General features: G+C 62.7%; 100 protein-coding genes (2 of these 100 only partly in view). 45 read left to right on the top strand and 55 right to left on the bottom strand.

Annotated elements, in window-relative coordinates; genetic code table 11:
- Window positions 1–1,184 carry the 3' portion of a methyl-accepting chemotaxis protein gene (locus KI610_RS20060; RefSeq protein ID WP_319004202.1) on the top strand. Its footprint begins 1,039 nt before the window's first position, so the window shows 1,184 of its 2,223 coding nt (coding positions 1,040–2,223); the start codon falls outside the window, past its left edge; it ends in the stop codon at window positions 1,182–1,184.
- A gap of 134 nt (window positions 1,185–1,318) precedes the next feature.
- Here the strand turns inward: KI610_RS20060 and KI610_RS02725 are convergent, their stop codons facing one another.
- Entirely contained in the window at window positions 1,319–2,263 is a 945-nt protein-coding gene (locus KI610_RS02725; protein WP_226497163.1) for an MBL fold metallo-hydrolase, read from the bottom strand.
- A 67-nt stretch (window positions 2,264–2,330) separates the two neighbouring features.
- On the opposite strand from KI610_RS02725, the gene KI610_RS02720 reads away from it, so the two are divergent.
- Window positions 2,331–3,167: an alpha/beta fold hydrolase gene (locus KI610_RS02720; RefSeq protein ID WP_226497162.1), complete on the top strand. Its 837-nt coding sequence runs from the start codon at window positions 2,331–2,333 to the stop codon at window positions 3,165–3,167.
- Window positions 3,168–3,174: 7 nt separating this feature from the next.
- On the opposite strand, the gene KI610_RS02715 is transcribed toward KI610_RS02720, so the two are convergent.
- The gene (locus tag KI610_RS02715) at window positions 3,175–3,864 is read right to left on the bottom strand and encodes a transglycosylase SLT domain-containing protein (protein ID WP_226497161.1); all 690 of its coding nucleotides are present in this window, start codon (window positions 3,862–3,864) and stop codon (window positions 3,175–3,177) included.
- A 136-nt stretch (window positions 3,865–4,000) separates the two neighbouring features.
- Between KI610_RS02715 and KI610_RS02710 the strand changes: the two genes are divergently transcribed.
- Window positions 4,001–4,183, top strand: a complete 183-nt coding sequence (locus KI610_RS02710; protein WP_226497160.1) for a hypothetical protein — start codon at window positions 4,001–4,003, stop codon at window positions 4,181–4,183.
- A 12-nt stretch (window positions 4,184–4,195) separates the two neighbouring features.
- On the opposite strand, the gene msrA is transcribed toward KI610_RS02710, so the two are convergent.
- Window positions 4,196–4,735, bottom strand: a complete 540-nt coding sequence (gene msrA, locus KI610_RS02705; protein WP_226497159.1) for a peptide-methionine (S)-S-oxide reductase MsrA — start codon at window positions 4,733–4,735, stop codon at window positions 4,196–4,198.
- A 131-nt stretch (window positions 4,736–4,866) separates the two neighbouring features.
- Here msrA and glyQ point away from each other — a divergent pair, with 131 nt between their 5' ends.
- Genes glyQ through gloA form a run of 6 tightly spaced genes read left to right on the top strand, consistent with a single transcriptional unit; the run spans window position 4,867 to window position 10,391 of the window.
- The gene (gene glyQ, locus KI610_RS02700) at window positions 4,867–5,811 is read left to right on the top strand and encodes a glycine--tRNA ligase subunit alpha (RefSeq protein ID WP_226497158.1); all 945 of its coding nucleotides are present in this window, start codon (window positions 4,867–4,869) and stop codon (window positions 5,809–5,811) included.
- 1 nt (window position 5,812) lies between these two features.
- Window positions 5,813–7,984 (top strand): glycine--tRNA ligase subunit beta, encoded by a 2,172-nt coding sequence (gene glyS, locus KI610_RS02695; RefSeq protein ID WP_226497157.1) that lies wholly within the window; start codon window positions 5,813–5,815, stop codon window positions 7,982–7,984.
- Window positions 7,985–8,000: 16 nt separating this feature from the next.
- On the top strand, window positions 8,001–8,552 hold the full coding sequence (gmhB, locus tag KI610_RS02690; protein WP_226497156.1) for a D-glycero-beta-D-manno-heptose 1,7-bisphosphate 7-phosphatase: 552 nt from the start codon (window positions 8,001–8,003) through the stop codon (window positions 8,550–8,552).
- Window positions 8,549–9,301, top strand: a complete 753-nt coding sequence (locus tag KI610_RS02685; protein ID WP_226497155.1) for a lysophospholipid acyltransferase family protein — start codon at window positions 8,549–8,551, stop codon at window positions 9,299–9,301. Before gmhB ends, KI610_RS02685 begins: the two co-directional genes overlap by 4 nt.
- Window positions 9,279–9,998 carry a M48 family metallopeptidase gene (locus KI610_RS02680; protein ID WP_226497154.1) on the top strand — a complete coding sequence of 240 codons (720 nt, stop codon included), beginning with the start codon at window positions 9,279–9,281 and terminating at the stop codon, window positions 9,996–9,998. Before KI610_RS02685 ends, KI610_RS02680 begins: the two co-directional genes overlap by 23 nt.
- A 9-nt stretch (window positions 9,999–10,007) precedes the next feature.
- Complete coding sequence (gene gloA / locus KI610_RS02675) at window positions 10,008–10,391, top strand: lactoylglutathione lyase (protein ID WP_226497153.1); 384 nt, start codon at window positions 10,008–10,010, stop codon at window positions 10,389–10,391.
- A 64-nt stretch (window positions 10,392–10,455) separates the two neighbouring features.
- On the opposite strand, the gene KI610_RS02670 is transcribed toward gloA, so the two are convergent.
- Window positions 10,456–11,019: a putative metalloprotease CJM1_0395 family protein gene (locus KI610_RS02670; protein ID WP_226497152.1), complete on the bottom strand. Its 564-nt coding sequence runs from the start codon at window positions 11,017–11,019 to the stop codon at window positions 10,456–10,458.
- 156 nt (window positions 11,020–11,175) lie between these two features.
- On the opposite strand from KI610_RS02670, the gene KI610_RS02665 reads away from it, so the two are divergent.
- A complete protein-coding gene (locus KI610_RS02665) occupies window positions 11,176–11,790 on the top strand; it encodes a hypothetical protein (RefSeq protein WP_226497151.1) in 615 nt (204 codons plus the stop codon).
- Here the strand turns inward: KI610_RS02665 and KI610_RS02660 are convergent.
- Together KI610_RS02660 and KI610_RS02655 are read right to left on the bottom strand one after the other, a co-directional pair.
- On the bottom strand, window positions 11,781–12,911 hold the full coding sequence (locus KI610_RS02660; protein ID WP_226497150.1) for a glycosyltransferase family 4 protein: 1,131 nt from the start codon (window positions 12,909–12,911) through the stop codon (window positions 11,781–11,783). The genes KI610_RS02665 and KI610_RS02660 overlap by 10 nt on opposite strands.
- Entirely contained in the window at window positions 12,911–13,327 is a 417-nt protein-coding gene (locus KI610_RS02655) for a diacylglycerol kinase (protein ID WP_226497149.1), read from the bottom strand. The genes KI610_RS02660 and KI610_RS02655 overlap by 1 nt, the downstream gene beginning before the upstream one ends.
- A gap of 107 nt (window positions 13,328–13,434) precedes the next feature.
- Between KI610_RS02655 and KI610_RS02650 the strand changes: the two genes are divergently transcribed.
- Window positions 13,435–14,118 (top strand): hypothetical protein, encoded by a 684-nt coding sequence (locus KI610_RS02650; RefSeq protein ID WP_226497148.1) that lies wholly within the window; start codon window positions 13,435–13,437, stop codon window positions 14,116–14,118.
- A gap of 91 nt (window positions 14,119–14,209) precedes the next feature.
- Entirely contained in the window at window positions 14,210–14,584 is a 375-nt protein-coding gene (locus KI610_RS02645) for a Crp/Fnr family transcriptional regulator (protein WP_226497147.1), read from the top strand.
- Here the strand turns inward: KI610_RS02645 and KI610_RS02640 are convergent.
- From KI610_RS02640 to KI610_RS02615, 6 genes are all read right to left on the bottom strand, one after another.
- Complete coding sequence (locus tag KI610_RS02640; RefSeq protein ID WP_226497146.1) at window positions 14,554–14,775, bottom strand: hypothetical protein; 222 nt, start codon at window positions 14,773–14,775, stop codon at window positions 14,554–14,556. The genes KI610_RS02645 and KI610_RS02640 overlap by 31 nt on opposite strands.
- Before the next feature lie 11 nt (window positions 14,776–14,786).
- Window positions 14,787–15,968, bottom strand: coding sequence for a glycosyltransferase (locus KI610_RS02635; protein ID WP_226497145.1), 1,182 nt, complete (start codon window positions 15,966–15,968; stop codon window positions 14,787–14,789).
- Between the two features lies 1 nt (window position 15,969).
- On the bottom strand, window positions 15,970–16,755 hold the full coding sequence (locus KI610_RS02630; RefSeq protein ID WP_226497144.1) for a UDP-2,3-diacylglucosamine diphosphatase: 786 nt from the start codon (window positions 16,753–16,755) through the stop codon (window positions 15,970–15,972).
- A gap of 226 nt (window positions 16,756–16,981) precedes the next feature.
- The gene (locus tag KI610_RS02625) at window positions 16,982–17,764 is read right to left on the bottom strand and encodes a tetratricopeptide repeat protein (protein ID WP_226497143.1); all 783 of its coding nucleotides are present in this window, start codon (window positions 17,762–17,764) and stop codon (window positions 16,982–16,984) included.
- A 113-nt stretch (window positions 17,765–17,877) separates the two neighbouring features.
- The gene (locus KI610_RS02620; RefSeq protein ID WP_226497142.1) at window positions 17,878–18,714 is read right to left on the bottom strand and encodes a phosphatase PAP2 family protein; all 837 of its coding nucleotides are present in this window, start codon (window positions 18,712–18,714) and stop codon (window positions 17,878–17,880) included.
- The gene (locus KI610_RS02615) at window positions 18,711–20,342 is read right to left on the bottom strand and encodes an ArnT family glycosyltransferase (protein WP_226497141.1); all 1,632 of its coding nucleotides are present in this window, start codon (window positions 20,340–20,342) and stop codon (window positions 18,711–18,713) included. Before KI610_RS02615 ends, KI610_RS02620 begins: the two co-directional genes overlap by 4 nt.
- A gap of 116 nt (window positions 20,343–20,458) precedes the next feature.
- On the opposite strand from KI610_RS02615, the gene purT reads away from it, so the two are divergent.
- Both purT and KI610_RS02605 read left to right on the top strand, forming a co-directional pair.
- Window positions 20,459–21,658 carry a formate-dependent phosphoribosylglycinamide formyltransferase gene (gene purT / locus KI610_RS02610; protein WP_226497140.1) on the top strand — a complete coding sequence of 400 codons (1,200 nt, stop codon included), beginning with the start codon at window positions 20,459–20,461 and terminating at the stop codon, window positions 21,656–21,658.
- 170 nt (window positions 21,659–21,828) lie between these two features.
- Window positions 21,829–22,311, top strand: a complete 483-nt coding sequence (locus KI610_RS02605; RefSeq protein ID WP_226497139.1) for a bacteriohemerythrin — start codon at window positions 21,829–21,831, stop codon at window positions 22,309–22,311.
- Window positions 22,312–22,362: 51 nt separating this feature from the next.
- Here KI610_RS02605 and phoR read toward each other — a convergent pair whose 3' ends face one another.
- The 8 genes from phoR to KI610_RS02565 all read right to left on the bottom strand — a co-directional run bounded on the left by phoR (window position 22,363) and on the right by KI610_RS02565 (window position 29,583).
- Entirely contained in the window at window positions 22,363–23,661 is a 1,299-nt protein-coding gene (gene phoR, locus KI610_RS02600; RefSeq protein ID WP_226497138.1) for a phosphate regulon sensor histidine kinase PhoR, read from the bottom strand.
- Between the two features lie 5 nt (window positions 23,662–23,666).
- Complete coding sequence (phoB, locus tag KI610_RS02595; RefSeq protein ID WP_226497137.1) at window positions 23,667–24,353, bottom strand: phosphate regulon transcriptional regulator PhoB; 687 nt, start codon at window positions 24,351–24,353, stop codon at window positions 23,667–23,669.
- Window positions 24,350–25,039: a phosphate signaling complex protein PhoU gene (gene phoU / locus KI610_RS02590; protein ID WP_226497136.1), complete on the bottom strand. Its 690-nt coding sequence runs from the start codon at window positions 25,037–25,039 to the stop codon at window positions 24,350–24,352. The genes phoB and phoU overlap by 4 nt, the downstream gene beginning before the upstream one ends.
- Before the next feature lie 14 nt (window positions 25,040–25,053).
- Complete coding sequence (gene pstB, locus KI610_RS02585; protein WP_226497135.1) at window positions 25,054–25,833, bottom strand: phosphate ABC transporter ATP-binding protein PstB; 780 nt, start codon at window positions 25,831–25,833, stop codon at window positions 25,054–25,056.
- A gap of 56 nt (window positions 25,834–25,889) precedes the next feature.
- Window positions 25,890–26,825, bottom strand: a complete 936-nt coding sequence (gene pstA / locus KI610_RS02580) for a phosphate ABC transporter permease PstA (protein WP_226497134.1) — start codon at window positions 26,823–26,825, stop codon at window positions 25,890–25,892.
- A 1-nt stretch (window position 26,826) separates the two neighbouring features.
- On the bottom strand, window positions 26,827–27,762 hold the full coding sequence (gene pstC, locus KI610_RS02575; protein WP_226497133.1) for a phosphate ABC transporter permease subunit PstC: 936 nt from the start codon (window positions 27,760–27,762) through the stop codon (window positions 26,827–26,829).
- A 92-nt stretch (window positions 27,763–27,854) separates the two neighbouring features.
- A complete protein-coding gene (locus KI610_RS02570) occupies window positions 27,855–28,856 on the bottom strand; it encodes a PstS family phosphate ABC transporter substrate-binding protein (RefSeq protein ID WP_226497132.1) in 1,002 nt (333 codons plus the stop codon).
- 106 nt (window positions 28,857–28,962) lie between these two features.
- Window positions 28,963–29,583 carry a hypothetical protein gene (locus KI610_RS02565; protein ID WP_226497131.1) on the bottom strand — a complete coding sequence of 207 codons (621 nt, stop codon included), beginning with the start codon at window positions 29,581–29,583 and terminating at the stop codon, window positions 28,963–28,965.
- A 128-nt stretch (window positions 29,584–29,711) separates the two neighbouring features.
- Here KI610_RS02565 and rpiA point away from each other — a divergent pair, with 128 nt between their 5' ends.
- From rpiA to KI610_RS02540, 5 genes are all read left to right on the top strand, one after another.
- The gene (gene rpiA, locus KI610_RS02560) at window positions 29,712–30,380 is read left to right on the top strand and encodes a ribose-5-phosphate isomerase RpiA (protein ID WP_226497130.1); all 669 of its coding nucleotides are present in this window, start codon (window positions 29,712–29,714) and stop codon (window positions 30,378–30,380) included.
- Window positions 30,381–30,452: 72 nt separating this feature from the next.
- On the top strand, window positions 30,453–31,019 hold the full coding sequence (locus KI610_RS02555) for a hypothetical protein (protein ID WP_226497129.1): 567 nt from the start codon (window positions 30,453–30,455) through the stop codon (window positions 31,017–31,019).
- 140 nt (window positions 31,020–31,159) lie between these two features.
- Window positions 31,160–31,936, top strand: a complete 777-nt coding sequence (locus tag KI610_RS02550) for a bestrophin-like domain (RefSeq protein WP_226497128.1) — start codon at window positions 31,160–31,162, stop codon at window positions 31,934–31,936.
- Between the two features lie 49 nt (window positions 31,937–31,985).
- Entirely contained in the window at window positions 31,986–33,011 is a 1,026-nt protein-coding gene (locus KI610_RS02545) for a patatin-like phospholipase family protein (protein WP_226497127.1), read from the top strand.
- A 134-nt stretch (window positions 33,012–33,145) separates the two neighbouring features.
- A complete protein-coding gene (locus tag KI610_RS02540; RefSeq protein ID WP_226497126.1) occupies window positions 33,146–36,004 on the top strand; it encodes a PAS domain S-box protein in 2,859 nt (952 codons plus the stop codon).
- A 50-nt stretch (window positions 36,005–36,054) separates the two neighbouring features.
- On the opposite strand, the gene KI610_RS02535 is transcribed toward KI610_RS02540, so the two are convergent.
- On the bottom strand, window positions 36,055–37,890 hold the full coding sequence (locus tag KI610_RS02535; RefSeq protein WP_226497125.1) for a GGDEF domain-containing protein: 1,836 nt from the start codon (window positions 37,888–37,890) through the stop codon (window positions 36,055–36,057).
- A 142-nt stretch (window positions 37,891–38,032) separates the two neighbouring features.
- Here KI610_RS02535 and KI610_RS02530 point away from each other — a divergent pair, with 142 nt between their 5' ends.
- The 3 genes from KI610_RS02530 (at window position 38,033) to KI610_RS02520 (ending at window position 39,052) form a co-directional block, all read left to right on the top strand.
- Window positions 38,033–38,272, top strand: a complete 240-nt coding sequence (locus KI610_RS02530) for a hypothetical protein (protein ID WP_226497124.1) — start codon at window positions 38,033–38,035, stop codon at window positions 38,270–38,272.
- 8 nt (window positions 38,273–38,280) lie between these two features.
- Entirely contained in the window at window positions 38,281–38,730 is a 450-nt protein-coding gene (locus KI610_RS02525; protein WP_226497123.1) for a GNAT family N-acetyltransferase, read from the top strand.
- Window positions 38,731–38,881: 151 nt separating this feature from the next.
- Window positions 38,882–39,052 (top strand): hypothetical protein, encoded by a 171-nt coding sequence (locus KI610_RS02520; protein ID WP_226497122.1) that lies wholly within the window; start codon window positions 38,882–38,884, stop codon window positions 39,050–39,052.
- Window positions 39,053–39,100: 48 nt separating this feature from the next.
- On the opposite strand, the gene KI610_RS02515 is transcribed toward KI610_RS02520, so the two are convergent.
- Genes KI610_RS02515 through KI610_RS02500 form a run of 4 tightly spaced genes read right to left on the bottom strand, consistent with a single transcriptional unit; the run spans window position 39,101 to window position 42,969 of the window.
- Window positions 39,101–39,373: an oxidative damage protection protein gene (locus KI610_RS02515; protein WP_226497121.1), complete on the bottom strand. Its 273-nt coding sequence runs from the start codon at window positions 39,371–39,373 to the stop codon at window positions 39,101–39,103.
- A gap of 30 nt (window positions 39,374–39,403) precedes the next feature.
- Window positions 39,404–40,723 carry an amino-acid N-acetyltransferase gene (gene argA / locus KI610_RS02510; protein WP_226497120.1) on the bottom strand — a complete coding sequence of 440 codons (1,320 nt, stop codon included), beginning with the start codon at window positions 40,721–40,723 and terminating at the stop codon, window positions 39,404–39,406.
- Window positions 40,720–42,228, bottom strand: a complete 1,509-nt coding sequence (pap, locus tag KI610_RS02505; protein WP_226497119.1) for a polyphosphate:AMP phosphotransferase — start codon at window positions 42,226–42,228, stop codon at window positions 40,720–40,722. Before pap ends, argA begins: the two co-directional genes overlap by 4 nt.
- A 3-nt stretch (window positions 42,229–42,231) precedes the next feature.
- Window positions 42,232–42,969 (bottom strand): 16S rRNA (uracil(1498)-N(3))-methyltransferase, encoded by a 738-nt coding sequence (locus KI610_RS02500; protein ID WP_226497118.1) that lies wholly within the window; start codon window positions 42,967–42,969, stop codon window positions 42,232–42,234.
- Between the two features lie 41 nt (window positions 42,970–43,010).
- Between KI610_RS02500 and KI610_RS02495 the strand changes: the two genes are divergently transcribed.
- From KI610_RS02495 to KI610_RS02435, 13 genes are all read left to right on the top strand, one after another.
- Window positions 43,011–43,565, top strand: a complete 555-nt coding sequence (locus KI610_RS02495) for a thioredoxin family protein (RefSeq protein ID WP_226497117.1) — start codon at window positions 43,011–43,013, stop codon at window positions 43,563–43,565.
- A 135-nt stretch (window positions 43,566–43,700) separates the two neighbouring features.
- Window positions 43,701–45,764, top strand: coding sequence for a putative bifunctional diguanylate cyclase/phosphodiesterase (locus KI610_RS02490; RefSeq protein WP_226497116.1), 2,064 nt, complete (start codon window positions 43,701–43,703; stop codon window positions 45,762–45,764).
- A 33-nt stretch (window positions 45,765–45,797) separates the two neighbouring features.
- Window positions 45,798–46,811 (top strand): class 1 fructose-bisphosphatase, encoded by a 1,014-nt coding sequence (locus tag KI610_RS02485; RefSeq protein ID WP_226497115.1) that lies wholly within the window; start codon window positions 45,798–45,800, stop codon window positions 46,809–46,811.
- 42 nt (window positions 46,812–46,853) lie between these two features.
- Window positions 46,854–47,507 (top strand): hypothetical protein, encoded by a 654-nt coding sequence (locus KI610_RS02480; protein ID WP_226497114.1) that lies wholly within the window; start codon window positions 46,854–46,856, stop codon window positions 47,505–47,507.
- A 109-nt stretch (window positions 47,508–47,616) separates the two neighbouring features.
- Window positions 47,617–49,623: a transketolase gene (gene tkt, locus KI610_RS02475; RefSeq protein ID WP_226497113.1), complete on the top strand. Its 2,007-nt coding sequence runs from the start codon at window positions 47,617–47,619 to the stop codon at window positions 49,621–49,623.
- A 24-nt stretch (window positions 49,624–49,647) separates the two neighbouring features.
- Window positions 49,648–50,676 (top strand): type I glyceraldehyde-3-phosphate dehydrogenase, encoded by a 1,029-nt coding sequence (gene gap / locus KI610_RS02470; RefSeq protein ID WP_226402014.1) that lies wholly within the window; start codon window positions 49,648–49,650, stop codon window positions 50,674–50,676.
- A 77-nt stretch (window positions 50,677–50,753) separates the two neighbouring features.
- Complete coding sequence (locus KI610_RS02465; RefSeq protein ID WP_226497112.1) at window positions 50,754–51,173, top strand: hypothetical protein; 420 nt, start codon at window positions 50,754–50,756, stop codon at window positions 51,171–51,173.
- Between the two features lie 27 nt (window positions 51,174–51,200).
- Window positions 51,201–52,235: a type I glyceraldehyde-3-phosphate dehydrogenase gene (locus KI610_RS02460; protein WP_226497111.1), complete on the top strand. Its 1,035-nt coding sequence runs from the start codon at window positions 51,201–51,203 to the stop codon at window positions 52,233–52,235.
- A 19-nt stretch (window positions 52,236–52,254) separates the two neighbouring features.
- Complete coding sequence (locus KI610_RS02455) at window positions 52,255–53,439, top strand: phosphoglycerate kinase (RefSeq protein ID WP_226497110.1); 1,185 nt, start codon at window positions 52,255–52,257, stop codon at window positions 53,437–53,439.
- An 84-nt stretch (window positions 53,440–53,523) separates the two neighbouring features.
- On the top strand, window positions 53,524–54,957 hold the full coding sequence (gene pyk / locus KI610_RS02450; RefSeq protein WP_226497109.1) for a pyruvate kinase: 1,434 nt from the start codon (window positions 53,524–53,526) through the stop codon (window positions 54,955–54,957).
- 42 nt (window positions 54,958–54,999) lie between these two features.
- Entirely contained in the window at window positions 55,000–56,064 is a 1,065-nt protein-coding gene (fba, locus tag KI610_RS02445) for a class II fructose-bisphosphate aldolase (protein ID WP_226497108.1), read from the top strand.
- A gap of 275 nt (window positions 56,065–56,339) precedes the next feature.
- A complete protein-coding gene (locus KI610_RS02440; RefSeq protein ID WP_226497107.1) occupies window positions 56,340–61,505 on the top strand; it encodes a PAS domain S-box protein in 5,166 nt (1,721 codons plus the stop codon).
- 1 nt (window position 61,506) lies between these two features.
- Window positions 61,507–62,547 carry a response regulator gene (locus KI610_RS02435; protein WP_226497106.1) on the top strand — a complete coding sequence of 347 codons (1,041 nt, stop codon included), beginning with the start codon at window positions 61,507–61,509 and terminating at the stop codon, window positions 62,545–62,547.
- A gap of 15 nt (window positions 62,548–62,562) precedes the next feature.
- Here KI610_RS02435 and KI610_RS02430 read toward each other — a convergent pair whose 3' ends face one another.
- Window positions 62,563–62,820, bottom strand: a complete 258-nt coding sequence (locus tag KI610_RS02430; RefSeq protein WP_226497105.1) for a hypothetical protein — start codon at window positions 62,818–62,820, stop codon at window positions 62,563–62,565.
- Window positions 62,821–63,192: 372 nt separating this feature from the next.
- On the opposite strand from KI610_RS02430, the gene KI610_RS02425 reads away from it, so the two are divergent.
- Complete coding sequence (locus tag KI610_RS02425) at window positions 63,193–66,174, top strand: PAS domain S-box protein (RefSeq protein WP_226497104.1); 2,982 nt, start codon at window positions 63,193–63,195, stop codon at window positions 66,172–66,174.
- 297 nt (window positions 66,175–66,471) lie between these two features.
- Here the strand turns inward: KI610_RS02425 and rpe are convergent, their stop codons facing one another.
- From rpe to KI610_RS02395, 6 genes are all read right to left on the bottom strand, one after another.
- Window positions 66,472–67,182 (bottom strand): ribulose-phosphate 3-epimerase, encoded by a 711-nt coding sequence (gene rpe / locus KI610_RS02420; protein WP_226497103.1) that lies wholly within the window; start codon window positions 67,180–67,182, stop codon window positions 66,472–66,474.
- Between the two features lie 75 nt (window positions 67,183–67,257).
- The gene (gene fba, locus KI610_RS02415) at window positions 67,258–68,295 is read right to left on the bottom strand and encodes a class II fructose-bisphosphate aldolase (RefSeq protein WP_226497102.1); all 1,038 of its coding nucleotides are present in this window, start codon (window positions 68,293–68,295) and stop codon (window positions 67,258–67,260) included.
- A gap of 11 nt (window positions 68,296–68,306) precedes the next feature.
- Window positions 68,307–69,314 carry a type I glyceraldehyde-3-phosphate dehydrogenase gene (gene gap, locus KI610_RS02410; protein WP_226497101.1) on the bottom strand — a complete coding sequence of 336 codons (1,008 nt, stop codon included), beginning with the start codon at window positions 69,312–69,314 and terminating at the stop codon, window positions 68,307–68,309.
- 120 nt (window positions 69,315–69,434) lie between these two features.
- Window positions 69,435–71,480 carry a transketolase gene (gene tkt / locus KI610_RS02405; protein ID WP_226497100.1) on the bottom strand — a complete coding sequence of 682 codons (2,046 nt, stop codon included), beginning with the start codon at window positions 71,478–71,480 and terminating at the stop codon, window positions 69,435–69,437.
- Between the two features lie 106 nt (window positions 71,481–71,586).
- Window positions 71,587–72,459, bottom strand: coding sequence for a phosphoribulokinase (locus KI610_RS02400; protein WP_226497099.1), 873 nt, complete (start codon window positions 72,457–72,459; stop codon window positions 71,587–71,589).
- A gap of 77 nt (window positions 72,460–72,536) precedes the next feature.
- Window positions 72,537–73,604, bottom strand: coding sequence for a class 1 fructose-bisphosphatase (locus KI610_RS02395; protein WP_226497098.1), 1,068 nt, complete (start codon window positions 73,602–73,604; stop codon window positions 72,537–72,539).
- A 155-nt stretch (window positions 73,605–73,759) separates the two neighbouring features.
- Here KI610_RS02395 and KI610_RS02390 point away from each other — a divergent pair, with 155 nt between their 5' ends.
- Window positions 73,760–74,515, top strand: coding sequence for an HAD family hydrolase (locus KI610_RS02390; protein WP_226497097.1), 756 nt, complete (start codon window positions 73,760–73,762; stop codon window positions 74,513–74,515).
- 98 nt (window positions 74,516–74,613) lie between these two features.
- The gene (locus KI610_RS02385; RefSeq protein ID WP_226497096.1) at window positions 74,614–74,979 is read left to right on the top strand and encodes a hypothetical protein; all 366 of its coding nucleotides are present in this window, start codon (window positions 74,614–74,616) and stop codon (window positions 74,977–74,979) included.
- 135 nt (window positions 74,980–75,114) lie between these two features.
- On the opposite strand, the gene KI610_RS02380 is transcribed toward KI610_RS02385, so the two are convergent.
- From KI610_RS02380 to KI610_RS02370, 3 genes are read right to left on the bottom strand one after another with little or no spacing between them, the layout of a single operon-like run.
- Window positions 75,115–75,822: a hypothetical protein gene (locus KI610_RS02380; protein ID WP_226497095.1), complete on the bottom strand. Its 708-nt coding sequence runs from the start codon at window positions 75,820–75,822 to the stop codon at window positions 75,115–75,117.
- A gap of 44 nt (window positions 75,823–75,866) precedes the next feature.
- Window positions 75,867–76,103, bottom strand: a complete 237-nt coding sequence (locus KI610_RS02375; RefSeq protein ID WP_226497094.1) for a hypothetical protein — start codon at window positions 76,101–76,103, stop codon at window positions 75,867–75,869.
- On the bottom strand, window positions 76,096–76,983 hold the full coding sequence (locus KI610_RS02370; protein WP_226497093.1) for a YihY/virulence factor BrkB family protein: 888 nt from the start codon (window positions 76,981–76,983) through the stop codon (window positions 76,096–76,098). The genes KI610_RS02375 and KI610_RS02370 overlap by 8 nt, the downstream gene beginning before the upstream one ends.
- A 159-nt stretch (window positions 76,984–77,142) precedes the next feature.
- Here KI610_RS02370 and KI610_RS02365 point away from each other — a divergent pair, with 159 nt between their 5' ends.
- A complete protein-coding gene (locus tag KI610_RS02365; RefSeq protein WP_226497092.1) occupies window positions 77,143–77,757 on the top strand; it encodes a trimeric intracellular cation channel family protein in 615 nt (204 codons plus the stop codon).
- Window positions 77,758–77,881: 124 nt separating this feature from the next.
- Here KI610_RS02365 and KI610_RS02360 read toward each other — a convergent pair whose 3' ends face one another.
- From KI610_RS02360 to KI610_RS02340, 5 genes are all read right to left on the bottom strand, one after another.
- A complete protein-coding gene (locus KI610_RS02360; protein ID WP_226497091.1) occupies window positions 77,882–78,409 on the bottom strand; it encodes a DUF2242 domain-containing protein in 528 nt (175 codons plus the stop codon).
- Between the two features lie 138 nt (window positions 78,410–78,547).
- On the bottom strand, window positions 78,548–79,786 hold the full coding sequence (locus KI610_RS02355) for a hypothetical protein (RefSeq protein WP_226497090.1): 1,239 nt from the start codon (window positions 79,784–79,786) through the stop codon (window positions 78,548–78,550).
- Window positions 79,787–79,797: 11 nt separating this feature from the next.
- The gene (locus KI610_RS02350; RefSeq protein WP_226497089.1) at window positions 79,798–80,559 is read right to left on the bottom strand and encodes a hypothetical protein; all 762 of its coding nucleotides are present in this window, start codon (window positions 80,557–80,559) and stop codon (window positions 79,798–79,800) included.
- 40 nt (window positions 80,560–80,599) lie between these two features.
- Window positions 80,600–81,154, bottom strand: coding sequence for a hypothetical protein (locus tag KI610_RS02345; RefSeq protein WP_226497088.1), 555 nt, complete (start codon window positions 81,152–81,154; stop codon window positions 80,600–80,602).
- Entirely contained in the window at window positions 81,151–81,429 is a 279-nt protein-coding gene (locus KI610_RS02340; RefSeq protein ID WP_226497087.1) for a DnaJ domain-containing protein, read from the bottom strand. The genes KI610_RS02345 and KI610_RS02340 overlap by 4 nt, the downstream gene beginning before the upstream one ends.
- A gap of 263 nt (window positions 81,430–81,692) precedes the next feature.
- Here KI610_RS02340 and KI610_RS02335 point away from each other — a divergent pair, with 263 nt between their 5' ends.
- Entirely contained in the window at window positions 81,693–83,072 is a 1,380-nt protein-coding gene (locus tag KI610_RS02335; protein WP_226497086.1) for a ribulose-bisphosphate carboxylase, read from the top strand.
- Window positions 83,073–83,644: 572 nt separating this feature from the next.
- Here the strand turns inward: KI610_RS02335 and KI610_RS02330 are convergent.
- The 5 genes from KI610_RS02330 to KI610_RS02310 all read right to left on the bottom strand — a co-directional run bounded on the left by KI610_RS02330 (window position 83,645) and on the right by KI610_RS02310 (window position 89,150).
- Entirely contained in the window at window positions 83,645–85,531 is a 1,887-nt protein-coding gene (locus KI610_RS02330; RefSeq protein ID WP_226497085.1) for a potassium transporter Kup, read from the bottom strand.
- Window positions 85,532–85,591: 60 nt separating this feature from the next.
- The gene (locus KI610_RS02325; RefSeq protein WP_226497084.1) at window positions 85,592–86,437 is read right to left on the bottom strand and encodes an HDOD domain-containing protein; all 846 of its coding nucleotides are present in this window, start codon (window positions 86,435–86,437) and stop codon (window positions 85,592–85,594) included.
- 64 nt (window positions 86,438–86,501) lie between these two features.
- Entirely contained in the window at window positions 86,502–86,963 is a 462-nt protein-coding gene (gene ssb, locus KI610_RS02320; protein WP_226403635.1) for a single-stranded DNA-binding protein, read from the bottom strand.
- A gap of 10 nt (window positions 86,964–86,973) precedes the next feature.
- A complete protein-coding gene (locus KI610_RS02315; protein WP_226497083.1) occupies window positions 86,974–88,182 on the bottom strand; it encodes an MFS transporter in 1,209 nt (402 codons plus the stop codon).
- 152 nt (window positions 88,183–88,334) lie between these two features.
- Window positions 88,335–89,150, bottom strand: a complete 816-nt coding sequence (locus KI610_RS02310; protein WP_226497082.1) for a restriction endonuclease — start codon at window positions 89,148–89,150, stop codon at window positions 88,335–88,337.
- A gap of 232 nt (window positions 89,151–89,382) precedes the next feature.
- Between KI610_RS02310 and uvrA the strand changes: the two genes are divergently transcribed.
- Window positions 89,383–92,205, top strand: coding sequence for an excinuclease ABC subunit UvrA (uvrA, locus tag KI610_RS02305; protein ID WP_226497081.1), 2,823 nt, complete (start codon window positions 89,383–89,385; stop codon window positions 92,203–92,205).
- Window positions 92,206–92,270: 65 nt separating this feature from the next.
- Window positions 92,271–92,645, top strand: a complete 375-nt coding sequence (locus tag KI610_RS02300) for a diacylglycerol kinase (protein ID WP_226497080.1) — start codon at window positions 92,271–92,273, stop codon at window positions 92,643–92,645.
- A gap of 1 nt (window position 92,646) precedes the next feature.
- On the opposite strand, the gene KI610_RS02295 is transcribed toward KI610_RS02300, so the two are convergent.
- From KI610_RS02295 to KI610_RS02255, 9 genes are all read right to left on the bottom strand, one after another.
- The gene (locus KI610_RS02295; RefSeq protein WP_226497079.1) at window positions 92,647–93,234 is read right to left on the bottom strand and encodes an SRPBCC family protein; all 588 of its coding nucleotides are present in this window, start codon (window positions 93,232–93,234) and stop codon (window positions 92,647–92,649) included.
- Between the two features lie 2 nt (window positions 93,235–93,236).
- Complete coding sequence (locus tag KI610_RS02290) at window positions 93,237–94,547, bottom strand: GGDEF domain-containing protein (RefSeq protein WP_226498499.1); 1,311 nt, start codon at window positions 94,545–94,547, stop codon at window positions 93,237–93,239.
- A gap of 58 nt (window positions 94,548–94,605) precedes the next feature.
- Window positions 94,606–95,355: an ABC transporter substrate-binding protein gene (locus tag KI610_RS02285; RefSeq protein WP_226497078.1), complete on the bottom strand. Its 750-nt coding sequence runs from the start codon at window positions 95,353–95,355 to the stop codon at window positions 94,606–94,608.
- A gap of 84 nt (window positions 95,356–95,439) precedes the next feature.
- The gene (locus KI610_RS02280) at window positions 95,440–98,820 is read right to left on the bottom strand and encodes a UvrD-helicase domain-containing protein (RefSeq protein WP_226497077.1); all 3,381 of its coding nucleotides are present in this window, start codon (window positions 98,818–98,820) and stop codon (window positions 95,440–95,442) included.
- Window positions 98,821–98,947: 127 nt separating this feature from the next.
- Window positions 98,948–101,206, bottom strand: a complete 2,259-nt coding sequence (locus KI610_RS02275) for a PAS domain-containing hybrid sensor histidine kinase/response regulator (RefSeq protein WP_264179172.1) — start codon at window positions 101,204–101,206, stop codon at window positions 98,948–98,950.
- Between the two features lie 118 nt (window positions 101,207–101,324).
- Window positions 101,325–103,994 (bottom strand): PD-(D/E)XK nuclease family protein, encoded by a 2,670-nt coding sequence (locus KI610_RS02270; protein ID WP_226497076.1) that lies wholly within the window; start codon window positions 103,992–103,994, stop codon window positions 101,325–101,327.
- Window positions 103,995–104,021: 27 nt separating this feature from the next.
- Window positions 104,022–104,774, bottom strand: coding sequence for a ComEA family DNA-binding protein (locus tag KI610_RS02265; RefSeq protein WP_226497075.1), 753 nt, complete (start codon window positions 104,772–104,774; stop codon window positions 104,022–104,024).
- Window positions 104,775–104,822: 48 nt separating this feature from the next.
- Window positions 104,823–107,012: a patatin-like phospholipase family protein gene (locus KI610_RS02260; RefSeq protein ID WP_226497074.1), complete on the bottom strand. Its 2,190-nt coding sequence runs from the start codon at window positions 107,010–107,012 to the stop codon at window positions 104,823–104,825.
- Between the two features lie 60 nt (window positions 107,013–107,072).
- Complete coding sequence (locus tag KI610_RS02255; protein ID WP_226497073.1) at window positions 107,073–107,726, bottom strand: OmpA family protein; 654 nt, start codon at window positions 107,724–107,726, stop codon at window positions 107,073–107,075.
- Window positions 107,727–107,893: 167 nt separating this feature from the next.
- Here KI610_RS02255 and KI610_RS02250 point away from each other — a divergent pair, with 167 nt between their 5' ends.
- The 3 genes from KI610_RS02250 to KI610_RS02240 are packed head-to-tail and all read left to right on the top strand — an operon-like array spanning window position 107,894 to window position 115,292.
- Window positions 107,894–109,951: a site-specific recombinase gene (locus tag KI610_RS02250; protein WP_226497072.1), complete on the top strand. Its 2,058-nt coding sequence runs from the start codon at window positions 107,894–107,896 to the stop codon at window positions 109,949–109,951.
- Window positions 109,952–109,960: 9 nt separating this feature from the next.
- Window positions 109,961–111,640, top strand: coding sequence for an autotransporter assembly complex protein TamA (locus KI610_RS02245; protein ID WP_226497071.1), 1,680 nt, complete (start codon window positions 109,961–109,963; stop codon window positions 111,638–111,640).
- A gap of 1 nt (window position 111,641) precedes the next feature.
- Window positions 111,642–115,292: a translocation/assembly module TamB domain-containing protein gene (locus KI610_RS02240; RefSeq protein ID WP_226497070.1), complete on the top strand. Its 3,651-nt coding sequence runs from the start codon at window positions 111,642–111,644 to the stop codon at window positions 115,290–115,292.
- Window positions 115,293–115,309: 17 nt separating this feature from the next.
- On the opposite strand, the gene KI610_RS02235 is transcribed toward KI610_RS02240, so the two are convergent.
- Window positions 115,310–115,343 carry the 3' end of a hypothetical protein gene (locus KI610_RS02235; RefSeq protein WP_226497069.1) on the bottom strand. Its footprint extends 236 nt past the window's final position, so 34 of the gene's 270 nt are visible here — the last part of the coding sequence; the start codon falls outside the window, past its right edge; it ends in the stop codon at window positions 115,310–115,312.

Below are 115,343 nucleotides of genomic sequence, written 5' to 3'. Positions count from 1 at the left end.
ATGCCACGGTGAGTGCCCTGGTGCAGGTGGTCGATGAAGTGCGCGCCATCGTCGATGCCGCAGCGCAGGGGGATTTTGCCCAGCAGATCGACACCACGCGCAAGCAGGGCTATGCGAAGACGCTGATCGACCTGCTCAACAGCCTGAGCGCCACGGCCGAACAGGCGCTTTCCGACATTTCATCGGTGTCGCAAGCGCTGGCCGAAGGCGACCTGACGCGGCGGATCGAAAAGCACTATCCCGGCCTGTTTGGCGAAACGGCCGAAGGCCTCAACGCCACGGTGGACAACCTGCAGGGGCTGATCGGCAACGTCGTCGGCGCTGTCGATACGATATCAACCGCCGCCCACGAGATTTCCGCCGGCAACAGCGACCTCTCAGTGCGCACCGAAGAACAAGCCTCCAGCCTGGAAGAAACGGCGGCGAGCATCGAAGAATTTACCGCCACGGCCCAGCAGAACACCGACAGCGCCAAACAGGCCAACCGCCTCGGCCAGTCGGCCGCCGAAATCGCCCAGCGCGGCGGCGAGATCGTCAGCGCTTCGGCCGCCACCATGCTCGAAATCCGCGACAGTTCGCGCAAAATCGGCGACATCATCAGCGTTATCGAAGGCATCGCCTTCCAGACCAATATCCTCGCCCTCAACGCCGCGGTCGAAGCTGCCCGCGCCGGCGAGCAAGGCAAGGGCTTTGCCGTCGTCGCCACCGAAGTCCGCGCCCTGTCGCATCGTACGGCGCAAGCCGCCAAGGAAATTTCCGGGCTGATCCGGGATTCAGCCGGCAAGGTCGAACACGGCACCAAGCAGGCCGAAAAAGCCGGCCAGAGCATGACCGAAATCATGGCCGCCATCTCGCGCCTGTCCACCCTCGTCGCTGGCATCAGCGCCGCCTCGGTCGAACAGACCATCGGCATCGAACAGGTCAACCAGGCGGTCGCCCAGATGGACGAAGTCACCCAGCAAAATGCCGCCTTGGTCGAAGAAGCTGCCGCCGCTGCCGAATCGCTGGAAGAACAGGCGCAACAACTGAAGCAGCAGGTTTCGACCTTCAAGCTCAGCCACGGTGCGCCGAGCAGCGGATCGGGCATCAAAGCCCTGCCCTCGCGCGGATCGCCCGGCACCGCCAGGGCGAGGGCCGAACTGCACGCCCCGTCGAGCGAAGACGCCGAGTGGTCGGTGGTCTGAGACCACCTCGAGCGGGATCGCCTCCGGGTTGGCCGTGAGGCGAGAATTTCAAATTTCGGCGATTTTTCCGGTTGACCGTGGCATTGCGCAGCCAGCCGGCGCCGAGCCTCGGTTAAGGCCCGGCAAGCCGCAAATCAGCCGCGGTGGTCCAGCCACCAGGTCAGTCCCTGCACGTTGAGTTCGATATCAGTCGCCAGAATGTCGAGGATGGTCTCTTCGGGCAGCATACAGCCGTGGGCGCGCAACTCGGCCAGCAGGTAGGCGGTGAGCTCCTGTTTGGTCGCGGCATGGCGGGATTCGCCGTCCTTGGCGTGGGCTTCGGCGATGGCGACGTGGGCGTCGAGGCGGCGCTGCAGGTTGGCGACCTGGGCCGGCAGGTCGCCAACCTGGGCGTAGTGGGTCAGGTACATCGCTTGCGGCTTGTAGCTCATCAGGCGGTCGATCGAGGCACGCATTTCGGCGTGGTCGAACTGGGTCGGGCTGGTCGTCGGCTGGATGAACTGGCGGCCGTCGACGTCGAATTCGCGGTACGAGAGGCCGAACATGTCACCGGTAAAGATGGCCTTGGCCTTCTCGTCGACGATGCAGATGTGGTGTTTGGCGTGGCCCGGAGTGTCGATCATGAGCAGTTCACGACTACCGAGCCGAATGGTCAGGCCTTCGTGGGCATCGATGATGCGGTCGGCCTGGATGGGCAGGATGTCGCCGTAAACGTTCTCGACGTATTCCTTGCCATAGACGGCGGTGACGCCGGCGACGAGCTTGGACGGCTCGGCCATGTGGCGCGAGCCGCGCGGGTGGACAACCAGCTTGGCATTGGGGAATTCGCGCATGAGCGAGCCGGCGCCGCCGGCGTGGTCGAGGTGGATGTGGGTGAGGATGACGTAATCGACGGCCTCGCGGCCCAGGCCGACCTTGGTCAGCGCTTCGAGCACGTTGGGCAGCGAGTCGTTGCTGCCGGTGTCGATGAAGGCGACGCGGCCGTCGTCGACGATCATGTGGATGGCAGCCAGGATCGGGCGCACGTAGCCGGCGTCGAAGGCGATGATGCCGTTGCCGTAGTCTCTCCAGTCGAACATTTCCATACTCCTGCGTATTGATGGCGGCGATTATACTGGCGGCCTGACGATTTCGAAGAGTGAGCCGATGACGCATTTCGTGGCCGACGATGGCGAGAAGATTCACGTCAAAATTTCCGGCGAGGGTTCGCCGCTGATCCTGCTCCATGGCTGGACTTCCAGCGCGCAGGAATGGTTCCCGTTCATGGCCGAGCTGAATGCGAGGCACCGCGTCTTTCGCTGGGATGCCCGCGGTCACGGCGGTCATACGCTGGCCCATGCCGGTTCGGCGACGGTCGAGCGCATGGCGCGCGATCTGCGCAACCTGATCGACCATTACGGCCTGCACGATGCCACCGCCGTCGGCCACTCGATGGGCGCACTGACACTCTGGCAATACCTGCGCGACCACGGCACGCACGGCCTCGGCAAGCTGTGCCTGATCGACCAATCGCCCAAGCTGCTGACGGCCGACGACTGGGAACATGGAATTTACGGCGATTTTCCGGTTCACCGTAACGATGAACTGGTCGACTGGCTACGCGACGACTTCGCCGAGGGCGTGCTCAAATTGACGGCGCACGGCCTCAACAAGCGGGCCGAGGAGAAGTACCTGCAGAACGCCTCAGGCTGGCAACGCTCGCGCGCCGCGCTGCAGGCCCAGAACCCGGAACCGCTGATCAACTGCTGGCTGAGCCTGACCGCCGCCGATTATCGCGACGTGCTGGCCAACATCCCGCTACCGACCTTGCTCGTCTATGGCGGCGAGAGCAATTTCTACCACTCGTCGACCGCGCACTTCGTCGCCGACAATATTCCGAACGCGGTATTGCGCATCTACGAAGGCACCGACCATTCGCCGCACCAGTGGCAGCGCGAGCGCTTCGTCCGCGAGTTGATGGACTTCATCAACCCGCCGGACTAAGCCGTGATCAGGTCGTCCGGAACTTCTGGACGGCCTGTTCGAGGCGCAGCTTTTCGGCCAGCACCTTGGTGGCGTAGCGCCGCTCCGGATCGCTGGTCGCCCCGGCAAATTGCTGCAGGCCGTTTTCCAGCCCGCCGTTGCGGCGGATCGACTCCTTGAGCACCTTGGCGCCGACCTGGACATTGATCACCGGATTGAGAAAGGCGGCCTGATCGGCGTCTTCCGGCAACTTGTCCTGATGGAAACGCGGCATCACCTGCATGAGGCCCTTGGCGCCGACGACGCTTTCGGAGAACGGATTGAAACGCGACTCGATACCGATGACGGCAATGATGAGCAGCGGATCGAGATGCAATTGCCGACCGGCCGACTGGGCCGTGGCGAAAATGGGCTCCAGCGCATCCGGTGCGACGCGATAGCGCCGGGAGACGTAGTCCATGGCACCGCGCATTTGGGCACTGAGGGTCTCGGTAGCGGGGTCGATATCCTCGACCGCCAGCTCGTCGTCCAGCGCCACTTCTTCACCGGCCGGCAGCAGGAACTTCAAGCCGCCGAGCATGGTGGGGTTGCCACTTTGGACGCCGACCAGGACAAGTACGAACAACACGCCGGCCAGCATCAGGAACTTCTGAAACATTGAAGACGCGAGCGCCGACAGGCGAAGCATCGATGAGGGAAAAACTGTTGAGGTAAACATGCGACCTCCTTCACTGTTGCCACTGCCAAGAAGCTTCCTCGACAGCGAACGGTTACAGGGGGTACGACATCGGCCAGAGCCCAAGAGAGGGGTCGCTGGATACCGCAGCCAGACAGGCGAATTGCCACGGAAACCGATGCTGCACCGCAGCATTGATTCCAGTGTATTGATTTATATGGTTATTGTCAATCCATCACTCGCCACACAGGGGATTCAGTGTTGCATCGCCGCAACAAAAGCGCTTGAAACGCTGCCTCGGCGTCCAGTCAAAAACAGGCCGAAATACGACATTTCAATTTTGGCCAATTTTTCCGGTTGACCGTGGAATCGCCTAGCCGGCCTTGATCCGCTCGGCGAAAACCTGGCGCAACTTGAGCGCCTTGGGCGCCACCACGGCCATGCAATAACCCTGGTAAGGATTGCGGCGAAAATACTGGTGGTGATATTCCTCGGCAACGAAGAAAGTCGAGGCCGGCGTCACCTCGGTGACGATAGGCGCGCCCCAAATGCCCTCGCCATTGAGGCGGGCGATCATCGCCTCGGCCACGGCCTGCTGGCCGACATCGTGGAAGAAGATGGCCGAGCGGTATTGCGTGCCGACGTCGTGCCCCTGACGATTCAGCGCGGTCGGATCGTGGATCGTGAAGAAGGCCGTCAGCAGCGTCTCGAAGTCGATCTTCGCCGGGTCGAACTCGATCTGCACGACTTCGGCGTGGCCGCTGTCGCCCCGGCACACCGCCTCGTAGCTCGGCCGCGGATCCTGCCCGCCCATGTAGCCGGGCAGAACAGAGACAACGCCGTCAAGTTGTTCGAAAGCCGCTTCGAGGCACCAAAAGCAGCCACCGGCCAGAGTCGTTTTTTGCGTGGTCATCGTTTCCGCCATCATCGTTCCTGTTATTCATCCAGAGATGTGGCAGACAGTATGGCACCGGCTTCGTTCCGCGCCATCCATGGCAAAAGCAAGTAAAATCGTGCGTCTCAGAACATCACCGATTGCATCCGATGAGCACCACCAAAAAACCGACGTTTCAGGAAATCATCCTGCGCCTGCAGCAATATTGGAGCGACAAGGGCTGCGCCCTGCTCCAGCCCTACGACATGGAAGTCGGCGCCGGCACCAGCCACACCGCCACCTTCCTGCGCGCCATCGGCCCCGAGCCATGGAAAGCCGCCTACGTGCAGCCGTCGCGCCGTCCCAAAGATGGTCGTTACGGCGAGAACCCGAACCGGATGCAGCATTACTACCAGTTCCAGGTCGTCCTCAAGCCGGCCCCGGACAACATCCTTGAACTCTACCTCGGCTCGCTCGAAGCCCTCGGTTTCGACCTCAAGAAGAACGACGTGCGTTTCGTCGAGGATGACTGGGAAAACCCGACACTCGGCGCCTGGGGTCTCGGTTGGGAAGTCTGGATGAACGGCATGGAAGTGACCCAATTCACCTACTTCCAGCAGGTCGGCGGCATCGACTGCAAGCCGATCACCGGCGAAATCACCTACGGCATCGAACGCCTCGCCATGTACCTGCAAGGCGTCGAAAACGTCTTCGACCTGACCTGGACGGAAGGCCTGACCTACGGCGACGTCTATCACCAGAACGAAGTCGAGCAGTCGGCCTACAACTTCGAGCACAGCAACGTCGAATTCCTCTTCCACGCCTTCGGCAAGCATGAAGAAACCGCGGTGCACCTGATGGGCAACCAGCTCGCCCTGCCCGCCTACGAGCAGGTGCTCAAGGCCGCCCACACCTTCAACCTGCTTGACGCCCGCGGCGCCATCTCGGTCACCGAACGCGCAGCCTACATCGGCCGCATCCGCAACCTCGCCCGCGCCGTGGCGCAAGCCTACCTCGATTCCCGCGCCCGCCTTGGCTTCCCGATGGCGCCGAAGGAATGGGCCGCCGAAGTGCTGGCCAAGCTGGAAGAACAGAACGCAAAGAAAGCTGCCTGATATGTCGTCGAAAAACCTGCTCGTTGAACTGTTTGTTGAAGAACTGCCGCCCAAGGCACTCAAGAAGCTGGGCGAAGTGTTTGCTGCCACGCTGGCAACCTCGTTGAAAACTACTGGTTTGGCCGCGTCGACCGCAGCCGTCACCGCCTACGCCTCGCCGCGCCGCCTGGCTGCCCACGTCACCGAGGTCGCTGCCGTTGCCGCCGACAAGCCAGTGGTCCAGAAACTCATGCCGGTTGCCGTTGGCCTCGACGCCGCCGGCAACGCCACCCCGGCCCTGCTCAAGAAACTCGCCGCCCTCGGCGCCGACGCTTCCTGCGTGCCCAACCTGCGCCGCGAGAATGACGGCAAGGCTGACGTCCTGTTCTATGAAAGCCTGGCCAAGGGCGCGACGCTGTCCGAAGGTCTGCAAAAGGCCCTCGAAGCCGCCCTCGCCGCGCTGCCCATCCCCAAGGTCATGACCTATCAGTTGCAGGACGGCTGGAGCAGCGTCAATTTCGTCCGCCCGGCGCATGGCCTCGTGGCATTGCACGGCAGCGATATCGTGCCGCTGGCCATTCTCGGCCTCAACTCGGGTCGTGAAACTCATGGTCACCGTTTTGAAGCCGTCGTCGATCCGGTCGTCTTCGCCCATGCCGACGAATACGCCACGAAACTGGCGACCGACGGTGCCGTCATCGCCTCCTTCGCCGAACGTCGCGCCGAAATCGCCCGCCAGCTTGAAGCTGCAGCGGCCAAGGCCGGTGGCAAGCCGATTGACGACGATGCCCTGCTCGATGAAGTCACCGCACTGGTCGAACGCCCGAACGTGCTGATCGGCCAGTTCGAAGAAGAATTCCTCGCCGTGCCGCAGGAATGCCTGATTCTGACCATGAAGGCCAACCAGAAATACTTCCCGCTGCTCGACGCGGCCGGCAAGCTGACCAACAAGTTCCTCGTCGTCAGCAACATCAGCCCGGAAGACGCTTCGGCCGTGATCGGCGGCAACGAGCGCGTCGTGCGTCCACGGTTAGCGGATGCCAAGTTCTTCTTCGATCAGGATCGCAAGAAGTCGCTGGAAAGCCGCGTCATCGGGCTGTCCAAGGTCGTCTATCACAACAAGCTGGGCACACAGGGCGACCGCGTCAACCGGGTCACAACAATTGTCGATGCCATCACCTCGTTGCTAGCACGTGCAGAGAAACATTACGATTTGTTGCCTCAAGGCCCGCAAATCGAAGAGAACCATCCGGAACTCAGCAAGACGTGGAAAGCCTCCCGAACCGCCTCGTTGCTAGCAAAGGCCGACCTCCTGACCGACATGGTCGGCGAATTCCCGGAGCTGCAGGGCATCATGGGCCGCTACTACGCGCTGCATGACGGCCTCAGCGCCGAGATCGCCGATGCTATCGAAGACCACTACAAGCCCCGTTTTGCCGGCGACAGCTTGCCGCGCGGTGTGGTTGGTACCATCGCTGCACTAGCGGATAAGCTGGAAACGCTGGTCGGCATGTTCGGCATCGGGCAGATCCCGACCGGCGACCGCGACCCGTTCGCGCTACGCCGCCATGCGTTGGGGGTAATTCGGATGTTGTCCGAGAACAATCTTCCTATTGGATTGGACCATCTGCTGTACCAGGCCGAGTTTGCGTTCATGAATATCGATGGATTCAAGAGCAACCCAGCCCAACTAGCAGACTTCATCTATGACCGCCTTGCCGGTAGCCTGCGCGAGCAGGGTTACTCGGCGCAGGAAGTCGATGCTGTGGTGTCGCAGCGGCCACAACGGCTGGGCGATATTCCCAAGCGTCTGGCTGCCGTGCGTGCCTTCTCTGCGCTACCGGAAGCGGCTGCACTCGCGGCTGCCAACAAGCGCGTCGGCAATATCCTCAAGAAAGCAGAAGGTACTGTCGAACCGACGGTCGACAACGCCCTGCTCAAGGAAGCGCCGGAAATCGCCCTGCACGATGCCCTCGTCGATGTCGTGCCGCAGGCCGATGCCGCCTTCGTCACCGGCGACTACGCCGAATCGCTGCAGGCGCTGGCCGCGCTGCGCGCCCCGGTCGATGCCTTCTTCGACGGCGTCATGGTCAACGCCGACGATCCGGCCCTGCGCGCCAACCGTCTCGGCCTGCTCGCCAAGCTGCACGTGGCGATGAACAAGGTCGCCGACATTTCCAAGCTGTCTGCCTGAGAGCCGGGAGAACGCCATGCCGACCAAACTCGTCATCCTCGACCGCGACGGGGTTATCAACTTCGATTCCGCCCAGTTCATCAAGACGCCGGCCGAATGGAAGCCGATCCCGGGCAGTCTGGAAGCGATTGCCCGCCTCACCCAGTGCGGCTACAAGGTGGTCGTGGCGACCAACCAGTCGGGCGTCGGGCGCGGCTTGTTCGACATGGAAACGCTCAACCAGATCCACACCAAGATGCACAAGGCCGTCGTCGCGCTAGGCGGGCGGATTGACGCCATTTTCTATTGCCCGCATGCGGCCGATTCAAAATGCGACTGCCGCAAGCCAAAGCCCGGCATGTTCAAGCGTATTTCCGAAACGCTCAATATCGATCTCAATGGCGTCCCGGCCATCGGCGATTCGCTGCGCGATTTGCAGGCTTGCGCTGCCGCCGGCTGCCAGCCGATGCTGGTGATGACCGGCAAGGGCGAGAAAACCAAGGCCGACAACGAATTGCCGGAAGGCACGCTGGAATACAAGGACCTGTCGGCTGCGGTCGACGCCATCCTCAAGGAAACCACGCCATGAGGGCGGTGCGCTCAACGCTGTTCATGGCCTACGCCCTCGTCTGGTCGATCCTCACGGCGCCGCTCGTTATCATCGCCGCCCTCGCCTTGCGCGGGCTGTGGGGCTATCGCTTCGGCAAGCTGTGGCGCCTCGGCATCCAGTTCGGCGTCGAGAACATCCTCGGCATTCGGCCCAAGGTCATCGGCCTGGAAAACATGCCGAAGGAGCCTTGCGTCATTCTTTCCAAACACCAGTCGGCCTGGGAAACGATGACCATCCAGGATCTCGTCCCGACCGGCGCCTACTGCGTCTTCGTTCTCAAGAAGGAATTGCTCCGGGTGCCGCTGGTTGGCTGGGGGCTGGGCGCCATGAAGATGATTTCAATCGACCGCGCTGCCGGCAAGGATGCACTCGACCAGGTCGTCGTTCAGGGCCGCGAACGCCTCAAGCAGGGCTTCTACGTCATCCTCTTCCCGGAAGGCACGCGCGTCGCGCCGGGCCAGAAAAAACGCTACAAGCCGGGCGGTGCCTACCTTGCCACCCGTGTCGGCTGCAAGGTCGTGCCGGTCGCCCACGACGCCGGCGAACTGTGGCCGCGTCAGGCTTTCCTGAAAACGCCGGGCACCGTCACGATGAGCATCGGCCCGGCTTTCGACGCCACCGGCATGACCGAGGCCGAAGTCAATCAGCGGGCCGAAGCCTGGATCGAAGACGAGATGCACCGCATCTCGCCGCACCGCTACGCGGATGCCTCGCACAACGCCACCTGAACCGGCGCGCAGCATCGTCATTGCCGGCCAGGCTGTCGCCTACCAGCTGCGGCGCAGCCAGCGCCGGACCATCGGCCTGGCCATCGACCACCGTGGCCTGCGCGTCGGCGCCCCGACCCGGGCGCGCATCGGCGATATCGAAAACCTGATCCACGAGCACGGCCAGTGGGTGCTCGACAAACTGGCCGCCTGGCGCGATCGCCCGGCCCAAGGCAAGCAGGAGATCACCGACGGCACCGTGATTTCCACGCTCGGTGAGCCGCTGACCGTCGCCTTCACCGATGTCGGCCGTAGCCGCTGGCAGTTCGGCCCCGGTACGCTTTACCTGCGCCCCGACGCCACTCACACGGCCGGCGACTTGCTCGAAAAAGCCCTGCGCGAGAAAGCCCGCACCGTCTTCGCCGAGCGCCTGACCATCCACGCCCCACGCCTCGGCGTCGCCCCGCCACCGCTGCGCCTGTCGTCGGCCCGCACGCGCTGGGGCAGTTGCAGCCACCGCGGCGGCATCGCGCTGAACTGGCGCCTCGTCCTCATGCCGCTGGCCATCGTCGATTACGTCGTCTGCCACGAACTGGCGCACCTCAAGGAAATGAACCACAGCCCGCGCTTCTGGTCTGTGGTTGAGCAACTTTGCCCGGACTGGAAGGCGCGCCGGCTTGAACTGCGCCAGCTGGCCCGGCAAATCCCCCACTTTTAAGGAAAACGCATGCGCATTCTGCACACCATGATCCGCGTCGGCGATCTCGACAAATCGATCGCCTTCTACACCGAAATCCTCGGCATGCAGCTCCTGCGCCGCACCGACTACCCGGAAGGCCGCTTCACGCTGGCCTTTGTCGGCTACGGCGACGAAGCGAGCGAAGCCGTCCTCGAACTGACCCACAACTGGGACACGCCAAGCTATGAGCTCGGCACCGGCTACGGCCACGTCGCATTGGCCGTGCCCGATGCAGCGGCGGCCTGCGCGGCAATCAAGGCACGCGGCGGCAAGGTCGTGCGCGAGGCCGGGCCGATGAAGCATGGCTCGACGATCATCGCCTTCGTCGAAGATCCGGATGGCTACAAGATCGAGCTGATCCAGCGCGCCTGACCTGACGCGCCCGGTGAGCGGCCATTGCCGCAGTCACCCCTTGAAAAACAGCCAATTCGTTTTTTCAGGCGTAGGCGCTGAAACCGGCCGCATTGCCGCTTTCAGTCATGCCGTACGTCCGGGCCAATGCCTCCGAACGGCTGCCTGATGTTTCCTGGCGCGCCGCGTTTGCAGCCTGCGCCTGCTCCAGCCGGGCACCCTGCTCCATTTGCGCTGCCTGGGCCGCTACCGCCCGGTCCTGCCCCGACGGATCGGCGGGCGCCAACGCTGCCGCCTTGATCTGGCGGGCCCGCTGAATGGTTTCTTCCGGCGTTCGCCCAGGCGAAGTCGATATGCCAACCTCGCCACCGATCGCATAGTTCACACCATCCGGGCCTTTTTGGTAGCTATAACTCGCACCGGAGGTAACCAGGCCGCCCCCCGCAGCCATATGCGCCTGCTCATGCTGCCGGACTTCACGATCACGCGACTTGAGTTCTGCGACCTGCTTGAGTTCCTCCGGCGTCAAACCCTGCTGGCCGCCTTCGCTCCCGGCCTTCGCCACACCCGACGCATCGGTAGCACGCTGGCCGCGGCTCAGCGCCGAAGCATAGAGGCTTGCGATGGACGACAGGCCCGACACATTCATCCCGGAACACTCCAATCAATCAAAAATAGGCGATAGTTTGTTCATCCTAGCAGCCCGGCACAGCACCGCAAGCGGCAACGTAGCCCGGCCAAAAATAATCGACATCAAGGCCACGCTCCCCTTGGCTGCGCATACTGCCGGCTCAAGGAGATCACCATGGCCTTTCCCGAATTCTTTTCCCGCATTCCCACCATCACGCTGCGCGACCCGCTGGCCGAACTGCTCGGCGCGGCGGAGGGCGGGCTGATCGAATACAGTTTTGCCGATGGCGTCAAACTGGCCGGGCATTCCTGCCCGACGGTGGCCGGCGCCTGGCTGACCAGCGTTCGTGCCTTGCGGGCGCTTTATGGCGACGAGATTCCGGTTCGCGGCAACATAGCCGTAAGCCTGCAAGAAAGCGTTGATACGGGCGTCGCCGGGGTCATCGCCAGCGTCGCCACGCTGCTCACCGGCGCGGCCGGCGATGGCGGTTTCAAGGGCTTGGGTGGGTTGCATGTCCGGCGCGGATTGCTCAAATTCGGCGTTGCCGGCAGCGTCGGCATGACGTTTACCCGGCTCGACACGAATGCTACGGTCAACGGGAATTTTCGGCCAAATTTGATATCGGCTGACCCGCGTCTCGGCGAGCTGTTACCCGCCGTCGTCCATGGCTCCGCCACTCCGGCGGAAAAACGGCTGTTCGGCGAGCTCTGGCAGGATCGCGTCAAACGCATCCTGATCGACCACGGCGATGATCCGGCCGTGGTTGAACTGCACATGCTTCAGGGCTGAGTCGCCATCGCCTCGCGAGCGACGCTTTCGAAGGTTTCGACGACGCCGGCCCAACTGCGCGGCAGCATCGTCTGCCGGGCCGCTTCGGCCATTTCGCCGAGACGCTCATTTTCCTCGAGCATCCACAGCGCGCCATCGACGTAGCCACGTTCGTCGCCGGGCGAGGCGACCATGCCGTTTTGCTGCTGGGCGATCAATTCGGCGGCAGCAGCGCTGCGGTAGGCGATGACCGGCAGGCCGCTGGCCATCGCCTCGGCGACGACGTTGCCGTAGGTTTCGGTCAGGCTGGGAAAGAGAAAGAGGTCGGCGCTGGCGTAATGCGCGGCGAGGTCTTCGCCGATGCGCATGCCGGCGAAATGGTGATCGGGGTGGTCGGCGGCCAGTTGTTTGGCCGACGGGCCGTCGCCGACCCAGACCATCTTGGCCTTGGGATGCCAGACCTGGATGGCGGCGAAGGTCTTTTTGACCAGGGCCAGATTCTTCTCGGCCGCCACCCGGCCGACGTAAAGGCAGGCCGGCCCGTCACCTTCGACGCCCCAACTCTGGCGCAAGGCGTGGCTGCGCCGGGCCGGATCGTAAAGCTGCGTATCGACGCCGCGGCCGACTACGCGCACGCCGGTCAGCCCCTCGCCGGCCAGATCGGCAGCCAGCGCAGCTGTCGGCACCATGGTCGCCAGCGTCCGCCGGTGCAGGGTGCGCAGGTAGGCGGCGACGGCCGGGCGCATCCAGCCCATGCCGTAATGCACGCTGTAGCGGTCGAAATTGGTATGAAAGCCGGAGGTAACCGGGATGCCCATCTTGCGCGCGACGCTGACGGCCGACCAGCCGAGCGGCCCTTCGGTCACGACATGGACCAGATCGGGGCGGTGCTGGCGCCATTGCCGGGCCAGCCGCCGTCCGGCCGGCAGCCCGAAGCGCAGGCCGGGATAGCCAGGCAACGGGAAGCCGGGCAAGGCCATTTCATGTTCGCTGCCGGCATCGGCCTTGCCCTGTTTCGGACGGATGACGCTGACCCGGTGACCACGCTCGCGCAGGCCGCCGACCAAGCGGCCGACGGTCATCGCGACGCCATTGACCTCGGGCGGAAAGGTTTCAGTGACGAAGGCAATGACCAGTGACATCAGGCGATCTCCATGAGCACGCAGGCCCAGACGAACATGACGAGGATCAGCGAAACGAGAACCGCGGCGCTGCCGATGTCCTTGGCGCGCTTGGCGAGGCGATGGTTTTCCAGGCTGACGCGGTCGACCACGGCTTCGATGGCCGAATTGAGCAACTCGACGACCAGGACGAGGAGCACGCTGGCGATCATCAGGCCGCGGCCCATCCACGGCACCGGCAGCAGAAAAGCCGCCGGAATGAGCAGTGCGGCGAGGATGACTTCCTGACGGAAAGCGTCTTCGCACAGGTAGGCTGCCTTGAGGCCGGCCAGCGAATAGGTCAGGGCATTCCACACCCGGCGCAGTCCGGTCTTGCCCTTGAAGGGCGATTCGTTGGCCGGATCGAGGCCGAGTTCGTTCGACGAGGGTTCCTGCATGAAATCTCCGCGAAAGCGCTCACGTTAATCAGGTAGCGCTAAGCTTTGATGACAGGATGAGTCATCGGAGTGTCACAATTCGGCTCTACCCTCTCGACCATTTGCCCATGCGCCACCTTTCCGCCCTGCTCGTCCTGTTCGCCGCCACGCCGGCAGCCCACGCCGCCCGCCCGATGATCACCGACGATGCGCGGCTGACCGATGCCGGAGCCTGCCAGGTCGAATCTTGGGTGCACCTGCACGGCAGCCAGCACGAATTCTGGGCCTTGCCAGCCTGCAACCCGGGCGGCAATTTCGAGCTGACTTTCGGCGGTGCGCTGGCCTATGCCGACGGCCACCAGGAAAGCGGTGCCCTGGCCATTCAGGGCAAGACCCTGCTCAAACCGCTGGAGACCAACGGCTACGGCATCGGCTTCGCCGCCGGTTACGCCACGCAGCCGGGCAGCGCCCACACCGGCAACCCGTATTTCTACGTGCCGGTCAGCTTTTCGCTGGCTGATGACCGTGTCGTCATCCACACCAACCTCGGCTACACCCGCGAACGCGAGCATCATGAAAACCGCCTGACCTGGGGCGTCGGCAGCGAAGTTCAGCTCACCGCCCGCAGCTACCTGATTGGCGAAAGCTACGGCCAGGACAAGGGCAACCCGTTTTTCCAGATGGGCGTCCGTTACTGGATCGTCCCCGGCCATGTCCAAATCGACACCACCTACGGCAGCCAGTTCGGCGCCATCAGCGACCAGCACTGGTTCTCGGTCGGCCTGCGCCTGATCTCGCCAAGCTTGTTTTAGGTCAAGCGCAGCGAATCTGTAATATTTCCGCAATGAAGCGGAAGTCCGCCTATGCTAAAAGGCCTAGTCTCGTTCATCCGGAAATATAACCATGGTTTTTTTCGAGCTATTTACCCACAACCCCACCATCATCAAGGTCGCGCCCGGCGCCGCCCTGTTTTCAGAAAATGAGGACGGCCACATGATGTACGTCCTGACCGCGGGGACGGCCGAAGTCATCGTCAACAACCGGGTCGTCGAAAGCCTCGAGCATGGCAGCATCGTTGGCGAGATGGGCATCGTTTCACCCGGGCCGCGCTCGGCCAGCGTGGTCGCCGTGACGGCTTGCGAGTTCGTCGAAGTCGACGAAAAACGCTTCCAGTTTCTCGTTCAGCAAACGCCGTTTTTCGCCACCCAGGTCATGCGCGTCATGGCTGAGCGCCTGCGCAAGGTCAATCAGCTGGTGGCGCCGCTCGAGGACATCTGAGCACCGGGTGCCAGCCGGTGTTCGCCGCACCAGCCGTGCGGCCCGACGACCGGATGGCGCCAGTGATGCGCTTCGCGCGGCGAACTGTCGCCGGCGAAGACTGGCGGGTAGCGGTGGCACAGGCCGGTGAGCGCGTCGCTCGGCCGGAAGTAGGCGCAGCGGACGCAGCAGGCGTCGGAATGGTCGTTCATGGTGCCGGCGATCAGATTGCTACGGTCAACCGGAATTTCTGGCCAATTTCGCAATTGCTCAGTTCGCCGTAAAGGCGTGCCAGCCGCTCGGCCATCGCCACATCGGTCCATTCCCGCGCGTAAATCGGCGCCTCATCGTTGAGATGGCGCCAAGCCTCGGGATGCTTGAGGAACTGGCCGAGCACTTCGCCGAAGGCGCGCGGATCGTTCGGCGGCGAGAAGGCGCCACGGGCCGGCGCGAGAATATCGGTCGTCCCCATTTCGGACAGCGCAATGACCGGCACGCCGGCCGCCATCGCTTCGAGCAGCACGAGGCCCTGGGTTTCGGTGCGCGAGGCGAAGACGAAAACGTTGGCCGCCGCGTAGCAATCGGGCAGCGCCTGCTGGCGGTCGAGGTAGCCGATGAACTGGACGGCATCCTGCAGGCCCAAGGCCGCGGTCTGCACCTTGAGGTCGGCCATGGCCGGGCCTTCGCCGGCAATCACGAGCAGCGCGTCGGGGCGGATCTGGCGAGCCTGGACGAGGGCTTCGAGGAGGAAGCCGATATTCTTTTCATGCGCCACGCGGCCGACGAACAAGGCCATCGGCCGCGATTCGCCGATGCCGAATTTCCGGCGAAAGCGCATGCCGCTGCCACCGGCGAATTGCGCCATCGGGATGCCGGTGGGCAGGACGTGCATCGGCGAGGTGACGCCATAGCTTTCAAGGCGCTGGCGCATGGCCGTCGATGGCACGATCACGGCATCGAGCTGGTTGCATTGCCGCCGTGACAAGGCCCGCGCCTGACCACGCAGCCAGCTTGGCGGGATCGGCTTGGCGTAGTGCTGCAGGTATTCCTCGAACAGCGTGTGATAGGTCGCCACCACCGGCAGGCCCAGCCTGCGCCCGGCTTTCAGGCCGGCGTAGTGGGCGATGAACGGCGTCTGGACGTGGATCAGGTCGCAGTCCTGCGCCGCTTCGAGCACGGCCCGGTGCATCGCCCGCCAGCCGACCAGCCGGTCTTCGCGGTCGCCTGGCACCGGTCGGCCGGCAACGCGGACGATGCCCGGCTCATCAATCTCGTTGCCGTAGCGCGGAACGACCAGCTTGACCTCGACACCATGCGCCGACAGGGTGCGGCGGAAGGTCTCGATGGAGGTCGAAACGCCATTGACGCGAGGGAAATACACGTCGGAAACCATCAAAACACGCATCTCAGGCCTCTACAGTTTCGGCAACCGGGGCGGCCAGCATGGCTACCGGCTTTTGTTCGCCCCAGGTGACCAGCTCGAGCCGGCCGTCGAAGTGTTCGACGATGGCCGTGCAGGAATCGACCCAGTCGCCGCAATTCACGTAAGTCAGGCCGTCGATCTCGCGGATCGTCGCCCAGTGGATGTGGCCGCAGATGACGCCGTCCAGGCCGCGCTCCTTGGCGTGGTGGATGGCCGATGTCTCGAAATCGAAAATGAAGGTCAGCGCCGTCTTGACCTTGCGCTTGGCGTAGCCGGCCAGCGACCAGTAGCCGGAAATGCCGAGCTTGCGCCGCCCCCACGAGAGCAGCGTGTTGATGCGGACGAGCAGTTCGTAGGCCTTGTCGCCGAGCACTGCGACCCAACGATGGTGACGCGTCACCTGGTCGAACTGGTCGCCGTGGATGAGCAGGAAACGACGGCCGTCAGCCGTTTCGTGCACCAGTTCGTCGATCACCTCGACCTCGCCGAAAACGATGCCGCAGTAATCGCGCAGGACTTCGTCGTGATTGCCCGGAATGAAGACGACGCGGTCGCCATGCCGCGCCCGACGCAGCAGCTTCTGAACGACGGTGTTCTGCGCCTGCGTCCAGTTGATGCTGCGGCTCATCGCCCAGAAATCGACAATGTCGCCAATCAGGAAAGTCTGGTCGGCCGGATGTTCGCGCAGGAAATCGAGGAGTCTGTCCGCCTGGCACGCCCGCGTGCCAAGGTGGATGTCGGAGAGAAAAACGCTTCTGACCTTGAGCATGGCCGCACGATACGGCCGGCCCGTGACCCCAAAGTTACCGCTGCGTTAAGCTTTTATTGCAGCGCCGACGACTTCCGGAGAGATGGCGCGCAACCGACGGAAAATCGCCGGCCCTGCCCGGCCATTTCATTTTTGGGGATTTTTTCCGGTTGACCGTGGCAATCGCCGGCCGCGCCCATTCACCGCTCTTCGCTCGGCCAGCGGCCGCGATACTTCCCGAAATGTGCTATTTCGGGCGGATGAGGGCGGCCACCGGCTGGCTCGGCAAGGACAATTCTTTTGCCGCCCTCAGCGGCTCTTCGCCCATCGTCCGCACCAGCGCCTCGCGCTCGAGCACGGCGTCCGTATTCTTTGCCGCAGCAGCCTGACTGAGCCAGACGTAGGCGCGAGCCGAATCCTGCGTCACCCCCACGCCATCGCGATAAAACCGCCCGAGCTCAAGCATCGCGTCCGGGTTACCCGTCGCTGCGGCCAACTGCACCCATTTGGCCGCCTGCCCGAGATCCTTCTGGCCATTGTTGCCGGTCGCCAGGTCGCGGCCGATCTGCAGCATCGCACCGGCATCGCCGTTGTCGGCCGCTTCCTGCTGTTTTCTGGCGCGGATTGCCGGGTCATCGTTGGCATCGGCAGGCAGGCCAGCGGTCAGCAGTCGATTCGGCGCGCCGGCCGCGCTTTCGGCCGGGAGTGCCGCTGCGGCCAGCCCGACAGGCGCGCGCTTCGACTCGTCGACGCTTTCCAGCCAAAAATCGACAACTACAAAAATCCCGAAGCACAGCATGACAACGGCCGTAGCGTTGATCAGTATCCGCTCCAGGGCAGCATTGTTGCGGGCCAGAAAGCGATGTGAGCAATCGTTGCAGCGATAGGGACGAAAATCCGCCGCGCCCAGCTTTTCCGCCTTCGAATGCCATCTTGAATCCCGGCAGTCCGTGCCATTGCACGACGGACACTTTAATCCGGCTCCGACCAGGCGCGCGATATCGACGTATTTGAGAATGGGCGGGGGCATGATTTCTGATTCGGAAGATAAAACGGACAGTACAAATTATTGACCGTTTTTGCAATCAGCATAGTAATCCCGCCCCACGAGGATACCCGGGATCGCACTCCGAAAACCGTGAATCAGCCCGCCTGATCTTCCGCGACAAGCCCTTCCAGTGGCCGGCTCGCCACCTTCCAGCCTCCGCGCAGCAGGGGCAGCAAATAGAACAGCACGAAACCGCCCAGCCCCCACAGGCAGGCAACGATGCGCCACGGACGCGTATCCGGGTAACCCTGACCATCGAAAGGCAGCGTCGCCACGCCGATGACGGCGATGCCAACCAGTATCCAGTGGGCGCGCACGCCCAAGCCCCAGCGGAAGCTGCGGGTCAGGCGCAGGCCCAGCCAGCCGCCGGCCAGGCCGATCATCCCGCCGGCCAGCACATCGACCGGCCAGTGGGCGCCGACGGCGATGCGCGAAAACGCGGCCAGCGCGGCGATGACGACGATGGGCAGAGCGCGCCACCAGCCGAGCAGGGCGAGCCAGGCGACGACGAAGGAAAAGGCCGAGACGGTGTGGCCCGATGGAAAGCTGTGTGCCGTCAGGCGGGCACCAATGATGGTGATCTGGCTGGCGTCGAGCACGGCGGCCGGGCGCGGCAGGTCGAACCAGACCTTGAAGCCGCGGCTCATCGCGCCAGCGAGCAGCGCACCGACGACCAGCGCCCAGAAAACGCGCGGGTAGCGCAGGCAGAAAGGCAGCATCAGCGCCAGCTGGACGCGGCCATCGCCAAGCGTCGTCAGGCTTTCCCAGAGCCACGGTGGCAAAACCTGGCTGGCCGCCTGGGCGGGAATGAAGCCGGCGTACCAGTCGCCGGTCTGACCGATGGCGACCAAGCCCAGTGCGAAAAGCAGGCACAGGCCGAGGATGGAGGCGTCGAAAATCGGGTTCCGGACGTGCAAGCCCTGATCCTTCATTGCTTGTCCTCACGCTCGACACGAGCCAGCGTGACGAAGCTGCGTTGATAGACGTCGCGCAGGGTTAGCCCCGGCGCGAGCAGGGCCTGGACTTCATGCTTGCGGTCGGTACGCGTGAAAACCAGTTGGCCAAGTTCGGGCACCCGCGTCGGCGTTGCCGCCTGACGATAGACGCTGAAGCTCGGCATGATGATGCGCCAGGCAACGACATTGGTTTCGCCGCTCTGTTTGACGAACATGGCCGCTTCGCGCACCGGACCTTGTGTCACTTCGATGGCGCGCGGCGCGATGACCAGGGCGAGCGTCGCTGCCTGCAGCAGGCCGGCGAGAACCAGCCCCTGCCAGACCGGCAGGCGACGCCAGAAGGCGAGGCCGACGACGGCAACAAGCAGCAGCGGCAACAACCAGCGCGCCTCGTCGGCGAAGGCGATGGTCAGGCCGTCGAGCAGGAATTTCTCGAACGGCCGGCTGGCCTTGCCGGCGGCGAAGGCGAGCACTTCCGGCAAAACGGCGAGGAGCAGCGCGAAGAGGATCATCGGCACGAAGGCCAGCCAGCGTCGTTCGAAATCGAGCCGATGGCGGGCGAGCAGGATGAAGACCGGCGTGCAGCCGTAGAGCAGGTAATGCGGCAACTGTGTGCCGGAGAACGAGAAGAAGGCGAAGACGACGCCGAACCAGATGATCAGGAAGCGTTCGAACAGGGCATCGCTGTCGCTCTGGCGCAGCGCCCCGGCCAGCTTGCCGGCAATGGCGAAGAGCCAGCCGGTGAACGGCAGCAGGATGAAGGGCAGCACCGCGAAGTAGTACCACCAGCGTCCGCCGTGGCCTTCGAAGGTGTCGGCGTAACGGTTGATGTTGTGCTTGAGGTAGAAGCCGCGGAAGAAGGCGTCGCCCTGGTCGAGATAGACCGCGACGTGCCACGGCACGACGATGGCCAGGAACAGTAGCCAGCCGGGCCAGAAGAAGACGGCTTTGAGCCAGTCGCGCCAGGCGCCGGCCGAGACGAAAAACAGCCCGCTGATGAGCAGCGGAAAGAATACGGCGACCGGTCCCTTGGCGAGAAAACCGAGGCCGAGCGCGACATAGACGCCGAACAGCAGGCGGCGCGTTTGGGCGGCCGGCTTGCCGTCCCGGCAGGCGACGAAATAGTCGTAGATGCCGAACATGGCCAGGGCGATGAGCAAATTGAGCAGCGCATCGGCAATCGCCGCCTTGGCGATGAAGCCGACGACCAGCGTCAGCGCCATGACCAGCGAGGCAATCTGCGCCGTCATCTGGTTGCCGTGGCGGACGCAGAAGCGGAACAGCGCGAAGACCCAGAGCAGCGCGAAGACGATGGAGGGCAGACGGAAGCCGATTTCGCTGACGCCGAGCACGGCGACCGAGGCGGCCTGCGCCCAGTAGATCAAAATGGGTTTGTCGTGGCGCGGCGCGTCGTTGAGCGTTGGCGAAACCAGGTTGCCGCGCGCCATCATTTCGCGCGTCGCTTCGGAGAAGGCACCCTCGTCGACATCGGTCAGCGGCAGGCTGTACGAATTGAGAAAGAAGGCCAGGAAGAGCGCCAGCAGCAGGCTGAACGGCGAGAGCAGGAAGCGCTCGATGGAGAGCGGCAGGGATCGAAATTGCATCGCGGCATTATAAAGCGCGGCGCCCCATCCCGGTGCGGCTGAAACTTGGCTTGACGATGCCACGGTCGACGCCTAAATTCGGCCAAAATCGAAATCCGCTCAACAGAGGAAACCCCATGCAAATCGGCACCCCGCTCTCCCCTTCCGCCACCCGCGTCATGCTGCTCGGTGCCGGCGAACTCGGCAAGGAAGTGATCATCGCGCTGCAGCGCCTGGGGGTTGAAGTGATCGCTGTCGACCGCTATGAGAACGCGCCGGGCCATCAGGTCGCCCATCGCGCCCACGTCATTTCGATGACCGATGGCGCGGCGCTGCGCCAACTGGTCGAGCTGGAAAAACCGCACCTGATCGTGCCGGAAATCGAGGCCATCGCCACCGACATGCTGGTCGAGATCGAAGCGGCCGGGCTGGCCGAAGTGATCCCGACGGCGCGCGCCGCCAAACTCACGATGAACCGCGAAGGCATCCGCCGACTGGCCGCCGAGGAACTCGGCCTGCCCACCTCACCCTACAAATTTGCCGATTCGCTGGCCGAACTGCAGGCGGCGATTGACGGCGGGATTGGCTACCCGTGCATCGTCAAGCCGACCATGTCGTCTTCCGGCAAGGGCCAGTCGCTGTTGCGCGGCCCGGACGATGTGCAGAAAGCCTGGGACTACGCGGCGAGCGGCGGCCGGGTCAATCAGGGTCGCGTCATCGTCGAGGGCTTCATCGACTTCGATTACGAAATCACCCTGCTCACTGTCCGCGCCCGCAACGCGGCCGGCGAAGTGGCAACCCACTTCTGCGAACCGATTGGCCACATTCAGGTCGCCGGCGATTATGTTGAATCCTGGCAACCGCAGGCGATGACCCCGGCGGCGCTGGCCCGGGCGCAGGAAATCGCCGGCGCCGTCACCGGCAACCTCGGCGGGCGCGGCCTGTTCGGCGTCGAGCTGTTCGTCAAGGACGACATGGTGTGGTTCTCGGAAGTCAGCCCACGGCCGCACGATACCGGGCTGGTCACCCTGTGTTCGCAGCGCTTCTCGGAATTCGAACTGCACGCCCGCGCCATCCTCGGCCTGCCGGTGGACACCGCGCTGCGCGAACCGGGCGCCTCGGCAGTCATTTACGGCGGCATGGACGAAAAGGGCATTGCCTTCTCCGGACTGGAAGAAGCGCTGGCCGTGCCGCGCACCGACCTGCGCCTGTTCGGCAAGCCGGAAGCCTTCACGAAACGCCGCATGGGCGTCGCCGTGGCCAATGCCGGCACGACCGATGAGGCCCGGGGCAACGCCAAGCTGGCGGCCAGCAAGGTAGGGCCGATCAAGGGCTGAAAAAGGGGGTCACGACACACTTCCACGGTCAACCGGAAATTTCGGCCAAAATCAAAAGGAAACCGTGAAGTAAGTCACGCCCCCACTGTCGCACTGTTGACGCACGTCAACTGAAACACCCCAAAACTGCTATTTACTCCTGACATTGCAAAAATGTCAGGAGAACAGTCATGCCGATTATCTGGGATAAAAAGCTCGAAACCGGGATTGAAGTCATCGATGCCCAGCACCAGCGCATCGTCGAGTACATCAACGATCTCGAAATCGCCAAGATGAAGCTCGACAAGAAGATGGTGAACGAGATCATCGAGCAGCTCATCGACTACACGCAGTCGCACTTCGGCTTCGAGGAAGAAATGCTCGAAGAGGCCGGCTACAAGTTTCTCAAGCCGCACAAGAAAGTCCATGAGCTGTTCATTCGTCGCGTCACCGATATCACCATGCGCGCCGCCAAGGGCGAGGATATCGTCGATGAACTGCACATGATGTTGTCGAAATGGCTGATCAACCATATCTCCAACGAGGACCGCGACTACGCCGATGCGGTCAAGCAGATGACCGGGGTCGACCACGGACCGGCGGCCGTCGCGACGATCGAGAAACAACCCAGCCCAGGTTTCCTGAGCGGACTGCTCGGCCGGTTTTTCCGCTAGAACCCAGGTTCTGAAACACCTCGAGGGCTGATCGGTGATCAGCCCTCGTCACTAGCCCTGAACGCGTGCGATGCGGCTGGCCGGGAACTTCGCCGCAAAGCGGCTGCCGACCCCCGGCAAACTCCTGATATCAAGCAGGGCCTGGTGCCGGTTGAGCGAGTGCTTGACGATGGCCAGGCCCAGACCGGTGCCACCGGCATCGCGCGAGCGGCCGCGGTCGACGCGGTAAAAACGCTCGGTCAGGCGCGGTATATGTTTGGCCTCGATACCGATCCCCGTGTCCTCGACGGCGAATTCCGCCCCCTGCGCCGTGACTTTCCATTCGATGCGCACCGTGCCGCCGGCCGGCGTGTAGCGTACGGCATTGGCGACAAGATTGCCGAAGGCGCTGACCAGTTCCGGCTCGGAACCACGCAGGTCACACAGCCCGTCGGTTTCGGCCACGATAGTGTGCCGACCGCCTGACAGCGCCTCGCCATCGCGGCGCAGCTTGTCGATAAGGCTGCCCATGTCGACCACATCATTGCTCGGTGGCGGCGCCGACTCGATGGACGACAGGGTCAGCAGATCCTGGACGATGGATTCCATGCGCTTCGACTGCTCGGCCATCATGTCGAGATAGCGATGTTGCTCGTCACGATCGAGATCGATTTCCTGCAGCGTTTCGAGGAAGCCGGCGAGCACGGTGAGCGGCGTGCGCAGCTCGTGCGAGACGTTGGCGACGAAGTCGCGGCGCATCCGGTCGAGGCGGTCGCTCTGCGTGACATCCTTGATCTGCATGAGACGTCGGTCGCCTGCATAGGGAACGACGTGGATGGACAGGACGCGATCCGTCCCGCGATCGGAACGCAGGGTCAGCGGCCGTTCGAAGTCGCCGGCGTCAAGGTAGGCGACGAACTCCGGCTGGCGCACCAGATTGACGATGGGTTGGCCACGATCGGACTCCGAGACCAGCCCGAGTTGATCTTCGGCCGTGGTGTTGCAATAAACGATCTGCTGATTGAGGTCGAGGGCGACGACGCCGTCGGTCAGCGCCTGCAACGCGGCGAAAAGACGCTCGATCTGGTCGTCACGATCGGAAATCTGGGTGCGCAGATCTTTTTCGTGCCGGTAAAGGCGGCCGAAAATACCATCCCAGGCACCTTCACCTTCGAGACCGGCGTCAACAACCGGGCGGTGCGACCAGCGATCGAGCCGGGCGAAGTTGCGAAAATGGAAGATCATCTGCAGACCGAGGCCGGCGCAGAATACCGACCAACCGGCCCAATGCGCGACGAAATAACCAACCGGCAAGGCGATGAAGATCGACAGCAGGGCCAGCAGTACGGCCCGAATTACCTGGGCTGACACGCCTTTCAGGCTCCCCGGAAGCGGTAGCCGGTGCCGCGTACGGTTTCGACGCGTTCGTGGTTGCCGGAGCCTTCCAAGGCCGCGCGCAGGCGACGGATATGCACGTCGACCGTGCGCTCTTCGATAAAGACGTGGTCGCCCCACACTTCGTCGAGCAGTTGGGCGCGGGTGTAGACGCGCTCGGCGTGGGTCATGAAGAAAAAGAGCAGACGGAATTCAGTCGGGCCGAGTTCGATCGGCTGGCCGCCGGCCAGCACGCGATGGGTCGCCGGGTTGAGCGCCAGGCTGCCGATTTCAACTGCCTCGCCGGCCAGATGCGGGGCCCGACGACGCAGCACGGCGCGCACGCGAGCGACCATTTCCTTCGGCGAGAAGGGCTTGGTGATGTAGTCGTCAGCGCCGGCTTCGAGGCCTTGCACCTTGTCTTCTTCATGGACGCGGGCGGTCAGCATGATGATCGGCAATTCGCGGGTCCGCTCATCGGCCCGGATCTTCTTGGCCAGCGCAACACCGGACTGGCCGGGCAGCATCCAGTCGAGAATCACCAGGTCGGGCAGCGCGGCGCGGATGGCCGATTCGGCCTCCTCGGCGCTACCGGCGCGGACGACGAGAAAGCCGGCGTGCTTGAGGTTGATGGTGACAAGTTCCTGGATCGCCGGCTCGTCTTCAACGACCAGGATCGTCGGAGTCACAGGACCTTCTCCTTGGTGTGACGGATGTCGCGCCCTTCGACGACATAGACCACTTGCTCCGAGATGTTCTTGGCGTGGTCGCCGATGCGCTCGATGGCGCGGGCGATCGAGATGATCTCGATCGAGGTGGTGATGGTGCGTGGATCTTCCATCATGTGCGTGATCAGCTGACGGATGATCGACTTGAATTCGGCATCGACATCGGTATCGGCGCGAATGACATCGGCGGCCTGCGGCGTGTCGAGGCGGGCGAAGGCGTCGAGTGCCTTGCGAATCATGACCAGCGCCGCTTCAGCCAGATGGCGGATGCCGACGCCGTACTGACCAGGCAGATGGCCGCCCTCATAGATTCGACGAACGCCCTTGGCAATTTTCTTGGCCTCGTCGCCAGCCCGTTCCAGGTCGGTGACGATCTTGCTGATGCCGAGCACCAGACGCAGGTCGGAGGCGGTCGGCTGGCGCTTGGCGATGATGTGGGCGCAGTCGTCGTCGATGGCCTTTTCGAGTTCGTTGACCCGGCGGTCGGTCTCGACAATGGTCTTGACGCTGGCGATCTCGCCGGTCGAATAGGCCTCGATAGCGGCGGAAACCTGGGTTTCGACCAGACCGCCCATCTGCAGCACATGGGTGCGCAGGCGGCTGAGGTCGTCGTCGAACTGGCTGGAAAGGTGTTGGCTTTCGTTCATGTCATATTCCCCTGTTAACCCATCCGACCGGTAATGTAATCCTCGGTGCGCTTGTCCTGCGGCTTGATGAAGATTTCGTCGGTCTTGCCGAACTCGATCATCTCGCCGAGGTACATGTAGGCGGTGTAGTCGGAAACGCGGGCTGCCTGCTGCATGTTGTGGGTGACGATGAGGATGGTGACGCGCTTCTTGAGCTCGTGCACCAGTTCCTCGATGGCGCCGGTGGCGATCGGGTCGAGCGCCGAGGTCGGCTCATCGAAGAGCAGCAGTTCGGGATCGGTGGCCAGGGCGCGAGCGATGCACAGGCGCTGTTGCTGGCCGCCGGAGAGGTTGGGCGCCAGGTCCTGCAGGCGATCCTTGACTTCCTCCCAGATCGCCGCGCCCTTCAGGGCATGTTCGACCTTGTCGTCGAGAGCGCGCTTGTTGTTTTCACCGCGCACGCGCAGGCCGTAGGCGACGTTCTCGTAAATCGTCTTGGGGAAGGGATTCGGCTTCTGGAAGACCATGCCGATGCGCATGCGGACTTCGATCGGATCGACTTCCGGCGACAGCAGGTTGGTGTTGTCCGGGAAGAAGCGGATCTCGCCCTCGTAGCGGTTGCCCGGGTAGAGGTCGTGCATGCGGTTGAAGCTGCGCAGGTAGGTCGATTTGCCACAACCGGACGGGCCGATCAGGGCGGTGACCTTCTTGTCGTAGATCGGCATGTTGATGCCCTTGAGCGCCTGCTTTTCGCTGTAGAAAAAATTCAGGTTGCGGGCCTCGGCCTTGAGGACCGGATTGTCGTGAATCTGCATCGGAGACTCCATTTCGGATTTCATTTTTGGCTGTTTTTCCCGGTTGACCGTGGGAATTACCACTTGATGTTCTTGCGCATCTTGTAGCGCAGGTAGATGGCGATGGCGTTCATCGACAGCACCATGCCCATGAGCACGAAGCCGGCGGCGGCGGCGTTGACTTCAAAGGCCGGATCGGGGCGCGAGGTCCAGTTGAAAATCTGGATCGGCATCACCGTGAAGGGCGACATCACCCAGTCGAACAGGCCGGCCGAAACGCCATCCGCGCCGGTCGCGGTGAAGGGCACGGGTGGCAGGAAGGCGATGAAGGTCAGCGCGCCGATGGTGATGATCGGCGCCGTTTCGCCGATGGCGCGGGCCAGGCCGATGATGACGCCGGTCAGGATGCCGGGCATGGCATACGGGATGATGTGGTAGCGGCAGGTCTGCCAGCGCGTCGCGCCGACGGCCATCGAGCCTTCGCGGATCATCGCCGGAATGGCGCGGATCGCTTCGCGGGTGGACACGATGACGATGGGCAGAATGAGCAGCGCCAGCGTCAGGCCGGCCGACAGGATGCTCTGGCCGAGACCGAAGGCATAGACAAAGATGCCGAGCGACAGCAGGCCATAAACGATGGACGGCACGGCAGCCAGATTGGTGATGTTGATCTCGATGATGTCGGTCACCCAGTTGCGCTTGGCATATTCCTCGAGGTAGATGCCGGCAGCGACGCCGAGCGGCACGGCAGCCAGCGCCGTGACGAACATGACCAGGATGGTGCCGACCCAGGCCGACAGGATGCCGGATTGGGAAGCACGACGCGAGGCGAACTCGGTAAAGAAGTCGAGATTCAGGCGATCCAGACCACGCAGCAGCATGTCGCCGACGAGCAGGAAGATAACCAGCAGGCCGATCGCCAGACAGATGATGCCAAGGGCCTGAAAGACGGTGTCCTTGAGTTTGCCGCGGGCAATCAGCACGCGGATTTGTTCGGTAGTCATCGGTTGCATGTCAGTAAGCCTCACGATAGCGACGGCGCAGCCACTGGCCGGCAATGTTGAAGGCCAGCGTGATGAGCAGCAGGGTCAGGCCGGCAGCGAAGATGGTCTGGTAGCCGATCGAGCCATGCGGCAGATCGCCCAGGGCCACCTGCACGATGTAGGAAGTAATGGTCGCCGCTGGCTCCATCGGGTTCCAGGTCAGGTTCGGCTGCATGCCGGCAGCCACCGCCAGAATCATCGTTTCGCCAACTGCCCGGGAGATACCCAGGATGTAGGAAGCGGCCAGACCGGAAACGGCGGCCGGAACGACCACGTGGATGGCGGTGTAGAGCTTGGTCGCGCCCATCGCATATGAGCCTTCGCGCATGCTCATCGGCACGGCGCGCATGGCATCCTCGGACAGCGAGGCAATGTAGGGAACGATCATGATGCCCATCACCAGGCCAGCCGAGAGCAGCGAGAAACCTGGCAGGTCCGGGAAAACCTTTTGCAGCAGCGGGGTGACGATGAGCAGGGCAAAGTAGCCGAAAACAATGGTCGGGATACCGCCGAGCAATTCAAGCACCGGCTTGGCGACCTCGCGGACCTTGCTGTTGGCGAATTCGGACAGGTAGATGGCGATGATGGTGCCCATCGGAATGGCGACGAGCAGGGCAACGCCCGAGGAAACGAGGGTGCCGGAGATAAGCACCATGATGCCGTAGTGGGCGTCGTCGAACAGCGGCGTCCATTGGGTATCGGTCAGAAAGTCGACGATGCTGACGTTCTGGAAAAAATGGAATGACTCGGAAACGAGTACATAGACGATACCGACCGTGGTCAGTACCGAAACAGCGGCAGCAGCGAAGAGCAGCCCTTCGATGAGGCGCTCGCTGACATTGCGCATGGCGTTGTGGGCCAGGCGGTCGCTGACCTGATGCAGGTCGGAAGCATTATTTGCAGACATGGCGTGATTCACTGGAAGCATCCTGTTGGATAAAAGACCAGCCCTTTCGGGCCGGTCTTTCGGCGACGGACGCCGTGGCGCCCGTCCGCAGTTTACATCTTCGCTTCGCGTTTCATGATTTCTTCGACAGTGATGCCGACTTCGTTCTTGCCGCCAAACACGGTGCCAATCTTCTTGTCCTTGGCGTGCTTGATGTTGCCTTCGTAAGCAGCCTTCGGCAGCGGCACGTACTTGACTTCACGCACCAGCTTGTCGGCGTTTTTCATGTAGAACTCGACGAATTCGCGGACTTCCGGCTTTTCCAGGGACTTCTGCTTGACATAGACGAAGATCGGGCGGGACAGCGGCACGTAGGTGCCGTTCTCGACGTTGGCGCCGGACGGCTCGACGGCCTTGCCGGTCTTCGGATTGACGATTGGCAGACCCTTCAGGCGGCTCATGTTTTCAGCATAGTAGGCGTAACCGAAGTAGCCGATGCCATTGACGTCGCGCGAGACACCCTGGACCAGCACGTTGTCGTCTTCGGAAGCGGTGTAGTCGCCGCGCGAGGACTTGGCCTTACCGACGATGGCTTCGGTGAAGTACTCGAAGGTGCCGGAATCGGCACCGGCGCCGAACAGCTTGACCGGCGCATCAGGCCAGGCCGGATTAACCTGGTTCCACTTCATGATCTTGCCCTGGGCAGCCGGCTCCCACAGCATCTTCAGCTCTTCGACCGTAGCCTGCTTGAGGAAGGTGTTCTTCGGATGGATGACGACGGTCAGCGCATCGTAGGCGACCGGCATTTCGACGTATTCGACGCCGGCAGCCTTGCAGTCAGCCATTTCCTTGGCGGTGATCGGACGCGAAGCATTCGAAATGTCGGTTTCGTCACGGCAGAACTTCTTGAAGCCACCGCCCGTGCCGGAAATACCCACGGTCACCTTGATGGTGTTCTTCTTGGCTTTCTGGAAATCTTCGGCAACGGCTTCGGTAATCGGATAAACAGTCGAAGAACCGTCGATCTTGACGATTTGTGCCTGGGCAGCCTGGGCGCCAAAGAGGGCGACACCGGCGACAGCCATGGCGGAAACGAGCTTGGAATATTTGAACATTGGGTAACTCCTGAACGGTGTTGGTGGGCAACAGCGCTCAGGTTACCGGTCGAGTGTTACAACCAGATGACAGGCTGTAACATTCGAAAAATCTATTACGTTTGACCTACTTGGCCGGACGCCCGGTCTTGATGCGCTCGACGCGCCCCATCACCGCTTTGAGCTCGGCGTCGTTCAATGCAGCCAGCACAGCGATGCCGCCGCGCAATAGTTCGCTTTTCTTGACCTCGTTGCCGAGCCCGCTCAAGCGCTTCTTGAGCACGCCGATCTGGGCGTACTCGGTGTCCGGCATGGCGTAGCTGTCACGGATCAGCTTCACTTTTTTGGCCTTGGCCGGCTTGGCGGGTTTCGCCACTTCCTGCTTCATGACCTTGGGCTGATCGTATTTGATCGCCTGCGCCTTGACCAGGGCATCGGCCAGCACCTTCTGATGCTTGGCGACGGTTTCTTCGACCTCGGTCGGCTTGCGCACTGCCTTTGCCTTGCTGGCGGCCGGCGCTGGTTTGGCCGCAACTGGTGCCGGCTTGGCAACCGGGGCTGGCTTCTCGGCGACGACAGGGGCCGGCTTTGGCGCAGCAGTCTTGGCGGCCGGTGCCACAACGGCCGCGGCAACGGCAGCAACCGGCTTCACCTCGGCCTTGGGCGCCGTGCGCGGGACCAGCTTCTTCGGCGGTTTTGGCGCGGCAACAGGCTTGGCGGCCGGAGCCTTCTTGGCTTTTTCGCTCATCTTGCTCTCCCTAAAAAACAGTATGGCTAGTTTAGCCATTATGAAAGCACGCCAAGGTTAAGCTTTCATGACAGTTTCGGACCAAATCGACGGGTTAAAATGCGGCCAAGCCAATTCAGGAGCACAGCATGACCCAGGACGAACTCAAACAGGCCGTCGCCCAAGCCGCCGCCGACTACGTGGCGCAAACGGCACCGGCCGGCAGCATCATCGGCGTCGGCACCGGCTCGACGGCCAACTTTTTCATCGACGCCCTGGCCCCGTTGAAAGACAAATACAAAGGCGCCGTGGCCAGTTCGGAAGCCACGCGCAAGCGCCTCGAAGGGCATGGCATCACGGTGTTCGACCTCAATGACGTGGACGACATCCCGGTTTACGTCGATGGCGCCGACGAAATCGACGCCGGCCTCAACATGATCAAAGGCGGCGGCGGCGCCCTGACGCGCGAGAAGATCGTCGCCGCCGTGGCCCGCGAATTCGTCTGCATCTGCGACGGCTCGAAGCTGGTCGAGGTCATGGGCAAGTTCCCGCTGCCGGTCGAGGTCATCCCGATGTCACGCGCCCATGTTGCCCGCGAACTGGTCAAGCTCGGCGCCACCCCGGTGCTGCGCGAAGGCTTCGTGACCGACAACGGCAACCTGATCCTCGACGTCAAAGGCCTGGCCATCACCGACCCCAAGGGCCTCGAAGCCCAGATCAACCAGATCACCGGTGTCGTCACCAACGGCCTGTTCGCCGTACGCCCGGCCAATCTGCTGCTGCTCGGCACTGCCGAAGGTGTAAAAACCATTCGCTGATCGCTCGCTGATTCATTTTTTTGTCACATCGGGGCGCTATTCTCCGACGGTCAAACACCGTCGGGAGCGCCCATGTATTTGTCCTCTCATGAAATCGCCCGGAGCCGCGAGCACGCGCTGAACAATCTGCTCGATCTGTCGGCAGCCTGCATCGATGCCGGCCAGCGTTTTTCCGAGCTGATTTCCAGCAACAGCCGCGAAGCCGTCCATCATGGCAGCCGGCAATTCGCGCAAGTCAGCCACGGCCAGCTCGAGACGATGACCCAGTTCCCGACCACCGTCTGGCTGGACAGTGCCGCCCGCACCAGCCGCTTGCTGGATGGCGCGCTGGCCATCATCGGCGAGACGCACAAGGCGATGATCCGCAATGCCGAATCGCAGGTACGCATGCTGGATGAAATGGTTATCGCGACGATCAATCGCGCCACCAAAACCAGCCCGTGGGAAGCCGAATTTGCCCTGCAGGCGCTGAAAAGCACCTTGCAAAGCGCCGAGCAGACCTTGCACGGGATCAGTGAGGCAGCCATTGACACCGTGACGCTGGCGGAAAACGAAATCCATCAAACGGCTGAAATCATGGCGCCCAGCGCACCGGCTCCGCGCCGCCGTGCCGCATCGAGCAAAAAGGCTGCCGCCTGACGTCATAAGAAAAAAAGCATTCTCTCCATTCAGCCCGGCCCTGCCGGGCTTTTTTTCTCCGGTTTCTGGCGCAACGATTGACGCCGGGCGCTGCCATCGCCCAGACTCTCCGGCTGTTACAGAAAACGGACGCTCCGCGCATGCCCACCAGCAACTGGCACATTTACGACCATTACGGTTACGCCTTCCTGGCCGTCGTTGGCACCTTTGCCGCCGTCGCCGCCGTGCAGTGGGCCCTGCACCGGCCGCGCTGGGCCGGCTGGATCGCTTCGCTGCAGGGCGTCGCACCGCCCTTCATCAACATCATCGGCGTGCTCTTCGGCCTGACCCTGGCCTTTCTTGCCAACGACACGTGGAGCGCCCACGACCGGGCGATGAATGCGGTGTTCAAGGAAGCCGATTCGCTGCGCAGCATTGCCGTGCTCTCCGGACAACTGGCTGAGCCGCTGCGCGGCGAGGTGCGTGGCGCCGTGTCGCGCTACGGCCGGGGCAGCGCCGGCGAATGGCCGATGCTGGCGGCGCGCCAGTCGAGCCCCGAAGTCACCGCCTTGGCCGACGCCCTGCTCACCCTGCTGGCCAGCCCGAAAGTCGCCACCGCGGCCGGCGAAAACGTCCAGGCGCTGATGCTGCGCAAGGCCATTGAAATCCGCGACGAGCGCGACCTGCGCATCGGCCTCAGCCAGACCCACGTCAATCCGCTCAAGTGGCTGGGCATGGCCTTTCTCGGCTTCCTGACCCTGCTCTCGGTGTCCGTCGTGCATGTCGACAAGCCACGGGCGGCGATGGTCGCAGTGATACTGTTTGCCCTGGCCGCGGCGCCGACTGCCGCCATCGTGCTGGTTCAGGGCAATCCTTTCCAGCAGCCGACCTCGGTGACGCCAGCGCCCATTGTCGAGGCCGTCGCCGAGCGGCCATAGGCTCGGCAGACGTTTTCATTTTTGGGCTTTTTTTCGGGTTGACCGTAGCATGCACGCAAAAATCAGCAAGACCAGCCCGCTCAACCTCGCCCTGCAGGGCGGCGGCGCCCACGGGGCATTCACCTGGGGCGTACTCGACGCGCTGCTTGAAGACTCGGCCTTCACCTTCGAAGGCGTCAGCGGGACCAGCGCCGGGGCGATGAATGCGCTGTGCCTGGCGCACGGTCTGATGACCGGCGGCCGCGACGGTGCCCGGGAAACGCTGGCCCGCTTCTGGACCAGCGTCGCCGCCAGCTCGCCCTTCGCCAAGTCCGGCGATGCCGGCGGCGAGGTGAGCCCGGCCCTGAAGCTGATGCTGCAATGGACCAACCACCTGAGTCCCGAGCAGCTCAACCCCTTCGACCTCAACCCCTTGCGCGACATCCTCGGCGAACAGTTCGACTTCGCCCGCCTGCGCCACGATGCCCCGGTCAAGCTGTTCATCGCCGCGACCCACGCCAACTCCGGCAAGCTGCGCCTGTTCCGCAACCATGAGCTGTCGGTCGACACCCTGCTCGCCTCGGCCTGCCTGCCGACCATTCACCGGTCCATCATCATCGATGGCGAACCGTACTGGGATGGCGGTTACAGCGCCAACCCGGCGGTTTTTCCGCTGGCTTACCAGTGCGCCTCGCCGGACATCCTGCTCGTCCTGCTCACGCCGCTGCGTTACAGCGAAACGCCCGCTTCGGCCGCGGACATCCGGCAGCGCCTGCTCGAGCTGTCGTTCAACGCGACCTTCCTGCGCGAAATGCGGATGTTCGCCCACCTGCGCGAGGAAGTCAGCGCCTCGTGGCTATCAAAATGGTTGCCGGTCGGCCGGCTCGAACGCCGTATCGAACAGCTGAGATTCCATGCCATCACAGCCGACGCCCTGCTCGGCGAACTGCCGCCCGGCAGCAAGCTGGCCGTCAACCTGCCCTTTTTCGAGAGCCTGCGCGACAGCGGCCGCGAACATGCTCAATTTTGGCTGGACACGCATCGCGGCAGCATCGGCCAACGGGCGACGCTCGACCTCGGGCAGGTTTTTTACTAGAGCTATTACTTTTGTAATATAAAAGCACAAATCTGATTTATCATTGCGGAATTGTTTCACCCGGTTTCAATTGCCGATAAACCATGACCTCCCCGATTCGGTCAGCCAGAAATCATCCGAACCCGCGAAGTCCAATGCAGATCAGACTCCTTCTTCCGTTCCTCGCCTACGTCGCCACCGGCTGGCTGGGGCTGCAAATTCCCTTTACCGGCAGCCATATCACGCTGCTCTGGCTACCGACGGGGATCGCCGTCGCTGCCCTGTTTCGCTGGGGAACCCCGGTCTGGCCGGGCATTTACCTCGGCGCCCTGTTCGTCAATCTGAGCATCGGTTCCGCCTGGCCTCTGGCTGCCGGCATCGCCGTCGGCAACACCCTGGGCCCGCTGCTCGCGGCCAGCTGGCTCAAGCGCGCCGGTTTCCATGCGTCCTTCGACCGGCAGAGAGATATCGGCACCTTCATCGCCGCGGCCGGCCTGGGCATGCTGGTGTCAGCCACGGGCGGCGTCGCCAATCTTTATCTGGCCGGCATGTTGCCGCTCGAAGCGGCCGGGTTCGCCTGGCTGACGTGGTGGATGGGTGATAGCGTCGGGGTCCTCCTGGCCGCCCCCTTGCTGCTGACGATCAACCGCAAAAACATCGAGCAGCTCGGTCAATTCCGCCAGGAACTGCTGCTCTGGATTCTGGTTGCCGGCCCGGTCGCCTGGCTGGCCTTCATCCACGACTTTGCCGCACTCGGCCGTACCCTGCCGCTGGCCTTCCTGACCCTGCCGCTGTTCGCCTGGGCCGCCCTGCGCTTCGGCAACACCTTCGCCGCGACGGCCGGACTGGGATTTTCAGTGGTCGCCGCCTGGGCTACCGCAACCGGCCATGGCACCTTCTATTTGCCCGACGAACACATCAGCCTGTTTCTGCTGTGGGGTTACATGGCGACGACGGTCCTCACCGGTTTGGGGGTCGCCGCCTTGCAGGCCGAGCGCCTGCAGGCCGAAAGCTCGCTGCGCGAAAGCGAAGCCAAACTGCGCGGTCTTTTCGAGTTGTCGCCGCTGGGTATCGCCTTGACCGACCTGAAGGGTAACTTCGTCGAATTCAACAACGCGTTCCAGCAGATTTGCGGTTATCCGGCCGAGGAATTGAAGTCGCTCGACGCCCGGAGCCTGACCCCGAAGAGGTATGAGACCGACGCGGCACGACAGCGGGCCTCGCTGCAGGATACCGGCCGTTACGACCCGTTTGAAAAGGAATACCGCCGCAAGGACGGCAGCCTGGTTCCCTTGCGCCTCAACGGCATGGTGATTACCGGCAACGACGGTCAGCAATACGTCTGGTCAATCATCGAGGACATCACCGATCGCAAGCGGGCCGAAGAACAGCTGCTCAAGCTCTCGCAGGCTCTGGAACAAAGCACGCTGAGCATCGTCATTACCGACCTCGACGCACGGATCGAATACGTCAACGAAGCCTTCGAGCGCTCCAGTGGCTATCGTCGCGACGAACTGATCGGCCAGAACCAACGGCTCATGCAATCCGGCCATACCTCCGAAGAAACCTATATCGCGCTGTGGAAAGCCTTGTCGGAAGGCAAGCCATGGCAGTGCGAAATGAACAACAAGTGCAAGAGCGGCGAGCTCATCACGGAGGACGTCATCTTTTCGCCGATCCGGCGCGCCGACGGGCAAATTACGCACTATGTCGGGATCAAGGAAAACATTACCGAGAAGAAAAAAATTGCCCGGGAACTCGATCAGCATCGGCACCACCTGGAGCAACTGGTCAAAAACCGGACCGAGGTTATCGAAACCCTCAATGCCGAACTGAAAAAACGCGCCGTCGAGGCCGAGGCGGCAACCGTTGCCAAGAGCGCCTTCCTGGCCAACATGAGCCACGAGATCCGGACACCGATGAATGCCATTCTCGGCATGACTTTCCTGATCCGGCGGAATGGTGCGACGCCGCAGCAATGCAGCCAGCTCGACAAGATCCATGCGGCGGGCGAACACCTGCTCAATGTCATCAACGACATTCTCGATCTTTCCAAGATTGAAGCCGGCCGGCTGATCCTCGAACAGACCGATGTCATCGTCGACAACATCCTCGGCAACGTTGCCTCCATCCTGTCTCCCCGACTGAGCGCCAAGGGCCTGCAACTGATCATGGACAGCGGCCCTCTCCCGCGCAAGCTGCGTGGCGACCCGACCCGGCTGACCCAGGCCCTGCTCAACTACGCCAACAATGCCGTCAAATTCACCGAGCGAGGTACGGTCATCATCCGTACCCTCCTCCAGGATGAAACCAGCGACAGCGTCATGCTGCGTTTCGACGTGACGGACAGCGGCATCGGTATTGCTCCGGATCATCTCGATCGCCTGTTTACCGCCTTCGAGCAGGTCGACAGTTCAACCACGCGGGAATATGGCGGCACCGGGCTGGGGCTTTCCATCACCAGGCACCTGACCGAGCTGATGGGCGGCGAGGTCGGCGTGAGCAGCATCCCCGGCCAGGGCAGCACCTTCTGGTTCACCGCCCGGCTGGCCAAGGCAGCCTCCCGGTCGACCGTTGGCCGCCCGTCAATGCTGATGGAAGCGCCGGAAACGACGCTGGCCCGTGACTTTCAGGGCAGGCGAATCCTGCTCGTCGAGGACGATGCCATCAACCAGGAAGTGGCGCTGGAGATTCTGGCCGAGACGGGCCTGGCCGTTGATATCGCCGACAACGGGGTGCAGGCGCTGGAAATGCTCGGACATGGCACCTACGACCTGATCCTGATGGACATGCAAATGCCGAGGATGGGCGGCCTGGAGGCAACGCAACGAATCCGCCGCAACCCGGCGCTCAAGGACATGCCGATCCTGGCCATGACGGCGAATGCCTTTGCCGAGGATAGAGAGCAGTGCCTGCAGGCCGGCATGGACGATTTCGTCGCCAAGCCGGTATTGCCTGACATCCTCTATGCCATGCTCCTGAAATGGCTGAAGAAATCCCGACAAAACCATTGAGTCTGCACTGACTTGAGGATTTTGGCCTTTTTTCCGGTCGACCGTAGCAATCAGTTCAGAAAGCGCCCGACCGGTTGTAGCGCATCGGTACTGCCAATGCGCCGGCGTTCGACAAACAGGCTGCCACCCAAGGGCTCATTGGCCGGATTCTTGGCTCTTTTCTTGGCCTGCTTCTTGGCAGCCGAGGCTGCAGCCGCCACTTCGCGATGTGACTCGCAATCGCCCGGCCCCACTTTCACGGCACCAATAGAGAGCGTCGGCAAGGCCTGGAAGCTCAGTTCGCCGCGCCGGTTTTCCGCCATGTAGCCGCCGCGCAAACGTTCCTCGACGCCGAGCATGTTGCCCATGGCCTGGGCGAAGGTGCTGATGATCTGCCAGCAGCGCAGTTCCCAGTCCTCGCTGCGGAAAATGACGAAGAAATCGTCGCCGCCGATATGGCCGACGAAATCGATCTGCGGATCGGTCGCCTCGCAGATCAGACGGGCCAGGGTGTGGATCACGTCGTCGCCGCGCCGGTAGCCGAAGGCATCGTTGTAGGGCTTGAAATTGTCGATGTCGATATAGGCCGCGATGAACGGATGGCCGGACTCGAGCATGCGGTCGACGTGCTCGTTGATCGGCACGTTGCCCGGCAACTGGGTCAGCGGGTTGGCGTAGCGGGCGGCGCTAATCTGCATTTCGGTGATCGTCGCCATGAGGTCGTGGCTGCTGCCGACGCCGATGTACTTGCCCTGGGCGGTGACGATGAAACCGTCGAACAGGTAGTGCTTGGGCGCTACCGACAACATCATCGCCAGCTCCTGGATCGTCGCGTATTGATCGACGACGAGCGGGGCGTGATCCATGAACAGCTCGCAACTCTTGCGGCCGAACAGTTCCTTGCGGAACGGCCGGGCGAAACGGTCGATCATGCTGTGCCGGTTGATCATGCCGACCGGCTGGGTGCCTTGGACGACAGGCAGCACGTCGAGATCGGGGTCGGCTTCAAAACGGGCGATGACGGTGACGTTGCTGGCGTTCATCGGCACCGGCTCGATCAGCCGAGCCAGATTGCGCGCTGTCGGCAGTTTGCCCGGGCCACCGGTCAGCGGCGACAGCAAGAGCGATTGCTGGTCGAGCGCGGTCACCGTCTGTCCGGCCAACTGGCGGATCGGATGAGTCTCCGGCCGGGCGATGAAATAGCCCTGACCGCAGGCGATCCCCATGTCGCGGACGCAGATGAAGTCTTCGGTGCGCTCGACCCCTTCGGCGACGAGCAGGGCGTTGCAGATCTCGGCCAGATCCTGCATGGCGCGGGCAAAATGAAACTTGATCCGGTCATCGGCGATGCCGTTGATGAAATGCTTGTCGATCTTGACGAACTCGGGGCGCAACTCGGACCACATGCGCAGGTTGGCGAAACCTTCGCCGAGATCGTCGATGGCGAACTGGAAGCCGCGTCCGCGATAGTGCTGCAGCGCCTCCAGGATGCCCGGCATGTCGGTGATCTTCTGGTTCTCGGTCAGTTCGATGACGATGCGATTCGGCGCGATGGCCAGTTCGTTGAGCAGTTCGCGGGTATGGCCGTTCATCAGGCGCTCATCGAGCAGGCAGCCCGGCGTCACGTTGAGAAACAGGCGACCGGGCAGACGCTGGGCAGCGAAGGCGCGCAGGCTGGCCTCGCGACAGGCGTGTTCAAGGTCCAGCGTCAGGTCGTTGCGCGCCGCGACGCTGAACAGCTGATCCGGGCGATGCAGGGGACTGTCCTCCGGCCCGCGAATCAACGCCTCGTAGCCGAGAATGGCCCGTACGCGGAAATCGAGAATCGGCTGAAAGACCGGATACAGGAGTCCCTCGGCCATGATCCGCCGAAGTTCGGCGGCTTCATCATCGATCAGAACAATCATTTTTGTCTTTCATGGCAAACTTGGCATTCAGTGTAGGTATGCCGTGTTGCAGCGCTGTGACAGGCCAGGCAATCGATTTCGGTCATCTTCCCGAAACATGAGGGAGACATGCTGGTCTCATCTTCGACCACCGGAGCTTGTGATGACTGAAACCCTGTTCTGCTACTGCTGCCGCGTCCATCACGACAAGAGCCAGATGCGCCTGTTCCCGACCGGCCAGGGCTATCGCTGGCGCTGCCTGCGCAGCATCGAGGCAGCAGCGAGCAGCCGCCGCGAGCGCGATGCCTTCGGCCAGAAACAATCCGAGATCAATCGCGAGACCGCCCGCCGCGCCGCCGAGTTCGGCCTGCACCTGCGCCAAGTTCAGCCCTTCGCCCCCTGAAGCGAACGATGGGAAAGATCCGCATCGATACGCTGGACACCAGCAGCCCAGCCCTCCTCGAAGCGAGCGTGACGTTGATCTTCAACGCCTTCGCCGACCCCGAGCGCTACAGCGCCGAGCGCGTGGCGAAGGAACTGCGCGGCGATGATTCGGCGTTTTACCGACGCTTTTTCGTCGCCATGGATGCCGGCGAAATCATCGCCGTCGGTGGCGTCAAGGCCGCCGACTGGGCGTCCAGCACGCATATCCTCTACCTCTCGGCGGTCACGCCGGAACGCCGCGGCAAGGGCATCGGCCGCGCCCTGATCAAGGCGCGCCTTGACTGGCTGGAGGAGAACTTCAAATCCGGGCGCATCCTGGTTTCAGCCGCCAAGACCAAGCGCTTCCGCGATCTGGGCTTCACCGAAGTGCGCAACAGCGCCATCGACGGACGACATTTGCTGGTTCGGAAGTTCTAGCCGGATTTCATTTTTGGCCGTTTTCTCCGGTTGACCGTGGCATTCACCTGCCCGCAACCGAGATACAAAAAATCCGTCATGCCCCTGCAATATTGGCTGGCGATAGTTGCGGGGTCAGCCAAGCCGAAAATCGGCTGCTCAAGGAGAATCCATGGACAAGCAGAACCATAGCGACATCGCCGCCTTTCCCGAACTGTTCGACGGGCTGGAGCAATTCATCGAAGAACAGGCCAGCGGCCTCAAGCGGACCAGCGCCATTCTCGCCATCTCGGCCATGGGCGGCGGCATGCTGATTTTCTACGCACTGAGCAAGATCGCCTGAAAAACAAAAATCCCGCCGCAGCGGGATTTTTCATGAACCAACCGTGGCTCAGGACTTCGGTGGCACGTAGCCCTGAATCTGGTCGGCGCCTTCGCCGAAGAAATGCTTTTCCAGCTGCTCGGCCAGATACTTGCGATGCTTGGCATCGACCAGGTTGAGACGATTCTCGTTGATGAGCATGGTCTGCATCTTGATCCACTGCTGCCAGGCTTCCTTCGAAACATTTTCAAAAACTCGCTGGCCGAGCGCACCCGGATAGGGCGGCTGATCGAGGCCTTCGGCCTCACGGCCGAGCTTGATGCAATTAACGGTACGTGCCATGTGAAACTCCGTGGGGGTTGATGCGGGGAATTATAAGGTCTTGAACAGCACCTTGGAACGCCGCTGATAGTTGTACATATCGCGCTTGTTGGCCGGCAGGTCATCGACCGTGCCGAGCTTGAAGCCACGCTCGACGAACCAGTGCTCGGTGCGCGTGGTCAGCACGAACAAACGCTTGATGCCGGCCTTGCGGGCGCGCTGTTCGATGCGGATCATCAACTGCTCGCCATAGCCCCATTCGCGGTGTTCGTGGCTGACGGCCAGACAGGCCAGCTCGGCCTCCGTTTCGGAATGCTGGTAGAGCGCGGCGCAGCCGACGATGATGCCGTCGTGCAACATGATCGAGAAATGGTCGAGTTCCCGTTCGAGCAGTTCGCGCGGCCGATGGACGAGGATGCCTTCCTGCTCCATAGGTTCGATCAGGGCAATCAGCGCAGCGATGTCGTCCGGCTTGGCTTCGCGGATATTTTCCAGCGATTCGCGGGTGACCACGGTGCCGACGCCATCGTGCGTGAATAGCTCGCGCAACAGCGCGCCATCCTGCTCGAAACCGATCAGGTGCACGCGGCCGACGCCCGTCCGGCTGGCCCGCACGGCACACGGCAGGTAGCGCTTGATGTCGGCGGACAGCCAGTCGGCGTCGCGCAGCAATTGGAAAGCCTCGTCGGCGGTCATCGCATCGAGCAATTCGCCCCCCTTGTCGGTGACGCCGCGGCTGTCAGTCAGATAAACCAGCTTGTCAGCCCGGATGGCGATAGCTACCGCTTCGGCCGCTTCTTCCATCTGCAAATTGAAAATCTCACCGGTCGGCGACGGCCCCTCGCAGTTGAGCAGCACGATGTTGCCGAGGCCGAGCTGGGCGTTGATGCCCTCGCTATCGACCTTGCGCACTTTGCCGGCGTACTGCATGTCAATGCCGTCGAGCACGCCAATCGGCTGGCCGGTGATGAAATTGCCGCCGATGACGCGAATCCGGCTGTTGGCCATCGGCGTATTCGGCAGACCCTGCGACAGCATCGCCTCGATTTCGAGATAAACGCTGCCCACCGCATCGAGCACGCAATCGAGCGCCTCAGCATCGGTCACCCGGTAGCCACGGTGATAAACCGACTCCAGGTTCTTCTCGCGCAACTCTTCCTCGATCTGCGGTCGCGCCCCATGCACCAGGACCAGCCGAATGCCCAGGCTGACCAGCAGATTGACGTCGTAGGCCAGCGTCTTGGCGAACTCGCTGGCCACCGCCTTGCCACCGAAGGCAATGACGAAGGTCTTGCCGCGAAAGGCGTTGATGTAAGGCGTGACCGCCCGGAACCAGGAGACGAAGTGCTCGTCGTAAGGGGTATCGCTCATTTGTCCGAATATTTTCCGTCGTCGTCTTTCAGTGCCGTTTCAAGGCGCTCGCACAAGGTTTTCAACACTTTAACCCGGGCGAAGTTCTTGTCGTTGGCCTCAACCAACGTCCAGGGCGCCAGCCCGGTTGACGTGCGGTCGACCATGTCGCAAACGGCAGACACGTAATCGTCCCACTTTTCGCGGTTGCGCCAGTCTTCGTCGGTGATCTTGAAACGCTTGAACTCGGTGTCCTGACGTTCCTTGAAGCGGCGCAACTGCTCATCGGCGCTGATCTGCAGCCAGAACTTGACGACGATGGCACCGGAATCGACCATCTGGTGCTCGAAATCATTGATCTCGGCGTAGGCGCGCAGCCAGTCGGCTTCCGTACAAAATCCCTCGACCCGCTCGACCAGCACACGGCCGTACCACGAACGGTCGAAAATCGCTGCCCGCCCGGTGCGTGGCAGGTGCCGCCAGAAACGCCACAGATACGGCTGTGCCCGCTCTTCCTCGGTCGGCGCCGCAATCGGCACGATCTGGTACTGCCGGGCATCCATCGAAGCACCGATGCGGCGAATGGTGCCGCCCTTGCCGGCCGCATCCGAACCTTCGAAAACCAGGACCAGCGAACGCTTGCCAACGAAGCGCGGATCGCGCACCAATTCGGAAAGACGCGACTGGTACTTGGCCAGTTGGCTCTCGTAATCCTTCTTGGCCAGCTTCTGCGTCAGGTTCAGCTCGCTGAGCACATTTTTCTGGTCGATGGCATGAACAATCGGCGGCGCCACCGGCACCTGCTGGCGCCCTTCCTGCTGCAAACGGCGCTTCATGGCATCGAGCACGATGCGGCCGACGGTCAGCGAGCGATATTCGTCATCGGTGCCTTCAACGATGATCCACGGAGCATGCGCCGTATTGCTGACGCGCAGCACATGACCAGCCACTTCTTGCAGCTTGTTGTAGGTCTTCAGGCGATCGTAGCTTTCCTTGGTGACGCGCCAGGCCGTGTTCGGATTCTTCTCCAGCGCCTTGAGCCGCGTCTTCTGGCCATCCTTGGACAGATGGAACCAGAATTTGAGGACCAGCGCCCCTTCATTGACCAGCATGGCCTCGAAACGATTGATGTCGTCGAGCCGCTCATCCATCTCGGAACGGCGCATCTGGCCGGTGATCCGGTCGGTAATCGGCTGCGAATACCAGGAGCCGGCAAAAATGCCAACCTTGCCCTTGGGCGGCAGGGCACGCCAGTAGCGCCACATGTAGGGCCGGGCCCGTTCTTCATCGGAGGGCGCCGAGAAGGCCAGCGTCGAAATGTGGCGCGGGTCCATCCAGGAATAAAGCAGGTTGATCGTTTCGCCCTTGCCGCTGCCGTCCACCCCGCTGATCAGGATGACGACCGGAAACTCCTTTTTCTCCAGCATGTCGTACTGCGCATCAAGCAAGGCGGCACGCAGCAGCGGCACTTCCTTTTTGAAGGTTTCCTTGTCGATCTTGTGGCCCAGTTCTGCAGACTCGAACATTTTTTATTCCCCCCTGAAGTCACCCCAAAGTACCTGCATCGCTGCCAAGGCAGCCAGGCCGGCCGTTTCCGTCCGCAGAATGCGCGGCCCCATGCGCACCGCCTGAAAGCCCGCCGTTTCAGCCGCGATCATTTCCTGCGGATCAAGCCCCCCTTCGGCCCCGATCAGCAGTTGCACCTCACCGACCGGCCGGATCGAGGCCAGCGTCTGCTCTGCCTCCGGCGCCAGCATCAGGCGCATGACGCCATTGGCCGGCCTGGCCAGCCAGTTTTCGAGCTTTTCCAGCGGAGCCACCAGGGGCACCTGGTTACGGCCGCATTGTTCGCAAGCCGAGGCAACCACCCCTTGCCAGTGCGCCACGCGCTTGCCAGCCCGCTCACCGGCCAGCCGCAATACGCTGCGCCGACTTTCGACCGGGACGATGCTGCGAACGCCCAGTTCCACCGCTTTCTGAATGGTGAAATCCATCTTGTCGCCGGCCTGCAGCGCCTGGACCAGCGTAATCGCCAGCGGCGACTCGCACTCGACATCCTCCCAGGCACCGAGTACCGCCATGACCCTGTCCCGTTCGATGCGCTCGATCTGCGCCGGATACTGGCCGCCACGCCCGTCGAAAAGAATCATCGACGCCCCGGGCGGCAGGCGCAACACTCTCACCGCGTGGCGCGCCACGGGCTCCGGCAATTCAACGTGAGCCCCTGGCGAAAGGGCTTCTCGGCAGTAAAAACGGGGTAAATTCATCGGTGCTATTATGGGCGAAATGCGTTTTGGAGTGGAAAAACATGGTCGCTTTGAACCCACCCGTCTGCGATTTTGGCCGACCGGCCATCGATTTCGATCTGCCCGGCGTCGATGGCAAACGCCACACGCTTTCAAGCTGTCGTGGCCCGAACGGCCTTCTGGTCATGTTCATCTGCAACCACTGCCCCTACGTCAAGGCGATCATCGACCGCCTGATCCGCGATTGCCGCGACCTTGCCAAACACGGCATCGGCTGCGTCGCGATCATGAGCAACGATGTCACGGTCTACCCGGAAGATTCACCGGAATCGATGGCGCGCTGGGCGACCGAACTGGCCTTTCCATTTCCCTATCTGTACGACGAAACGCAGCTTGTCGCCAAGGCCTATGGTGCCATCTGCACGCCGGACTTCTTCGGCTACAACGCCAGCCTCGAACTGCAATACCGCGGCCGCCTCGATGCCTCCGGCAGAAACCCCGCTCCCGCCGATGCCCGGCGCGAACTCTACGAAGCGATGTGCGAAATCGCCCGTAGCGGCGACGGGCCGCGCGAACAGGCCGCGTCAATTGGCTGCTCGATAAAATGGCAAATATAACAATCAGCCATAAAAATGTAAAATTTACCTGCATCGATGTTCATACCATGAAGGCTAAGCTATGATTCGCCATCGTTTTTCACCCCCCCACCCTCGTTGAATTTACCGGACGCTTCCTCGCCAACAACCGTCGACATGCGACGTCAATTGGCCTATCTGCAGTCTGTCGTATCGAGCATGCCGCAGGGCATCAGCGTATTCGACGAGCAGTTGCGCCTGCGCGTCTGGAATCAGGGATTTATCGATGCGCTCGAACTGCCACCCGACGCCGTTCATGAGGGCATTCATTTCTCCGACGTGATCCGCATTCCGGTCGCGCGTGGCGATTACGGGCAAGGCGATAGCGAACAACTGGTCGAACGCATCACGGCACGCATCGGCAAATTCGAAGCTCAGCGTCTCGAAGAAACCCGCCCCAACGGGCGCTCCTATCTGATCCAGAACGAGCCGCTATTCATCGGCGCCGAGTCTGCCGGGTTCATCACCACTTATACCGATATTTCCGAGCAGCGGGCCAGCGCCGAACGCGAACAACTGGCGCAAAAGGTTTATACCCACACGCCGGCCGGCATCATTTTCACCGACGAGGCTCACCGTATCCTGTCAATCAATCCGGCCACCACCCTGATGACCGGCTACGAAGCCTTCGAACTGCTAGGGCAGACCGTCTATGGGCTGATTACGCTGGATGAGGAGCACACGCAGGATGCCTTTGAGCGGGATCTGGTCTTGCGCGCATCGTGGCAAGGCGAGCTTGAAGTCACCCGGAAAAATGGCGACAGCTTCCCGGCCGGAACCCGGGTCAACCGCGTCGACGACCCGCAAAGCGGTTTGCCGGCGCACTACGTCTGGATTCTGGCCGACATCACGGAGCGCAAGCAGTCCGAAGAACGCATGCGGCATATCGCCCAACATGACGCGCTGACCGGTCTGCCCAATCGCATGGCCCTGCTCATGCGCCTCGCCCAGCTGCTGCCCGAAGCCCGGCGCCATGGCTGGAAGATCGCCATGATGTTTCTCGATCTCGATCGTTTCAAGATCATCAACGACACGCTCGGTCACCAGGTTGGTGACGAATTGTTACGTGAAGTGGCCTGCCGCCTGTCCGCTGTCGTCCGCGAAACCGATTTCGTCGCCCGCCTGGGCGGTGACGAATTCGTCATCATCCTGCCCGGCATCTCGTCGGCGGCCGACGCCGCCGTCGTTGCCGGCAAGGCCATCGGCGCACTGTCCTCAGCCATCGAAGCCAACGGGCACGAACTGCACACCAGCCCGTCGATCGGCATCAGCCTCTTCCCCGATGACGGGCCGGATGGCGACACCATCCTCAAAAATGCCGACACGGCGATGTACCACGCCAAGGCGGCGGGCCGAAACAACTTCCAGTTCTTCGCCACCGAGATGAACCAGATCACCTCGGAACGCCTGAACATCGAACACAAGTTGCGCCACGCCATCGCCCGCAACGAACTGGCACTGTGCTTCCAGCCACAGTTCCTCGCCGGTGATCGGGAACCGATCGGCGTCGAAGCCCTGCTCCGCTGGCACCATCCCACCGACGGCATGATTTCGCCGGCCCGCTTCATCCCGGTCGCCGAAGAAACCGGCATCATCGTCGAGATTGGCGAGTGGGTACTGGCTACCGCCTGCCGCGAAATGAAACGCTGGATCGACGCCGGACTGAAACCCCTGCGCATGGCGGTCAACGTTTCGGCACGCCAGCTACGCCGTCGCGATTTCTGCGAAACTGTCGCCAATGCGCTGACCCTGTCCGGTCTGCCGGCCGAACTGCTTGAACTCGAGATCACCGAGAGCTCGGTGATGGAAAACCCGCAGGAAGCCATCCTGATTCTCGAACGCCTCGGCCGCATGGGCGTCACGCTGGCCATCGACGACTTCGGCACGGGCTACTCCTCACTGGCCTACCTCAAGCTTTTCCCGATCGACCACCTGAAAATTGACCGCTCCTTCGTCGCCGACATCGAAACCGATCTCAACGACCGTGCCATCGCTTTCGGCACCATCGCCCTGGCCCATTCGCTGGGCCTCAAAGTCATTGCCGAAGGCGTCGAAACCGAAGACCAGCTTGAACTGCTGCGCACCAATGGCTGCGACGAGGTCCAGGGCTTTCTGCTGAGCAAGCCCTTGTATAGCGCCGCGGCCTTTACCTTCCTGCACGCAAGGTGTCCGGCAGAGTAAAATTGCGCCTTTGTCATTAAAGCAGGGGTTCTCATGGCACAGCGCACGCTGGCACGTTATCTCACCGAAGAGCAACGCAACAAGGGCGTCATCACCGGCGACCTCAAGTTCCTGATTGAAATCGTTTCGCGGGCCTGCCACGTCATTTCCGTTGCCATCGGCAAGGGCGGCCTCGGCGGCGTACTCGGCGAAGCGGGCAGTGACAACGTGCAGGGCGAAGCCCAGAAAAAGCTCGATGTCCTGTCCAACGACATCCTGCTCGACGCCAACGAATGGGGCGGCCACCTCGCCGCCATGGCTTCCGAAGAAATGGACCTGCCGCACCTGGTCCCCAACCGCTATCCGCAAGGCGAATACCTGCTGACCTTCGACCCGCTCGACGGCTCGTCGAATATCGACGTCAATGTCTCAATCGGCACTATTTTCTCGGTTCTCAAATGTCCCGAAGGCGCCGACCTATCGACCCCCGAAGCGGCCGAAGCCGCCTTCCTGCAACCAGGAACGGCACAGGTTGCGGCCGGCTACGCGGTTTACGGACCGACCACCCTGCTCGTCCTGACCGTCGGTGACGGTGTCGTCGTGTTCACTCTCGACCGTGAGCTGGGTCAGTTCATCCTGACCCAGGAAAACGTGCAGATTCCCGCCGACACAAAGGAATTCGCCATCAACATGGCCAACCAGCGTTTCTGGGAAGCCCCGGTCATGCGCTATGTGACAGAGATGCAGGCCGGCAAGGAAGGTCCGCTCGGCAAGGATTACAACATGCGCTGGGTCGCCTCGATGGTCGCCGACGTGCATCGCATCATGACGCGCGGCGGCATCTTCATGTACCCGGTGGACAGCAAGCTCAAGGGCCAGGGTGGCAAGCTGCGCCTGATGTACGAAGCCAACCCGATGGCCATGCTGATCGAGCAGGCCGGCGGTGCCGCAACCACCGGCCGCCAGCGCATTCTCGACATCCAGCCGGAGAAACTGCATCAACGCGTGCCGGTCATCCTCGGGTCGAAAAACGAAGTCGACCGCGTCACTGGCTATCACGGCGGCTGACCTGCTACATTCACCCATTCGACACTGTCACAGGACAAAGCGATGAAAAAAATGAGCGTTGCACTACTCCTGGTAGCCGGCACCATTCTGGCCGGCTGCAAGAGCAACGAACCCAAACCGGAAGAGGCGGCGCCCCCACCTCAGGCCGCAGCGGCACCAGCGCCCGCCCCGGTCGCCGCCAAGCCGGAATGTGCGCCGGAGCCGGCGACCAAGAAAAAAAGCACCAAGAAGACGGCCAAAAAGAACACCAAGCAAGCCGAAGCACCACCGGTCGATTGCGAGCCGGCCAAGCCAAAGACCACGGCAAGCCCCAAGGCAGCCGAGCCGGCAAAACCGGAGCCGGCCGCTACGCCGGTCACCGGCAGCCCCACTGACAAGGCCTGTAACCCATGTGTCGTGAAATCAAAGGACGGCACTTTCGACGGTGAGATTTACGGCACCATTCCCCCAGGCAGCAAGTGGGCAAAGTTGCAGATTGGCATGCATCAGTCCGAAGTCGAGCGCATCCTGGGTGTGACCTCGAACATTCGCGCCTACGTCACGGCCAAGGCCTGGATTCCCTTCTACTTTGGCGGAGACAGCCATCGCTACGAAGCGGTCTATGCCGGTCAGGGTAGTGTTGCCTATACCGGCGGCAGCTTTGGTGGCGGCCAGGGCATACTGATGATGATTAATTTTGATCCCAAGATTCAGTAAAACTGATCAAAGGCAGGCCTAAAAGCCTGCCTTATTGGCCATCTGCCCTACCCAAAAAGAGGGTTTTCCCGGATAATTTCAGCTTTTAAGCAGGCTGGATTTTCGGATCATGAGCGTCAGCAATCTCCCCAAGTTTTCTCCCCTGACCGGCGCCATCCGCGCACTGGCCATGGACGCAGTCCAGCAGGCCAATTCCGGCCATCCGGGTGCCCCGATGGGCATGGCGGAAATCGCCGAAGTCCTCTGGCGCCGTCATCTGCGGCACAACCCTGCCAACCCGCACTGGCCTGACCGCGACCGCTTCGTGCTGTCGAACGGCCACGGCTCGATGCTGATCTATTCGCTACTGCACCTAACCGGCTACGATCTTTCCATCGACGACCTCAAGAATTTCCGCCAGTTGCACGCCAGGACGCCGGGCCATCCGGAATACGGCTACACCGCCGGCATCGAAACGACGACCGGCCCGCTCGGCCAAGGCATTTCCAACGCCGTCGGCTTCGCGCTGGCGGAGAAGGTCCTGGCCGCCGAATTCAACAAGCCCGGCCACGAAATCGTCAATCACCATACCTATACCTTCCTCGGCGACGGTTGCCTGATGGAAGGCGTTTCGCACGAAGCCTGCTCGCTGGCCGGCACGCTCGGCCTCGGCAAGCTGATCGCCTTCTGGGACGACAACGGCATTTCCATCGATGGCCACGTTGAAGGCTGGTTCACCGACGACACCCCGAAGCGTTTCGCAGCCTATGGCTGGCATGTCATTGCCGATGTTAATGGCCATGATTCCGATGCCATCGAGCGCGCCCTGGTCGCTGCCCAGGCGGTGACCGACAAGCCGAGCCTGATCTGCTGCAAGACCACCATCGGTGCCGGTTCGCCCAACAAGCAGGGCTCGCACGACTGCCACGGCGCGCCGCTCGGCAAGGACGAAATCGCTGCCGCCCGCGAATACATCGGCTGGACGCACGGCCCCTTCGAAATCCCGGCCGACATCTACGCCGCCTGGGATCGCAAGGCTGCCGGTGCTGCTACCGAAGGCGACTGGAATACCCGTTTCGCCGCATACCGCGCCGCCTTCCCGGCCGAAGCCGCCGAGTTCGAGCGCCGCGTCATCAAGGGCGAACTGCCGGCCAACTGGGAAGCCACCAAAGCCGCGTACATCGCCACCTGTCGCGACAAGGCCGAGAACATCGCCACCCGCAAGGCTTCGCAGAACGCCATCGCTGCGCTGGTCCCAGCCGTGCCGGAAATCTTCGGCGGCTCGGCCGACCTGGCTGGTTCCAACCTGACCTTCGTCAAGGGCAGCAAGGGCGTCACCCGCACCGAAGGCGGCAATTACTGCTACTACGGCGTCCGTGAATTCGGCATGACCGCCATTGCCAACGGTATCGCGCTGCATGGCGGCCTGGTGCCCTACACCGCGACCTTCCTGGTTTTCTCCGATTACGCCCGCAACGGCATCCGCATGGCGGCGCTCATGAAGCAGCGCCAGATCATGGTTTATACCCATGACTCCATCGGCCTCGGCGAAGACGGCCCGACGCACCAGCCGGTCGAGCACATCCCCAGCCTGCGCATCATCCCGAATCTCGACGTCTGGCGCCCGGCCGATGCGACCGAAACGGCCATCGCCTGGACTTCTGCGGTCGACCGGAAAAATGGCCCGAGTTTGCTCGCCCTGTCGCGCCAGAACCTGCCAACCGTGACGCAAAAGGTTGCCGACGCCGATATTGCCAAGGGCGGCTACGTGCTTTCCGAAGCCGACGGCGAAGCGCAGCTCACCTTCATCGCCACCGGCTCCGAAATCAAGCTGGCGCTCGACGCCCAGGCCGCGCTGGCCGGCGAAGGCATCAAGACGCGTGTCGTCTCGATGCCCTGCACCAACGTTTTCGACCGCCAGAGCGCCGAATACAAGGCCTCCGTGCTCGGCGGCTGCAAAAAACGCATCGCCATCGAAGCCGCTCACCCGGACTTCTGGCGCAAGTACGTCGGCCTGCATGGCGCCGTGATCGGCATCGACCGCTTCGGCGAGTCGGCACCGGCCGGCCAGTTGTTCGACATGTTCGGTTTCACGGTGGCCAACGTCGTCAAGACGGCCAAGGCGCTGTTGTCCTGATTTTATAAAGAGGGAGTTAGATTCATGGCTATCAAGGTTGCAATCAACGGTTTTGGTCGTATCGGTCGCTGCACGCTGCGCGCCATTTACGAGCAGGGTTTGCAAAATGAATTCGACGTCGTCGCCATCAATGCTGCTGGCGATCTGGCGACCAACTCGCACCTGCTCAAGTACGACACCACGCATGGCCGTTTCCGCACCAGCGTCGAAACCGAAGGTGAAAACTGCATCATCATCGATGGCAAGAAAATCGCCTTCTACTCGACCAAGAACCCGAAGGACATCAACTGGGCCGACCACGGCGTTGATATCGTTCTCGAGTGCACCGGCGCCTACACCTCCAAGGCCAAGGCCCAGCCGCTGCTCGAACAGGGCGCCAAGCGCGTGCTGATCTCCGCCCCGGGCGGTGACGACGTCGATGCCACCATCGTCTATGGCGTCAATGAAGGCCTCTTCAAGTCGGACATGACCGTTGTTTCCAACGCTTCGTGCACGACTAACTGCCTGGCTCCGGTCGCCAAGATCCTGTCTGATAGCATCGGTATCAAGCAGGGCCTGATGACCACCATCCACGCCTACACCAACGACCAGGTCACCGTCGACGTCCGTCACAAGGACCTGCGCCGCGCCCGCGCCGCTGCCGCCAACATCATCCCGACCAAGACCGGCGCCGCCAAGGCCGTCGGCCTGGTGCTGCCGGAACTCAAGGGCAAGGTCGACGGCTTCGCGCTGCGCGTACCGACCATCAACGTCTCGCTGGTCGACCTGACCTTCACGGCCGGCCGCAACACCACCAAGGAAGAAATCAACGCCTTGATGACCGCCGCCGCCAACGGCCCGCTCAAGGGCGTGATGGACGTCAATAACGAGCCGCTGGTCTCGTCCGACTTCAACCACACTACCGTTTCTTCGACCTTCGATGCGACGCAGACGCGTGTGATTCAAGGCGAAGACGGCAGCACGCTGGTCAAGGTTCTGGCCTGGTACGACAACGAGTGGGGTTACTCCTGCCGCATGCTCGACGCCGCCCGCGCCTGGATGGCCGCCAAGTAAGCTGTTTGTTTCACGAAAAGGGGCCGCAAGGCCCCTTTTGTTTCACCCCCGACCGCAAGACTTCTGGAGGAATCAAGATGCACCAAACGCACCGTATTACCTTCCTGGCTGCCATCGCCGCGTTGTTCTTGACCACGACCGCCTTCGCGGCCGATGAACCGGCCAAGAAAGAAGAGGCCGCTGAAGCCGTGATCGTCGGCAATCCGCCGGCTGACTCGCCTTTCGGCAAACTGAAGATCGGCATGAAATACGAAGAAGTCATTGCCATCCTCGGCAAGCCGACCAGCGAGTCAAGCTGGTGTACCGGCAAGCAGAACATCCCCTTCTATTTCGGCGATGATCGCGGCCGAGCCGAAGCCCACTTCAAGGGCTTGGGCAAGCTCGACTTCAACGCCACCGTCTCGATGTACCCGTTCCGCATCTGCAAGGGCAACGCCCCGCTCGATCTGGTTTATATCGAGTACAACCCTGAGAATACCGGCGAGCTGCCGAAATAATCTTTCACGGAACGCGACCGACACTTCATGCCACTGCGTCTTGCCATCAACGGTTATGGCCGTATCGGTCGCTGCTTTCTGCGCGCGCTCCAGGAGTCCAGCGTCGCCCACGATCTCCAGGTAGTCGCCATCAATGAGCCGGCCAATCTGGAGAGCATGGCCTACCTGACACGTTTCGATTCGACGCACGGCCGCTTTCCCGGCAGCGTCGACGTGGCCGATGGGCAACTGCTGATCGACGGCCGGGCCATCCGCGTCAGCCACGCCCGCACGCCGGAGGCCGTTGATTGGCGCGGTATCGACCTCGTCGTCGAATGTTCCGGTTCCTACGGTCAACGGGAAAATTTGGCCAAATTCATCAACGCCGGCTGCCCGCGCCTGCTCCTTTCGCACCCCGGCGCCAGCGGCGACGATGTCGATGCGACCATCGTCGCCGGCATCAACCAGCACACGCTGACCGGGGCAGAACGTCTGGTCTCGGCCGCCTCGTGCACGACCAACGCCATCGTCCCGATCCTCGACCTGCTCGACCGCGAAGTCGGCGTCGACCAGGCCTTGCTCACCACGCTGCACTCGGTCATGAACGACCAGCCGCTGATCGACGGCTATCACCATGACGACCTGCGCCGGACACGCTCGGCCATGCAGTCGATCATCCCGGTGTCGACCGGGCTGGCCCGCGGCATCGAGCGCCTGTTGCCGCAACTGACCGGCAAGGTGCAGGCCAAGGCCATCCGCGTGCCGACCCTCAACGTCTCGGCCATCGACCTGACGATCAGCACCCAGCGCCCGGTTTCGGCGCACAGCATCAACGCCCTGCTCGCCGACGCGGCGCGTGGCCCGCTCAAGAAGCTGGTCGCCTATTCCGAAGCGGCGCACGCCTCGATCGATTTCAATCACGACCCCCATTCGGCCATTGTCGACGGCAGCCAGACACGCACCGCCGGCACCCATCTGGTGAACCTCTTCGTCTGGTTCGACAACGAATGGGGCTTCGCCAACCGCATGCTCGAAGTGGCCGACTACTGGTCACAACACTGGACGCAAGAATCCATTACTTAAGCCAAATCAGGAGATCTCCATGAACGTCATCAAACTCACCGACCTCGATGTAGCCGGCAAGCGCGTTTTCATCCGCGCCGACCTCAACGTGCCGCAGGACGAAGCCGGCAACATCACCGAGGACACCCGCATCCGCGCCTCGCTGCCGTCGATCAAGTACTGCCTGGACAAGGGCGCCGCTGTCATGGTCACCTCCCACCTCGGCCGTCCGACCGAAGGCGAGCTGACCCACGAAGACAGCCTGATGCCGGTCGCCGTGCGCCTCGGCCAGATGCTGCACACCTCCGTGCGCCTGATCCAGGATTGGGTCGATGGCGGTTTTGAAGTCAAGCCGGGCGAAGTCGTCCTGCTCGAAAACTGCCGCGTCAACAAGGGCGAGAAGAAGAACAACGACGAGCTGGCCCAGAAGATGGCCAAGCTCTGCGACGTTTATGTCAACGACGCCTTCGGCACCGCCCACCGCGCCGAAGCGACCACCCACGGCATCGCCAAATACGCTCCGGTAGCCTGCGCCGGCATGCTCATGGGCGCCGAAATCGACGCCCTGACCAAGGCCCTGACCAACCCGAAGCGCCCGCTCGTCGCCATCGTCGGCGGCTCCAAGGTGTCGTCCAAGCTGACCATCCTCAAGTCGCTGGCCAGCAAGGTCGACCAGCTGATCGTCGGCGGCGGCATCGCCAACACCTTCCTGCTCGCCTCCGGCAAGCGCATCGGCGACTCGCTGGCCGAGGCCGACCTGGTCAAGGAAGCCCACGCCATCATGGACATCATGAAGGAACGCGGCGCCGAAGTGCCGTTGCCGACCGACGTCGTCGTCGCCGACGAAGTCTCGGCCCTGGCCCGCGCCAACAAGATTTCGGTCGATGACGTTGCGGTGCACGACCGCATTCTCGACGTCGGCCCGAAGACTGCCGCCGCGCTTTCGCAAATCATCGCCAACGCCGGCACCATCGTCTGGAACGGCCCGGTCGGCGTCTTCGAACTGCCGCAGTTCGCCGGTGGCACCAAGATGATGGCCTCGGCCATCGCCCACTCCGAGGCTTTCTCGATTGCCGGCGGCGGCGATACGCTGGCTGCCATCGCCAAGTTCCATATCCATGACGACGTCGGCTACATCTCGACCGGCGGCGGCGCCTTCCTCGAATTCCTCGAAGGCAAGACCCTGCCGGCGATTCAGGTTCTGGAAGAACGCGCTGCGAAATAATGCTGCAAGGTGTTGACCGTAGCATTGCTACGGTCAACCGGAAAAAAGCACCAAAATTCAAATAACAAAAGGGATGGAGAAGACATGTCACGCCACACCAAGATCGTTGCCACGCTGGGCCCCGCCTCCTCCTCGCCGGAAGTGCTGGAAAGCATGGTCAAGGCCGGTATCGATGTCGTCCGGATGAATTTCTCACACGGCACGGCCGACGACCACAAAGCGCGCGCTGATGGCATTCGTGCTGCAGCCGCCAAGTACGGCCGGACCATCGGCATCCTCGGCGACCTGCAGGGGCCGAAGATTCGCGTCGGCAAGTTCGAAAACAACAAGATCACCCTCGTCGTCGGCGAAGCCTTCATCCTCGACGCGCAATGCAAGCTCGGCAACCAGGAACGCGTCGGCCTCGATTACAAGGATCTGCCCAAGGACGTCGTGCTCGGCGACATCCTGCTCCTCGACGATGGCCGGCTCAAACTCGAAGTCACCGGCGTCCGTGGCCAGGAAATCCACACCCGCGTTCTGGTCGGCGGCGAGCTGTCGAACAACAAGGGCATCAACCGCCAGGGCGGCGGCCTGACCGCGCCGGCGCTGACCGCCAAGGACATGGACGACATCAAGACGGCGGCGCAGATCGGCGTCGATTTCGTTGCCGTTTCCTTCCCCAAAAGCGCCGCCGACATGTACATGGCGCGCCAACTGCTGCGCGCTGCCGGCAGTTCCGCCGTTCTCATCGCCAAGATCGAACGCGTCGAAGCGATCACCAATCTGGCCGAAATCCTCGATGCCTCGGACGGCATTATGGTCGCCCGCGGCGATCTGGCCGTTGAAGTCGGCGACGCCACGGTCCCCGCCCTGCAGAAAAAAATGATCCGCATGGCGCGCGACAAGAACAAGCTGACCATCACCGCGACGCAGATGATGGAATCGATGATCACCTCGCCGGTGCCGACCCGGGCCGAAGTTTCCGACGTCGCCAATGCCGTGCTCGACGGCACCGACGCCGTCATGCTGTCGGCCGAAACGGCGGCCGGCAAGTACCCGGTCGAAGTCGTCGAATCGATGGCGCGTATCTGCGTCGAAGCCGAACGTTCGGCCGAAGTCACGCTCGACCGCGAATTCCTCGACCGCGTGTTCACGCGCATCGACCAGTCGATTGCCATGGCTGCCATCTGGACGGCGCATCACCTCAAGGTCAAAGCCATCGCCGCCCTCACCCAGTCCGGCTCGACCGCCCTGTGGATGAGCCGCCTCAACTGCGGCGTACCGATCTATGCGCTGACGCCCGATGCCGAATCGGTCGGCCGTATGGTCCTCTACCGCGGCGTCAGCCCGCTGCCGATGAAGCAGCAGCACACCGACCGCGACCTGCTCTTGGCCGAAGCCGAGCAACTCCTGATCGATCGTGGTGTCGTAGAAAAAGGCGACCTCATCGCCCTGACCATCGGCGAGCCCATCGGCACCACCGGCGGCACCAATACACTCAAGATCGTCCGCGTCGGCGAACATCAAATCCTTTAAAATACCCAGATCAACTAAACACGAAATCGAACAGGAGTTCCCATGCCGCTCGTCTCCATGCGCCAATTGCTCGACCACGCCGCCGAAAACGGCTACGGTCTGCCCGCCTTCAACGTTAACAACATGGAACAGGTCTGGGCCATCTGCGAAGCAGCCAGCCAGATCGACGCTCCGGTCATCATGCAGGCCTCCGCTGGCGCCCGCAAATACGCCGGCGAACCCTTCCTGCGCCACCAGATTCTCGCTGCCCTTGAAGCCTACCCGCACCTGCCCATCGTCATGCACCAGGACCACGGCCAAAGCCCGGCCGTCTGCATGGGCGCCATCCGCTCCGGCTTCACCTCGGTGATGATGGACGGCTCGCTCGAAGCCGACGGCAAGACCGTCGCCTCCTACGACTACAACGTTGCCGTCTCCAAGGAAGTGGTCAAGCTGTCGCACGCCATCGGCGTTTCCGTCGAGGCCGAACTCGGCGTCCTCGGCTCGCTCGAAACCATGAAGGGCGACAAGGAAGACGGCCACGGCGCCGACGGCCACATGACCCGCGAACAGCTGCTCACCGACGTCGACCAGGCCGCCGACTTCGTCAAGCAAACCAACTGCGACGCCCTGGCCATCGCCATCGGCACCAGCCACGGCGCCTACAAATTCACCAAGAAGCCGACCGGCGACATCCTCGCCATCGACCGCATCAAGGAAATCCACGCCCGCATCCCGAACACCCACCTCGTCATGCACGGCTCGTCCAGCGTGCCGCAGGAACTGCTCGCCGAAATCCGCGAATTCGGCGGCGACATGAAGGAAACCTACGGCGTGCCGGTCGAGGAAATCGTCAAGGGCATCGCCCACGGCGTACGCAAGGTCAACATCGACACCGACATCCGCCTCGCCATGACCGGCGCTATCCGCCGCTACCTGTTCGAAAACCCGTCCAAGTTCGACCCGCGCGACTACCTCAAGCCGGCCCGCGAAGCAGCCAAGAAAATCTGCCTGGCCCGCTTCGAAGCCTTCGGCTGCGCCGGCCGCGCCAGCCAGATCAAGGCCATGCCGCTGGAAAAGATGGCCGAGCGTTACGCCAAGGGCGAGCTCAACCAGATTGTGAAATAAGCCGAAATTTCCGGTTGACCGTGAAAGCCGCCTGCGGGCGGCTTTTTTGCGTCCGGAAAGTGTCTTCGCTCGGCCAGACAAAGGACTCAGGAACCAAGCGGCGTGTCCTCAACTCAATAGACAAGCGATCGACAAAAACCGGCTTTAATGACAGGCGTCTAAACCATTGGGAATAAGGCTCGTGGCACCGCCTTATCCGGCAAATCCGGGTTGGCGTATTTTTTTCATTTGCTTGCTAACATGCGCAAATCAGGGGTTTTTCCACAGGCTGACCAATGGACAATACGGCTCGAGACAGATTCATCCTGTTCACCACCGCGGCTTACGCAGTTCTCGCCAGTGCCTGGATTTTTCTCTCTGACCAGTTGCTCTCGTTATTTGCCGACATCGAGTCGATCGTTTGGCTTTCTACTGCCAAGGGCATTCTGTTTGTCGTTGTCACCGCGACCGTATTTTTCTTCGCCTTGCGCGCCGTGCCGGCAGCGCGGGCAGCCGGTACCGACTCGCTGCTCGAGACTTTCGCCACCGGGGTAACACCCGGCCAGCGGCCGCGCTGGCTGACCTACGGGTTTGCAATTGTGGTCACACTGGCCATGCTGGTGCTGCGTCACAACATGGTGGCCACCCTCGGCGACCGGCCGATGATGATCCTGTTCATGCTTCCGATTATCCTCAGTGCACTGCTTGGCGGCACCGGGCCTGGCCTGCTGGCGACCGTGCTTGCCGCGCTATGCGTCAACTACCAGGCGATCCCGCCGATCGGCAGTCTGGCCATCGAAAGCGAGCAGTATCTGTTTCAATGGAGCTTCCTGATCGTCAACGGCGTTGCCGTCAGCCTGCTCGGCGAAGCCTTGCGCCGCTCACTGGCGACGGGCGAAGTTGATCGTCGCCTGCTGGGCGCGGTGGTTTCCGGAACCTCGGATGCGGTTTTCGTCAAGGATCTGCACGGGCGATACCAACTGGTCAATGGCGCGGCCGCGGCATTCGTTGGCAAGTCGATCAAGGAAATCATCGGCCGCGACGACCACTTCCTTTTCCCGGACAGCTCGGCCCGGACAATTGTCGAAACCGATCAGGCGATCCTCGCTGCGGGCCGCACGCAAACCCATGAGGAATGCCTGACGACGCATGAAGGCAGGAGCCTCGTCTTCGAGGTGACCAAAGGACCGGTCTTTGACAGCTCGGGGAAAATCGTCGGCCTGTTCGGGATTTCAAGGGATGTCACAGCCCGCGCGCAGGCCGAGGCAACGCTGCAGGAAAGCGAGTCAGCGCTCAGGGAAGCACAGGATCTGGCCAGGATAGGCAACTGGAAATGGGATCTGCAAACGGATGCCCACTGGTGGTCGGACGAAATTTATCTGATCTACGGCCGTGACCGCAGCTTGCCGCCGGCAAGCTACCCCGAGGTCCAGATGTACTTTACCCCGGAGAGCTGGAACCATCTCTCAAGCAGCGTCGAGAAAGGCTTGGCCGAGGGAGATACCTACGAATGCGACGCTGAAGTCGTGCGTCCCGACGGCAGTCACCGCTGGATCACCGCCCGTGGCAAGGCCCTGCGCGATGCCGACGGCAAAGTCATCAACCTGCACGGCACGGTCCAGGACATCACCGGGCGCAAGCAGGCGGAAAAATTACTGGAACTCAGCGAGCAGCGTTTCCGCACCTTGTTTCAACACGCCCCGGTACCCATGGCCCTGGTCGATGCCGAGGGCACCGTGCTCGATCTCAACGAGCACTTCAGCCAACTGTTCGGCTATACCATCAGCGACGTGCCGACGCTGGATGCCTGGTGGCAGCAGGCTTATCCGGACCCCGCCTATGCCGCCTGGGTTCGCTCGAAATGGGGTGCGGCGGTCAACAATGCCCACAATGAAGGCACCGACATTCCGGCTGCCGAATATGAAATCAGAAGCAAGAGTGGAGACGTTCGCTCAGCGGTCATTTCCGGCATCGTCTCCAACGGCGGATTTCTCGCCTCCTTCTTTGACATTACCGAACGCAAGGCTGCCGAGTACCAGCGCTATCTCTTTAGCGAGGCCGTGCGTCAGTCCGCACAACCGCTGTTGATCGCCGATGCCGATACCCGCGTCACCTATATCAACCCGGCCTTCACCCAGGTGTTCGGTTATGAGTTGGACGATCTTATCGGCAAACCGGTTAGCACCCTGGTGCCGCCAACGGAAACCGAGAAACAGGTTCATGCCGAGGCCATTGAGAGGATTCTGCAAACGGGAACCTGGAGCGCAGAAGTCGAACGGCTGACCCGGGATGGTCGACGCATTCCCTTCGTTGCCAATGTGGGGGCGATCAAGGAAGGCGAGGGCAAGCTGGCGGGCTTTATCGTCAGCTATCTCGATCTGCGGCCGCTCCGGGAAAAGGACTTGATGCTGCGCAAGCTCTCGCTCGCCGTCGAGCAGAGCCCGGAAAGCATCATCATCACCAATCTCGATGCTGAAATCGAGTATGTGAACGACGCCTTCGTCGAAAGAACCGGCTACAGCCGTGACGAGGCGCTTGGCCAGAAACCCAGCTTGCTGCGCTCCGGCCAAACGCCTCCCGAGGTTTATGCCGATCTTTGGCAGACGCTCAGGCGTGGCGCCAGTTGGCGGGGAGAACTCTGCAACCGGCGCAAGGACGGCAGCGAATACATCGAACTTTCGATCATTGCGCCGATTCGCCAGAGCGATGGCTCGATCACCCATTACGTCGCGGTGCAGCAGGACGTTACCGAGTTCAAACGCAATGCCGAGGAGCTGCAACACCACCGCCAGCACCTCGAGGAACTGGTCGAGGCCAGGACCCGGGAAGTACGCTACCAGACCCAATCCTTGCAGGCGATGATCGACACGATTCCGCACATGGCCTGGCTCAAGGATGTGGCGGGAAATTTCATGGCAGTGAACAAGGCCTATGCCCAGGTGGCCGGCCTGAGCAGGGAGGCCTTGCTGGGCAAATCCGATTTCGATGTCTGGCCCCGGGCGGCGGCGGAGCGCTATCGCGCCGAAGATCTGGAAGTGATCGCCACCCGCACCCGGAAGACGATCGAAGACGCCCTGCCCGATCACCCGGACACCTGCTACGAGACCTTCCGGGCCCCGATTCTCGATGCCGACATGACCGTCATCGGGACCGTCGGATTCTCGCGGGATATCAAGCCCCAGCGTCAGATGGAAGCCGAACTGGCCCATCGGGCCGATGAGGCGGAGGCCGCCACGCAGGCCAAGAGCTCCTTCCTGGCCAACATGAGCCACGAGATTCGCACGCCGATGAACGCCATCATCGGCATGGCCGACCTGTGCCTCGAAACCGCCTTGAATGACCGCCAGCGGAACTATCTGGCCAAGATCAAGGCGGCTTCGGACGCCCTGCTTCACATCATCGACGACATTCTCGACTTCTCGAAGATCGAGGCCGGCATGCTGCAGATGGAAAACCTGCCATTCGTCCTGGAAACCGTTTTCGACCAGCTTTCTGCCGTCACCGCGCTGCGTGCCGAGAATCAGGGCATTGAACTGAGTTACGACATCGACAATGACTCGCATCTGCTGGGGGGCGATGCGTTGCGGCTCGGGCAGGTCCTCACCAATCTGGTCACCAATGCCTTGAAGTTTTCGGTGGGCGGCAATGTCGTCGTCACGGTTGAAACAACACGCCTCGATACCGACTGGGCCGAACTGCACTTTGCGGTTCGCGATGAAGGCATTGGCATGTCACCGGAGCAGGTTGAAAAACTCTTCCAGCCGTTTACCCAGGCCGATGTCTCGACAACGCGCCGCTACGGCGGCACGGGGCTGGGCCTGGCCATTTCGCGCCACCTCGTGGAAAGGATGGGAGGGCGGATATGGGTCGTCAGCGCCCCCGGCGAAGGCAGCACTTTCCATTTCACGACCAGATTTTCCAACCTGGGGCTCGACCGCCGCTCCGGGGTCGCCGCCTTGGCAACGCGGCTGGCCGAATACGCTGACCGCCCGGTGATGGTGGTCGACGACAGTCCGATTGCCCGGCAACTCCTCGAGCAGATCATTGGAAGACTTGGCCTGAAAGTGCGGGCTGTCGATTGCGCCGAAGCCGCGCTGGCCCTGGCGGCGGACGACAGCGCCCGCTATCTGGCCTGCCTGGTCGACTGGCGGATGCCCGGGGTAGACGGGATCGAGACCATTCGCCGCTTGCGTACAGCGCTCTCATCGCTGAATTCAGCACCGCCGATGATCCTCGTGACCGCCTACAGTCATCAGGAAGAACTGCAGGAGATCAGCCACGAAATCGACAGCCTGCTCGCCAAACCGGTCAGTGCTCGCCATGTCTATGTTGAACTGGCGCGCTGTTTGGGGGTAGCCGCCCAGGAGGCGCCCACCCCTGACCGGCGCAAGGCGGCGGGCCGGCAATGGTCAAGATTCCGCCATCTGGACATCCTGCTGGTCGAGGACATCGAGGTGAATCAGGAAGTCATCTGCGCCTTGCTGGCCGATGTCGGCATCACCCTACGCCTGGCCTCGAATGGCGCTGAAGCACTCGAGGCGGTGTCGCGCAAAGTGCCGGACCTGATCCTGATGGATTGCCAGATGCCGGTGATGGATGGCTTTACGGCCACCCGTAAACTTCGTGAAAACCCGGCCTGGCAGAAAATCAAGATCATTGCCCTGACCGCCAATGCGATGGTTGAGGACAAGGAGGCTTGCCGGGCAGCCGGCATGAATTCGCACGTCCCCAAACCGGTCCGCATGGATGTTCTCTACGAACAAATGGCGCAATGTTTCCCGGACATGCCTGCCGCCGCGACGAATGAAATAAAACCCAAAAGCCTTCCTGCGGCAGAAAATTCCCTGCCGGTATTTCCCGGTATCAACGTCGCGATCGGACTGGCCCATGTCGGTGGCCGGCTACCGCTGCTGCTCCGGGTTCTCAAGCAGTTCCGCGATACGCAGGGGCAAAGTTTTGCGCCGCAGTTCAGGGCGGCACAGGCGGCCGGTGACTGTCTGACGGCCTCGCGACTGGCCCATTCGCTCAAAGGTGTCGCCCACACCGTCGGCGCCACCGACCTTGGCGAATCCGCCGCAGCCCTGGAAGTTGCGGCGGCCGCCCACGACACAGCCAAATGCGATACGCATTTACCGCAACTTCTTGAGCTACTGCACCAGGTAACGAGCGGACTGGCCGAGATTGATCGGCTGATTGACGCCGGCAATGGTTTATCGGAAGCTTCAGCGGTCGATAGCGAAAGGACGACAGCCTTGCTGGCCAGACTGGCTGAACTGCTCAAACTGCACGATACGGCGGCTGACGACCTGGCGGAAAAGATTTCGCCCTACTTTGCCAATTCGGCCAGTCGAACTGCCTGGGATGGTGTCCGCCAGGCCATCGACCGCTATGACTACCCGTTGGCGGCAAGCAAACTGGCGAAGCTGCAGGAAATATTGTCGGCGCCCAGCCAAGGCAACTGAGATGAGTGAGGCGATGGAACGAAACCTGATGGGCACCATACTCGTCGTCGATGACATTCCCGAAAACATTTCAACACTGGCTGGCATGCTGCGCGATAACTATCGCGTGCTGTTTGCCACGAGCGGGGCCGATGCGCTCGAGATAGTCCGGCAGCAGCAGTTCGACCTGATCCTGCTCGATGTCATGATGCCGGGAATGGATGGCTACGAGGTCTGCCGGCGACTCAAGGCGGACATCGTCACGCGGGAGATTCCGGTCATTTTCGTGACCGCGCTGACCGAAGTCCAGGATGAAACCAGAGGGCTCGAACTGGGCGCCGTCGATTTTCTCCACAAGCCCTGCCATGCCTCCATCGTCAGGCTGCGCGTCCAGCTCCATATTGAACGCCATAACCGCAGCCATAGTCTGGAGCGCCTGGTCCAGGAGCGCACCCGCGAACTGGACGAGACGCGTATCGAGATCGTCCGCCGGCTAGGCCGGGCGGCCGAATACCGGGATAACGAGACCGGCATGCACGTCATTCGCATGAGCAAATCATCGCGCCTGCTGGCCCGTGCCGCCGGCGTTTCCGAGCGCCAGGCCAACCTGTTGCTCAATGCGGCGCCGATGCACGATATCGGAAAAATCGGCATTCCCGACCGCGTCCTCATCAAGCCCGGCCCGCTTGACCCCGAGGAGTGGGCCTTGATGAAAACGCACCCGCTCATCGGCGCCGAGATCATCGGTGACCATCCATCCGAACTCCTGCAAATGGCCCGGATCGTCGCCCTGACCCACCACGAAAAATGGGATGGCAGCGGCTATCCGCACGGGCTCGCCGGCGATGGAATTCCGCTCGAAGGACGCATCGTGACGATCGCCGATGTGTTCGACGCACTGACCAGCGAGCGGCCTTATAAACACGCCTGGAGTACGGTCGAAGCAGTCGACTTCATGCGCGCCCAATCCGGCAGCATTTTTGATCCGGATTTGCTCGAGCTGTTCCTCGACTTGATTCCGCAAGTCGAGGACATCCGCCGGCGCTACGCCGATACACCCTAGAGGATTCGGCGAGCGTCAGGCCACATGGGGCCGATGCGTCCCTTCCCGGTTCACCTCCGCGCCCGGTTTCAGCATCAAGGCGACCAGCGCTGCGGTCAGGCCGGTCAGGGCCCAGAACATGAAGAAGCCGAGCGAGTAGACGACCATCGGGCTCCAGTACACCGGCTCGCCGAACAGGTAGAGCAGCTTCGGGTCGATGAAGGTGAAGAAAAATGCTTCGCCGGCGACGGCGGTAAAGAAGGACAGAAACAGCAGGTTGATCCATTTCGGCATGGTGGGTCTCCGTGAATATTCGAAGGAGTGCAGCGCTGACAGGACCGGGGGGAGAAATGCTCTCGGCGTTCTTTAGACTGCGAATCGGCGCAAAGTTCGGGAGAAAACCGGGGCGTGGCCATTTTGGCGACGCCTGAGCCGATTTCATTTTTGGCCGTTTTTTCCGGTTGACCGTGGAAGCCACCTTCGGGCGGCTTTTTCTGCCGACAAGCACGCCCGGGAGAGATCGCCCTGTCCGCCAATTTCCCCGAGAATCAAGGTAGGATATCGACCGACAACTCGCGACAAAGCATTCAAATACAGCGCGATGGCATAGCCCTCCCCCCAAGGCGCCTTTCCAGAAATCAAGCCAGAGCAAATCTGGCCGGCATAATGAGCGAGTTAGCCAATCAAGAATCGATGATGAACGCCAGCCAGCCCGACGACACTCCCCTATCGGCCCCCAGCAAGAAATTTGTGGTCTGGCTGGTGGTCGGGGTGTTTTTGACCAATCTGGTCATTGTGCTGATTGGCCTCCAGAGCCTGATCTACAGCCAGGAACGAACGGTCGAGCAGGTACGCGAAACGACGTCCAATCTGGCGGCGCTGCTCGCCCATAACCTTGGCGACTCAGGGCGGCGGATCGATCTGGCCTTGCTCAGCATTGTCGACGCGCTGGAACACCAGATGACACAAGGCGGCCTGGATGACGCGGAGGTCAATCGCATTCTGAAAGCCCAAAAAGACCGCCTGCCGGAAGTCGAGGGATTCAGGGCCACGGACCGAGAGGGACGGGTGCTGTGGGGCAAAGGGGTGAACAAATCGCTCCCGGAAAGCTATGCCGACCGCCCCGTTTTTGCCGAACAACAGGCCGCCCCCGGCCAACGGATGGTCGTCACCAAGCCGGTGATCGGCAAGGTCTCAAAGATCTGGGTCGTCGGTTTCAGTCGTCCCTATCACAGCCCCGACGGCAGGTTTGCCGGCGTTGTCAATGCTGCGGTGCCGGTCAGCCACTTCTTTGAGCAACTGGGCAAACCCCGGCTCGGACCGCACGGCTCGGCCGTGCTGCGCCACGTCGATCACGCCCTGGTCACGCGCTTCCCGGCGGTTGATGGTGCCGGCGGGGAGATTGGTGACAAGACGGTTTCCAAAGAATTCCTTGCCCTGTTTGAATCCGGGGTCGATCAAGGGAACTTTCATACCCGCAAGGCCCCGGATGGCTTTGAACGAACCTATGCCCTCCATCGGGTCAGCGGCCTGCCATTCGTCCTGAACGTCGGCATGGCGCCCCAAGATTACTTTGACATCTGGAATGAAGAGAAGCGCAACGTCATGCTGTTTCTGGCGGTGTTTTTTGTCCTGAGCTTGGTCGCCGCCTGGTTGCTGCTCCGTTTCTGGCGGCAAAAAATGACCGACACCGCAGCCTTGCTGGCCGCCGAGTCGCGCTTCCGGAACTACGTTGAAGCGGCGCCCGAAGGCATTTTCGTGGCCAACGCCGAGGGGCACTATCTCGACGTCAATCCTGCCGCCTGCCAACTGGTCGGCTACAGCCGGGACGAGTTGCTGACCATGTCGATTCGCGACATTGCGCCACCGGAAGAGCAGCCACAACACCTGGAGCAGTACGAAGTCATCAAACAGGCGAGACTGTACGACACGGACATCACCTTGCGGCGCAAGGATGGCAGCCTGTTCGACGCCACCTTGCGGACCATCACCCTGCCCGAAAACCGGGTCATGGGATTTTGTACCGACGTGACCGAACGCCGGCAGACCCAGCTTGCGCTCCAGGAAAGCGAAAACCGCTTCCGACACATTTCATCCCTGACCAGCGACCTGATCTATTCGTGCCAGCGCAGCGACGACGGGCTGTTCAGAATCGAATGGGTGGGCGGCCAGGCCGAGCAGGTCTTCGGCTATTCAACGGATGAACTGCGGCGCATGGGATGCTGGCGCCCCTTCGTCCTGCCCGAAGATTTCCCGATATTTGACCGCTCCGTCACCGGGCTGCAACCGGGGCAATCGAGCGACACCGTTCTGCGCATCCTTCATCGCGATGGCTCGATCCGCTATCTGCGCAACTTCGCCCGGGTCGAAGATGCGGCGCCCGGCAGGCATCACCTCTACGGCGCCGTCAAGGACGTCACCGAACTCGAGAACTACCGCCAGCATCTGGAAAAACTGGTGACCGAACGGACCGAGCAACTGAGTACGGCCAAGGAAGCGGCCGAGAGCGCCAATGTGGCGAAGAGCGCCTTCCTGGCCAACATGAGCCACGAAATTCGCACACCGCTCAATGCCATCACCGGCATGACCCACATCCTGCGCAAATCCGGCTTGCTGCCGCAGCAAGAAACCTCCGTCGACAAGATCGAGAATGCCGGTAAACACCTGCTGGAGATCATCAACGCGATTCTCGATCTATCCAAAATCGAAGCCGGCAAGCTGACCCTGGAAGAAACTGACATCCATCTCGGCGCCCTGCTTGGCAACGTCGCCTCGATGCTCAACGAGCGGGCAGACGCCAAGCATCTCAAGATCATCCAGGAGGTCCAGGCGCCCTCCTCCCACCTGCGCGGCGACCCCACGCGGCTGCAGCAGGCCCTGCTCAATTACGCCACCAATGCCGTCAAATTCACCGAAGCCGGCCACATCGCCCTGCGCGTTCGGGCTGAAGAGGAAACCGGCAGCACGGTCCTGCTCCGCTTCGAAGTCGAAGATACCGGCCCGGGCATTGCCGCCGATGTCATTCCCCGACTGTTCAGCGATTTCGAACAGGCCGACAACTCGACCACGCGGCAGTACGGCGGCACCGGACTGGGCCTGGCCATTACCAAAAAGCTGGCTGAACTGATGGGTGGCAGCGCCGGCGTGGTCAGCACCCCGAGCGTTGGAAGCACCTTCTGGTTTACCGCTCGCCTCAACAAAACAGCCGGCGCCGACCACTCGCCGGAAAAGATCGATGCCAGCACGGCCGAAACCGTGCTGCGCGAGCAATACAGCGGTCGACGCATCCTGCTCGTCGAGGACGAACCGATCAACCGCGAAGTCATGCTCGCCCTGCTCGAAGAGAGCGGCCTGCACATCATCGTCGCCGTTGACGGCGAAGAAGCTGTCCAGCGCGCCGGCGAAACCCCGTGCGACCTGATCCTCATGGACATGCAGATGCCGCGCATGGACGGCCTCGAAGCGACCCGCCGGATCAGGCAATTGGCGCACGGCGCCGACACCCCGATCGCCGCCATGACCGCCAATGCCTTCTTCGAGGACAAACAGCGCTGCATGGAAGCCGGCATGAATGACTTCATCGCCAAACCGGTCGATCCCGATGCGCTATTTGCCATGATTCTCAAATGGCTGTCGCACCGTAAATAAGCTCTACGCCAGACGACGGCCAGTTCGCGGCGCTGGCCCCACAGTGCATCCTCGTCACGAAGTAGCGGAAAACTTTAACAAGCCATCGCTTATTAAGGCTTTCTGATACAAACCTTTAATAAGCACACCAGGAAGCCAAGGCGCCCTCCCCGGAATTCCTGGCCAAACCTGACACAAGGGCTGAAGCAAATTCGCTCTGACAACAAACACCTCAAGCAATCCAAAGGGTGCGGTGTCAACGTTATATCCTCAAACATCTTTCGCTTATTGGCCATTTTTCCCGGTTGACCGTAGCAATCACGCCGGACGCGCTCCCAGCAAGGCCATCCGCAGGTCGCTGATGATCGACTCGTAGCGATGCGGGTCGCTATCCTTTCCTGCCCCATAGACGGCTGAACCGGCGACGAAGGCGTCGACGCCGGCGCGGGCGATTTCGGCGATGTTGGCGGTGTTTACGCCGCCGTCGATTTCGAGGCGGATGCGCCGGCCGGTTTCCTGTTCATAAGCATCGAGTTTGGCGCGCGCCAATCTGGCCTTGGCCAGCGTGCCGGGGATGAATTTCTGGCCGCCGAAGCCGGGGTTGACACTCATGAGCAGGATGACGTCGATCTTGTCGAGGACGTAATCCATGTGGTCAAGCGGCGTGGCCGGGTTGAAGACCAAGCCGCCCTGGCAGCCGCTATCGCGGATCAGCGACAGGCTGCGGTCGACGTGGTCGGAGGCTTCCGGGTGGAAGGTGATGATGTTGGCGCCGGCCTTGGCGAAGTCGGGGATGATGCGGTCGACGGGTTTGACCATCAGGTGGACATCGATGGGTGCTGCGGTGCACGGCCGGATGGCGGCGCAAACCAGCGGGCCAATGGTCAGGTTGGGGACGTAGTGGTTGTCCATCACGTCGAAGTGAATCCAGTCGGCGCCGGAGGCGATGACGTTGCTCACTTCTTCGCCGAGCTTGGCGAAGTTGGCGGAGAGGATGCTTGGGGCGATGACGAAATCAGGTTGGCTCATGGTGCCTCCGAAAAAAGGCGGCCCCAGACTTCGGGGCCGCAAACGCAAGGTACAGCAGAGTGATGCTCGGTTTGGTCAGCGGTAGGCGACAGCCATTTTGTCCAGTGACACGGGTTTGATGCGGCTGGCCTGACCGGCGCAGCCAAAGGCGTCGAAACGCAATTTGCAGATGTCGCGCGCCGCCACCACAGCAGCTTTCAAGAAGGCACGTGGATCGAATTCCTCGGGCTTTTCGGCCATCGCCTTGCGCATGGCGCCGGTCATGGCGAGGCGGATATCGGTATCGATATTGACCTTGCGCACGCCGTGGCGGATGCCTTCGACGATTTCCTCGACCGGCACGCCGTAGGTTTCCTTCATCGCGCCGCCGTACTGGCGAATGACCGCCAGCCATTCCTGCGGGACGCTGCTTGAGCCGTGCATGACCAGATGGGTGTTCGGGATGCGGGCGTGGATGGCCTTGATGCGGTCGATGGCGAGGATTTCGCCGGTCGGCGGCCGGGTGAATTTGTAGGCGCCGTGGCTGGTGCCGATGGCGATGGCCAGGGCGTCGACGCCGGTCTTGTCGACGAAGTCGGCAGCCTCTTCGGGGTCGGTCAGCATCTGCGAATGATCGAGCTTGCCGGCGGCGCCGATGCCGTCCTCCTCGCCCGCTTCGCCGGTTTCCAGCGAGCCGAGGCAGCCTAGTTCGCCCTCGACCGAAACGCCGATGGCGTGGGCCATCTCGACCACCTTGCTGGTCACCAGGACGTTGTAGGCGTAGGGGGCCGGCGTCTTGCCGTCCGGGCCCAGCGAACCGTCCATCATCACGCTCGAAAAGCCGCTGCGCATCGACTGCAGGCAGACGGCCGGCGAGGTGCCATGGTCCTGGTGCAGGCAGACGGGGATGTCCGGGTATTGCTCGATGGCGGCTTCGACCAGCTTGCGCAGGAAAGGCTCACCGGCGTATTTGCGGGCGCCGGCTGAAGCCTGCAGGATGACAGGGCTGTCGCAGGCTTCGGCCGCCTGCATGATGGCCTGGATCTGCTCCATGTTATTGACGTTGAAGGCGGGGAGACCGTAGCTGTGCTCGGCGGCGTGGTCGAGCAGTTGGCGCAGGGAAATGAGGGCCATGGCGTGTCCTTTCAGTGCGAGATATGGCGCACGAGGCGCAGCAGGTTGCAGGTATAGCCGTACTCGTTGTCGTACCAGGCGACGACCTTGACGAAGGTCGGGTCGAGCGCGATGCCGGCGCCGGCGTCGAAGATCGAGGGCAGACGGCAGCCGCGGAAATCGGTCGACACGACGCTGTCGCCGGTATAGCCGAGGACGCCCTTGAGCGGACCGGATTCCGAAGCGGCCTTCATGGCGGCACAGATTTCCTCGTAGCTGGCGGGACATTCCAGCTCGACGGTCAGGTCGACCACCGAGACATCGGAGGTCGGCACGCGGAATGCCATGCCGGTCAGTTTCTTGTTGAGGGCCGGAATCACCTTGCCGACGGCCTTGGCGGCGCCGGTCGAGGACGGGATGATGTTCTCAAGAATGCCGCGCCCGCCGCGCCAGTCCTTGCCGGAAGGGCCGTCGACGGTTTTTTGCGTGGCGGTGGCGGCATGCACCGTGCTCATCAGGCCACGCTTGATGCCGAAATTGTCATTGAGCACTTTGGCCACCGGGGCCAGGCCGTTGGTCGTGCAGGAAGCGGCCGAAACGATGTCCTCGCCAGCGTAGGTATGGTGATTGACGCCATAGACGAACATCGGTGTGCTGTCCTTGGCCGGTGCCGACTGGACGACCTTGCGGGCACCAGCCTGGATATGCCGGGCACAGCCTTCGTGGTTGAGGAAATGGCCGGTCGCCTCGATGACGACATCGGCCTTGACCTCGCCCCAGGCCAGCTGCTCTGGATGGCGCTCGGCGCTCAGGCGGATGCGGCGGCCGTTGACCAGCAGGTCGTTGCCGTCGACCGCCACTTCGCCGTCGAAGTTGCCGTGCACCGAGTCGTACTTGAGCATGTAGGCCAGGTAGTCCGGTTCGAGCAGATCGTTGATGGCGACCACCTCGATGTCGGCGAACTCCGCCTCCTTGGCGATGGCCCGGAAAGCCATGCGCCCGATCCGGCCGAAGCCGTTGATTGCCACCCGTATTGGCATGGTGTTGTCTCCTGATGATTAAGAATTCTTGAACGAGCAAGCCCGTTACGCCCGCGATAACAGGCGTTCGGGACGGCTTGAATTGGGGTTGGCCGGGCTAGGCGGGCATCGGATCAGGCATCAGAAGTCGCCATCACTACCCCCGGCGCTGACAATGGTGCGCAACACCGTTTGCGCCAGGTTGTCGGCGGTCAGACCGTAGTGGTCGTAGAGCACCGGGGCCGGGGCCGAGGCGCCGAATTCGTCGATGCCAAGGACGTCGCCATCGAGGCCGACGTACTTGTGCCAGAAATCGGTCTGCCCGGCTTCGATGGCGACGCGGCAGACGTCCGGCGGCAGGACGAGCTTTTTCCACGTCGGCGACTGCTGGTCGAAGCACCGCGTGCAGGGCATCGAGACGACGCGCACGGCGACCCCGCCGGCTTTCAGGATGGCCTGTGCCTGCATGGCAATGGCGACTTCCGAGCCGGTGGCGATGATCACCGCCTGGAGCTGGCCGTCGGCTTCGGAGAGCACGTAGCCGCCACGGCTGGCACCTTCCGCCCGGCTCGCCGCGCCGCCGTATTGCGGCAGATTTTGACGCGACAAAAAGAGGGCGGAAGGTCCGTTTTGGCGCTCGAGCGCTGCGGCCCAGGCGATGGCTGTTTCCAGCTCGTCGCAGGGGCGCCAGAGGTCGAGGCCGGGAATGATTCGCAGGCTGCTGGCGTGTTCGACCGGCTGGTGGGTCGGGCCGTCCTCGCCGAGGCCGATGGAATCGTGGGTCAGGACATGGACGACGCGCTGCTTCATCAGCGCACTCATCCGGATGGCGTTGCGGGCGTAGTCGGAGAACACCGCGAAGGTGCCGCCGTAGGGGATCAGCCCGCCGTGCAGGGCGACGCCGTTCATGATCGCCGTCATGCCGAATTCGCGGACGCCGTAGGACACGTAGTTGGCCTGGCGCTCGCCAGCCTCGTGCAGGGCGATGCTGCCCTTGCCGGCGGTCAGGTTGGAGCCGGTCAGGTCGGCCGAGCCGCCGAGCAGTTCGGGCACGCGGTCGACCAGCAGGTCGAGGCAATTCTGCGACGACTTGCGGGTGGCGGTGGCTGCTTCCTTGCGGCCGGCAGCGGCGAGCAGTTCGCTTTTAATTTCGGGCCATTTTTCCGGTAGACCGTGGGATTGCGTGCGCTCGAACTCGGCGGCGAGTTCCGGGTATTTGGCGCGGTAGGCGGCGAACTTGTTGTGCCAGCCGGCTTCGGCAGCGGCACCGGTGGCCCGGGCGTTCCACGCGGCACGCAGGCTGTCCGGGACTTCGAATGGCGCATGCGACCAGCCGAGCGCGGCGCGGGTGGCGGCTGTTTCGTCGGCACCGAGCGGTGCGCCATGCACGTCGTGCGAACCGGCCTTGTTCGGCGAACCCCAGCCGATCTGCGTGCGGCAGACGATCAGCGTCGGCTGGCCGGTGACCGTTTTGGCTTCGGCAACGGCCGCCGAGAGAGCCGCCGAGTCATGGCCGTCAATCGGCCCGACAACATGCCAGCCGTAGGCGCGGAAGCGGGCCGGGGTGTCGTCGCGGAACCAGCCCTTGACGTGGCCGTCGATGGAAATCCCGTTGTCGTCGTAGAAGCAGGTCAGCTTGTCGAGGCCCCAGACGCCGGCCAGCGAGCAGGCTTCGTGACTGATGCCTTCCATCAGGCAGCCGTCGCCGACGAAAACCCAGGTCCGGTGATCGACGATATCCAGCCCCGGCCGGTTGTAGCGTTGGGCCAGCAGTTTTTCGGCCAGCGCCATGCCGACGGCGTTGGTCAGGCCCTGGCCGAGCGGGCCGGTGGTCGTCTCGACGCCCGGCGTGTGGCCGACTTCCGGGTGGCCGGCGGTGCGGCTGCCGAACTGGCGGAAGCTCTTCAGGTCATCAATGCTCAGGTCGTAACCGGTCAGGTGCAACAGCGCGTAGAGCAGCATCGAGCCGTGGCCGTTCGACAGCACGAAGCGGTCGCGGTCCGCCCACTGCGGGTTGGCGGGGTTGTGTTTGAGATGGTCACGCCACAGCACTTCGGCGATGTCGGCCATGCCCATCGGCGCGCCGGGGTGGCCGGATTTGGCCTGATTGACGGCGTCAATGGCGAGAAAGCGGACGGCGTTGGCCAGTTCGCGGCGGAAGGTGGTTTCGGTCTGGTTGCGGTCCATGTTTGTCTCCGTTTTTTATATTCGGTTGCTGCTTGTCATTCCCGCAGAAGCGGGAATCCAGTTCCTTGCATTCCTGGGTTCCCGCTTCCGCGGGAACGACGAACTATCAGGCGCGCCGCTTGTGGTCCATCAACCGCAAAACCATCGGCGTGAAGATCATCTGCATGGCCAGGCCCATCTTGCCGCCGGGGACGACCAGCGTGTTCGGGCGGGTCATCATGGCGCCGTGCAGGATGTTGATCAGGTACTGGAAATCGATGCCCTTCGGGTTGGCGAAACGGATCACCACCATGCTTTCGTCGGCCGTCGGAATATCACGGGCGATGAAGGGGTTGGAGGTATCGACGATCGGCACGCGCTGGAAATTGACGTGGGTGCGCGAGAACTGCGGGCAGAGGTGGCTGACGTAATCCGGCATGCGGCGCAGGATGGTGTCGGTGACCGCCTCCTGCGAATAGCCGCGCATTTTCTGGTCGCGGTGCAGTTTCTGGATCCACTCGAGGTTGATGGTCGGCACGACGCCGACGCAGAGATCGACCTGCTTGGCGATATCGATCCTGTCATCGGCGTAGGCGCCGTGCAGACCTTCGTAGAACATCAGGTCGGTGGCCGCGGTGATCTCCTGCCACGGCGTGAAGGTGCCCGGCTGCTGCCCGAAAGGCTCGGCCTCGCCGGCGTCGTGCAGGTATTTGCGGAACTTGCCGGTACCGCTCTGGCCGTAGGCGATGAACAAATCCTGCAGCTCTTCAAGCAGATTGGCGCCGGGGCCGAAGTGGCTGAAGTTGCGATTGCCGGCCTCTTCCTGCGCCTTCATTTCGGCGCGCATGGCCATGCGGTCGTAGCGATGGAAGGAATCGCCCTCGACGATCTGGGCGTTGAGACACTCCCGACGGAAGATGTGCTGGAAGCTCTGCATCACCGTGCTGGTGCCGGCGCCGGACGAACCGGTGATGGCGATGATGGGGTGTTTGACGGACATTTGTTTCTCCCTGCAGATGTGAATTCTGTGCGCTTCGCCTAGTTCGTCATTCCCGCGCAAGCGGGAATCCAGTGGCTTTAAGCCTGATCGCGGAACAGCGAACGCTCGGAGAACAATGGCGAAACAAACGGCCGATCAGCCCCGGTGTCGTATTCCTGGTGGTAGCGCTCGAGCCGCTCGACCTCGTTCTTCGAGCCGAGGATGACCGGCACGCGCTGGTGCAGGCTGTCCGGCGCCACGTCGAGGATGCGTTGGCGGCCGGTACTCGCCGCGCCGCCGGCCTGCTCGATCAGCATGGCCATCGGGTTGGCTTCGTAGAGCAGGCGCAGACGACCGGGCTTGCTCGGATCCTTGCTGTCCTTCGGGTACATGAAGATGCCGCCGCGGATCAGGATGCGATGCACTTCGGCGACCATCGAGGCGATCCAGCGAGTATTGAAATCCTCGCCGCGAACGCCCGTCTTGCCGGCCTTGCACTCGCTGACGTAGCGCTGCACCGGCGGTTCCCAGAAGCGTTCGTTCGAGGTGTTGATGGCGAATTCGCGGGTGTCTTCCGGGACGCGGATATTGGCGTGGGTCAGGATGAAGTTGCCGCTTTCGCGATCCAGCGTGAAGCCGTGCGTGCCGTTGCCGAGCGTCAGCACCATCATCGTCGACGGGCCGTAGATGGCGTAGCCGGCAGCGACCTGTTCGCAACCGGGGCGCAGGTAATCGCCGAGCTGGGCATCCCCCGCGGTCGACCGGGCAAAAATGGAGAAAATGGTTCCTACCGAGACATTGACGTCGCTGTTCGACGAGCCGTCGAGCGGATCGAAAACCAGCAGGTAGCGGCCACGCGGGTATTCGGCCGGGATCGGGTACGGGTCGTCCATTTCCTCGGAAGCCATGCCGGCCAGCTGGCCGCCCCACTCGCAGTGACGCAGGATGGCTTCGTTGGTCAGCACATCAAGCTTCTTCTGCACCTCGCCCTGGATATTGGTACTCTCCAGTGCGCCGTGGTGTCCGGCCAGCGCGCCTTTGGCGACCATCGCCGAGATGGTCTTGACGGCGGCGGCGACGTCGATGAGCAGCGCGCCGAGTTCGCCGTGGCTGGAACGGGTGTTTTCAATAACAAACTTCGAGAGGGTCGTACGGCCGAATTGCATGGTGTCTCCAATCATTCTTGTGTTACCGCATTGGCAACAAAGATAAGTGACTTATTAATTAAGTAACAGTCAGAGTTTCTTATCACCTGAGTAAGTCATAGCTTATCAACGCAGGGCTTACCGGCCACTTCAGAAATCCTGACTGGATGCCGGGAATGCACCGGGCTATCGTCCGCCGCATGCACCCACTTCAAGCCCTGATCTTCGACGTCGACGGCACGCTCGCCGACACCGAGCGCGACGGCCATCGTCCGGCCTTCAACCACGCCTTCGCCGATCTCGGGCTGGACTGGCACTGGGAAGAAAGGCTGTACGGCGAACTGCTCGCCATCACCGGCGGCAAGGAACGCATCCGCCACTACGCCGCCCGCCACGCCCCCGACATCGCCGCCCGGCCCGAATTTGAAGCGCTCATCCGCGACCTGCACGCCGCCAAGACGCGCCACTACCTGCGCCTCGTCGAATCGGCCAGCCTGCCGCTCCGCCCCGGCGTCGCGGCGCTCATCCACCACGCCCGCCAGCGCGGTCTGCGCCTCGCCATCGCCACCACGACCACCCCGGAAAACGTCACCGCCCTGCTCCACGCCACGCTCGGGCCGGACGCACCGGGCTGGTTCGAGGTCATCGGCGCCGGCGACATCGTGCCCAACAAAAAGCCGGCCCCCGACATCTACACCTGGGTGCTCGACCGCCTCGCCCTGCCGGCCGAAAACTGCCTGGCCATCGAAGACTCAGCCAACGGCCTGCGAGCCGCCCACGCCGCCGGCCTGCGCTGCCTCGTCACGCCCAACGACTACACCGCGGGCGAAGACTTCAGCAGCGCCTGGCGGGTGCTGACGGACCTGCGGGAGGTCGACCTCGACACCATCGCTGCCCCGACAATTTCAAATTTCGCCGTTTTTTCCGGTTGACCGTAGCAAGCGCAAAACCCGCCCCGCCACGCAAAACTCAAGTTCGCCCCCACATCAGCCGTAGTAGCTGATACACCAAGCAACCCGGGAACGAGACCATGAGCGAAAAAGAAACCAAAGACAGCCAGGAACAACCCGTCAAGGCGCGATCATTCGACAAGCTGACAGTAATCCTAGTCGGCGTAGCCCTCGTGCTGACGCTCGCCAACACCGTGCTGATCGCCATGAACCCCACCGCCAAAAAGGTCGAGCAATTCAATGAAGACCTCAAGACCGAACTGGCCGACAGCGTGGCCACGCTACACAAGAAGATCGACGGCCTGCGTCTGGCCGAACTCGAATGGCAGTCCGTGCTCAAAAAAGCCCAGGCCAAGCCCGACGCCATCTACAAGGTCGTCAACACCCAGGACGGCTATTTGACGCTGACGGAAATCGAGAAAACCGAAAGCTCGGCAGCGCAATAAATCGGAACGGCGGGAAACTCAGCTCCAGCCACCGGAGAGCGGATTTCAAATTTGGCTGTTTTTTCCGGTTGACCGTAACAAGCCTGGTTAACCGGAAAATTAAATCGAGCCTGCGCCCTTTAACCTTGCTGAATCTCAAAAAACATTCTCTAACATGGCCCATGCTTTTTGACCAAGTTGGGAGAGCTTTTCCGCTTTCAACGCAGTATCAGCGGCTTCGTTGACCTTCTTCCATACAGAACCGAGCTTATTGATTTCAGGAGCTTCGCGATTGGTAGCAACTATTTCCTTTTCTTCAATTAGCTCCCCAAGCGCTGTACGTGCGGCTTCTCGAAGCGTCTTGGCGCCAGAGATAGGATATTCGGCAAGAGCTCGTCTGATTAAATCTATGTGATGTTCTACAAGCTTGTTAAGCCTTGGCGGTAACTGCGAATCTGAGAGAGATACTTGAAGCTCATCGATAAGCGCGTGAATTTCGGTGAGCTCTGCTGGTTCAATTTGCGTCTCTTCGTCTGGCAAAATTTCACCACAGAAGGAAAGTGCGACGAATGTCTCTGGCGTAAGGTATTGGCGAACCTGATTCCATGTGGCGGGAAGCAGCATTGTGGAAAGTGCATCCTCAATTCGAGTGACTGAAGAGGAGTAAAGGCTTTCGCTGAAGTTGGCCTTTTGCATTTGCTCGCGTATTAATTCCAACTCGCGATACATGGCTGCAAGTAGTTCGGCTACGGCTGCTGACTTCTTGTTTTTGTTCGGTTCGTTGATGCCAAAGAGAGCTGCCCATACTTCGAGCGTCTGGATATTGTCGGGATGCCCTGGAATGTTCTTGAGGAGTGTAACCAAGCGCGATGCTGCATTAATGTTATTTGGCATAGCTATAGGCCCAACTAGGAATTATCGGGAACAGAACACGGTTTTGTGTCTGCCCAGTGGTTGTGCATGAATAGTTTTGAGCGCTTTCTGGCATATTTTTCAAAATCCTCCGGCGACAAACCGGACAGTATGAATATTTTATCGGGATTGCAAATGGCATTCGATGCACGGTTTTTGGTCTTGCCTGAGCAGCCGGGCAGGATTTGAGTTTCGGCCGTTTTTTCCGGTTGACCGTGGAACTGCTCAGCCACTGATTCCCGCACCCCCCATCCGGCTTTCAAGCTGTTCGTACTCCGAAATAACCTGCGCCCCAAGGAGCAGCAAGGTCGCGGCCAGTTCGATGCTGAACAGCACGACGACGGCGGTGGTCAGCGAGCCGTAGACGACACTGGCTTTTGACAGGGTGGCGAAATACCAGACCAGGACGTGGCGGATGACTTCCCAGATCGCCGCGATGACCGCCGCGCCGAGCAGGGCGTGACGGACTCGGGTGCGCCCGACCGGCAAGACAATGTAGAAAAAGGACAGGATGAGGACTTCGGTGGCCAGTCCCAGTCCGTAGAATGCTGGGCCGGACAGGCGCTGGAGGGGCAACTCGGCGCCGAAGACGTAGAGATAGTCTTGCGACAGACTCTGAATGGCGACCGACAGCACGGTGATGGCGAACAGCGCGACGCCGGCCAGCAAGACCAGGCTGTATGGCAGCAGCGCAACGACCAGGGCATGGCGTTTTTTGGTGACGTGGCGATGGGCAAAAATCTTGGCCATCGCACTCTGCAGAATGGAAAAAGTCAGCGAACTGAAGAACAGCATGGTGGCCAGCAAGAACACGCCGATCGACACGCCGTTGTCGAGAAAGCCGGAAACGTCGGACAACACGGCGGCGGCTTGGCTCGGCACCAGCCATTCGAGATAACGCTGGACGGTGGCCAGCAACTCGGCCTGATCGACCCAGCGCGACAGGCCGAGCACCGACAGCGTGATGAGTGGCAGCAGCGAGAGCAGCGCGTAATAGGCGACCGCGCCGGCGAGCATCAGCCCCTGGTTGCGGCCGAAATTGCGCAGCACGGTCAGGGTGAAATCGAGGGGGTGGAAGATCAGCTGGTGATCTGTTTTGGAGAGAATGTGCATGGGCGCGAGAGAGAAATGCGGTGGAGTCCATCGGCAATGACAGGCAGTTATAACCCACCCGGGCGGTGGCGCCTGTAATAATTTTCGACTGTCACGCGCCCCGTGCCCGGCGCCGCGCAAACCGCTACACTGCCCGCTCCCTGCTACTTCAATCATCACATGGAAAACCTGCTTTACTGGATCGGCCTCGCCGCCGTCGCCGTCAATGCGCTGACTGGCGTGCTTGATGCCGGCCGCAAGAACATGGACCTCGTCGGCGCCGTCATGGTCGGCAGCGCCACCGCGCTGGGCGGCGGTACGGTGCGCGACGTGCTGCTCGACCGCCCGGTGTTCTGGATCAGCGATCAGACTTATCTGCTCGTTGCCTTCGCGACGACGCTGATCATTTTCTTTGCCGTGCGCGGCCTCAAGCTGTCACCGCGGCCGTTCCTGATTCCCGATGCCATCGGGCTGGCGCTATTCACCATCGTCGGCACGCAGGTAGCGCTGGAATGGCACGCGCCGTGGCTGGTCGCCAGCCTGCTCGGGGTCATTACCGGGGTGGTCGGCGGCGTGCTGCGCGATGTGCTGTGCAACGAAGTGCCGCTCGTTTTCGTGCGCGGCGAGCTCTACGCTTCGGCCGCCTGGGCCGGCGCGCTGGCGCTGGTCGGGCTGCAATATTTTGGCGTTTCGTCGGTGATCGCGGCGTGGGTCGGCATGGCCATCGTCCTCGCCGCTCGCCTGCTCGGCATGACTTTCCGGATTACGTTGCCGACTTATTCGGAGCGGGAATAGGCACCAGGCTCCTCCCCCTTCGAGGGGGAGGCAGGGAGGGGGATGGGTGTAGTTGAGGAAGACTTGCCGCTGCTTCTTTACCCATCCCCACCCCGACCCTCCCCTTGAAGGGGAGGGAGAGGAGTTAGCTGTCGAGCGACTTGATCAGCTCGAACAGCCGCTGGTAGAAATCGTGGGCGATGACGGTTTCTTCGCCGACCTTGACCAGGGTGTCCTTGTCGATGGCCCACGGCAGCGACACCGAACCGAGCGCTGAAACGCTGACGCCGGCGCTGCTGCCCTTGGATTTCATCTCGAACTGGGTTTCCAGGGCGCTGGCGTAGATGACTGCGCCGAGGCTGCTTGGCAGGCAGACGAGGGTGATGCTCAGGCGGTTGGCTTCATCGGGCCGCGGCCGGAAAAATTTCTCGCCGCGTACGCTTTGCGGCTTTTCTTCGTTGATTTGATAGCCCTGACTGAGCAGGGCGCGCTTGCCGATTTCGCAGGCGGCTTCGGCGTCCCGGCTGCTGTAGTACTGGAACGGCGTCTCGCTGGAGAAGGCTTCGGACTGGTAGGAACGTGGCGCTTTGGTCGCCAGGCAGCCGCTCAGGCTCAGGCTGGCGAGGATGGCCAGCGAGAAGGAACGGCACAGCGAGAGCAACGGTGATTTCATGGCTGGGTATTTTAAGGAGTTTGTGGGTCAGCCGTATGGCAAGCGCGACGGAATGGTTTTTGGCGCTCGCCAAGCCATTTCATTTTCGGCCGTTTTTTACGTTTCACGTAGTAAACCGGGGTGACCGTGGCAACCTCCCTAGCGGTTGCCCTTCCAGTTCGCCACGCAGTTCTGGCGGAAATACTGCAAGGCACGGTCCATGTGGCTGTCCGGCATCTGCGGGTCGTTGTCGGCCAGATGGATTTCGGCGTCCGGCTGCAAATCCTGCGACCACATCAGTTTGAGGTCTTCGCGCTGCTCGAACGGGGCGTGTTCTTCGATAAAGGCAAGCACCGCCTTGTTGTCGAAACCCTGGGTGCGGAAAGCGGCGATGATGCTCTTCGCCTCCTTGAGCAGGGCGGCGGCTTTCGGCGGATGGCCGGTGGCGACGTTAAGGAAAATGGTCGCCAGCACGGCCGGGTCGTCGGCGTCGCCTTTGGTGATGCGCACCCATTCCTTGGCGACGAGCCGGTCGTAGGCGACGACGTCTTCTTCCGGCAGGTCGCGGACAAAAAAGGCGCCCTGGGCTTCGGCGTGGAGAATTTCGTCGGGCGACTTTTCCGGCGACTTGAGGCGCGGCAGGGCGTCATCGATAAAGTCCTGCATGGCCTGTCGGGTCATTTCCTGGAAGGCATGCGGCGCCTCACGCAGGAAGGCATCGACGGTGGCCGGCTTGTGCTTGAAGGTCTTCTTGCGCAGCGCCTCGATGAGATTGACGAACTCGCGCTTCGAGGGCATTTCCAGCGTTTTGGCGCCGACGTAGAGGAGCAGCATGGCCGAGCGGATGACTTCCTCGGCGCTGTAGTCTTCGCATTCTTCCGGCCGGGTGTTCAGTTGCCGGGCCAGCCAGCGGGCGAAATCGATGCGCATCTGGTTGGCCTGGCACTGCTCAACCTGCGCCCGATAGCTGGCGACGCTGAGCGGGAAGGCAAAGCTGCGCTCGTTGACGAAGATCTTCTGCCCCTGCGCGTCGACCTTGCGGGCGTGCAGGCTGGTTTCGCCGGGCATCGCGTGCAGGCGCTTGAGCATTTCCGAGCCGCCGCGCGAGTGCGAGAGCAGCGTGTTGTCACGCAAGGACATGGCGGCGGCACGTAGGTCGCCATTCGAGAAATCTTCGAGATAGAGGCTGATCAGGTTGGCCATGCGCGTCACGGCACTTTCGAGATCGGTGCGCAGGTAGGCGGTGCCGAAATGGTCGGCGATCTGGACGATACCCTTGGGCGCATCGGCTTCGATGCGGGCCATCGTTTCGCGCGTCAGGATGCCGTGCTCGAGCCCGAAGCGGACGGCTTTCTCGAAGAACGGGCGGTCATCGACGAGCGTGACTGAATTGTTCATTGCCGCCATCCTTAGAGCGCCGATTCCTCGTCATCCACTGCCGCGGCCGGGGCGGATTTCGGCTTGATGTCTTCGGCTTCGCCTTCTTCAAGCGCTTCGACGCGGTGCTGCAGGCGGTCGCGCAGGGTGATGACGATCTGCTCGAAAATGTCCGACAGCTCGTAGCGCAGCACCCAGGCGGTTTCCTGCCAGTCGTGGTCGGCGATTTGCGAACGCGGCACCTTGGGGCGCGAGCCGGCGATGGAGTTGCCTTCGTGCAGGGCTTCGTCAAGCTCTTCGATCTTTTCGTTGAGCCACGAGATCGACTTCGATTCATGACCGTGCTCGGCGTCGAAGTCCTCGGAGAAGACGCCGGAGATGGCGAAGGCGAGGAACTCGTCGTCGCGCTCGGCGAAATAATTGGCCAGCACTTCGTAACCGCCCTCGATCTCGCCGATCGCCTCAAGGTACTCGGCAGTCATCTCTTCGTCGCGGTAGAGCACGGCGTTCATCATGCCGTGCAGGGCGGCGTGCGTCTGGTCGCGGTAGCGCGTTTCAAGGATGACGGCGCGGGCGAACTGCTCGGGCGTGACGAGCATGTTGACGACCGACTGCTTGGAGCCGTCGAAGCCGCGCATGACGGCCAGCAAATCCTTCGGCGCGATATCGTTCATGACCTCGACCAGGGCGTCGTCGCCCTCGCTGTCGGCGATGTTGGCCAGCGCCGTTTCGGCGCCCTTGAGGTCGCCGGCCAGAATGAGCTGGGATGTCTTGAGTACAACGGGATGCGTCATGTCTTGCCTTATCAGATAGATCGTTTTTTTGCGGGCTTGATCAGGACTTGATCGAGTCGAAGCCCTGCTCGCCCAGCCAGTCATCGCCGGCTTCGGCCAGGTCGCGCTCGCCGTCATCGTCGCCGCGACCGTCATCGTCGTCGCTGCGCTCGCGGTCTGCATCCTCGTCGTCATCTTCGGCCGCAGCTGGTGGTGCGCTGTGGTCGAATTTGCGGATGAATTCGAGGCTGGCAGCCGTCACCATGAACTCCTCACCAGCCCGCTCGGCCAGCACGGCGGCGAGATACGGGGCGGCCCAATCGGCCACCGTGACGAGCGGGGAAACATGATCCCAGCCAGGGAAATCGCCATCATCCGGCTCGCAGTCGACCACCGCCGCCATCGCTTTCGGATTGGCGAAGGAAAACGCGTCGTAGAAGACCGGCACGACCATCTCCGGGGCGAATTCGATCATCGGCAGGATGGACGCCAGTTCCTGACGCTTTTCCTTGAGCCGGTGTTTCAGCGCCGACTTGCCTTCCGAATCGTTGAGCAGATCCTGGATTTCGGCGTCGTACGACGATGACAGTTCGGCAAAGTAATAAGATTTTTTCACTGCTGCATTTTTCCTAAATGGCTGGACCAGATTTCGCGCGCTACGGCCAGGGGGTCATCGATCAGGCTGGAGCGTCGCGTCTCGTCATAAACCTTGCGGCGATCGACATCCGCCAGCACTTCGTAAGCCTCCTGCACCTCCCGGAACTTGGCCGCCGCATCGGGCGCCGGGTTGCGGTCAGGGTGAAACTGCGCCGCCTTCTTGCGGTAGGCCGTCTTGATCAGCTCGGTGGTCGCATCGGGCGAGACGCCGAGCAATCCGTAATAATCTTTCATAGTCTCTTTGTCAGTGGTCGGGCAGGCGCATTCGTGCCTTGGCTAACCCGCCATTTTACGCCACTCCGCAGGTCCTCCCGCTTTCCTTGCACCTGCCACGGTCAACGGGGTTTTTTGCCCAAAATCAGAATCTCCAGACGCATGCCAACGATTCAGCAATTGCTTATGTGTTCAATAAAAACACGTGACTATTATTTATCAATGGCCGCGCCTAGCATTCAATCCATAGTTTTTCCCCGACGAATAACCCAGGAGACAAGACGATGGACCAGTCAAAACGCTATGCCGACCTCAGCCTGACCGAAGCCGAACTGATCGCCGGGGGCAAGCACATCCTCTGCGCCTACAAGATGAAGCCCAAGGCCGGCCACGGCTACCTCGAAGCCGCCGCCCACTTCGCCGCCGAGTCGTCGACCGGCACCAACGTCGAAGTCAGCACCACCGACGAATTCACCAAGGGCGTCGACGCGCTGGTTTATTACATCGACGAGGCGACCGAGGACACGCGCATCGCCTACCCGCTCGACCTCTTCGACCGCAACATGACCGACGGCCGGATGATGATGGCCTCCTTCCTGACCCTGACCATCGGCAACAACCAGGGCATGGGCGACATCGAGCACGCCAAGATGGTCGATTTCTACGTGCCGCGGCGCGCCATCGAACTGTTCGACGGCCCGGCCAAGGACATTTCCGATCTCTGGCGCATGCTCGGCCGGCCGGTCAAGGATGGCGGCTATATCGCCGGCACCATCATCAAACCCAAGCTCGGCCTGCGCCCGGAACCCTTCGCCCGCGCCGCCTACGAGTTCTGGCTCGGCGGTGATTTCATCAAGAACGACGAGCCACAAGGCAACCAGGTCTTCGCGCCGCTAAAAAAAGTCATCCCGCTGGTCTATGATTCAATGAAGCGGGCCATGGACGAAACTGGTGAAGCAAAGCTGTTCTCAATGAACATCACCGCCGACGACCATTTCGAGATGTGTGCCCGCGCCGACTTTGCCCTCGAAGCCTTCGGCCCGGATGCCGACAAACTGGCCTTCCTGGTCGATGGCTACGTTGGCGGCCCGGGCATGATCACCACCGCCCGCCGGCAATACCCGAACCAGTACCTCCACTACCACCGCGCCGGCCACGGCGCCATCACTTCGCCATCGTCGAAGCGCGGCTACACGGCTTACGTTCTGGCCAAAATGAGCCGTCTGCAAGGCGCTTCCGGCATCCACGTCGGGACCATGGGCTACGGCAAGATGGAAGGCGACAAGGACGACCGCGCCTGCGCCTACATCATCGAGCGCGACAGCTATCAGGGGCCGGTTTATCACCAGGAGTGGTACGGCATGAAGCCGACGACGCCGATCATCTCCGGCGGCATGAACGCCCTGCGTCTTCCCGGCTTCTTCGAGAATCTGGGTCACGGGAATGTGATCAACACGGCTGGTGGTGGTGCTTATGGGCACATTGACTCGCCGGCGGCTGGGGCGCGCTCGTTGCGGCAGGCTTACGATTGCTGGAAGGCCGGGGCGGATCCTGTGGAATGGGCGCGGGATCATTACGAGTTTGCTCGGGCGTTTGAATCGTTTCCGCAGGATGCGGATCAGTTGTTCCCGGGGTGGCGGCACAAGTTGCGGCCGGCAGCGTAATAAGCTTGGGGTTCCGCCTTGCTGGCGGGCGTACTTTCTTTTGCTTCGCCAAAAGAAAGTAGCCAAAGAAAAGGCGACCCCAGGGTCGGCGCCCCTTCGGGGTTCCTTCCGCTACTCGGCAGGCCGGGCGGCTTGCTAAACTCGCCTTCGGCTCAAACAACGCAAGCCGACTGCCCCCGGCCCACCTGCGTTGCTCAGCGCCTCTCATGGGGACCCGAAAACGTCCTGGCTCAACCTGTTTCGCCTGAAATGGCATTGCTACGGTCAACCGGAAAAAATGCCCAAAAATAAAATCCACAGTTTGAGCGTGGACGCCTTACCGGGCCCCTTGGGAGGTGCCGAGCAACGCAGGAAGGCCGGGGGCAGTCGGCGAGGACTGTCTGAGGGGCGAAGCCCCGAGTTCCGCAGCCGCCCGGCTTTCCGAGTAGCGCAGGGAACCGGCGCAGCCGGCACCGACCCAGGGTCGCCTTCTTCTTTGGCTACTTTCTTCTTGGCGAAGCAAGAAGAAAGTATGCCCGCCAGCAAGGCGGAAACCCAAGCCGATTGAACGGAACCCCAAGCCAGTTAAACGCCTACAAAACCACCTGCGTCCCAAGCTCAACAACCCGATTACTCGGAATCTTGAAGAAGGCCGTCGCCGACCCCGCATTGCGGAACATGGCGACGAAAATCTTCTCCCGCCAGAACGCCATTTCCGAGCCAAGTCGCGGTATCAGCGTTTCGCGACCGATGAAGTAGGACGTCTCCAGCGGACTGAAATCCAGGCCGAAGACGGCGCAACGATCGAGTGCTCCGGGCACATTGGGGTCGTCCATGAAACCGTAGTGAATGACCACACTCCAGAAATTTTCCTTGAGCTGGTGTACTTCAACGCGATCGATGTCCGGCACGTAAGGGACATCGAAGAACTGGACCGAGAGCAGCACGACGCGTTCATGCAGCACCTTGTTGTGCATCAGGTTGTGGAGCAGCGCGTGCGGCACGCCCTTGGGGTCGGCGTTGAGGAAGACCGACGTGCCGGCAACACGGGTCGGCATCGAGGAGGCCAGCGAATCGAGGAACATCGACAGTTCCAGACGTTCGCCTTGCAGGCGTGCGGAGAGCAACTGACGGCCGCGCTTCCAGGTCATCATGACGATAAAGATGGCCATCCCGGCGAGCAGCGGGAACCAGCCGCCATCGGGAATCTTGAGGATGTTGGCGGCCAGGAAAACGAGCTCGACGGCGAGGAAGCAGGCGAAGAGCAGGCCGGCCTTGACCCAGCCCCATTTCCAGACCTTGGCGACGACCACGGTGGCGAGGATGGAAGTGATCACCATGTCGCCGGTCACGGCGATGCCGTAGGCCGCGGCGAGGTTGTTCGACGATTTGAAACCGAGGACAAGGATCATCACGGCGACCATCAGGCCCCAGTTGACCGCCGGCAGGTAGATCTGGCCTTGCTCCTTGTCCGAAGTATGCTGCACCTCCATACGCGGCACGAAGCCAAGCTGCATGGCCTGGCGCGTCACCGAAAAGGCACCGGAAATGACGGCCTGCGAGGCGATCACCGTCGCCATGGTGGCCAGTGCAACGAGCGGAATCAGCGCCCACTCCGGCGCCGACAGGAAGAACGGGTTCTTGGCAGCTTCCGGCTCGGCCAGGATCAGGGCGCCCTGACCAAAATAGTTGAGGACCAGCGCCGGCAGCACGAAGGCGAACCAGGCGCGGGAGATCGGTTTGCGGCCGAAGTGGCCCATGTCGGCGTAGAGCGCCTCGGCCCCGGTCACGGCAAGCACGACATTGCCCATGGCGATCAGCGACATGGCCTTGTTTTCGAGCAGGAATTCAATGCCATAGACCGGGTTGATCGCCAGCAGGATGCCCGGATGCGCGACGATGTTGTGCAGCCCGAGCAGCGCCAGGACGGTGAACCACAGCATCATGACCGGCCCGAAAAAAGCGCCGACCTTGGCCGTACCGCTCCGCTGGACGAAGAACAACACGAACAGAACGATCATCGTGATCGGGATGACGAAAGACTTGAAAGCCGGGGTAATGACCTCCAGCCCCTCGACGGCGGAAAGCACGGAAATGGCCGGCGTCACCATGCCGTCGCCGTAGAACATCGCCGCCCCGAGGACGCCGAAAATCATGATCAGCCGAGTCTGTTTCGGCTTGTTCTGCGCCGTGTGCAGGGCCAGAGCGATGAGCGCCATGATGCCGCCTTCGCCGCGGTTGTCGGCACGCATGATGAAGCTCACATACTTGATCGAGACGACGACGATGAGCGCCCAGAAGAAGAGCGACAGGCTGCCGTAAATATTGCTGACGGTGACCGGGATCGGGTGGTTGCCGGCGAAGACTTCCTTCACCGCATAGAGCGGGCTGGTCCCGATGTCGCCATAGACGACGCCGAGGGCGGCCAGGGCCAGGGCAGCGAAACGCTTGCCGGAAGACTCCACCTCGTGATGACTCATCAATCCAGCTCCCCGCTGATTCGGCGCGCGACTGACCGAGCTGGCCCCAAGCCCCGGGGCTTAGCCCCCGAGCGCCGCCTTCAGCGAATGCACTTCCTCTTCCGACTCCTCGACGATTTCGGCCAAGGCATCGGCGTCGAAAAGCGTGTCAAGAATCGTCGTATCGATCTCGCCATCGAGCTCCTTGTCGCGCCAGCTCGATGTCCGGTTGGCGATCTTGTTGGCGATGAACAGGACATTGGAGAGATTGTCGATGGCCGTGATTTCGCGGTCAGTTTCGTGATCCCGGACCGCTTCGAGGACCGATTCCGGCAAGCCCATCGCCGACAGCAGGGCGTGACCGATATTGTCGTGCCAGCCGACCAGCAAAGCGTGCAGCTCGACCTTGTCGTTGGCCAGCTCAGGAAAATTGGCGGCGCGCGACATCAGATAGAAAACCCCGAGATCGTGCACCAGGCCGGCAAACATCGCCTCGTCACCATTGATGCGACGCTTGCGAGCCAGTACGCGGCACAACGCCGCAACGTGCGAGGTGTGCTCCCACAGCCGATGGGAAATCTCCTCGAACGGCTGCATCTGTTTCGACTTGAGCAACTGCTCCATGGCCACGGCAAACGACACGGTGCGCACGGCCTCCATGCCGACCCGGACAATGGCGCTCTTGACGTCGGCGACTTCGCGACCGCTCGGGTTCATCGCCACCGAATTGGCCATGCGGATGATCTTGGCGCTCATCAGCGGCTCGGCACCGACCAGCTTGGCCAGTTGTTCGACGTTCAGATTCGGATCCTTGAGCGCCGCACGCACCTGGAAGGTGATGTCGAGGAAGGTCGGAAAAGTGATTTCATTGCTGGAAAGATCCCGGGCAATGTCCTCAAGAATCTTGAAAGTGACGGCGCTGGCCATGCTGATTTACCTCTGGGCAAAAAGGGAATTGCGCCGCATCACAGGATGCAACGCAAGCAATATCTCAGAATGGGATGTCGTCGCCGAGATCGTCGAAGGATGGCTTCGGCTTGTTCTTGGCCGGGGCCGGGGCGTAATCGGTCGGCTCGCTGTCGTAACCGCCGCCACCGCCAGCCGGGGCGCCCATGCCCTGGCGCGAGCCGAGCATTTTCATTTCGTCACCGCGAATTTCCGTCGTGTAGCGCTCCTGGCCTTCCTTGTCGGTCCATTTACGGGTGCGGATGCTGCCTTCGACATAAACCTGCGAGCCTTTTTTCAGATACTGACCGCAGATTTCGGCCAGCTTGCCGAAGAAGGAAATGCGGTGCCATTCGGTCAGTTCCTTCTTCTCGCCGGTTGCCTTGTCCTTCCAGTTTTCGCTGGTCGCGACCGTGATGTTGCACATCGCCTCGCCGCTCGCCGTGTAACGAACTTCCGGGTCCTTGCCCAGATTGCCGACGATGATTGCCTTGTTAACCGATGCCATGAAATGTCCCCTAAGCAGTTTGTGTCGCAGCGGCAGTGACGCGCCGTTGCGGAAAATTCATCGAGTTTGCCACCACCAGCCAGACCAGAACCAGCCCGGTGCAAGCAGCAAAAACAGCATTATCGCCGAAATTCTGCGCGATATAGCCGCCGGCTGCACCTCCGACGAATAGCCCGAGCGCCTGCGTCGTGTTGTATACCCCGAGTGCCGCGCCCTTGGCGGACGGTGGCGCCGTGCGCGAAACCAGCGAAGGCAAGGTTGCTTCGAGCACGTTGAAGGCAACGAAGAAAAGCACCAGCCACAGGGCCAGCGCCCACAGGCTGGCACTGTAAAGAAGCAGGCCGGACTGGACGACGACGAGCAGCGCGATGGCGGCGAGGAAAATCGGCCGCATCTTGTCCTTGCGCTCGGCGGCGATGATGGCCGGGACCATGATGGCGAACGAGAGCAGCACGGCGGGCAGGTAAACCTTCCAGTGCGCTGCAGCTTCCAGTCCGCCATGATTGACCAGGGCGTGCGGCAGGACGACGAACATGGCCATCTGCACCATGTGCAACACGAAAATGCCGACGTTGAGGCGGATCAGGTCGGGATCCATTACCACGCGGCGCAACGGCAATTTTTCATGGCCGAGCGGTGCCGGGGCCGGCGGCACTGCCTTGAGGAGCAGCACGATGGCGGCCAGCGCCAGCACACCGGTCATGATGAACAGGCCGGCCATGCCGATCCAGCCGTAGAGAATCGGCGAACCGACCAGCGACAGCGCGAAGACGAGGCCGATCGACGAGCCGATCATGGCCATCACCTTGGTCCGGTGCTCCTCGCGTGTCAGGTCGGCGGCCAGCGCCGTCACCGCGGCCGAGATGGCGCCCATGCCCTGCAGCACGCGGCCGACGATGATCCACGTCATGTCCGGCGCCCAGGCGGCGACGAAGCTGCCCAGCGCGAAGATAAGCAGACCGACGACGATGACCACCTTGCGTCCGAAGATATCGGAAGCGATGCCGTAGGGAATCTGGAAAAAAGCCTGCGTCAGGCCGTAGGCGCCGAGCGCAAAACCGACCAGGGCCAGGTTGTCGCCGCCGGGCAGCGTTTTCGCATAGACCGAAAACACCGGCAGGATGAGGAAAAGCCCGAGCATGCGCAGGGCAAAGATGGAAGCCAGGGAGGCGCCGGCGCGGCGTTCTTCGGGGCTCATGCGGTCGTTGGGGGGGGACATTGTCGTTTTTAATTGTTGCATTGCAGCGAGACAACAATATTAGCAGGTTTGGCGAAGCGCCATGGCGACTCGAGAGTTCCCACGGTCAACCGGAAAAAACGGCCAAAATTGAAACTCTTGCGCGGCCCGGACAAGGCCCGGTAGCGCCGACTTCAGAGTTCCCGGCTACCCTGACAGGCCGGGAAACTGGTGCAGCCCCAGTCCACCTGGACGACGGTTCCGTTCTCTTTTTTTGTCCGCGCCATCATCACTTTGCCGCACTTCGGGCAGGCCGGCGGAGCCGGGTCGTGGCGACGCCGCGAAAACATCGGTGAAATGGTGACTTCGCCGGTGCTCGACGCCGTCACTTTCTTGATCAGCCGCCGCAAGGAGTCGGCCGGCACGACACGAATCGCCCGGCCAATAGCGATTTTCCTTGCTTCGTCGGTGAATTTACCCGAGCTCACGATAAACCCGCCCACCGCGCGTTCTGCGCCGATCGCTGCGTACAACTCGCGCACGGCCTGAGCATCGACAGCCGTTGCCTTCCAGTCGCGACACTGCACCAGATAGCGATCGCGTCCCATGAACAGCTCGAGATCGATGCAGCCCATATGCTGGGTGCCGGTGCGCTCGACGACGAGAAAGCCTTCGCGCCGGAAGCCTTCGGCCACCAGTTTCTCGAAATCATGAATGCTCATTCGGGCCAGCGCATCTGCGGTCGGGCTGCTCGCTGCGTCAATTGACGGCTCGCTACGCTGACGCCCCCGAACGAAGGAAATCAGTGCGACGATCACCAGCAAGCCGGGAATGAGGTACAGGGGCAATCCGGCCAGAAGCATGTCGGCGCCCTTGCCAAGCGTCATCCACGCCGAAAGGTCGTGCAAGATCCAGTACGTCAGCAGCGCCAGCACCCCGCCGATCTGCCAGGGAAGACTCGTTGCCAGATTGAGGGCGCCCGCTAGCGGAGGACACGCTTTTCGTGCCATGAACAATCCATAAAAATGTTTAGCGCATATTCTGATGGCAAGTCATCGAAGCGGCAAGCCTTGTTGCGCCATGCGGTGTCAGCCGGATTTCAAAATTCGTCGTTTTTTCCGGTTGACCGTGTGATTGGCACAGGCGGCGAATGCCGATTTTCATTTGAAGACGAACGAAGCCGGGGCGAACCCGGCTTTTTTGCGTATAGTTTCCCCTTCCCCAATAGTGAAAAAAACAGCGATGGAATTCATCCGCATTCGCGGCGCGCGCACCCATAATTTAAAGAACATCAACCTCGATCTGCCGCGCAACCAGCTCATCGTGATCACCGGGCTGTCCGGCTCGGGCAAGTCCTCGCTGGCCTTCGACACGCTGTACGCAGAAGGGCAGCGTCGCTACGTCGAATCGCTCTCGGCCTACGCCCGGCAGTTTTTGCAATTGATGGAAAAGCCCGATGTCGACCTGATCGAGGGCCTGTCGCCCGCCATTTCCATCGAGCAGAAGGCGACTTCGCACAACCCGCGGTCGACGGTAGGCACGGTCACCGAAATCCACGATTACCTGCGCCTGCTCTTCGCCCGCGCCGGCACGCCGTATTGCCCGGACCACAACCTGCCGCTCGAAGCGCAGACGGTGTCGCAGATGGTCGATTCGGTCCTCGCCCTGCCGGCCGAAACCAAACTGATGATCCTTGCCCCGGTCGTCGCAAATCGCAAGGGCGAGCAGCTCGACCTCTTCGCCGAACTGCGCGCCCAGGGCTTCGCCCGCGTTCGTGTTGACGGCACGGTCTATGAAATCGACGACGTGCCGAAGCTGGCCAAGACGCACAAGCACACTGTCGATGTCGTCGTCGACCGCCTGAAAGTGCGCGACGACATGCGCCAGCGCCTGGCCGAATCGTTCGAGACGGCGCTACGCCACGCCGAGGGCCGGGCCATTGCGCTCGAAATGGACGACGGCAAGGAACACATGTTCTCCGCCAAATTCGCCTGCCCGGTCTGCTCGTATGCCTTGCAGGAACTCGAACCGCGTCTCTTTTCCTTCAATAACCCGATGGGCGCCTGCCCGAAGTGCGACGGGCTGGGCGTCATCCAGTTCTTCGACCCCAAGCGCGTCGTCACCAACCCGGCTGCCTCGCTGGCCAATGGCGCCATCCGCGGCTGGGACAAGAAGAACCAGTTCTATTTCCAGATCATCGAGTCCATCGCCGACCACTACGGTTTCTCGGTCGACACGCCTTTCGAGCAACTGACCGAGGCGCAGCGCCAGCTCATCCTCTACGGTTCCGGCAAGACGGAAATCAATTTCCGCTACCTCAACGAGAAGGGCACGCGCTTCGACCGCAGCCACAGCTTCGAGGGCATCATCCCCAACCTCGAGCGGCGTTACCGCGGCAGCGAATCGAATGCCGTGCGCGAGGAATTGTCGAAATACGTCAGCAGTTCGGCCTGCCCGAGTTGTGCCGGCACCCGGCTACGCGTCGAAGCCCGGCATGTCCGGGTCGGCGAAAAAACCCTGCACGAAATCAGCCGCCTGCCACTCGGTGAGGCGCGCAACTATTTCAACTGCCTGACCCTGGCCGGCAACAAGGCGCAGGTCGCCGACAAGATTCTCAAAGAGATCACCTCGCGGATTTCCTTCCTGATCAACGTCGGCCTCGATTACCTGTGTCTCGAACGCTCGGCCGAAACGCTGTCCGGCGGCGAGGCGCAGCGCATCCGGCTGGCCTCGCAGATCGGCTCCGGGCTGACCGGCGTCATGTACGTCCTCGACGAACCCTCCATTGGCCTGCACCAGCGCGACAACGACCGCCTGCTGCAAACGCTCAAGAACCTGCGCGACATGGGCAACTCGGTTTTGGTTGTCGAACATGACGAAGACGCCATCCGTAGCGCCGATTACGTTGTCGATATCGGCCCCGGCGCCGGCGTCCATGGCGGCGCCGTCGTCGCCCAGGGAACACCGGCCGAAGTTCAGGCCAATCCGCTGTCGATGACCGGCGACTACCTGTCCGGCCGCAAATCGATTTCGGCGCCAAAATCGCGTCGACCGCAGGACCCGAACAAGCAGCTCAAAGTCGTCGGCGCCTATGGCAACAATCTGAAAGACGTCACGCTCGAAATCCCCGGTGGCCTGCTCACCTGCATCACCGGCGTTTCCGGCTCGGGCAAATCGACGCTCATCAACGACACGCTCTACGCCGCTGCCGCCCGCCACCTCTACGGCTCGACGACCGAACCGGCGCCGTACAAGGAAATCATCGGCCTTGAGCTGTTCGACAAGGTCATCAACGTCGACCAGGCCCCCATCGGCCGCACGCCGCGCTCCAACCCGGCGACCTATACCGGCCTGCTGACGCCGATCCGCGAGCTGTTCGCCCAGGTGCCCGAATCCCGCGTCCGCGGCTACGGCCCCGGCCGCTTCAGCTTCAACGTCAAGGGCGGCCGCTGCGAAGCCTGCCAGGGCGACGGCATGATCAAGGTCGAAATGCACTTCCTGCCCGACATCTACGTCCCTTGCGACGTCTGCCACGGCAAGCGCTACAACCGCGAAACGCTGGAAGTCCAGTACAAGGGCAAGAACATTTACGACATCCTCGGCATGACCGTCGAGCAGGCGCGCGAGTTCTTCGACCCGGTGCCCAATATCGCCCGCAAGCTGCAAACGCTCGTCGACGTCGGCCTCAGTTACATCACACTTGGCCAGAGCGCCACCACGCTGTCCGGCGGCGAAGCCCAGCGCGTCAAACTGGCGCTCGAACTGTCCAAACGCGACACCGGCCGCACCCTCTACATCCTCGACGAACCGACCACTGGCCTGCATTTCCAGGACATCGAAATGCTGCTCAGCGTCCTGCAACGGCTGGCCGCCAACGGCAACACCATCGTCGTCATCGAGCACAACCTCGACGTCATAAAGACTGCTGACTGGATCGTCGATCTCGGCCCGGAAGGCGGCGACGGCGGCGGCCGCATCCTCGTTTCCGGCACGCCGGAACAGGTCGCCAAGTGCAAGGCCAGCCACACCGGGCGCTTCCTCAAGCCGCTGCTCGACAAGAAATAGCCTGAAACGATGATTCCACGGTCAACCGGAAAAAACGGCCAAAATCGAAATGCCGGAGCTCAACGATGAGTGACGCCGCCGAGCTCAAGGGCAAGAAAGGCCTGCGGCGGCTCATCAACGCCCTCGGCTATTCGCGCGATGGCATCGCTGCTGCATGGCGCAATGAAGCCGCCTTTCGCCAGGAAATCCTGCTCACCGCCATCGCCCTTCCACTGGCCTTTTACCTCGGCAAAACCGGCGTCGAACGGGCCTTGATGATCGGCAGCGTCATCCTCATCCTGATCGTCGAAATCCTCAATTCGGCGGTCGAAGCGGTCGTCGACAAGGCATCACCCGAGAAGAGCGAACTGGCCAAACGGGCCAAGGACATGGGCAGCGCTGCCGTGCTGCTCAGCCTGATCAACGCCGCTGCCATCTGGGCCTGCCTGCTCTGGGGCTGAATCAGCGGCCTTTGACGAGAGCCTGACGGCGCTCCATTTCGTGGATCAGGGCCGTGAACTGCTCGGCCATTTCATGGCGCATGAACGGTACGCCAAGGCTGGACGGCAGCCAGCGATCCGGCACGACCTCGATCTGGTAGTCGACACGCGCCCCACGCCCCTGCGCCTGCACCCGGAGTTCGCTACGCATGTGTTTGGTCGAACCGCCTATTGCCCGGCCGAGTATTCGCCCGTCAGGAAGCAGCTCGATCTGGCGCAGTGACTCGAAGGGGAAGGAAAACGGGCCAAAATTCGCTTTGCCGCGCTGCTTGATGACGAAAACCTTGCCCTGGCGCGAGACGATCTGGCTGCTTTCCAGATTGGGGACGATGCCGACCATGTGGTCGAAATCGGTCAGCACATCGATGACAACGGCCGGCGAGGCGGCAACCTGGAAGGCCAGGCTGGCGAAATAAGTACCGTCGCGATAGTCGACCTCGACGTCGTCGTCTTCCAGCCCGCCAGTCGGCGGCTCAAGCGAGAACGCCGGCAGGCCGACGATGACAAACAGGAAAACGAGAGCGCGACAAGTTCTGGCGACGACAGACATGCTCAAAACAGGCTGGCCGTACGCGTATCCGGTTCACTGTCGACTGCCGGTTCCGGCAAAGGGCCGGACAACACGACCCGGTTGCGGCCGAGGCGCTTGGCTTCGTAGAGCGCCTCGTCGGCACGCTTGAGGGCAATTTCGATGGGACATTCGCTGGCATCGGCCAGCCCGATGCTGACTGTGGCCTTGACCGAACGGCCATCGGGCAGCGGCACTTCCATGGCATCACAACGCGTGCGCAGACGTTCGGCCAGCTTTTCCGTTTCGGCCGGCCCGATTTCCGGGAAAAGGAAGGCAAATTCCTCGCCACCATAGCGACAAACCAGATCGGACTGGCGCAGAGTGTCCTGAACCAGATCGGCAAAGGCGCGCAGCATGGCATCGCCGGCAGCGTGACCGTAGGTGTCGTTGAGTTTCTTGAAGAAGTCGAGGTCGGCCATGGCCACTGTCACCGGCCGGCGATAACGCTGGGCACGCTGCAATTCGACTTCGGCCGACTGCATGAAATGGCGGCGGTTGGTCAGCCCGGTCAGGCCGTCCTTGTTGGCCAGTTTCTCCAGCGCCAGCCGGGTTTCTTCATTCTGGATGAGCAGGGCATGGTGTTCGCTGATGGATTCCTCGACGGCCTGAATTTCGAGCATGGTCGACTGTTTGAACTCGGGCGCCGGGCGATCGGCACTGAGCGTCGATAGCGCGTGGTTAATGCGCTGCAAGGGGTAAATCAGGTGGCGACGGACAAGAACCATGAAGACGAGCAGGAAGACGCCGACCAGAAGCAAGGCAATCATCAGTTTGTAGCGCGCCAGCTTCATCGCGCCCGTCGCGACCTGAAGGTCGTTGTTGGCGAGATTGATGCCCTGGACCGAGACATCGTCGACCTGCATGCCGAGGCGCGCGGCAAGGCGTTGCCACTCGTCGTAGCGGGTAGCCGTTCGGTGGTCGTCGCTCGCCGCCTGCCGCACGACGTCGCCGAGAAACTGTTCGGTTTCCCGCGCCAGCAGGGCGGCACCGGGATGTTCGAGAATGCTCGGATGACTGGCGATCAGCGTCACGACGAACATCGATTGCTGGCGCGAGGTATGCGAACTGACGGCAAAGATGCGCTCGCCCTCCTGGCGGAGTTGCTCGAGATTGCGGGCCAGGCGCTGGAAACGGATGATTTCCGGCACCGTTTGATCCTGCAGACGGCTGGTAGCGTCGATGACGCGTTGCTGATCGAGCGACAGCTGGACGACAGCGATCCCGAAGGCGACAAGAAAAAGTGCCGCCAGCAGGGCGAAGGCACGACCGGCCTGGATCGACTTGAACGCCACGATCAAGGCAAGCCTCGTGCAGCCTGATGGCAAATCGGAAGCGGGGAACTAGCTGGCATCAACTCACCCGAAAGGGCAGAAACCGGGAATTGATCCGATCATACGTCCCATTGCGCTTGATGCGGTCAAGCGCGGCATTAATTTCTTTCAGCAACTCCGGGCGGAAGGGAGAAATGCCAAATGACGCGTCGCCGCTCAGTTCTGGCGCCTGAATCACCGTCGTCGTCAGCCCCAGTTTTCTGAATGCCTCGGTTTTCTGCAGGTTGATGGCCGTGATCATCGGCACGAGTACGGCCTGAGCCTTGCCGGAAAGCAGCGGCTCGCCGAGTTCGCCATGGGTAGTGACCGCATGCATGTCCCAGCCCTGCTTGCGGCCATAGGCATCCTGGGCCGAACCGCCGACGACGGCCACTTTGACCCCGGCCTGCCCGGGGGTGACCCCAGGGAGGGCCAGCCACAGCGACATCGAGCGGTAATAGGGCTTGGCAAACAACATCCTGGCGCGCCGCTCCGCTGTTTCGATGAGGCCGACGGCGGCGATGTCGGCCTTGCCCTGACTCATGGCGGGGAGCAAAGCGCTTTGCGTGACGACATCGAAAGCGCAATTGACGCGCATTTCGCTGCACACCGCCCGGGCGATCTCGACGCTGAATCCGGTCAAATGACCAAACTCATCGCGAAAGGACATCGGCGGGGCATTTTCGAGAACCAGCACACGTAGCGCCGGTTCGTCAGCCGCCAGCGCGCCGCTTCCTGGAGCAACCGGTAGCGCGCAACACAACAGGAAGGCAAGCGCAGCGCGAGACATTGTTATCGCATAATTTCGGGCGGAGGGCGATTATAGTCGAAATGAATATGCGACAGGGCCTCGTCATTACCCCAGCGGCATGATTCATGGGGGAGCGGACCGGCCCGTAGCGAGTTCGACCAGCCGTCCCTGCATCGGGAAGAAAATGGCCAGCCTGAGCGGCAGCCCGGCGTTGGCGAACAGGCTGGCATAGCGCTCGAGTTGCGGCCGATAGCTTTCGGCACGTTGTGGCAATTCGGCCTCGGGCAGGCGCACGGTCTTGTAGTCAATGATCCAGCGACAGCCGTCGGCGACGAAAATGCGGTCGATCACGTGGTTGACCGTGAGCTCGCCATCCGCGCTGCTCCACGCCTGCTCGGCGGCTGCCTCGGGATGCTCGGCGAGCACCCAGCGACCGGCGTCGGAAGCCAGCGTGGCAGCCAGCGCCGCCACCACCTCGGCGGCGCCGCTGTCGGCTTCGCTCTCGCCATGGCCCAGGTTGCGCAGCCAGCGCTGGCAGGCTGGCTGGAGCGTGGCGACTCTTGCGGTCGACCAGTTTTCCAGCCCGTTTTTCGCCATCAGTTCGAGGTAGCGGTGAACCAGCGTGCCGACCGAAGCTTCCAGTGACAGGCCGCTTTCGGTTTCGTCGAGTTCGAGCGGGTTATCGGCCGGGCGCAGGCCTTCGGGCAAGGCGCCGAGGCTGGCCGGCAGGACGGCTTTACGTAGGCGAACGAGCGGGGGGATGAAGGTGGCCGGATCGATGCCAAGGCTAGCCGGCGGGACGGTTTCGCCAGCACCGAGCGCTTCGGCAAAGACTTTCTGCGCGACACCCGGCCAGAGCAGATTGAGCAACGTGCCGGCGGCTGGCGCCTTGAGGCCGTCGTCCTTCTTTTCATCAGCCACGACCACACCGAGCAGATGCAGCTTGCGAATGGCCCGCGTGGCGGCGACGTAGAGCAGGCGTTCGTCCTCGTGCGCGGCGCGTTCGGCTTCGAGCTTCTTGAGGTAGTCGTAGGCGGTCGGCTCGCCATTGCCGGCGCCCTTCTGCTTCATCGGCGCGACGAGCAGATGTTCGTCGCCATCGGCCCCGGCCACTTCATCCCAGAGCAGCAGGCTGCTGTCGTTGCCGCCAGTGCCACGGTCGAGGCCGGGCAGGATCACGGTGTCGAATTCGAGGCCTTTCGATTTATGCACGGTCATCATCTGCACGGCGTCGCCGAGCGGGTCGGAGGGGGCGTAGAGTTCGGCGGCGTGGGCGGCCAGCGTTTCGGCGCTCAGGTTGCGGCTGGCCACGAGCTTGTCGACGAGCTTGAAGAAGGCGTCGACATCGTTGAGCGCCTCGGGTGCTTCGAGGCAGCGCGGCCCGCCAAGCATGAGCCAGACGCCTTCGAGCCAGCGCCGCGGATGCTGACGGGCGCGGCCGGCGAAGGCCAGTTGCAGGACTTCCCGGACGTGCAACAGGCGTTGCCGGCCGTCTTCGGACAGGCGGGCGAGACGGGCGTCGTCCTGCATGAGCTGCCAGATCGTCGACTTCCGGTCGTCGGCGGCCAGCGCATGGAGGTCGGCCAGCTTGAGGCCGCACCACGGGGCGCGCAGCAGGGCCAGCCAATGGACGCGGTCGGCCCGATGATGCAGGGCGCAAAACAGCGTGAGCAGATCCTGCACATGCTGGCGGCCGTCCAGCCCTTCGATGTCGACGGCTTGAAAACGTAACTCCGGTGCACTGCGACGAATTTCAGCGACAAGCGCGTCGAGGTGGCTGCGGGCGCGAACGAGGACGGCGATGCGCTCGTCCGGCGCCTCGCGGCGGGCCTGCTGGATGATGGCGAGAACGTGGCAGGCTTCTTCGCCAAGGGCATCGGAGCCGTCGCGTTCGATGACGGGATGCACCTCGACCCCGCTGTCGGCACGCGCCGGCCGGGTCGCCGCCGATTCGGCGTAGCGCACGGCGCCGGCTTCGGGGCTGTCATCCGCCGGGAAGATGCTCGGGAAGGCCGTGTTCACCCAATCGACGATGCCCGGATACGAACGGTTGTTGCGGAACAGGCGCAGGTGGCCGAGCTTGATGTCGCCGATGCCTCGCTCGCGGACGCGCAGAAACAGGCCAACGTCGGCCTTGCGGAAGCGGTAGATCGACTGCATCGGGTCGCCGACAACGAACAGCGTCCGGCAGTCATCGGGCATCCAGCCGCGCGTCAGCTTTTCGATGAGTTCGACCTGGGTCGGGCTGGTGTCCTGAAACTCGTCGACCAGCAGGTGGCGGATGCGGTAATCGAGCGCCTGAGCCAGATCGGTCGGCGCCTCGTCGTCGCCGAGCGCCATCCCGGCGCGGGCAGCGATTTCGATGAAATCGACCTCGCCGGCTTCCTGAAAAGCCAGCCACAACTGCCCGGCCGCCAGCCGGAGCAAACGTGAAAAACACTCGACGGTCGCCCATTCGCCGTCGCTCAGTTCCGGCCGCGGCAGCTTGACGAGCATGGCCAGCGCTTCTTCAAGCCCGGCAACGCCGCGCAGCTCGGCGAGCAGTTCGAGCATGGCTTTTTTCTGGTCGGCGAATTCCTTGTCGGCCGGGAAACCGATGCGTTTATCGACCGTCTTGCGAATTGTCCCGGTGCCGGTCATGAGCAGGGCCGCCACCGCCTGCCAGCGCGGCAAATCGGCGATTCCCACGGTCAACCGGAAATTCCAGTCAAAAATGAAATCGAGAACGCCCGGCACATTGGCCGCAGCGAAGCGGGCCAGCGGCATGAGCAGGCTTTGCAGCCGGCCGTCGAGCAGTTCGCCGACGACCGCCAGATCGCGCTCGATGAGTGCCGCAAAGCCGGCCTCGACCTCGGCCTTCATCGCCCCGCTTTCGATGCGCGAGGCGTGCTGCAGCCACTGGTCGCGCCGACCGAGCATCGAAACCAAGAGCTTTTCCAGACGCCCGGCGTTGTTGTCCATGAAAGCCAGCGCCTCGGCCACGATGTCGGCATCGGCGCCGCCGGCTTCGACCATTTCCAGCGTCCGCCGCGCCGCCGTCGCGTAGTGGGCCTCGGCATCCTCGGCGACGCCGGGCTGGGCGCCGAAGCGGCTCAGGTAGGGCATCTGCCGCGCCAGGCTGGCGCATAGCGCGTCGAGCGTCGTGATGCGCAGCCGACCGGGGTGGCCGAGCAGGTGCCAGCCTTGCGCCGCGTCGTGGGTGAGCACCTTCTGCGCCAGGCCGAAGGTCAGTTGCTTGTGCGGCTCGGCCGGCATTTCACCGCTCGCTGCCCGCTCCAGGCTGCCCAAAATGCGGTCGCGCATTTCGGTCGCCGCCTTGTTGGTGAAGGTCAGCGCCAGCACTTCTTCGGGATGTTCGACAACAGCCAGCAGGCGCAGGTAGCGCTGGGTCAGCAACTCCGTCTTGCCGGCCCCGGCCGGGGCTTCGACGATGAACGAGGCGACGTCGAGGGCGCGCAGCCGGGCAGTTTTGTCTTCTTCGAGGCGGTCGACCGCAGCAGTCACAGGCAGGGAGCTTTCCGAGGAGGGTGTCGCGGCAAACGAATGTTGCCCGGCGGCGGCAAATCCTACGCCGGGCAGCGCTTTGCCTCAAGCGATCGGTGGCTTTTACGGCCCCGCCACCCGCGGGAAATCACGCTTTTCGCCGCTGCAGCGCCTTGAGGACGGTTGCGAAGAGCAGGCCGGGCGGGCTGGGCTTGGCGAGAAAATCGTTCATCCCGGCGGCCAGGCAATTGGCCTTGTCCTCGGCAAAGATGTTGGCCGTCACCGCCACGATCGGCAGGTCGCCAAGGCCGGGCATGGCGCGTATCTGCCGCGTTGCCTCGAGGCCATCCATGCCCGGCATCTGGATATCCATGAGGATCAGGTCGTAAATCCCCGGCGCGACTTTTTGCACGGCCTCCCGGCCATCGACGGCGGTATCGACGGCCAGCCCGACACTTTCGAGCAATGCCGTCGCCACCTCGCGGTTGACCGGTTCGTCCTCAACCAGCAGGATGCGTCGGCCGTGGAACGCCCGGTTGAGAACCGTCTCGGCGGATTCCACCGGACTAGCCAGCGACTCGACGACGCCCGGCCCGCCCTTTTTGAGGCGCACGGTAAACCAGAAGATGCTGCCCATGCCCGGCGAACTACTCATGCCGGCCGTCCCGCCCATCAACTCGGCCAGCTTGCGGGTAATGGCCAGGCCGAGGCCGGTACCGCCATACTTGCGGGTCATCGAGTTGTCCGCCTGCTCGAAGGCGGTAAACAGGCGACCAGCCGCGTCGGGATCGACGCCGATGCCGGTATCCTCGACCTCGAAACGGACGACGGCATCATCATCCGTTTCTTCGTCGGTCAGGACACGCACGATGACCTCGCCCCGGTCGGTGAATTTGACGGCATTGGCCACGTAATTGAGCAGCGCCTGTTGCAGCCGGGTGGCGTCACCGAGCAATGGAAACGGCAGTTCCTGGACCTCGGCGAACAGTCGCAGATTCTTCGCCATCGCTTGCGCCTGCTGCATCGAAACGACATTGCGGGCGATCCCGGCGGGGCTGACCGGGCTTTCCACCATGGCGAACTTGCCGGCTTCGATCTTCGACAGTTCGAGCACCGCATTGATGATTTGCAGCAGGTGATGCCCGGCAGCGTCGATTCTTTCCAGCCGGGCCAGTTGCTCCGGCGGCAACCCGGCGCGCCGGATGAGGTGGGCCATGCCGGTGATGGCGGCGAGCGGCGTACGGATTTCATGCGACATGTTGGCGAGGAAGGCGCTCTTCGCCACATTGGCTGCCTCGGCCGCTTCCTTGGCTGAAATCAGTGCCGCCTCGACCTTCTTGCGCTCGCTGATATCGCGCACGAAAGCGATAAGCCGGGGCGGCAGGCCATCGTCGGCCGGGATGTAATGCAGGGTTACCTCGACCGGAATCAGCGCACCGCTCTTCGCCCGGTTCTGCGTCTCGATCTTGAACCATCCTTTCTTCCGGATCGCCAATACCGCCTGTTCGGCCTCGTCCATGGCCTGTTGTGGATAAATATCCTCAACCCGCAGTTGGAGCATTTCCTCGACCGAGTAGCCGAGCATCTCGGCAGCGAAACTATTGACGTCGATCAGGCGCTTGGTCTCGAGATCGCTCCAGCGGATGCCGATGCCGACGCTGTTCATGGCAAACTGGGTATCGAGCAATTTGCGGTGTACTTCGCGCAGGTCAGCCGTCCGTTTTTGCACCAGATCTTCGAGCTGATGCCGATATTGATCGAGCTCGGCTTCTGTCCGCTTGCGCTCGCTGATATTGACTGAAATGCCACCACCACGCAGCGGACGCCCATCAGCGTCGCGCTCGACAACCATTCCCCGGGAATGAATCCAGCCCCAACCGCCAGCCTCGAGAGCAACGCGGTACTCGACCGAAAATGGCGCCCCGCCGACCCTGGCCGTTTCCTCATAAGCCGCCACGAACCCCGCCCGGTCGTCCGGGTGAACCGTTGCCAGCCAGCTCTGCAAGGTCGTCGGCGGCGGCTCGCGCGGAATGCCGAGAATCGTCAGCAAGCTCGGGTCGTAATGCAGGGAACCATCGACAAAATCCAGCTCCCAACTGCCCATCCGGGCCGCCTGCAGCGCCGTCATCAAACGGCCTTCCAGGCTGGACATATCTCGCGCCAGCGAAACCCGCTGCTGTTCGGCCAGTTTGCCCAGCAGATAGCCGACCACGGCCAGCGCCGGCGGCGCCACCAGGACCGCCGCCACAAACCCCGTCAGCAGGTAATCCCAAGGTACCGCGCCCTTGAGCAGAAGCCCCATCGCCGAGACGATCAACTCCACCACCACGACGACAGCAACGGTCGCCACAGCGAATAGTCGCCACCCTTTCAGGCGTTGCAACAGGCGGATGAAATCAGATGACACGTCCAGGAATCTCCAGACAAAAGGGAAGCAAAGCAAAACCCTTTGATTTATTTTTCGCCTATCCCGACACGGATGGCTTGATCTATAACAAACGTATTAGATTGAACCCCGGCCCTCGCTAACCGGCCTGCGCCGCGGCCAGCAGACGACGCCTTTCCGGCAGTCTGAGCAGCGGCAAGACCTCGCAATATTGCAGGCTCTTTTCGTCGGCAAAGACAACGCCGGCCCGGCCCTGCTTGACCTCTTTGGCCACGGCGTGCAGCCGTTCGCGCCAGTGGGTGATGACGGCGATCCAGTCCGGAAATTCGGCCGGATCGAAGATTTTCTGCTTGTCGTCGCCGATGCCCTGAACGCCGGGCAGGATGTCCTTTTCGTCGGCGACACCGGCGAAGGCCGGCTTGTCGAGCAGAACCTTGGCGAAGACGACGGCGGCGACGTCTTCATTGACCAGCGCGGCGTAAATCGGCAATTGCGGCTCGGTGATGCGCTGCTCGGCCCAGTTTTTGGTATCGACGGCGGCGCCGGTCTTGTAGTCGATGATGACCTGCCGGCCGTCGGCCAGCTGGTCGATGCGGTCGACGATCATCTTGACCTTGATGCCCTCGATCTCGACTTCGGCCGGCGCTTCGCAGGCGATGACGTCAAAACTCAGGCCTCGCTTGGCCTCGACCTGCAGCCATACATCCACCAATTTCGCCAGACGCGCCGCTTCGAGTTCGCGGAAACGGGCTGGCAAGGTAATGCGGCGGTCGAGCTCGAAGGTATCCAGGGCCTTGGTGACGGCTTCGGCAATGGTTTGCTGGCGGCTCGATTCACTCAGGGCGGCCAGCGCGTCGGATGACTTTACGGCTGTCCAGAAAGCTTCCAGCGCTTCGTGCAGGAGCGTACCGCGAGCGGCCGGGTCGAGGCCTTCGACCGGCTCGTCCATAGCCTCGCCGCCGAGGCGGTACTGGAAGTAGGCCCAGGCCGGGCAAATCGCTTGGGCGCGCAGGACCCAACTGCCGCCGGAAACTTTTTCGCCTTCGCCGACCGGCGGAGCCATGGCGTCGTCGATCAGTTCAAGCGCTGACGCCGACTCGCCGGCCATCTGCCGGGCCAGCGTCATGACCTCGGCCGAAGCATCCGCGGCGAGCGGAATCCCGGCGATGAGCGGACTCGGCCGCAAAACGCGATTGCCGTCGGCCTGCGCGAACGAGAAAGTCACTTCCGGCGCCGACAGGGAGAGCCGGGCATGGACGCGCTGGGCGAAATCGAGTTCGACCTCTGCGCTGGCATGCGCTGCCCCTGCCGCCCGCAGCAATTCAGCCGGCAGGAGCGGATTGGGGCGTGGCGGCGGCGGCCACAGGTCGTCGTTCATGCCCATGACCCACAGGGCATCGAAATCGAGGCCGGCGCTTTCGAGCACGCCGAGCACCTGGATCGCCGGCCGGCCGCGCGTTTCGGGCTGGAACAGGCGTTGGCGACAGAGTTGCGACAGGCGGCGGACAGCCTCGGCAAAGGCCAGCGACCCGAGCAGGCCGTCGAGCCGACCGAAACCATCTAGCACTTCGCCAAAAGCGCGGCGGGCCTGGAATTCGTGGCTGGACAACGGCCGGTCACCGGGCCAGCCGGCGGCTTTGAGGCAGTTGCGAAAGACTGCGGCCCATTGCCCGGGGGGCAGCTTGCGGCTGGCTGCAGTCGCGGTTTCGGCAAAGGCATCGAGGGCAGCCACCGTTTGCGGACAGAGCGGCGCTTCGCTTTCTGCCAGTCGCCGGGCCAGGCGGACCAAGGCCGGCAGGGTCGTGAAATAAGGCAGATCGCGGCGCAAGGCGGCATCGAGCCTGGCCCGGCCATCGGCCTCGCCGTCGGCGGCCGACCAGCCGCCGGCCAGCAACAAGGCCGACAAACGACTTTGCTCGACCTTGGCCCGGCCGCTACCCAGGGCCAGCAGATCCAGCGCAACGCGAATGAGCGGCAGATCGGCCAGCGCCCGGCCGAGCGAGAAATTGAAAGCGCGCGGCACTTCGGCCGCATCGGGACGAATCAGCGCCGGATGCAGGGCATCGTCGAGCAGGAATTCGAGCCGGTCGCGCACACCGGCCAGATCGGGCGCCACGATACCGAGGCGGACAGCCGGGTTTTCGGCCCGCTGTGCCTGCACCCAGGCGACCACGGCGGCACACTCGGCATCGCCGTCGGCACAGGCGACGATTTTCTGATTGCTACGGTCAACCGGAAATTTTGGCTGATTTTGAAATGTGACTCCGCGCCCCGTCAGCGCCACCATGAGGTCGCGTTCGAGTGGCGTGTAGCGGTCGAAGCCAACGAAGACAATGCTTTCCGGCAGGGCGAAATGGCCGCCGGCGATCAGTTCGATGACCTGCCTTTGCAGACCGGCCGGGTCGATCCAGCCATTGCTCCGGCAGCGTTTGTCGAATTCCGCCTGCCAGCCGATGAACAGTTTCGCCTCGTCAGACAATTCGCTGCCGTCCGCCCTGATTTTCCAGACCCGAGCCAGCGCCTGCGCTTCGGCGGCCGAGGCGGCCATGCCCTGAATATCGAAGAGCGGCGCCGCTTCGGTCAGTGAGGCAGCAATGACTTTTTCCCAGAGCAGACGTTCGGAGAAAGCGTCGAGCCCGACGGGCAGGTCGGCGATGCCGCTGAGCAGCCCCTCGTCGGCCAGTGTGGCAAACCACTGGCCGAGCGTCAGCGCCTGCCGGGTGCGCCAGACGGCCTGCTCGGCCGGCAACTCGCCGCGCAGGGTTTGGGCGAGGCGGGTCGTCGCGCAGAGGTAAAGGCTATCGCTCAAACGGGCCTCGATATTTCTCCACTGTTATCAGTACGCAGCTGGCTGCGCCGGGCTGGCGGGTTTGGCCGGCGCGCCGGGCATAGCCGGGCCGGCCGGTTTGGCGACAGGTGACGCCGGCTTGGCCGGTGCGGCAGACTTGGCTTCGGAAGCGGCTGGTTTGGCCGGAACCGAGGCCGGAGCGGCCGGCTTGCCGGGCATGGCGGGGCGAGCCGGGGCAAGCGCGGCGGGTGCTTTCTCTTCTGCCGACGGCGCGGCCGTAACCGGCTTGTTCTCGCTGGCGGATTTGCCGGGCATCGCCGGTCTGGCCGGGGATGCGGGGCTGGCGGGCTTGGCCACGTTCATCGGCGCCGGCGCGGCGGGCTGCGCTGCTTGCTCGGCTGGCTTGGCGAGCGGTTTGGCAACTGACTTTGGCGGCGGCAAGGCTTTGGGTTTCGCCGGCTGAACCGATGGGCTGGCCGGAGAAGCGCGTTCGGCTTTGCGGCTTTCGCTCTTGTTATCGGGCTCGGCGCCCGAAATCTTGGTTGGGCCGGTGTAGGTAATCCGGCCTTTCAAGCCCTCGGCAACCGCGCCGCGTAGCTCGGGAATTTTCCGCAGATCGTCGAGGGTCTTGAACGGCCCGTTCTCGCGGCGATAGTCGATGATCAACTGGGCCCGTACCGGCCCGATGCCATTCAGGGTCTGCAGCTCTTCGGCGGTGGCGGTGTTGACGTTGACCCGGGCCAGGGCCTGGCCGACGCAGAGCAGAGCCGCCAAGGCGAACATCAGAAAACGTGATTTCATGCTTTTCTCCCGGAAGATGAGTCGTTCAGTATGCCATTTGCCGTGTAATCAGGGCGTCCCGACAAACAGGAAGAGGTTGGAGACGCCGCTCGTCGAGTAGCCAAAGCCGACATAGGCCGGCCCGAACGGCGTTTCGCCGCCGACATACAAGGCGGTCGAGTCGAGCAGGCCGACCCGATTCGATTCCGAGTAGCGCGAGCCGACCTTGGCCGCTTCGAGGGCGAGGCCGATGCGCATGTCGCCACGCAGGCCGAGCGGCAGGCGGCCGATGATCTGCTCGCCGCGCACGCCGAGGTAGCGGATGTCGTCGCCGATGATCTGGTTCGGGGCGAAAGCCGTCAGGTTGAGGAAGCCGCCCAGCGTGCCGGCGTCGTAAACCGGCAGGTTGCCGCGCGGCGAGCCGGTGTAGCGCAGCCGGGCGTTGAATACGGTACCGCCGAAGGCGTAGGCGCCGCGCAGGTCGGCATCGGCTCGTGCATATTTGTTGGCGGGCGACTCGAACCACGACAGCTGCGCCGCCCAGCCGCGGGTCGGGAAGTGCATGCGGTCGAACTGGTCGAAATCGAGGCTGGCCCGCCAGCCGGCAAAGCTCTTGTCGGCCTTGGGCAGCGAGGGGTCGCCGATGTCGAGATCGAAATAGCGGTGGCGCTGCACCCAGCCCAGACGAACCGGGCCGAGCAGACCGACATTGGCGCCGAGGTGGGCGCCGAAGCCGGTTTCGCTGTCGCGGTACTGGGCGATGCGCTTGTCGTTTTCGTAGACATTGAGCCGCGTCTGGCCGACGCCGGCCGTGCCTTCGAAAAAGATGCGCTGGCGGGCGTCGAGCGGCTGGTAGTAATTGACGCCGAGGCGGTTGGTCGAGCCGATTTCGCCGTGGTAGATCATCTCGCCACCCAGCCGGTTGAGCCAGGTCTGGTGATAGGCGGCACGCAGGCCGAAGTTCGACCCCTGGCTGTTGTCGGCCTGCAGATTGACGGCGAAACGCGCGTAGTCCGGCCCCCAGCGCTTTTCGATGGGCATGATGCGCAGGATGTTGCGCTCGCGCTGGCTGAAGACGGTGTAATCGACGCTCTCGTAATAGCCGTCGCCATACATGCGCAACAGGTCGCGGTTGATAACCGAGGGGCGGATGGTTTCGCCCGACTGCACGCTGAGGTAGCGCTCGATGGCCCCCGGATTGACCTTGTCGAGCCCGACGATCTCGATGTCGTCGATGCGCGGCGAGGCCCGCCGGCTGACTTCGATGCCCTGCCACCACGTGGCATAGGCCGATTCGCTAGCCGACAGCCGGGCCAGTTTTGCGGCGGCGGCTTCAGTCGCGGCACGACCGCTGGCGGCGGCCTCGGCATGCTTCGTGAAATCGGCCGCCGTGATGCCGTTGAGTTCGGGCTGGATGTAGATGTCGGTTGGCTTGAGCGTGGCCAGCGAACGGCTGACGTTCTGCTCGGTCAGGATGCCGACCATCTGCGTCGACACGGTGAGCAAAGAGCCGACCTCCTCGGCCTTGAGCAGCGGCGAGCCGACATTGACGGCGATCACCACGTCGGCCTGACAGCGTTCGCGCACTTCGGCAATCGGCAGGTTGTCGACGAGGCCGCCATCGACCAGCTTGCGGCCCTGATGATCGACCGGGGCGAGCAGGCCGGGCACCGACATGCTGGCGCGCATCGCCGTGGTCAGCGCACCATCGCGGAAAACCACGCGCTCGCCGGTGCCGATGTCGGTGGCGATGATCGACAGCGGCAAGGGCAGATCCTCGATATTGCGTTCGCCCTGATTGGCCCGCACGAGCTGGTTGAAGAACAACTTGATCTTCTGTCCGGAGACGACGCCTGCCTGGTAGGCCACGCCGTTGGCCGAAACCCCGCTCTCCGAGCCGGGCAGGTAGCGCCGCGAGACCAGCTTGTTGCGATAGCTCATCTCGGCGTATTCGGGGTTGTCGACAAAAATGTCCGCCCAGTCCGCCGCGGCCAGCGCCTCGCGCATCTTTTCCGGCGACATGCCGGCCGCCCAGGCGCCGGCGATGAGCGCCCCCATGCTCGTCCCTGCCACACAATCGATCGGCACGCGCTGCTTCTGCAAGACCTCCAGCACGCCGATGTGCGCCGCCCCGCGCGCCCCGCCGCCGCCCAAAACCAGGCCGATGCGCGGCCGGGCGGCATCAGCGGCCATCGCCACGGTCAACTGGAAAAAAAGGCCAAAAATGAAAACGGTAGCAAGGCGGCGTGTCGGCAACATCAATCCTTCATGCAAAAAAAAGCCCCGCCGAAGCAGGGCTGTTCGTGAAGCGTCGGCCGATTACTTGGTGCCGATGACTTCGATATCAACGCGACGATCCGGCTGCAGGCAGTCGATCAGGGCCTTGGTCTTGGCATTGCCCTTGCACTTGTCGCCGGTAACCGGCTGCTTCTCGCCCTTGCCTTCGGTGTAAACACGGTTGGCTTCGATGCCCTTGGCAACCAGGTATTCCTTGACGGCGGCAGCGCGCTTCTCGGACAGCTTCTGGTTGTAGCCATCGCCACCGATACGGTCGGTGTGGCCAACGGCCAGGATCACTTCAAGCTTGATGGCCTTGGCCTTGGAGACCAGCTCGTCAAGCTTGGCCTTGCCGGCCGGACGCAGGACAGCCTTGTTGAAGTCGAACAGGGCGTCAGCAGCGACGGTGATCTTCTCGCCGGACGGCTTGACGCCGGTGGCAGCAGGCATGGCGGGCTTGGCGGCAGCCTTCGGCTCACAGGCTTCCTTCGGCAGCAGATCCTTGTCGCATTCGCAACCGGCCTTGTCGGCGGCAGCAGCGGCCGGGGTCCAGTAGCCATCGCGCCAGCACAGGCCGAAACCGGACTTGGCAACGACGTCACGGCCGTCGATCAGATAGACACGTTCCTGGGCAACAGCAGTAAAACCGATACCGGCCAGCAGGGCCAGAACCAGGGATTTTTTGATGATATTCATATTGGCAGTCCCGATGTAGTAATTAGGATGGAGGATTATTTTGAAACCATCCAATTCTATTACGAATCGTCACATTTCAACCACTTGTCGCCCATGGTGACGCGGCTTTATGTCCGTTACCATGGGCCTGTCCGACACCCCGACAGGCACCCCGGAGCCAAAAAAATATGACAAAAATCCAGGCCTTCTTTCTCTGGCTGTTTGGCCAGGCACCCCAGGTTGGCGACCCGCTGGTCGATGCGCTGAACCGCTTTCGCGATCCCGAAGCCGATACGCTGGAACTAATGCGCCGGCTGGTCGCCGAATTGCGCCCGCAAAACCGGCGCGACGGCGGATCGCCCGAACGTTACCAGTTCATGCTCGACCAACTCGAGTCCGATCCGGCCTTGCTCGCCGCCTTTCGCAGCCACGTTGTGCATTTCATCGCCACCCGCCGGCTCGTCACCTTCTTCACCGAAAGTGGCGTGCTGCCGGGCACCGGCTTTTTCTCGGAATGGTGGCGCATCCTCGGCAGCCATCTGTTGCCGGAAGTCCCCGACGAGCGCCGGCTCAAGGACTGCCTGCACGTCATCTACGACCAGACCGACGACTGGCGCTGGCTCGAAGCCATCCCGGCCGACGCCTCGCAACGTTTCTGGTCCCTGCTCGCTCCGGCCGAGGAACTGCGCAATGTCGACTGGCACCGCATCCAGGAGCAGATGCTCGACGCCGTGCTATTGCTCGCCCACCGGGTCAGCGGCCTCGGCATCGAAAACGAACTGATGCGCGCCTCACCCAATCTCGACGATGACACGCCGAGCTTCGTCGCCCTCTCGGCCGAGGCGCTCGATTTCGTCAATTCCTTCCGCGCCGCGCTCAGCGATCCCGAGCAGGTTGCCGACGACGGCAGCCAGCTACTGGTCATCGCCGACCAGTGCCAGAACACCCTGGAACGCATCCGCAAGCGGGCGCTCACTGTCGGCACCAGCCTCCATCTTTCCTATCTATTGACGCGCGCCGAGCAAAGTCTGGAACGCCTGCGCGATCTTGCCGCCATCCTCACCACCAGCCAGCTATCGACCACCCGCGGCGAAGCCATCCAGTCCTGGGGCGAATTCGCCCACGCCGCCTTTCTCGCCGAAAACCGCCGCAACAGCCTGCGTTTTTACGTCGCCCAGCTCTCCCGCCTGCTCGCCGTGCGGGTCACCGAAAACGCCGCCCGCTCGGGCGAGCATTACATCTGCGACACACCGACCGACTACCGCAAGATGTGGCGTTCGGCCGCAGGCGCCGGCGTCATCATCGGCCTCATGGCGCTGCTCAAGATCAAGGCCGCCGCACTGCAAACGCCGCTGTTCGGCGAAGCTTTCCTGTTCAGCATGATTTACGGTCTTGGCTTCGTCATCATTTTCCTGCTCGGCATGACGGTCGCCACCAAGCAGCCGGCGATGACGGCGCAGACGCTGGCCGGCCTGCTCGGCGACATCAAGCCGACGCGCAGCGCCGATCTCGAGCGGCTGGTCGACGTCGCCGCTGCCGTCAGCCGCAGCCAGCTCGCCGCCATTGCCGGCAACGTCATGGTCGCCCTGCCCGTCGCCATCGCCGTCGGTTTCGGCCTGAGCTACTGGGCCGGCGAACCGCTGATCAGCATCGACAAGGGCGCCCATCTCATCGCCGATCTCGACCCGCTGTCCTGGGCGCTGCCGCACGCCGCCATCGCCGGTTTCTACCTCTTCCTGTCCGGCCTGATCACAGGCTATTTCGACAACCGCGCCGCCTACGCCGACATCGGCCCGCGCATCGCCCGCCTGCGCTGGCTGCAGGCGCTGGCCGGCCGCGAGCGCGCCGGGCGCTTCGGCAACTACATCCAGGAACGCCTGGGCGGCATCATGGGCAACTTCCTGTTCGGCTGCATGCTCGGCTCGACCGGCGTCATCGGCACCATCCTCGGCCTGCCGCTCGACATCCGCCACATCGCCTTCGCTTCGGCCAACCTCGGCTACGCCCTGGTCGGTTTCCAGTTCGCGTTGCCGCTCAAGGCCATCGCCTGGGCCGCCTTCGGCATCGCCGCCATCGGCTTCACCAACCTCGCCGTCAGCTTCGCGCTCGCCCTGCGCACCGCCATGCGCGCCCGCGGCATCATTTTCGAACATTGGGGGCCGTTGCTGAACGTTCTGGGGAGCCGCCTGCTCAGACAACCGCGCAGTTTCCTGCTGCCGCCGCGCCAAGCCGCTGCCAGCGCGTAAAATGCCGGCGTGATTACCCGCCGCCTGCCACTCCTTTTTCTGCTCGCCATCGCCACGCCGCTGATGGCCGGCGAGCTGACTGTGCAGGCGCCGGACGAGATCAGCGAACTGCTGGCGCCGTGGTTGCCGGAAGAAGCCGGCAACACTAGCCGTTTGCAGGGGCAACTGAGCGAAATCCTTGCCACCGAAGGCTATTTTTCGCCGGAATTCAATTTCACTGAAAACGATGATGGCCTGACGCTGAACCTCGATCCCGGGCCACGAACGACCATCGCCAGCGTCAATGTCACGGTCGACGGGAAAATTGAGCCAAAAACGAAATCGGACCTCATCGCCGGCTGGGGCCTGCCAGTCGGCCAGCCCTTCCGGCAAGCCGACTGGAACGACGCCAAGCAGCAGATCCTCGCCGACCTGCTGGCTGTCGAACACGCCGACGCCAAACTGGTCGACAGCGAAGCCAGCATCGACGCCGAAACGCACCGCGCCGACCTGCAAGCCCATTACGACGCCGGCCCGCGCTACCGTTTCGGCAGCATTCGCGTCGAGGGCCTGGAAAACTACCCGCCCGACCTCATCGCGCGCTACAACCGCGCCGTGCAGCCCGGCCAGCCCTACCGCGAAGACCGGCTCAACGCGCTGCAGGGCACGCTGCAAGCTACGCCCTACTTTTCCTCGGTGCAGACCACGCTCGACCGCGAGGCGGCCGTGGTCAATGAGGACGGCACGGCGACGGCGCCCGTCCTCGTCCGCGTCCGCGAGCGTTCGCCGCACCGTGTTTCCTTCGGCGCCGGCGCCAGTTCCAACACCGGTGCCCGCGTCGAGGTGAACTACCACACGCCCAACCTGCTCGGCCGCGGCTGGGCGCTCGATAGCGGCCTGCGTTTCGAGCAGAAAAGACAGACCGCCTACAGCGACGTCTTCCTGCCGCCCGACGAGCGCAACCGCCGGCACAGCGTCGGCATCATGGCCGAAGCGGCCAACATCCAGGGCCTCAAAACCGAGCGCTACGCCTTTGGCGCGCAGACCGTGCAGCAACGCGGCATCGTCGAACAGCGGCTGTCGCTCAACTGGCAGGAGGAAAAGCGCGAAGCCAGCGGCGCCAGCCCGCAAACGGCGCGGGCGCTGGTCCCCAACGGCGTGTGGACCTGGCGCCACATCGACAACCTGCTCGACCCGCGTGACGGCACCGTCATCCAGGTCCAGATCGGCGGCGGCGCCAAGGCCGCGCTCTCCGACCAGAACTTCATCCGCCTGCACAGCCGCGTCCAGCACTACATCCCGCTCGGCCGCGCCGACACGCTCAATCTGCGCGGCGAAATCGGTTACACCTTCGCCGATTCGCGCCAGCACATCCCGCAGGATTACCTGTTCCGCACCGGCGGCGCCGGTTCGGTGCGCGGCTACGCCTACCAGAGCCTCGGCGTCCGCGAAGGCAGCGCCATCGTCGGCGGCCGCTACCTGGCCATCGCCAGCGCCGAATTCACTCACTGGCTCGACGAAAGCTGGGGCATCGCCGCCTTCGTCGACGCCGGCGATGCGGTCGATTCCCTGCAGGACATCCGCCTCGCCGTCGGCGCCGGCCTTGGCGCCCGCTGGCGCAGCCCGGCCGGGCCGATTGGCGTCGATCTGGCCTACGGCGAACGCAACCAGGAAGTGCACCTGCACTTCTCGCTGGCCATCCCGTTCTGACATGAATCGCCGCCCCCGCCTGTTCTCCCTCCTCCTCGCCAGCGCCACCGTCATCGGCGGACTCGGCTGGCTGACGACCAGCGAAAGCGGTCTGCAAACCGCCATCGGCCTGGCCCAAAGCGCTACCGCCGGCCAGTTGCAGATCGAACAAGCCAGCGGCCGCCTGCTCGGCAACATGGACATCGGCCAACTGCGCTGGCAAGGCGCCAAGCAGCAAATCGAGGCAAAGCAAATCCACCTCGACTGGACGCCGTCAGCGCTCCTGCACGGCAGTCTGGACATCGCCGAACTGAGCATCGCCGCCCTGAACATCGTCACCACCCCGAGCGACACGCCGACGCCGCCACCGACCGATCTGCAGTTGCCTGTCACGGTCAACGCGAAAAAAGTCGCAATTTTGAAATTGAGCATCGGCGACGGCTTCACCGCCACCGACCTCGCCGCCAGCTTCAGCAGCGACGGTCGCCAGCACCAGCTTGCAGACGTCCATGCCCTGACCGGCGGCATCGCCATCACGGGCAGCGCCAGCCTCGACGGCCTCGCCCCCATGCCGCTCGCCGCCAGCGCCGAGATTTCCGGCCAGCTCGACGAGCGCCCACTTGCCCTGGCGCTGACCGCCAACGGCCCGCTCGAGCGCATCGCGCTGACCGCCGTCGCCACCCAAGGCGTCGCCGGCACGGCCGAGGTCGCGCTCACGCCGTTCGCCGACGCCGCTTTCGCCAGCGCCCGACTCCTGCTTGAAGACATCGACCCGGCCACCTGGCAGCCCGGCGCGCCGCAGGCACGGCTCAGCATCACCGCCGACATCGCGCCGCAAGGCGATGGCATCGTCGGTAGCTTCGGTCTGACCAACCACCAGCCCGGCCCCCTCGACCGCCAGCGCCTGCCGCTCGCCACGCTGGCCGGCACCGTCGACTGGCAGGGCAGCAGCGCCAAATTCGCCACCCTGCATGCAGCCCTGCCCGGCAGCAGCGAACTCGACGGCAGCGGCGAGTGGCGCGACGGCGCCCTGAAACTGGCGCTGACCGCCAGCCGACTCGACGCTGCGCAAATCGTCTCAACGCTACGGTCAACCCGATTAAACGGCCCAATTTCAAGTCAGCTCGGCGCCGACCGCCAGCAACTCAAGCTCGACCTCAAGGATGCCACCTACGCCCTGCTCGCTGAGGCCAGCCACGCCGACCAGCGCATCGACCTGCCGCAACTGCAACTCTCCGCTGGCGATGCCCGCCTGAGCGCCAAGGCCGAACTCGACCTCAAAACGCCGCGCGCCTTCACGGCCGAAGGCGAACTGCAACGATTCGACCCGAGCCGCTTCGCCAAAGTACCGGCGGCGCAAATCAATGCCAGCTTCAAGGCCGCCGGCCGGCTCGACCCACGGGCTGTGGTCGACGCCAGCTTCACGCTAAAAGACAGCCGGGTCGCCAACCAGCCGCTGAGCGGCCAGGGCAAGCTCGCCATCGCCTGGCCACGCATTCCTGGCATCGATATCCAGCTCGTTTCCGGCGCCAACCACCTGACGGCCAAGGGGTCTTTCGGCCAGCCCGGCGACACCGTGGTCGTCGACCTCGACGCCCAGCAACTCGCCGCCTACGGCCTCGACGGCGGCATCACCGGCCGGCTCGATCTGACCGGCTCGGCGCAACAACCGAAAATCGCCGGCCAGTTGAACGCCGCCAAAATCGGCAAACCCGGCGTCGCCCGCCTCACCGGCCTCAGCCTGAAGGCCGACGGCGGCGGCGAGCTTGGCTCGCCGCTAAGCCTCGATCTCGCCATCGCCGCCCTCGACACCCCGGACCAGCCCGGCCTGCTGCGCAACATCCGCCTGCACGGCGCCGGCACCAACCAGGCGCACAGCCTGACGGCCAGCGCCGAGGTGGCCGGCAAGAATCTGCTGAGCATGGCCGTCGACGGCGGTTTGAGCAGCAACTTCAGCCAGTGGCAAGGCCGCCTGCTCGAAGCAAAAATGAACAGCACCGACAAGTCGCGCAATTTCCACCTTGCCGCGCCGGCCCCGATCAAGCTGGCCGGCGCTGGCTGGAACTTTGGCCCGGCCCAGTTCGTCGGCGATCCGCTCGACTGGCAAGCCACGCTGCAAGCGGGCGCCGACGCCAGACACCTGCACGCCACGCTAAGCGCCAAGGGCAGCCGGATCGGCCGGGTCGATGGCGAACTCAACGCCGCCATGCTCGGCGCCTGGTCGCTCGACCAGCAGGCACGCTGGCAAGGCCGGCTCAAAACCGACATCGCCGACCTCGGCTGGCTGGCCGAGCTGATCGGCGACGGCTGGCAGAGCGAGGGCCGCCTCAACGGCGAACTGCAACTGGCCGGGACGCCCGCCGTGCCGCTGAGCAGCGGCCGTTTCCGCGGCGAGAACCTGGCCCTGCGCCTGCCCGCACAAGGCCTCAACCTGGCGCGCGGCGAACTCGATGTCGATCTGCGCGACAACCTGCTGCACATCAACCGCCTCGGCTTCGACAGCCTGCTCCGGCCCATGCCCCGGGCGATCCGCCTCGAGGCGCGTGACGACCTGACGGCACTAACGGCCAAGCCGGGGCGACTTGAAATTTCGGGCGAAATTCGGGTTGACCGTGGAAGTGCCGGCGAAAACGCCTTCCTCGACATCAAACTCGACCGCCTCGGCGCTTTCCAGCTCCCCGACCAGTGGGTCGCCGTTTCCGGCAACGGCCGGCTCAGCCTCAAAGACGGCACGCTCGGCGCCGTCGGCAAACTGGCCGTCGATGCCGGCTACTGGCAACTCGCCCCCAGCGGCACGCCGCGACTGTCCGACGACGTCGTGGTCAAGCGCCCGGGCAGTAAAAAGCCGGCGGCCAGCCTGCGCCCGAAACTCGAGCTCGACGTCAGCACCGACCTTGGCCGCAATTTCCTGTTCAACGGCGCCGGCCTGTCCAGCCGACTGGTCGGTGATATCCGCATAACCGCCCATGGCCGCGACCTGCCGCGGGCCAGCGGCACGATCCGGGCGCGCAGCGGCCGCTACGAAGCCTATGGTCAGAAACTGGAGATCGAACGCGGCATCCTGAGTTTCAATGGCCTGCTCGACAATCCCGGCCTCGACGTCCGCGCCGTGCGCAAGGGGCTATCGGTCGAACCCGGCGTGCAGATCAGCGGCTCGGCGCAACGGCCGGTCATCAAGCTGATCTCCGACCCGGAACTGCCCGATGCCGAAAAACTCGCCTGGCTGGTCCTTGGCCACGGCCCGGAACAGATGGGTGCCGGCGACGCGACGCTGCTTTTCTCGGCAGCCGGCGGCCTGCTCGGCAACGATTCGGGGAATGTTGTCCAGCAGTTGAAAAAGACCTTTGGATTCGACGAATTCGGCCTTCGTCAGGGCAATATCGGCGACACCGGCGGGCGTCAGCCAGTCAGTCGGGTGGCCGGCGGCAACAGCATCAGCACAGCCGGGACGACCGGCCAGCAGATCCTCAGCGTCGGCAAACGCCTGACGTCAAACGCGCTTGTTTCCTACGAGCAGACGCTGGGTCGTGCCGAAGGCATCGTCAAGCTCACCGTCAACCTGACCCGACAAATCGCTGTCATTGGCCGCGCCGGCAGCGACAACGCGCTGGACATCTTCTACACGCTGACCTTCGGGCGCACAGAAGAAAAGCCCGTCGTCAAGAAGGACTGACGCGAGATAGCGCGCGATCATGCTGCGACGATCCGCGGCCGCGCCGGCCTG

The organism is Ferribacterium limneticum (genome assembly GCF_020510565.1).
Lineage (GTDB): Bacteria > Pseudomonadota > Gammaproteobacteria > Burkholderiales > Rhodocyclaceae > Azonexus > Azonexus limneticus_B.
This window is presented reverse-complemented; position numbering and strand designations above follow the sequence as displayed.

Excerpts from the sequence above, each read along its gene's own strand:
- phoU (WP_226497136.1), bottom strand. The coding sequence starts at position 25,039 with ATGAACGAAAGCCAACACCTTTCCAGCCAGTTCGACGACGACCTCAGC.
- KI610_RS02640 (WP_226497146.1), bottom strand. The coding sequence starts at position 14,775 with ATGAACGACCATTCCGACGCCTGCTGCGTCCGCTGCGCCTACTTCCGG.
- gloA (WP_226497153.1), top strand. The coding sequence starts at position 10,008 with ATGCGCATTCTGCACACCATGATCCGCGTCGGCGATCTCGACAAATCG.
- KI610_RS02630 (WP_226497144.1), bottom strand. The coding sequence starts at position 16,755 with ATGCTCAAGGTCAGAAGCGTTTTTCTCTCCGACATCCACCTTGGCACG.
- KI610_RS02525 (WP_226497123.1), top strand. The coding sequence starts at position 38,281 with ATGGGAAAGATCCGCATCGATACGCTGGACACCAGCAGCCCAGCCCTC.
- KI610_RS02355 (WP_226497090.1), bottom strand. The coding sequence starts at position 79,786 with ATGAACAATTCAGTCACGCTCGTCGATGACCGCCCGTTCTTCGAGAAA.
- KI610_RS02295 (WP_226497079.1), bottom strand. The coding sequence starts at position 93,234 with ATGTCTGTCGTCGCCAGAACTTGTCGCGCTCTCGTTTTCCTGTTTGTC.
- uvrA (WP_226497081.1), top strand. The coding sequence starts at position 89,383 with ATGGAATTCATCCGCATTCGCGGCGCGCGCACCCATAATTTAAAGAAC.
- KI610_RS02265 (WP_226497075.1), bottom strand. The coding sequence starts at position 104,774 with ATGAAATCACGTTTTCTGATGTTCGCCTTGGCGGCTCTGCTCTGCGTC.
- tkt (WP_226497113.1), top strand. The coding sequence starts at position 47,617 with ATGAGCGTCAGCAATCTCCCCAAGTTTTCTCCCCTGACCGGCGCCATC.
- KI610_RS02315 (WP_226497083.1), bottom strand. The coding sequence starts at position 88,182 with ATGTCCCCCCCCAACGACCGCATGAGCCCCGAAGAACGCCGCGCCGGC.
- KI610_RS02365 (WP_226497092.1), top strand. The coding sequence starts at position 77,143 with ATGGAAAACCTGCTTTACTGGATCGGCCTCGCCGCCGTCGCCGTCAAT.
- rpe (WP_226497103.1), bottom strand. The coding sequence starts at position 67,182 with ATGAGCCAACCTGATTTCGTCATCGCCCCAAGCATCCTCTCCGCCAAC.
- KI610_RS02390 (WP_226497097.1), top strand. The coding sequence starts at position 73,760 with ATGCACCGGGCTATCGTCCGCCGCATGCACCCACTTCAAGCCCTGATC.
- fba (WP_226497102.1), bottom strand. The coding sequence starts at position 68,295 with ATGGCCCTCATTTCCCTGCGCCAACTGCTCGACCACGCCGCCGAGCAC.
- KI610_RS02520 (WP_226497122.1), top strand. The coding sequence starts at position 38,882 with ATGGACAAGCAGAACCATAGCGACATCGCCGCCTTTCCCGAACTGTTC.
- KI610_RS02515 (WP_226497121.1), bottom strand. The coding sequence starts at position 39,373 with ATGGCACGTACCGTTAATTGCATCAAGCTCGGCCGTGAGGCCGAAGGC.
- KI610_RS02440 (WP_226497107.1), top strand. The coding sequence starts at position 56,340 with ATGGACAATACGGCTCGAGACAGATTCATCCTGTTCACCACCGCGGCT.
- glyS (WP_226497157.1), top strand. The coding sequence starts at position 5,813 with ATGTCGTCGAAAAACCTGCTCGTTGAACTGTTTGTTGAAGAACTGCCG.
- KI610_RS02395 (WP_226497098.1), bottom strand. The coding sequence starts at position 73,604 with ATGCAATTCGGCCGTACGACCCTCTCGAAGTTTGTTATTGAAAACACC.
- KI610_RS02550 (WP_226497128.1), top strand. The coding sequence starts at position 31,160 with ATGCCCACCAGCAACTGGCACATTTACGACCATTACGGTTACGCCTTC.
- KI610_RS02680 (WP_226497154.1), top strand. The coding sequence starts at position 9,279 with ATGCCTCGCACAACGCCACCTGAACCGGCGCGCAGCATCGTCATTGCC.
- KI610_RS02660 (WP_226497150.1), bottom strand. The coding sequence starts at position 12,911 with ATGTCACTGGTCATTGCCTTCGTCACTGAAACCTTTCCGCCCGAGGTC.
- rpiA (WP_226497130.1), top strand. The coding sequence starts at position 29,712 with ATGACCCAGGACGAACTCAAACAGGCCGTCGCCCAAGCCGCCGCCGAC.
- pyk (WP_226497109.1), top strand. The coding sequence starts at position 53,524 with ATGTCACGCCACACCAAGATCGTTGCCACGCTGGGCCCCGCCTCCTCC.
- KI610_RS02285 (WP_226497078.1), bottom strand. The coding sequence starts at position 95,355 with ATGTCTCGCGCTGCGCTTGCCTTCCTGTTGTGTTGCGCGCTACCGGTT.
- KI610_RS02360 (WP_226497091.1), bottom strand. The coding sequence starts at position 78,409 with ATGAAATCACCGTTGCTCTCGCTGTGCCGTTCCTTCTCGCTGGCCATC.
- KI610_RS02385 (WP_226497096.1), top strand. The coding sequence starts at position 74,614 with ATGAGCGAAAAAGAAACCAAAGACAGCCAGGAACAACCCGTCAAGGCG.
- KI610_RS02250 (WP_226497072.1), top strand. The coding sequence starts at position 107,894 with ATGACAAAAATCCAGGCCTTCTTTCTCTGGCTGTTTGGCCAGGCACCC.
- KI610_RS02530 (WP_226497124.1), top strand. The coding sequence starts at position 38,033 with ATGACTGAAACCCTGTTCTGCTACTGCTGCCGCGTCCATCACGACAAG.
- KI610_RS02535 (WP_226497125.1), bottom strand. The coding sequence starts at position 37,890 with ATGATTGTTCTGATCGATGATGAAGCCGCCGAACTTCGGCGGATCATG.
- KI610_RS02615 (WP_226497141.1), bottom strand. The coding sequence starts at position 20,342 with ATGCAATTTCGATCCCTGCCGCTCTCCATCGAGCGCTTCCTGCTCTCG.
- KI610_RS02725 (WP_226497163.1), bottom strand. The coding sequence starts at position 2,263 with ATGTTCGACTGGAGAGACTACGGCAACGGCATCATCGCCTTCGACGCC.
- fba (WP_226497108.1), top strand. The coding sequence starts at position 55,000 with ATGCCGCTCGTCTCCATGCGCCAATTGCTCGACCACGCCGCCGAAAAC.
- tkt (WP_226497100.1), bottom strand. The coding sequence starts at position 71,480 with ATGGACCGCAACCAGACCGAAACCACCTTCCGCCGCGAACTGGCCAAC.
- KI610_RS02455 (WP_226497110.1), top strand. The coding sequence starts at position 52,255 with ATGAACGTCATCAAACTCACCGACCTCGATGTAGCCGGCAAGCGCGTT.
- KI610_RS02570 (WP_226497132.1), bottom strand. The coding sequence starts at position 28,856 with ATGTTCAAATATTCCAAGCTCGTTTCCGCCATGGCTGTCGCCGGTGTC.
- KI610_RS02565 (WP_226497131.1), bottom strand. The coding sequence starts at position 29,583 with ATGAGCGAAAAAGCCAAGAAGGCTCCGGCCGCCAAGCCTGTTGCCGCG.
- KI610_RS02555 (WP_226497129.1), top strand. The coding sequence starts at position 30,453 with ATGTATTTGTCCTCTCATGAAATCGCCCGGAGCCGCGAGCACGCGCTG.
- pstC (WP_226497133.1), bottom strand. The coding sequence starts at position 27,762 with ATGTCTGCAAATAATGCTTCCGACCTGCATCAGGTCAGCGACCGCCTG.
- KI610_RS02430 (WP_226497105.1), bottom strand. The coding sequence starts at position 62,820 with ATGCCGAAATGGATCAACCTGCTGTTTCTGTCCTTCTTTACCGCCGTC.
- KI610_RS02335 (WP_226497086.1), top strand. The coding sequence starts at position 81,693 with ATGGACCAGTCAAAACGCTATGCCGACCTCAGCCTGACCGAAGCCGAA.
- KI610_RS02605 (WP_226497139.1), top strand. The coding sequence starts at position 21,829 with ATGCCGATTATCTGGGATAAAAAGCTCGAAACCGGGATTGAAGTCATC.
- KI610_RS02370 (WP_226497093.1), bottom strand. The coding sequence starts at position 76,983 with ATGCACATTCTCTCCAAAACAGATCACCAGCTGATCTTCCACCCCCTC.
- KI610_RS02670 (WP_226497152.1), bottom strand. The coding sequence starts at position 11,019 with ATGAATGTGTCGGGCCTGTCGTCCATCGCAAGCCTCTATGCTTCGGCG.
- KI610_RS02625 (WP_226497143.1), bottom strand. The coding sequence starts at position 17,764 with ATGCCCCCGCCCATTCTCAAATACGTCGATATCGCGCGCCTGGTCGGA.
- KI610_RS02460 (WP_226497111.1), top strand. The coding sequence starts at position 51,201 with ATGCCACTGCGTCTTGCCATCAACGGTTATGGCCGTATCGGTCGCTGC.
- KI610_RS02340 (WP_226497087.1), bottom strand. The coding sequence starts at position 81,429 with ATGAAAGATTATTACGGATTGCTCGGCGTCTCGCCCGATGCGACCACC.
- KI610_RS02400 (WP_226497099.1), bottom strand. The coding sequence starts at position 72,459 with ATGTCCGTCAAACACCCCATCATCGCCATCACCGGTTCGTCCGGCGCC.
- KI610_RS02665 (WP_226497151.1), top strand. The coding sequence starts at position 11,176 with ATGGCCTTTCCCGAATTCTTTTCCCGCATTCCCACCATCACGCTGCGC.
- KI610_RS02540 (WP_226497126.1), top strand. The coding sequence starts at position 33,146 with ATGCAGATCAGACTCCTTCTTCCGTTCCTCGCCTACGTCGCCACCGGC.
- argA (WP_226497120.1), bottom strand. The coding sequence starts at position 40,723 with ATGAGCGATACCCCTTACGACGAGCACTTCGTCTCCTGGTTCCGGGCG.
- KI610_RS02435 (WP_226497106.1), top strand. The coding sequence starts at position 61,507 with ATGAGTGAGGCGATGGAACGAAACCTGATGGGCACCATACTCGTCGTC.
- pstA (WP_226497134.1), bottom strand. The coding sequence starts at position 26,825 with ATGCAACCGATGACTACCGAACAAATCCGCGTGCTGATTGCCCGCGGC.
- KI610_RS02490 (WP_226497116.1), top strand. The coding sequence starts at position 43,701 with ATGCGACGTCAATTGGCCTATCTGCAGTCTGTCGTATCGAGCATGCCG.
- KI610_RS02685 (WP_226497155.1), top strand. The coding sequence starts at position 8,549 with ATGAGGGCGGTGCGCTCAACGCTGTTCATGGCCTACGCCCTCGTCTGG.
- pstB (WP_226497135.1), bottom strand. The coding sequence starts at position 25,833 with ATGCAGATTCACGACAATCCGGTCCTCAAGGCCGAGGCCCGCAACCTG.
- KI610_RS02635 (WP_226497145.1), bottom strand. The coding sequence starts at position 15,968 with ATGCGTGTTTTGATGGTTTCCGACGTGTATTTCCCTCGCGTCAATGGC.
- KI610_RS02240 (WP_226497070.1), top strand. The coding sequence starts at position 111,642 with ATGAATCGCCGCCCCCGCCTGTTCTCCCTCCTCCTCGCCAGCGCCACC.
- ssb (WP_226403635.1), bottom strand. The coding sequence starts at position 86,963 with ATGGCATCGGTTAACAAGGCAATCATCGTCGGCAATCTGGGCAAGGAC.
- KI610_RS02650 (WP_226497148.1), top strand. The coding sequence starts at position 13,435 with ATGCGCCACCTTTCCGCCCTGCTCGTCCTGTTCGCCGCCACGCCGGCA.
- KI610_RS02720 (WP_226497162.1), top strand. The coding sequence starts at position 2,331 with ATGACGCATTTCGTGGCCGACGATGGCGAGAAGATTCACGTCAAAATT.
- KI610_RS02485 (WP_226497115.1), top strand. The coding sequence starts at position 45,798 with ATGGCACAGCGCACGCTGGCACGTTATCTCACCGAAGAGCAACGCAAC.
- KI610_RS02325 (WP_226497084.1), bottom strand. The coding sequence starts at position 86,437 with ATGGCCAGCGCCGTCACTTTCAAGATTCTTGAGGACATTGCCCGGGAT.
- KI610_RS02545 (WP_226497127.1), top strand. The coding sequence starts at position 31,986 with ATGCACGCAAAAATCAGCAAGACCAGCCCGCTCAACCTCGCCCTGCAG.
- purT (WP_226497140.1), top strand. The coding sequence starts at position 20,459 with ATGCAAATCGGCACCCCGCTCTCCCCTTCCGCCACCCGCGTCATGCTG.
- KI610_RS02255 (WP_226497073.1), bottom strand. The coding sequence starts at position 107,726 with ATGAATATCATCAAAAAATCCCTGGTTCTGGCCCTGCTGGCCGGTATC.
- KI610_RS02425 (WP_226497104.1), top strand. The coding sequence starts at position 63,193 with ATGAGCGAGTTAGCCAATCAAGAATCGATGATGAACGCCAGCCAGCCC.
- KI610_RS02300 (WP_226497080.1), top strand. The coding sequence starts at position 92,271 with ATGAGTGACGCCGCCGAGCTCAAGGGCAAGAAAGGCCTGCGGCGGCTC.
- KI610_RS02330 (WP_226497085.1), bottom strand. The coding sequence starts at position 85,531 with ATGAGTCATCACGAGGTGGAGTCTTCCGGCAAGCGTTTCGCTGCCCTG.
- KI610_RS02480 (WP_226497114.1), top strand. The coding sequence starts at position 46,854 with ATGAAAAAAATGAGCGTTGCACTACTCCTGGTAGCCGGCACCATTCTG.
- KI610_RS02500 (WP_226497118.1), bottom strand. The coding sequence starts at position 42,969 with ATGAATTTACCCCGTTTTTACTGCCGAGAAGCCCTTTCGCCAGGGGCT.
- KI610_RS02465 (WP_226497112.1), top strand. The coding sequence starts at position 50,754 with ATGCACCAAACGCACCGTATTACCTTCCTGGCTGCCATCGCCGCGTTG.
- KI610_RS02710 (WP_226497160.1), top strand. The coding sequence starts at position 4,001 with ATGCTGCACCGCAGCATTGATTCCAGTGTATTGATTTATATGGTTATT.
- gap (WP_226402014.1), top strand. The coding sequence starts at position 49,648 with ATGGCTATCAAGGTTGCAATCAACGGTTTTGGTCGTATCGGTCGCTGC.
- pap (WP_226497119.1), bottom strand. The coding sequence starts at position 42,228 with ATGTTCGAGTCTGCAGAACTGGGCCACAAGATCGACAAGGAAACCTTC.
- KI610_RS02620 (WP_226497142.1), bottom strand. The coding sequence starts at position 18,714 with ATGAAGGATCAGGGCTTGCACGTCCGGAACCCGATTTTCGACGCCTCC.
- KI610_RS02715 (WP_226497161.1), bottom strand. The coding sequence starts at position 3,864 with ATGTTTACCTCAACAGTTTTTCCCTCATCGATGCTTCGCCTGTCGGCG.
- msrA (WP_226497159.1), bottom strand. The coding sequence starts at position 4,735 with ATGACCACGCAAAAAACGACTCTGGCCGGTGGCTGCTTTTGGTGCCTC.
- gap (WP_226497101.1), bottom strand. The coding sequence starts at position 69,314 with ATGCCAATACGGGTGGCAATCAACGGCTTCGGCCGGATCGGGCGCATG.
- KI610_RS02495 (WP_226497117.1), top strand. The coding sequence starts at position 43,011 with ATGGTCGCTTTGAACCCACCCGTCTGCGATTTTGGCCGACCGGCCATC.
- KI610_RS02310 (WP_226497082.1), bottom strand. The coding sequence starts at position 89,150 with ATGGCACGAAAAGCGTGTCCTCCGCTAGCGGGCGCCCTCAATCTGGCA.
- KI610_RS02350 (WP_226497089.1), bottom strand. The coding sequence starts at position 80,559 with ATGACGCATCCCGTTGTACTCAAGACATCCCAGCTCATTCTGGCCGGC.
- KI610_RS02260 (WP_226497074.1), bottom strand. The coding sequence starts at position 107,012 with ATGTTGCCGACACGCCGCCTTGCTACCGTTTTCATTTTTGGCCTTTTT.
- KI610_RS02645 (WP_226497147.1), top strand. The coding sequence starts at position 14,210 with ATGGTTTTTTTCGAGCTATTTACCCACAACCCCACCATCATCAAGGTC.
- gmhB (WP_226497156.1), top strand. The coding sequence starts at position 8,001 with ATGCCGACCAAACTCGTCATCCTCGACCGCGACGGGGTTATCAACTTC.
- KI610_RS02655 (WP_226497149.1), bottom strand. The coding sequence starts at position 13,327 with ATGCAGGAACCCTCGTCGAACGAACTCGGCCTCGATCCGGCCAACGAA.
- glyQ (WP_226497158.1), top strand. The coding sequence starts at position 4,867 with ATGAGCACCACCAAAAAACCGACGTTTCAGGAAATCATCCTGCGCCTG.